Annotated in this window: 84 protein-coding genes (1 of these 84 only partly in view); 31 read left to right on the top strand and 53 right to left on the bottom strand. The window is 73.3% G+C overall.

Annotated elements, in window-relative coordinates; all coding sequences use genetic code 11:
* Positions 1-180 precede the first annotated feature (180 nt).
* The 3 genes from ACFYON_RS01735 to ACFYON_RS01725 are packed head-to-tail and all read right to left on the bottom strand — an operon-like array spanning position 181 to position 4,669.
* Positions 181-594 carry a roadblock/LC7 domain-containing protein gene (locus ACFYON_RS01735; RefSeq protein WP_334523680.1) on the bottom strand — a complete coding sequence of 138 codons (414 nt, stop codon included), beginning with the start codon at positions 592-594 and terminating at the stop codon, positions 181-183.
* Between the two features lie 5 nt (positions 595-599).
* The gene (locus ACFYON_RS01730) at positions 600-3,266 is read right to left on the bottom strand and encodes a nitrate- and nitrite sensing domain-containing protein (RefSeq protein WP_387188752.1); all 2,667 of its coding nucleotides are present in this window, start codon (positions 3,264-3,266) and stop codon (positions 600-602) included.
* Between the two features lie 32 nt (positions 3,267-3,298).
* Positions 3,299-4,669, bottom strand: a complete 1,371-nt coding sequence (locus tag ACFYON_RS01725; RefSeq protein ID WP_354873163.1) for an FGGY family carbohydrate kinase — start codon at positions 4,667-4,669, stop codon at positions 3,299-3,301.
* Between the two features lie 259 nt (positions 4,670-4,928).
* On the opposite strand from ACFYON_RS01725, the gene ACFYON_RS01720 reads away from it, so the two are divergent.
* The gene (locus tag ACFYON_RS01720) at positions 4,929-6,848 is read left to right on the top strand and encodes a chorismate-binding protein (RefSeq protein WP_355095521.1); all 1,920 of its coding nucleotides are present in this window, start codon (positions 4,929-4,931) and stop codon (positions 6,846-6,848) included.
* A 69-nt stretch (positions 6,849-6,917) separates the two neighbouring features.
* On the opposite strand, the gene wrbA is transcribed toward ACFYON_RS01720, so the two are convergent.
* On the bottom strand, positions 6,918-7,535 hold the full coding sequence (gene wrbA / locus ACFYON_RS01715; protein WP_354873167.1) for an NAD(P)H:quinone oxidoreductase: 618 nt from the start codon (positions 7,533-7,535) through the stop codon (positions 6,918-6,920).
* An 86-nt stretch (positions 7,536-7,621) separates the two neighbouring features.
* Between wrbA and ACFYON_RS01710 the strand changes: the two genes are divergently transcribed.
* Positions 7,622-7,750 carry a hypothetical protein gene (locus ACFYON_RS01710; protein ID WP_355095519.1) on the top strand — a complete coding sequence of 43 codons (129 nt, stop codon included), beginning with the start codon at positions 7,622-7,624 and terminating at the stop codon, positions 7,748-7,750.
* A 211-nt stretch (positions 7,751-7,961) separates the two neighbouring features.
* Positions 7,962-9,065, top strand: a complete 1,104-nt coding sequence (locus tag ACFYON_RS01705) for a winged helix DNA-binding domain-containing protein (RefSeq protein ID WP_354873170.1) — start codon at positions 7,962-7,964, stop codon at positions 9,063-9,065.
* A 230-nt stretch (positions 9,066-9,295) separates the two neighbouring features.
* Here ACFYON_RS01705 and ACFYON_RS01700 read toward each other — a convergent pair whose 3' ends face one another.
* Genes ACFYON_RS01700 through ACFYON_RS01685 form a run of 4 tightly spaced genes read right to left on the bottom strand, consistent with a single transcriptional unit; the run spans position 9,296 to position 13,633 of the window.
* The gene (locus ACFYON_RS01700) at positions 9,296-10,504 is read right to left on the bottom strand and encodes a sn-glycerol-3-phosphate ABC transporter ATP-binding protein UgpC (RefSeq protein ID WP_357707591.1); all 1,209 of its coding nucleotides are present in this window, start codon (positions 10,502-10,504) and stop codon (positions 9,296-9,298) included.
* Positions 10,505-10,513: 9 nt separating this feature from the next.
* Positions 10,514-11,350, bottom strand: a complete 837-nt coding sequence (locus ACFYON_RS01695) for a carbohydrate ABC transporter permease (RefSeq protein ID WP_354873174.1) — start codon at positions 11,348-11,350, stop codon at positions 10,514-10,516.
* A 1-nt stretch (position 11,351) separates the two neighbouring features.
* A complete protein-coding gene (locus ACFYON_RS01690; protein ID WP_354873175.1) occupies positions 11,352-12,353 on the bottom strand; it encodes a sugar ABC transporter permease in 1,002 nt (333 codons plus the stop codon).
* Positions 12,350-13,633 (bottom strand): ABC transporter substrate-binding protein, encoded by a 1,284-nt coding sequence (locus ACFYON_RS01685; protein WP_354873177.1) that lies wholly within the window; start codon positions 13,631-13,633, stop codon positions 12,350-12,352. Before ACFYON_RS01685 ends, ACFYON_RS01690 begins: the two co-directional genes overlap by 4 nt.
* Positions 13,634-14,112: 479 nt before the next feature.
* Between ACFYON_RS01685 and ACFYON_RS01680 the strand changes: the two genes are divergently transcribed.
* Both ACFYON_RS01680 and ACFYON_RS01675 read left to right on the top strand, forming a co-directional pair.
* The gene (locus ACFYON_RS01680) at positions 14,113-14,544 is read left to right on the top strand and encodes a hypothetical protein (protein ID WP_354873179.1); all 432 of its coding nucleotides are present in this window, start codon (positions 14,113-14,115) and stop codon (positions 14,542-14,544) included.
* Between the two features lie 47 nt (positions 14,545-14,591).
* A complete protein-coding gene (locus tag ACFYON_RS01675; RefSeq protein ID WP_354873181.1) occupies positions 14,592-14,867 on the top strand; it encodes a hypothetical protein in 276 nt (91 codons plus the stop codon).
* Positions 14,868-14,991: 124 nt separating this feature from the next.
* On the opposite strand, the gene ACFYON_RS01670 is transcribed toward ACFYON_RS01675, so the two are convergent.
* The 4 genes from ACFYON_RS01670 to ACFYON_RS01655 all read right to left on the bottom strand — a co-directional run bounded on the left by ACFYON_RS01670 (position 14,992) and on the right by ACFYON_RS01655 (position 18,411).
* On the bottom strand, positions 14,992-15,549 hold the full coding sequence (locus ACFYON_RS01670; protein ID WP_354873183.1) for a hypothetical protein: 558 nt from the start codon (positions 15,547-15,549) through the stop codon (positions 14,992-14,994).
* Between the two features lie 251 nt (positions 15,550-15,800).
* Positions 15,801-16,502, bottom strand: coding sequence for a hypothetical protein (locus ACFYON_RS01665; protein WP_387188735.1), 702 nt, complete (start codon positions 16,500-16,502; stop codon positions 15,801-15,803).
* 402 nt (positions 16,503-16,904) lie between these two features.
* Positions 16,905-17,690 (bottom strand): DUF4184 family protein, encoded by a 786-nt coding sequence (locus ACFYON_RS01660; RefSeq protein ID WP_387188736.1) that lies wholly within the window; start codon positions 17,688-17,690, stop codon positions 16,905-16,907.
* Positions 17,691-17,712: 22 nt separating this feature from the next.
* Positions 17,713-18,411: an HAD family hydrolase gene (locus tag ACFYON_RS01655; RefSeq protein ID WP_354873188.1), complete on the bottom strand. Its 699-nt coding sequence runs from the start codon at positions 18,409-18,411 to the stop codon at positions 17,713-17,715.
* A 135-nt stretch (positions 18,412-18,546) separates the two neighbouring features.
* Here ACFYON_RS01655 and ACFYON_RS01650 point away from each other — a divergent pair, with 135 nt between their 5' ends.
* Positions 18,547-19,866: a hypothetical protein gene (locus ACFYON_RS01650; protein ID WP_355095909.1), complete on the top strand. Its 1,320-nt coding sequence runs from the start codon at positions 18,547-18,549 to the stop codon at positions 19,864-19,866.
* Between the two features lie 181 nt (positions 19,867-20,047).
* Positions 20,048-20,536 carry a hypothetical protein gene (locus ACFYON_RS01645; RefSeq protein ID WP_354873192.1) on the top strand — a complete coding sequence of 163 codons (489 nt, stop codon included), beginning with the start codon at positions 20,048-20,050 and terminating at the stop codon, positions 20,534-20,536.
* A gap of 91 nt (positions 20,537-20,627) precedes the next feature.
* Here ACFYON_RS01645 and ACFYON_RS01640 read toward each other — a convergent pair whose 3' ends face one another.
* Positions 20,628-23,348 (bottom strand): glucosidase, encoded by a 2,721-nt coding sequence (locus tag ACFYON_RS01640; RefSeq protein WP_354873194.1) that lies wholly within the window; start codon positions 23,346-23,348, stop codon positions 20,628-20,630.
* A 42-nt stretch (positions 23,349-23,390) separates the two neighbouring features.
* On the opposite strand from ACFYON_RS01640, the gene ACFYON_RS01635 reads away from it, so the two are divergent.
* From ACFYON_RS01635 to ACFYON_RS01620, 4 genes are all read left to right on the top strand, one after another.
* A complete protein-coding gene (locus tag ACFYON_RS01635) occupies positions 23,391-25,334 on the top strand; it encodes an amylo-alpha-1,6-glucosidase (protein WP_354873196.1) in 1,944 nt (647 codons plus the stop codon).
* A 127-nt stretch (positions 25,335-25,461) separates the two neighbouring features.
* Positions 25,462-26,787: a glycosyltransferase family 4 protein gene (locus ACFYON_RS01630; RefSeq protein ID WP_354873198.1), complete on the top strand. Its 1,326-nt coding sequence runs from the start codon at positions 25,462-25,464 to the stop codon at positions 26,785-26,787.
* A gap of 89 nt (positions 26,788-26,876) precedes the next feature.
* On the top strand, positions 26,877-29,222 hold the full coding sequence (locus ACFYON_RS01625; protein WP_354873200.1) for a protein kinase: 2,346 nt from the start codon (positions 26,877-26,879) through the stop codon (positions 29,220-29,222).
* 109 nt (positions 29,223-29,331) lie between these two features.
* Positions 29,332-30,141, top strand: a complete 810-nt coding sequence (locus ACFYON_RS01620) for a metal-dependent hydrolase (RefSeq protein WP_354873202.1) — start codon at positions 29,332-29,334, stop codon at positions 30,139-30,141.
* Between the two features lie 35 nt (positions 30,142-30,176).
* Here ACFYON_RS01620 and ACFYON_RS01615 read toward each other — a convergent pair whose 3' ends face one another.
* The 9 genes from ACFYON_RS01615 to ACFYON_RS01575 form a co-directional block, all read right to left on the bottom strand.
* Positions 30,177-30,662: a hypothetical protein gene (locus ACFYON_RS01615; RefSeq protein ID WP_354873204.1), complete on the bottom strand. Its 486-nt coding sequence runs from the start codon at positions 30,660-30,662 to the stop codon at positions 30,177-30,179.
* Positions 30,663-30,783: 121 nt separating this feature from the next.
* Positions 30,784-31,500 carry a VOC family protein gene (locus tag ACFYON_RS01610; RefSeq protein ID WP_354873206.1) on the bottom strand — a complete coding sequence of 239 codons (717 nt, stop codon included), beginning with the start codon at positions 31,498-31,500 and terminating at the stop codon, positions 30,784-30,786.
* Positions 31,501-31,589: 89 nt separating this feature from the next.
* The gene (locus ACFYON_RS01605; protein WP_354873208.1) at positions 31,590-32,183 is read right to left on the bottom strand and encodes a nucleotidyltransferase family protein; all 594 of its coding nucleotides are present in this window, start codon (positions 32,181-32,183) and stop codon (positions 31,590-31,592) included.
* A 140-nt stretch (positions 32,184-32,323) separates the two neighbouring features.
* Positions 32,324-34,027 (bottom strand): bifunctional 3'-5' exonuclease/DNA polymerase, encoded by a 1,704-nt coding sequence (locus ACFYON_RS01600; RefSeq protein ID WP_354873319.1) that lies wholly within the window; start codon positions 34,025-34,027, stop codon positions 32,324-32,326.
* A 36-nt stretch (positions 34,028-34,063) separates the two neighbouring features.
* The gene (locus ACFYON_RS01595) at positions 34,064-35,014 is read right to left on the bottom strand and encodes a carbohydrate ABC transporter permease (protein WP_354873210.1); all 951 of its coding nucleotides are present in this window, start codon (positions 35,012-35,014) and stop codon (positions 34,064-34,066) included.
* Positions 35,015-35,027: 13 nt separating this feature from the next.
* Positions 35,028-35,969 carry a sugar ABC transporter permease gene (locus ACFYON_RS01590; protein WP_354873212.1) on the bottom strand — a complete coding sequence of 314 codons (942 nt, stop codon included), beginning with the start codon at positions 35,967-35,969 and terminating at the stop codon, positions 35,028-35,030.
* Positions 35,970-35,991: 22 nt separating this feature from the next.
* Complete coding sequence (ngcE, locus tag ACFYON_RS01585) at positions 35,992-37,404, bottom strand: N-acetylglucosamine/diacetylchitobiose ABC transporter substrate-binding protein (protein WP_355015195.1); 1,413 nt, start codon at positions 37,402-37,404, stop codon at positions 35,992-35,994.
* Positions 37,405-37,427: 23 nt separating this feature from the next.
* Positions 37,428-38,177, bottom strand: coding sequence for an SIS domain-containing protein (locus ACFYON_RS01580; RefSeq protein ID WP_355015194.1), 750 nt, complete (start codon positions 38,175-38,177; stop codon positions 37,428-37,430).
* Complete coding sequence (locus ACFYON_RS01575) at positions 38,174-39,121, bottom strand: MurR/RpiR family transcriptional regulator (RefSeq protein ID WP_354873218.1); 948 nt, start codon at positions 39,119-39,121, stop codon at positions 38,174-38,176. The genes ACFYON_RS01580 and ACFYON_RS01575 overlap by 4 nt, the downstream gene beginning before the upstream one ends.
* Before the next feature lie 157 nt (positions 39,122-39,278).
* On the opposite strand from ACFYON_RS01575, the gene ACFYON_RS01570 reads away from it, so the two are divergent.
* The gene (locus ACFYON_RS01570; RefSeq protein ID WP_354873220.1) at positions 39,279-40,268 is read left to right on the top strand and encodes a BadF/BadG/BcrA/BcrD ATPase family protein; all 990 of its coding nucleotides are present in this window, start codon (positions 39,279-39,281) and stop codon (positions 40,266-40,268) included.
* Positions 40,269-40,409: 141 nt separating this feature from the next.
* Here the strand turns inward: ACFYON_RS01570 and ACFYON_RS01565 are convergent, their stop codons facing one another.
* From ACFYON_RS01565 to ngcE (ACFYON_RS01550), 4 genes are all read right to left on the bottom strand, one after another.
* Positions 40,410-40,976 (bottom strand): hypothetical protein, encoded by a 567-nt coding sequence (locus ACFYON_RS01565; protein ID WP_354873222.1) that lies wholly within the window; start codon positions 40,974-40,976, stop codon positions 40,410-40,412.
* An 85-nt stretch (positions 40,977-41,061) separates the two neighbouring features.
* A complete protein-coding gene (locus ACFYON_RS01560; protein ID WP_354873224.1) occupies positions 41,062-41,967 on the bottom strand; it encodes a carbohydrate ABC transporter permease in 906 nt (301 codons plus the stop codon).
* Entirely contained in the window at positions 41,964-42,872 is a 909-nt protein-coding gene (locus ACFYON_RS01555; RefSeq protein ID WP_355015197.1) for a sugar ABC transporter permease, read from the bottom strand. Before ACFYON_RS01555 ends, ACFYON_RS01560 begins: the two co-directional genes overlap by 4 nt.
* Positions 42,872-44,287, bottom strand: a complete 1,416-nt coding sequence (gene ngcE, locus ACFYON_RS01550; protein ID WP_354873227.1) for an N-acetylglucosamine/diacetylchitobiose ABC transporter substrate-binding protein — start codon at positions 44,285-44,287, stop codon at positions 42,872-42,874. The genes ACFYON_RS01555 and ngcE (ACFYON_RS01550) overlap by 1 nt, the downstream gene beginning before the upstream one ends.
* Before the next feature lie 163 nt (positions 44,288-44,450).
* Between ngcE (ACFYON_RS01550) and ACFYON_RS01545 the strand changes: the two genes are divergently transcribed.
* Positions 44,451-45,890 (top strand): acyltransferase, encoded by a 1,440-nt coding sequence (locus tag ACFYON_RS01545; protein WP_354873229.1) that lies wholly within the window; start codon positions 44,451-44,453, stop codon positions 45,888-45,890.
* Positions 45,891-45,893: 3 nt separating this feature from the next.
* Here the strand turns inward: ACFYON_RS01545 and ACFYON_RS01540 are convergent, their stop codons facing one another.
* Together ACFYON_RS01540 and ACFYON_RS01535 are read right to left on the bottom strand one after the other, a co-directional pair.
* Complete coding sequence (locus ACFYON_RS01540; protein WP_354873231.1) at positions 45,894-47,189, bottom strand: aspartate aminotransferase family protein; 1,296 nt, start codon at positions 47,187-47,189, stop codon at positions 45,894-45,896.
* A gap of 118 nt (positions 47,190-47,307) precedes the next feature.
* Complete coding sequence (locus tag ACFYON_RS01535) at positions 47,308-47,994, bottom strand: Tat pathway signal sequence domain protein (protein WP_354873233.1); 687 nt, start codon at positions 47,992-47,994, stop codon at positions 47,308-47,310.
* A 343-nt stretch (positions 47,995-48,337) separates the two neighbouring features.
* Here ACFYON_RS01535 and ACFYON_RS01530 point away from each other — a divergent pair, with 343 nt between their 5' ends.
* The 3 genes from ACFYON_RS01530 (at position 48,338) to ACFYON_RS01520 (ending at position 50,469) form a co-directional block, all read left to right on the top strand.
* Positions 48,338-49,096: a TetR/AcrR family transcriptional regulator gene (locus ACFYON_RS01530; RefSeq protein WP_387320462.1), complete on the top strand. Its 759-nt coding sequence runs from the start codon at positions 48,338-48,340 to the stop codon at positions 49,094-49,096.
* 181 nt (positions 49,097-49,277) lie between these two features.
* Positions 49,278-49,907: a DUF6230 family protein gene (locus tag ACFYON_RS01525; RefSeq protein ID WP_387320459.1), complete on the top strand. Its 630-nt coding sequence runs from the start codon at positions 49,278-49,280 to the stop codon at positions 49,905-49,907.
* Position 49,908: 1 nt separating this feature from the next.
* On the top strand, positions 49,909-50,469 hold the full coding sequence (locus tag ACFYON_RS01520) for a DUF6114 domain-containing protein (RefSeq protein ID WP_387320457.1): 561 nt from the start codon (positions 49,909-49,911) through the stop codon (positions 50,467-50,469).
* A gap of 1 nt (position 50,470) precedes the next feature.
* Here ACFYON_RS01520 and murD read toward each other — a convergent pair whose 3' ends face one another.
* Entirely contained in the window at positions 50,471-51,817 is a 1,347-nt protein-coding gene (murD, locus tag ACFYON_RS01515; protein WP_387320455.1) for a UDP-N-acetylmuramoyl-L-alanine--D-glutamate ligase, read from the bottom strand.
* An 87-nt stretch (positions 51,818-51,904) separates the two neighbouring features.
* Here murD and ACFYON_RS01510 point away from each other — a divergent pair, with 87 nt between their 5' ends.
* Positions 51,905-53,254: a hypothetical protein gene (locus tag ACFYON_RS01510; protein WP_354873243.1), complete on the top strand. Its 1,350-nt coding sequence runs from the start codon at positions 51,905-51,907 to the stop codon at positions 53,252-53,254.
* A gap of 7 nt (positions 53,255-53,261) precedes the next feature.
* On the opposite strand, the gene ACFYON_RS01505 is transcribed toward ACFYON_RS01510, so the two are convergent.
* The 3 genes from ACFYON_RS01505 to ACFYON_RS01495 all read right to left on the bottom strand — a co-directional run bounded on the left by ACFYON_RS01505 (position 53,262) and on the right by ACFYON_RS01495 (position 57,480).
* A complete protein-coding gene (locus ACFYON_RS01505) occupies positions 53,262-55,064 on the bottom strand; it encodes a PucR family transcriptional regulator ligand-binding domain-containing protein (protein ID WP_354873245.1) in 1,803 nt (600 codons plus the stop codon).
* Positions 55,065-55,172: 108 nt separating this feature from the next.
* Positions 55,173-56,624, bottom strand: coding sequence for an argininosuccinate synthase (gene argG, locus ACFYON_RS01500; RefSeq protein ID WP_354873247.1), 1,452 nt, complete (start codon positions 56,622-56,624; stop codon positions 55,173-55,175).
* A gap of 46 nt (positions 56,625-56,670) precedes the next feature.
* A complete protein-coding gene (locus ACFYON_RS01495; protein WP_354873249.1) occupies positions 56,671-57,480 on the bottom strand; it encodes an RNA methyltransferase in 810 nt (269 codons plus the stop codon).
* Between the two features lie 104 nt (positions 57,481-57,584).
* On the opposite strand from ACFYON_RS01495, the gene ACFYON_RS01490 reads away from it, so the two are divergent.
* The gene (locus ACFYON_RS01490; RefSeq protein ID WP_387320453.1) at positions 57,585-59,417 is read left to right on the top strand and encodes a thiamine pyrophosphate-requiring protein; all 1,833 of its coding nucleotides are present in this window, start codon (positions 57,585-57,587) and stop codon (positions 59,415-59,417) included.
* Positions 59,418-59,430: 13 nt separating this feature from the next.
* On the opposite strand, the gene ACFYON_RS01485 is transcribed toward ACFYON_RS01490, so the two are convergent.
* From ACFYON_RS01485 to ACFYON_RS01470, 4 genes are all read right to left on the bottom strand, one after another.
* Positions 59,431-59,991: a dihydrofolate reductase family protein gene (locus ACFYON_RS01485; protein WP_387320450.1), complete on the bottom strand. Its 561-nt coding sequence runs from the start codon at positions 59,989-59,991 to the stop codon at positions 59,431-59,433.
* Between the two features lie 143 nt (positions 59,992-60,134).
* On the bottom strand, positions 60,135-63,206 hold the full coding sequence (locus ACFYON_RS01480) for a BTAD domain-containing putative transcriptional regulator (RefSeq protein WP_354873255.1): 3,072 nt from the start codon (positions 63,204-63,206) through the stop codon (positions 60,135-60,137).
* 101 nt (positions 63,207-63,307) lie between these two features.
* Positions 63,308-64,585, bottom strand: coding sequence for a hypothetical protein (locus ACFYON_RS01475; RefSeq protein ID WP_354873257.1), 1,278 nt, complete (start codon positions 64,583-64,585; stop codon positions 63,308-63,310).
* 10 nt (positions 64,586-64,595) lie between these two features.
* Entirely contained in the window at positions 64,596-65,693 is a 1,098-nt protein-coding gene (locus tag ACFYON_RS01470; RefSeq protein ID WP_387320448.1) for a TOMM precursor leader peptide-binding protein, read from the bottom strand.
* Positions 65,694-66,039: 346 nt separating this feature from the next.
* Between ACFYON_RS01470 and ACFYON_RS01465 the strand changes: the two genes are divergently transcribed.
* Entirely contained in the window at positions 66,040-66,636 is a 597-nt protein-coding gene (locus ACFYON_RS01465; protein ID WP_354873261.1) for a thymidylate kinase, read from the top strand.
* A gap of 73 nt (positions 66,637-66,709) precedes the next feature.
* Here ACFYON_RS01465 and ACFYON_RS01460 read toward each other — a convergent pair whose 3' ends face one another.
* The 4 genes from ACFYON_RS01460 to ACFYON_RS01445 form a co-directional block, all read right to left on the bottom strand.
* On the bottom strand, positions 66,710-68,914 hold the full coding sequence (locus ACFYON_RS01460) for a transglycosylase domain-containing protein (RefSeq protein ID WP_357707542.1): 2,205 nt from the start codon (positions 68,912-68,914) through the stop codon (positions 66,710-66,712).
* 91 nt (positions 68,915-69,005) lie between these two features.
* Positions 69,006-69,809 carry a hypothetical protein gene (locus ACFYON_RS01455; RefSeq protein WP_354873265.1) on the bottom strand — a complete coding sequence of 268 codons (804 nt, stop codon included), beginning with the start codon at positions 69,807-69,809 and terminating at the stop codon, positions 69,006-69,008.
* 129 nt (positions 69,810-69,938) lie between these two features.
* Positions 69,939-71,045 carry an SPFH domain-containing protein gene (locus tag ACFYON_RS01450; RefSeq protein WP_354873267.1) on the bottom strand — a complete coding sequence of 369 codons (1,107 nt, stop codon included), beginning with the start codon at positions 71,043-71,045 and terminating at the stop codon, positions 69,939-69,941.
* 5 nt (positions 71,046-71,050) lie between these two features.
* Positions 71,051-71,524, bottom strand: coding sequence for an NfeD family protein (locus ACFYON_RS01445; protein WP_354873269.1), 474 nt, complete (start codon positions 71,522-71,524; stop codon positions 71,051-71,053).
* A 100-nt stretch (positions 71,525-71,624) separates the two neighbouring features.
* Between ACFYON_RS01445 and ACFYON_RS01440 the strand changes: the two genes are divergently transcribed.
* Positions 71,625-72,935 (top strand): serine hydrolase domain-containing protein, encoded by a 1,311-nt coding sequence (locus ACFYON_RS01440; protein WP_354873271.1) that lies wholly within the window; start codon positions 71,625-71,627, stop codon positions 72,933-72,935.
* Positions 72,936-73,263: 328 nt separating this feature from the next.
* On the opposite strand, the gene ACFYON_RS01435 is transcribed toward ACFYON_RS01440, so the two are convergent.
* Positions 73,264-74,076 (bottom strand): DUF3097 domain-containing protein, encoded by an 813-nt coding sequence (locus ACFYON_RS01435; protein WP_354873273.1) that lies wholly within the window; start codon positions 74,074-74,076, stop codon positions 73,264-73,266.
* A gap of 161 nt (positions 74,077-74,237) precedes the next feature.
* Between ACFYON_RS01435 and ACFYON_RS01430 the strand changes: the two genes are divergently transcribed.
* Positions 74,238-75,032: a hypothetical protein gene (locus ACFYON_RS01430; RefSeq protein ID WP_354873275.1), complete on the top strand. Its 795-nt coding sequence runs from the start codon at positions 74,238-74,240 to the stop codon at positions 75,030-75,032.
* Positions 75,033-75,066: 34 nt separating this feature from the next.
* Here ACFYON_RS01430 and ACFYON_RS01425 read toward each other — a convergent pair whose 3' ends face one another.
* From ACFYON_RS01425 to fabG, 4 genes are all read right to left on the bottom strand, one after another.
* On the bottom strand, positions 75,067-75,846 hold the full coding sequence (locus ACFYON_RS01425; RefSeq protein WP_354873277.1) for an HAD-IIA family hydrolase: 780 nt from the start codon (positions 75,844-75,846) through the stop codon (positions 75,067-75,069).
* 33 nt (positions 75,847-75,879) lie between these two features.
* Positions 75,880-76,911, bottom strand: a complete 1,032-nt coding sequence (locus ACFYON_RS01420; protein WP_354873279.1) for a ferrochelatase — start codon at positions 76,909-76,911, stop codon at positions 75,880-75,882.
* Between the two features lie 135 nt (positions 76,912-77,046).
* A complete protein-coding gene (fabI, locus tag ACFYON_RS01415; protein ID WP_354873281.1) occupies positions 77,047-77,814 on the bottom strand; it encodes an enoyl-ACP reductase FabI in 768 nt (255 codons plus the stop codon).
* A 25-nt stretch (positions 77,815-77,839) separates the two neighbouring features.
* Complete coding sequence (gene fabG / locus ACFYON_RS01410; RefSeq protein WP_120568989.1) at positions 77,840-78,544, bottom strand: beta-ketoacyl-ACP reductase; 705 nt, start codon at positions 78,542-78,544, stop codon at positions 77,840-77,842.
* 358 nt (positions 78,545-78,902) lie between these two features.
* On the opposite strand from fabG, the gene ACFYON_RS01405 reads away from it, so the two are divergent.
* Entirely contained in the window at positions 78,903-79,088 is a 186-nt protein-coding gene (locus tag ACFYON_RS01405; RefSeq protein WP_354873283.1) for a hypothetical protein, read from the top strand.
* Positions 79,089-79,109: 21 nt separating this feature from the next.
* Here the strand turns inward: ACFYON_RS01405 and ACFYON_RS01400 are convergent, their stop codons facing one another.
* From ACFYON_RS01400 to ACFYON_RS01390, 3 genes are read right to left on the bottom strand one after another with little or no spacing between them, the layout of a single operon-like run.
* Positions 79,110-80,060 carry a VWA domain-containing protein gene (locus ACFYON_RS01400; protein ID WP_302907890.1) on the bottom strand — a complete coding sequence of 317 codons (951 nt, stop codon included), beginning with the start codon at positions 80,058-80,060 and terminating at the stop codon, positions 79,110-79,112.
* Positions 80,057-81,004, bottom strand: a complete 948-nt coding sequence (locus ACFYON_RS01395; RefSeq protein WP_354873285.1) for a DUF58 domain-containing protein — start codon at positions 81,002-81,004, stop codon at positions 80,057-80,059. The genes ACFYON_RS01400 and ACFYON_RS01395 overlap by 4 nt, the downstream gene beginning before the upstream one ends.
* The gene (locus tag ACFYON_RS01390; protein WP_354873287.1) at positions 80,983-82,089 is read right to left on the bottom strand and encodes a MoxR family ATPase; all 1,107 of its coding nucleotides are present in this window, start codon (positions 82,087-82,089) and stop codon (positions 80,983-80,985) included. Before ACFYON_RS01390 ends, ACFYON_RS01395 begins: the two co-directional genes overlap by 22 nt.
* A gap of 253 nt (positions 82,090-82,342) precedes the next feature.
* On the opposite strand from ACFYON_RS01390, the gene ACFYON_RS01385 reads away from it, so the two are divergent.
* The 3 genes from ACFYON_RS01385 (at position 82,343) to ACFYON_RS01375 (ending at position 84,715) form a co-directional block, all read left to right on the top strand.
* Complete coding sequence (locus ACFYON_RS01385; protein WP_354873289.1) at positions 82,343-82,549, top strand: hypothetical protein; 207 nt, start codon at positions 82,343-82,345, stop codon at positions 82,547-82,549.
* Between the two features lie 73 nt (positions 82,550-82,622).
* Entirely contained in the window at positions 82,623-83,150 is a 528-nt protein-coding gene (locus tag ACFYON_RS01380; RefSeq protein WP_357707526.1) for a PH domain-containing protein, read from the top strand.
* Positions 83,151-83,374: 224 nt separating this feature from the next.
* On the top strand, positions 83,375-84,715 hold the full coding sequence (locus ACFYON_RS01375; RefSeq protein WP_387320550.1) for a PH domain-containing protein: 1,341 nt from the start codon (positions 83,375-83,377) through the stop codon (positions 84,713-84,715).
* A 28-nt stretch (positions 84,716-84,743) separates the two neighbouring features.
* On the opposite strand, the gene ACFYON_RS01370 is transcribed toward ACFYON_RS01375, so the two are convergent.
* Positions 84,744-85,811: a phosphatase PAP2 family protein gene (locus ACFYON_RS01370; RefSeq protein ID WP_354873293.1), complete on the bottom strand. Its 1,068-nt coding sequence runs from the start codon at positions 85,809-85,811 to the stop codon at positions 84,744-84,746.
* Positions 85,812-85,925: 114 nt separating this feature from the next.
* Here ACFYON_RS01370 and ACFYON_RS01365 point away from each other — a divergent pair, with 114 nt between their 5' ends.
* Both ACFYON_RS01365 and ACFYON_RS01360 read left to right on the top strand, forming a co-directional pair.
* Positions 85,926-86,330, top strand: a complete 405-nt coding sequence (locus tag ACFYON_RS01365; RefSeq protein WP_354873295.1) for a hotdog domain-containing protein — start codon at positions 85,926-85,928, stop codon at positions 86,328-86,330.
* Complete coding sequence (locus ACFYON_RS01360; protein ID WP_354873297.1) at positions 86,327-87,154, top strand: MBL fold metallo-hydrolase; 828 nt, start codon at positions 86,327-86,329, stop codon at positions 87,152-87,154. Before ACFYON_RS01365 ends, ACFYON_RS01360 begins: the two co-directional genes overlap by 4 nt.
* A 19-nt stretch (positions 87,155-87,173) precedes the next feature.
* Here ACFYON_RS01360 and ACFYON_RS01355 read toward each other — a convergent pair whose 3' ends face one another.
* Together ACFYON_RS01355 and ACFYON_RS01350 are read right to left on the bottom strand one after the other, a co-directional pair.
* Positions 87,174-88,076, bottom strand: a complete 903-nt coding sequence (locus tag ACFYON_RS01355; protein WP_354873299.1) for an aminoglycoside phosphotransferase family protein — start codon at positions 88,074-88,076, stop codon at positions 87,174-87,176.
* Positions 88,077-88,083: 7 nt separating this feature from the next.
* Complete coding sequence (locus tag ACFYON_RS01350) at positions 88,084-88,593, bottom strand: MarR family transcriptional regulator (RefSeq protein ID WP_354873301.1); 510 nt, start codon at positions 88,591-88,593, stop codon at positions 88,084-88,086.
* Positions 88,594-88,675: 82 nt separating this feature from the next.
* On the opposite strand from ACFYON_RS01350, the gene ACFYON_RS01345 reads away from it, so the two are divergent.
* Positions 88,676-89,902 carry a multidrug effflux MFS transporter gene (locus ACFYON_RS01345; RefSeq protein ID WP_354873303.1) on the top strand — a complete coding sequence of 409 codons (1,227 nt, stop codon included), beginning with the start codon at positions 88,676-88,678 and terminating at the stop codon, positions 89,900-89,902.
* Positions 89,903-89,935: 33 nt separating this feature from the next.
* Here the strand turns inward: ACFYON_RS01345 and ACFYON_RS01340 are convergent, their stop codons facing one another.
* Positions 89,936-90,865, bottom strand: a complete 930-nt coding sequence (locus ACFYON_RS01340; RefSeq protein WP_354873305.1) for a carbohydrate kinase — start codon at positions 90,863-90,865, stop codon at positions 89,936-89,938.
* Positions 90,866-91,198: 333 nt separating this feature from the next.
* Here ACFYON_RS01340 and ACFYON_RS01335 point away from each other — a divergent pair, with 333 nt between their 5' ends.
* The gene (locus ACFYON_RS01335; RefSeq protein ID WP_387188742.1) at positions 91,199-92,314 is read left to right on the top strand and encodes a lytic polysaccharide monooxygenase; all 1,116 of its coding nucleotides are present in this window, start codon (positions 91,199-91,201) and stop codon (positions 92,312-92,314) included.
* A 60-nt stretch (positions 92,315-92,374) separates the two neighbouring features.
* Here the strand turns inward: ACFYON_RS01335 and asnB are convergent, their stop codons facing one another.
* Complete coding sequence (asnB, locus tag ACFYON_RS01330; protein WP_354873307.1) at positions 92,375-94,336, bottom strand: asparagine synthase (glutamine-hydrolyzing); 1,962 nt, start codon at positions 94,334-94,336, stop codon at positions 92,375-92,377.
* Between the two features lie 113 nt (positions 94,337-94,449).
* Here asnB and ACFYON_RS01325 point away from each other — a divergent pair, with 113 nt between their 5' ends.
* Both ACFYON_RS01325 and ACFYON_RS01320 read left to right on the top strand, forming a co-directional pair.
* Positions 94,450-95,925 carry an aminopeptidase P family protein gene (locus tag ACFYON_RS01325; protein ID WP_354873309.1) on the top strand — a complete coding sequence of 492 codons (1,476 nt, stop codon included), beginning with the start codon at positions 94,450-94,452 and terminating at the stop codon, positions 95,923-95,925.
* 265 nt (positions 95,926-96,190) lie between these two features.
* Positions 96,191-97,098, top strand: partial view of a hypothetical protein gene (locus ACFYON_RS01320; protein WP_387188755.1) — the 5' portion only. It continues 844 nt past the right edge of the window; only the first 908 of its 1,752 coding nucleotides appear in the window; the start codon lies at positions 96,191-96,193; its stop codon lies beyond the right edge, outside the window.

The following is a 97,098-nucleotide window of genomic DNA, read 5'->3' as shown; positions in this document are numbered from 1 at the left end:
CCACTCGGCCACCCCGCGGGGGTTGCAACCCCCCCCCCCCAACTGACCCCCCGAGTACCCCCCCCCCCCCCCCCCCCCCCCCCCCGCCCCCCGGGGGGGGGGGGGCCCGCCCGGCCCCGCACCCGGTGGATCAGCGCGTAAGCGCCGGCAGCGGATCAGCGCGTGAGCGCCGGCAGCGGATCAGCGCGGCAGCGCCTGCTGGAGTTCGGCGCGCAACGCCGGGGTGAGCATCTCGCCCGCCTGCTTGGCCAGCCGCGCCATCTCGTAGCCGACCACGCCGATGTCGGCGTCCGCCCCGGCCAGCGTGGCCAGGATCGAGCCGTCCCGGATCTGCATCACCAGGAAGTAGCCGCGCCCCATCTCGACCACCGTCTGCTTGACGACGTCACCGTCGAACATCTGTGCCGCCCCGGCGGTGATGCTCATCAGGCCGGAGGTCACCGCGGCGAGCTTGTCCGCGTGGTCGCGGGGCAGGTTCGCCGAGATCGCCACCAGGAGCCCGTCGGAGGACACCACCACCGCGTGGGCCACTCCCGGAACACGCTCGGCGAACGCGTTCACCAGCCAGCTCAGGTCGCGTGCCTCCTGGCTCAACGTCGTCACTGTCGTCGTCCTCCTTCGTCGTGCGGCAGGTACATCTCGGTGGTCTCCTCGGCCTCGGCCCGCCGTACCCCGCTGTAGAGGCGCGACAGCATGCCGCCGACCGCCTCCGGATCCGGCTCGTGCCGCACCGTCGGGCGGTCCGGACGCCCGTCCGGGGCGACCGAGGTGAGCTGGGCCATCGGCACGCGTACCGGCAGGCCCCGCTCGTTGGTCCCTCCGGTCACCGGCGTCGCCGCCGGGGCCGGCGTCACACCCGGCGCCGACGCGGCCGGCCCCTGCCGGCTGAACCATCCGCCGCCCGCCGCGCCGACGTCCGGCGTGAGCACGTCCTCGGCCCGTCCCGGGCGGGGCCGCGGTGCGGTGACCGGCGCGGCGGCCGGCGCCGGCGCGGCGGGTCCGGCGTCGCTCCCGTCGCCGAGCGGCCGGCCGGTCAGCGGGGACACCGGCAGCGCCGCGGGCTGGCCCGGCGCCGGACGCCATCCGGCCACCGGCAGCTCGGCGGTCGCCGCGACGAGCGCCCCGGACGCCGCTACCGGACCGGTGAGCGCCCGCTGCTCCGCGCCGCGCCCGAGCCGGTCCGGCCCCGGCCGTTCCGTCTCCGGCCCGGGCGCCTCGGCCAGCAGCTCGGCCGGGATCCGCACCCGGGCCACCAGGCCCGCCCGGGTGGCGCTCAACCGCACCCGTACGCCGTGCCGGGCGCCGAGGTGGCTCACCACGAACAGGCCCATCCGCTCCGAGGCCGACACGTCGGCGGCCGGCGGCTCGGCGAGCACCGCGTTCGCCTCGGCCAGCGCCGGCGGGCTCATGCCCAAGCCTTCGTCGACGACCTGCACCAGCGCGCCCCGGCCGTCCGGCTCGACGACCACCCGCACCGCGGTGTCCGGGCGGGAGAAGGCGGTGGCGTTCTCCAGCAGCTCCGCGAACAGGTGCACCAGGTCGCCCACCGCGTGCCCGACGATGTGCAGGTCGGTCCGGTTCTCGTGGCGCACGCGCTGGTACTGCTCGATCTCGGCACTGGCGGCCAGCAGCACCGCGCCCAGGCCCACCGGACGGTTCCACCGCCGGGTCGACTCGCTGCCGGCGAGCACCAGCAGGCTCTCGTCGTTGCGGCGCATGCGGGCGGCGAGGTGGTCGAGCTTGAACAGGTTCTCCAGCTGGTCCGGGTCGCTCTCCTCGCGTTCGAGGTCGTCGAGCAGCTCCAGTTGCCGCTCGACGAGCACCTGGCTGCGCCGGGCCAGGTTGACGAACATGGCATTGACGTTGCGCCGCATCATCGCCTGCTCGACCGCCACGTCGACGGCGCTGCGGTGCACCGCCACGAACGCCTCCGCCAGCTCGCCGATCTCGTCCTGCGAGTCGATCACCGCGGGCGGCACGTCGATCGCGCCCACCGGGCGATCCACCGTGCGCAGCCGTTCCAGCGTCAGCGGCAGATCCACCTGCGCGATCCGCAGCGCCTGGCCGCGGAGCTGCCGCATGGCGCGGGCCACCGACCGGCCGACCAGCAGCGAGATCAGCACCGCGGCCAGGAGCACGGTGGCGATCGCGCCGCCCACCAGCAGCGTGTCGCGCAGTTGGCGGGCGCTGGCGTCGTCGGCCTGGCGTACCGCGTCGCCGACGATCTCGCTCTCCAACTGGCGGAACAGCTCCTGCCGCTGCTCGCTGGCCGCCCACCACTGGGCCGCGTCCAGCAGGGCCGGCTTCGCCTCGCCGCCGGGCAGGGTGCGCTCCTCCATCCGGGTGGCGGCGACGAACGCCGGGTCGACCGAGGTGCGGTCGTAGCGGCGGATCTGGTCCGCGGTCGCCGCGACCCGGAACGCACCGAGCGCGGTGAGCTGCTGGGCCCGCAGGTCGCTCAGCGTCACCTGGGCGTCGGGCTCGTACCGGCCGGCCCGGGCGGCGGCGTAGAGCTCCGCGCGGACGCGCGAGGACAGCTCCTTGACCCGGGAGACCTGCACGTACCGCAGCACCGCCTCGGTCAGGTCCTGCCGGCCGTCGCCGGGCGACGGCTCGGCCAGCAGGTTCAGCAGCGACGCGACGGACCTGTGGTAATTGCTCAGCACGGTGTCGCTGGACAGCACCGCCGGCGCCACCGCCGCCCGGATGTTCGTTACCTGGTCGTACGCCTCGATGGCCTCGGAGTACGAGACCCGCCAGGCGGCGTCGGCGTCGGCCAGCGGCGCGGCGGCGGTGCGCAGCTCCGCCATCGCGCGGTCGGTGGCCTCCTGGAGCGGTTTGAGCGCGGCGACGGCGGCGTCCCGGTCGGCGCCGGTGCCGACACGGCGCAGCGCGGCCAGTTCGCCCGCGGTGCGGTCCCGTTCGTGCTGGAGCCGGTCCACGGCGGCGGAGATCTGCCGGCCGATGCCGACCTGCTCGGCGAAGGCGCTCAGCGTGGTGGTCTGCCCGACCAGGCCCCGGGTCTGGATGCCGGCCAGGATCAGGAACGCCAGTGAGGGGATCACCAGCACCGTGGCGAGCTTGGTGCCCATCCGCCAGTCCCGCAGCCGGAACCCGGAGCGCCGCCGGTGCGGCTGAGGGGGCGCACCGGGAACCGGGTCGGGACCTGCGCCCACGGTTGCCTCCTCGTCCCGCCCCACCACATCGGGGAGCGGAGTCCATCCAATCAGGCCGTCTGCCGGTGTCAACGGCCGCCCGGACGGCATGACCAGGACGGTCAGCGCCGCGGGGTGGACGGTCACGCGTGCGAGGCGGCCTCGTCCGTCCGGCCGACCCCGGCGATCTCGCCCGCCTCCGCGAGCCGGCCCAGCGCGATGAGCGCCGCACCGGTGGCGCCGATCTCCGGGTTGCGTTGCCAGCACACCCGGCGGGGCGCGAGCGCGTCGAGGAACGCACCGCGCCACCACGGTGAGGCGGTCAGCGCCCCGCCGCCGAGGATCACCTCCATCGGCTCCCCGATGTCGGCCTCCAGCAGGGTCAGGTCGTCGGCGACGAGCCGGCACAGCCCGCTCATCAGGCCGGCGAGGATGTCCACCGCGGTGGTGCCGAAGCTCAGCCCGCGCAGCTCCCCCGATCCCGCCGGGGCGGTGCCCGGTGGACGGTCGCCGCCGAACCGGGGGTTGGCCCGCACCGGACCGGCGGCCCGGTCCAGCGCCGCCTCCAACTCCCGGCCCGCCGGCAGCCGCAGCTCGCGGGCCGCCCAGGCGAACAGGTTGCCGCCGCTGGAGTACGCCGCGCCGGTCACCACGTGGTCGTGGTCGACCCGGTAACGCCAGAGCCGGGCCGGCAGCGGCGGCGGCTCCGCGCCGGCCGGCAGCGCCTGGATCACACGTACCGCCGCCGAGGTGCCGACGGTCACCGCCGCACGGGAAGGGTCGACGCAGCCCGAGCCGACGTTCGCCGCCGCGCCGTCGCCGACCGGCGGCGCCCACCGCGCCCCGGCCAACTGCGGCCACCGCCGGGCGTACGTCGCGTTCAGCCGGCCGTGCCAGCCCGGCGGGGCCGGCGGCGCCAACCGGTCCGGGCGTACGCCGGCCAGCTCGCACGCCTCCGGATCCCAGTCCAGGCGCCCCAGGTCGAACAGCCCGGTGCCGGAGGCCAGTGACACGGACATCGGCGCCTCGTCGAGCAGCGTGCCGAGCGCGTACTCGGTGAGCCCGGTGAAGCGGGCCGCCGGGCCGGTGCGCTCACGCAGCCAGGGCAGTCGCACCGACCAGTAGCAGCGGTGCCACCACGCGCCGGTACGCCTGTGGAAGTGCTCCGGGTCGGCCGGCCCGGGCGCTCCGGCGAGCGGCTCCGGCCGGGTGTCCAGCCAGGTCAGCACCGGTCCCGACGGTTTGCCGTCGGCGGCAAGCGGCAGCACCGAGTGCCACTGCGCGGAGATGGCCACCAGCTCCACGTCCCGCAGGTGCCCGCCGGCGGCCAACTCGTCCACGCACTCGATCAGGCAGGCCAGGTAGGCCGGGCCGTCGAGCGTCCCGCTGCCGTCCTCCCCGGTTACCAGGCGCACCCGGCGCCGGGCCAGCGCGCCCGGACGGGGCACGGCGTCCGCGTCGAGCACCAGGCCGCGCACCGAGGAGGTGCCCAGATCCAGAGCGAGAATGTCCATCGCCGGTCAACCTACCCGGGGCGGCCGGCGGCTACGCCAAGATCCGTACCGCTCTCGTGTGATCGGGTTCCGCGGCGACCGCCGACCGCGTACAGTGACCGTCATGCTCGCGCACCTGTCCTGCTGGTGGCCCGCCGACCCGGCGGCCCACCCCCCCGCGTAGCTTTCCCCACGCGGCCGCCCGACGAGGCGGCCGCCGGTCTCCCCCGGCATCCCGGGTCGCCTCCACCGGCGGCCACCGGCCCACCGAGGAGACCCGATGACCCGCCTGTCCGACCCGCTCGCCGCCGTCGCTGCCGGCCGCGACCCCGGCCCGTTCGCGCTCGTCCGCCGCGAGGGCGCCGGCCACGTCGACCTGTTCACCGGCCCGGTACGCACCGCCGACCGGCTCGCCGACCTGCCGCTGCCCGAGCACGGCTCCGGGCCGCACACGCTGGCGGTGGTGCCGTACCGGCAGATCACCGAACGCGGTTTCGAGTGCGTCGACGACGGGCTGCCACTGGAGTTCCTGACGGTCGAGGAGCACCGGCGGATACCACTCGCCGAACTGCTCGACGACCTGCCCGACGCCGAGGTACGCACCCGCGACGCCGGCTTCGACATCGCCGACGACGAGTACGCGGCGATCGTGGAACGGGTGCTGACCGACGAGATCGGCCGGGGCGAGGGCGCGAACTTCGTCATCCACCGCACCATGCGCGCCACGGTGCAGGGCGACCCGCTGGCCGCGGCCCTGGCCGCGCTGCGCCGGCTGCTGCTGCGCGAGCGGGGCGCGTACTGGACGTTCCTCGTGCACACCGGCACCCGGATCCTGGTCGGCGCCAGCCCCGAGCGGCACGTCAGCGTCACCGACGGACTGGTCGAGATGAACCCGATCAGCGGCACGTTCCGGCACCGGGGCGAGACCGTCGACCGGACCGAGCTGCTGCGCTTCCTGTACGAGGAGAAGGAGGTGGAGGAGCTTTACATGGTGCTGGACGAGGAGCTGAAGATGATGGCCGTGGTCGCCGAGCACGGCGGCCAGGTGGTCGGGCCGTACCTGAAGGAGATGGCGCACCTGGCGCACACCGAGTACCTCCTGGCCGGGCGCTGTTCCCGGGACGTACGCGAGGTGCTGCGGGAGACCATGTTCGCGCCGACGGTCACCGGCAGCCCGATGGAGAACGCCTGCCGGGTGATCGCCCGGCACGAGCGCACCGGCCGGCGCTACTACGCCGGGGTGCTCGCCCTGCTGGGCCGCGACGTGCAGGGCCGGCAGACGCTCGACGCGCCGATCCTGATCCGTACCGCCGAGATCTCCCCGACCGGCGCGCTGCGCGTGCCGGTCGGCGCGACGCTGGTCCGGCACTCGACCACCGCCGGGGAGGTCGCCGAGACGCACGCGAAAGCCGCCGGGGTGCTGGCCGCGCTCGGCCTGGGCCCGGACGCGCCGCGCTCGGCCACCGAGCCGGCCGTCCGGTACGCCGACGACCCCGAGGTACGCGCCGCGCTGGCCGCCCGCAACGCCCCGCTGGCCCGGTTCTGGCTGGAGCAGCGGACGCCGGGGGCACTCGCGCTGCGCGGGCTCGCCGGACGCCGGGCGCTGATCGTCGACGGCGAGGACACCTTCACCGGCATGCTCGCCCACCAGCTCGGCGCGCTGGGCCTGACCGTGACCCGGCGGGACTGGCCGGACCCGGGTCCGCTGGACGGCTACGACCTGGTGGTGGCCGGCCCTGGGCCGGGTGATCCGCGGGACGCGACGGCACCGAAGATGGTGGCGCTGCGGACGCTCCTGACCGAGCTGCTCGAATCCGGCCGGCCGACGCTGGCGGTGTGCCTGGGCCACCAGTTGCTCGCCGGGCTGCTGGGCCTGCCGCTGCACCGCCGCGACGCGCCGTACCAGGGGTTGCCGCGGGACGTGCCGGTGTTCGGGGTGACCCGCCGGGTCGGGTTCTACGCCAGCTTCACCGCCCGCGCCGACGCGGACCGGGTCGCTAGCCCGTACGGCCCGGTCGAGGTGTCCCGCGACCCGGCCGACGGCGCGGTGCACGCGCTGCGCGGCGCGGGCTTCGCCGGGGTGCAGTTCCACCCGGAGTCGGTGCTGAGCCAGGACGGCACGACGGTCCTGGCAGATCTGCTCGGGCATCTGCTCGACCGCCCCGCGCTGAGCGCGCATGGCGCGGCCGATCGCGGGTAGGGCACTGGCGACCGGTGGTCCGGGCGGGTTCGAGAGCCCTCGCCCGGCCACCGGTCGCCAGTCGGGCCGTCAGCCGGCCATGCCCCGCTTCAGCGCGGCGCCCATGAGCACGGCCCGCTTGGCGGTCAGCGCGGTGGCGGTCAGGGCAACGTGGTCCGGGGCCACCTCGCCGTTGTTGCTGGTGTGCGACGCGCCGTACGGGTTGCCGGCGACGAACTGGCTCGGGTCGGTGTAGCCGGGGGTCACCACGATGCCGCCCCAGTGGTAGAAGACCGTGTACAGCGACAGCAGCGTCGCCTCCTGGCCGCCGTGTGACGTGGCGGTCGAGGTAAACCCGGTGTAGACCTTGTCGGCCAGCGCGCCGTTGGCCCACAGCGGCCCGGTCGTGTCGATGAACTGCTTGAGCTGGGCGGCGATCATGCCGTACCGGGTCGGCGCGCCCATGATCACCACGTCCGCCCAGGCCAGGTCGTCCGGCTCGGCCTCCATCACGTCCTGGGTCTCCAGCCGGTGCGCCTGCCAGCCGGAGTTGGAGCGGATCGCCTCGTCGGGCGCCAGCTCACGTACCTTGCGCAGGCGCACCTCGGCGCCGGCCTCCCCGGCCGCCTCGACCGCCGCCTGCGCCATCTGGTAGGTGATGCCGGTCGCGCTGTAATAGATCACCGCGACCTTGACCTGGCCATCCATCAGACGTTCCCTCCTCGGTTTCGGGTCAGCTCCGGCGACTACCCGTTACTTGTTCCGTCAAACGCCGGGCGTGGCATGCTCGCCGGGTGCAGACCCGTACCGCCACGCCGGCCGACTGGCCGCTGGTCTGGCCGTTGCCGCGCGGGATCGTGGCGGCCGGCGAGACGTACACCTGGCCCCGCGACGTCACGGAGGAGCAGGCCCGCAGGCTCTGACTGCCCTGGACCGCGCGTCGCTCAAGATTTGCGCAAGTTCCGTCCGCAACCGCTCTCCCCGCCCAGCTCACACGGGATGCTGGTCGGACCGGCGTCGGCCGCACCGGCCGCCCCCGCGCCGGGAACCTGAACGGGGGATCGCGCTGGTGTCGGCAGCGCCGCCGGCGCAGCGCGATCAGGGGCTGTCGTATCCCGCGCCTACGCTGACCCCGTGATCGCACGTCTGAGCCGCGCCGAGGCGCTCGCGCTGCGGATGACCGGCCTGCTGCTGCGCCCGCACCCCACCGCCCGCCCGCAGGGCGTCGCCGACGTGGTCGAGTGGTTCGGCGCCATGCAGGCGCAGGACGCGGCGAGCGGGCTGTGGTCGCTGGGCGTACGCCTGCCCGGCGCCACCCAGGCCGACGTCCGCGCGGCGCTGGAGCGGCGCGAGGCGCTGCGCACCTGGCCGATGCGCGGCACCGTGCACCTGGTCCCGGCGCGCGACACGCGGTGGATGCTGGAGCTGACCGGGGCGCGGACGCTCGCCGGCATCGCCGGACGATGGCGGCAGCTCGGGCTGACCGTCGCCGACGGTGAGCGGGCCGGTGACGTGCTGGGCGCGGCGCTGGCCGGCGGTGGCCGGCTCACCCGCGCCGAGTGCCTGGCCGCGTTGCGGGCCGCCGGGCTGGACACGGACGGTCAGCGCGGCTATCACCTGCTCTGGTACGCCAGCCAGCGCGGCGTCACCTGCATCGCGCCGCACGTCGGCACCGAGCAGACGTTCGTCCTGCTCGACGAGTGGGCGCCCGACCCGCACCGCCCGGAGCGCGACGAGGCGCTGGCGTTACTGGCGCAGCGCTACGTGCGCGGCCACGGCCCGGTGACCCGGCACGAGCTGGCCCGGTGGACCGGCCTGACCGTCACCGACGCGACCCGGGCGATCGCGCTCGCCGGTGACCTGCTCGCCCCGGTCGAGGTCGACGGCGAGCCCGCGGTGGTCGACGCCGCGCTGCTCGACGCGCCCCGCTCACCGGTCGACGACGTGCACACCCTGCCCGGCTTCGACGAATACCTGCTCGGCTTCAAGGACCGCTCGCTGATGCTCGACCCGGCGCACGCCGCGGCAGTGGTCCCCGGCAACAACGGCATGTTCCGGTCGACCGTGGTGCGCGGCGGGCGCGTGGTCGGCACCTGGACGCGGACGCTCGGCGCGAAGACGGTGACGGTGGCCGTGCACCAGCTTGTGCCGTTCGACGCCGCGCTGCGCACCCGGGTCAACGCCGCGCTGACGGCTTACGCCCGCTTCCTCGGCCTGGAGCTGCGCCACTCCTGGTGACGCTCGCCGAGAACTCGACGGGTGGAACACCATGGGTGTCACAACCGTCCGCAGGCACCCGTGGTGTTCCGCTCACCGCATGCGGCCCGCCGCACGGGCGGCCCGGCGCCTGGTTCGCTCCGGCCGCAGACGCCAGTTCGGGGAAGTGGCGTCATCCCACGTGAGTGATGCCACTTCCCCGACGTGCAGGTGATCGCCGGGTGCGGGTCACCCGCCACCGACGGATGGGCTCAGTCGGCCAGCGCGCCGGCCGAGCGGCCCTCGTGCAGCGTCAGGTTGCGGCCGCTGCCCGGGTCGAACAGGTGGATCTTCTCCAGGTTGAACCAGACCCGGCGCGACTCGCCCTCGCGGACCGGCGACTCCGCCGACAGCCGGGTGACCAGGTTGGAGCCGGCGCCGGCGAAGTCCGCAGCGCCCGTGTCGGCGGCCAGTTCCTCAAGCTCGGCGGCGGTGGCCCGCTCCCCCTCGACGGTGAAGTAGACGTACTTGTCCGAGCCCATCGACTCGACGATGTCGACAGGTGCCTCGAACTCGATGCCCCGGCGGCGGGTCTCGTCGTCGATCAGCGCCGCGTCCTCGAAGTGCTCGGGGCGGATGCCGAGGATCAGCTCCCTGGGCGCGTCGCCCGCCTCCAGCTCGCGCCGGATCCGATCGCCGACCGGCACGTCGCCGAGCGCGGTCCGCAGCCGGCCGTCCTCCACGACGGCGTGCACGAAGTTCATCGAGGGCGAGCCGATGAACCCGGCGACGAAGAGGTTGCGCGGGTGGTCGTACAGCTCCTGCGGCGGCCCGACCTGCTGCACCGCGCCGCCCCGCATGATGACCACCCGGTCGCCGAGCGTCATCGCCTCGGTCTGGTCGTGGGTGACGTAGACGGTGGTCGTGGCGAGCTGCTTCTGCAGCCGGGACACCACGGTGCGCATCTGCACGCGCAGCTTGGCGTCCAGGTTCGACAGCGGCTCGTCCATCAGGAACGCCTTGGGCTGGCGAACGATCGCCCGGCCCATCGCCACCCGCTGCCGCTGGCCGCCGGAGAGGTTGGCCGGCCTGCGGTCCAGCAGCGCGGTCAGCTCCAGCACCTTCGCCGCCTCGTCGACCTTCTGGTTGATGGTCTCCTTGTCCAGCTTCGCCAGCCGCAGCGGGAACGCCATGTTCTCCCGCACGGTCATGTTCGGGTAGAGCGCGTACGACTGGAAGACCATCGCGATGTCGCGGTCCCGGGGCGCCTTGTCGTTCACCCGCTCACCGCCGATGCGCAGCTCACCGGAGCTGATGTCCTCCAGCCCGGCGATCATGTTGAGCGTGGTGGACTTCCCGCAGCCGGACGGGCCCACCAGGATCACGAACTCGCCGTCGGCGATCTCCAGGTCGACGTCCTGTACGGCGGTGGTCCCGTCCGGGAACCGCTTGCTCACCTTGTCCAGCACGATGTCGGCCATTGCTACCACCTATCCCTTGACTGCGCCGGAGGTCAGACCGGAGACGATGCGGCGCTGGAAGAAGAGCACGAACAGGATGATCGGCACGGTGATCACCACGGCGGCGGCGCAGATCGCCCCGGTGGGGTCCTCGAACTGCGACTCGCCGGTGAAGAACTGCAGGGCCACCGGGACCGTGCGGGACCGCTCGGTCGAGGTGAGCGTGATCGCGAACAGGAAGTCGTTCCAGCAGAAGATGAAGACCAGGATCGCCGTGGTGAACACGCCGGGCGCGGCCAGCGGCGCGATCACCCGCCGGAACGCCTGGGCCTGGGTGGCGCCGTCCATCTTCGCCGCCTTCTCCAGGTCCCACGGGATCTGCTTGAAGAACGCCGACAGCGTGTAGATCGCCAGCGGCAGCGCGAACGTGATGTACGGCAGGATCAGGCCCGGCCAGGTGTCGAACAGACCGAGCTGCCGTTCGATCTCGAACAGCGGCGACACCAGCGACACCTGCGGGAACATCGCGATCAGCAGCGAGACGCCGACAAGCACCTTCTTGCCCGGGAAGTCCAGCCGGGAGATCGCGTACGCGGCCATCGTCCCGAGCACCACCGCGATCGCGGTGGCGATCAGCGCGATGCCGATGGAGTTGACCAGGGCCCGGACGAACTGGTCGGTGTCGAAGATGGTCCGGTAGTTGTCGAGCGTCCACTCCCGGGGCCAGAACTTGCCGTCGGTGAGCGTGGCCGGGGTCTTGAACGACAGCGAGGCGATCCAGAGCACGGGAACGAGCGCGAAGACGACGACCACGACGTCCAGCAGGCCCCAGCGCAGCTTCGCCCGCGTGGTGGTTTCCACTGCCATGTCAGCGCCTCTCCCCATCGTCGCTGCCCGGGGCAGCGGTGCCGAACAGCTTCACGAAGACGAAGGCGATGATCGCCACGGTGATGAAGATCAGCACCGACATCGTGGAGCCGATGCCGAGGTTCAGGCCCCGGATCAGGTTGTTGTAGGCGAGCATCGACACCGACGACGTCTCGTTGCCGCCGTTGGTGAGCACGAAGATGTTGTCGAAGACCCGGAACGCGTCGAGCGTGCGGAACAGCAGCGCGACCAGGATGGCCGGCTTCATCACCGGCAACATGACCTTGGTGAACCGCTGCCACGCCGTCGCGCCGTCGGTGGAGGCCGCCTTGAGCAGGTCCTCCGGCACCAGCGCCAGCCCGGCCATCAGCAGCAGCGCCATGAACGGGGTGGTCTTCCAGATCTCCGCCAGCATGATGATCGCCAGCGAGCTGGCCCGCTCGGTCAGCGGGGCGCTGCCGTCGAACAGGTTCGCCAGGTAGCCGGTGCCCGGCGTCCAGGCGTACCGCCAGGAGAACGCCGCGACCACAGTGACGATGCCGTACGGGATCAGCGCGGCGGTGCGGACGATGCCGCGACCGACCAGCGTCCGGTGCATGATCAGCGCCAGGCCCATGCCGAGAACCAGCTCGACCGCGACGGTGACCACGGTGATCAGCGCGGTCACCCCGAACGCGGTCCACCAGAAGTCGTTCGTCAGCACGGTGACGTAGTTCTCCAGCCCGACGAACTCCCGCTCGTCGGGGAAGCGCAGGTCGAAGCGTTGCAGCGACAGCCAGACCGAGTACAGGATCGGGTACGCGGTGACCAGCACCATGACCAGCGCGGCCGGCGCGCACAGCAGCCAGCCGAGACGCCGCTCGGCCCGCTTGTTCTCGCTCAGCGGGGCGCGGGAGCCGCGCCGGGAGCGCTGTTCCGGTACGGCGGCGTGCCGGCCGCCCGGCTGCCCGGCCTCGGCCTCGGCGGCGACCTGCGCGCCGGCCGGGGTGGCGTTCACGCTCATGGCAGAACTCCCTTGGACTCCAGCGCGTCGGAGATCGCCTTGCGCAGCTCGTCAGCGGTCTGCTCGGGCCGGATCGCCGACGGCGGCGACAGGATCGCCGACATCACCGTGGAGATGCTCTGGTAAGCCGGGGTCAGCGGCCGGACCGCCGGCTCCTTCAGCTCCTCCAGGATGGTCTCCTTCATCGGGTACGCCTCTGTCATCTCCGGGTCGTCGTAGACGGCCTCGATGGTGGGCGGCACGCCGTCGTTGACGGCGGAGAACTTCTGGTTCTCGGCGTTACGCAGGCAGCGGGCCACCTCGAACGCCTCCTCGGGGTGCTTCGAGTAGCTGCTCACCGCCAGGTTGACCCCGCCGATGGTGACCTTGCTGGGGGTGTCCGCGTCGATGCCCGGCACCCGGGCCCACTTCACGTCCTTCGCCAGGTCGGGGTTGGCCTCCTGCAGCGCCGGATAGACGAACGGCCAGTTCACCTGGAACGCGCCCTTGCCGGACTGGAACTCCAGCCGCACCGGGTCCTCCAGCGCGTTGCTGAACGACGGCGAGGTCACGCCCGACGTGGCGAAGCGCTTGAGCTGGTCGAGCGCGCGGATCGCGCCTTCGTCCATCTCCGCCTTCTTGCCGTCGTCGCTGAGGATCTTGCCGCCGGCGCTCTCGGCGAGCGTGTTGTAGAGGACCACCAGGCCCTCGTACTGGGCGCCCATGGTGAGCACCTGGTACGGCTTGCCCTGCTCCTTGAGCTGCTGGGCGGCGGAGATCATCTCGTCCCAGGTCTTCGGCGGCTGCGACACCAGGTCGGACCGGTACCACAGCAACTGCACGTTCGTGTTCTTGGGCGCGCCGTAGAGCTTGTCCTCGTACCGGGCGGTCTCCAGCGGGCCGCCGAGCGTGCCCTGCTCGACCTCGGCCTTGTCCTGGCCGGTCCACTCTTTGATCCACTTCGCGCTGGCGAACTCCTGGGTCCACGTGACGTCCAGGCCGAGCACGTCCATCCCGCTGTCCTGCGCGGCGAGCCGCCGTACCATCTGCACCCGCTGCTCGTCGGCCTCGCGCGGCAGCACCCGGTAGTCGATCCGGTATCGCCCCTGCGCCGCCGTGTTGCAGGTGTCGACGACCTTCTGCAGGTTCTGCTCGGGCGGGTAGTACAGGTTGATCGTGGGGACGCCGCCGTCGCTGCCGGACCCGCAGGCGGCCAGCGGGGCCACCAGCGCGAGCGCGGCGGCCGCCGCCGCCGCGCGTCCGGCCGGCCGCCGTGCGGCCGTGTCGGGGACTGTCGTCATCACCCTCCCCCTCTCTTCGGCGAAGAACCGGGGAGTGACCCGTGCCCCGGCGCACGGCGAGACGACCGGGGAACGGGGCCCGATCGCCCGACGCCCCGGGCGTGTGTCGTGCGGCTGAACGTGCCCGACCTGCGACGGAACGAAACATCACGGACATGTGACAGCAGCCGCCCTGGTCTGCCCGTGGACCCGGCGGGCGCCGCTGGCCCATCGGCTGATCGGCAGGGCGATCGACGAATGCCTGGCCCGGCGCACCGGCGATCCGGCTTGACCGCCGTCCCGCTGCGTGAGCGCGGGGGGACTACCCAGCGTCAGCCGGCTCGGCTAGCGTTTTGCCTAGCTCCGTAGCCGGCGCGTCGCCGTCGATGCCGATGCGCCTCCGGCCGTTCCCCCATCACCCGCCCGATCGGCTGGTTCTGCAGGGAAGTGCCGTGCGTGCGTTCCCCGGTTGGGCAGGATTCCCCCGAGGAGGTGCCGTCGTGCAGGACACCCGCGCTCTCGCCCTGACCTTCGAGGTGAGCGGCCTGCCCCCGGTCAAGACCGAGGCCCTGTCCATCTTCGCCGCCGGGCACCGCCAGGCCACGAGGGTCCGCACCCTGCTCCAGGCCGCCTGCACGGCGGCGCAGCGCACCGGGTGGACCCCGCTGACCGGGCCGGTCGAGGTGGACCTGACCCTGCGTTGTCCGCCCGGGCACCGCACCGCCGACGCCAGCACGCTGCTGGGCGGCGTATGCGCGGTGCTCCAGGACAAGAAGCGGGTGTCCACCATCGGTCTCGCGCACCTCGGGGTGCTCGTCGACGTCGCGCTCTGGGCCGACGACCGGCAGATCCGCCGGCTGTCGTACGTCGAGGAGCCGGCGGAGGAGTTCTCGTATCTGGTCCGGGTGTCGGCCGTACCGACGATGGTTTGACCGACGTCAGCGGTGGGGTACCGCGGACGCCGACGAAGGGAGTGCCGATGTCGGAGCCACATGTCACGCTCGACCCGAGCGGGCTCGACCCTGTGCAGCAGAAGCTGCGCGGCCCGCTGGAGGATCAGCTGACCTCGGCCCTGCAGGCGGCCGCCGACCGGGTCCGCGCCGGCTACGCGGGTGAGCCGGTGGAGGACGTCTGCCGTCGGTTGCTCGACGAGACCCGCTCCGGCCTGCACCCCGACATCGCCGCCGGGTTCAACCCGGACATGGACGAGTTCTGCCGGGTGGCGGTGGCGATCGTGCGCGGCGAGGTCGGCTGACAACCCGGCGTCAGGCCGAGCGGGCGGCATGGTTGACCGACCCCGGGTCGTACCACGCGCTCACCGGGTCGGCCCGCCACGGGGGCAGCGGGTGCAGGTGCGACCACCCTGCCGTCCATCCCCGCTAGGCGACGGCGCTCCCGATCCAGTCGACAAGCCGGACGAACGCCGCCTCGATCTCTACGTAGTCGAGATCCTCCTCGTCCAACTCACCCCAGACCGCCCGATACAACACGTCCAAAGCGCCGGAGCGAGTCAACCGGAAGCCGAGGGAGTCCTCGCCGTACTGCCGGCCGAGATCAAGCGCAGCGCCGAGGCAGTCCGCCGCCATACCGGAATGTGGCGCATACAGCACCTCACGCTCCCGGATCGCACACAGGGTGGCGGCGAAATCGTACAAGCCGCTTTCGTCTCCTCCTGCCGCCTCCCGCGAACACGCCCGCCGCACCTCCCGGCGAAAGAACTCGAACTGCTCATCACCCTGAAAGGAATGCTCCCCGTACTCCGGCAGCGCCTCGACCAGTCTCTCCACGGTCGGAGTGAGCACGATCCTGCCGCCCACCGCCAGAAATCGATCAGGATCGCCTCCACCCCACAACGTGTAACCCGAGACGAGGTCGAGGTTGAGACCGACGATCCACAGGGTGGTGGCGCCACTGAGTTCCTGGAGCGGTTCACCCATTCGGAACCTTGAAACCATCGAACCTACCCGCCTCATCGCCCGGCCCGATCGACACCGTTTTTGATCTTGAAGTGACTGGATCCCGCCCCACGCGTGCCGGGCGGCGACAATTCCTTGCCGGCCTCCTTGTAGATCCGCTTCACTGTCATTCTCCGGTCCACACGTGACACGACGGGTGAAGGCCAGGGACGTGACATACACCGGCGGCTATATCTCAGCTACCGCCCGGCGGCGGCGATCCGGCGCTCCGGTCAGCTCCGGCGGACGTCGACGGCCACGACGTGGGTGCCGTCCGGGCGGTCGGACTCCCCCAGCCGCACCGGCAGCCGGCCGCCGTCGGGCGGTCGCAGGCCGAGCCCGAAGCTGAGGTGTCCCTCGAAGTCGCCGGCCGCCGCCCATCCGCGCAGCGTGGGGAAGCGGATCGCCGCGGGCGGCAGGTCCGCCGTCCCGCCGCCGCGGGCGTCGTGGGCCTGGGCCGGATCGAACCGCACCGACAGGTAGGCGGTGCCGGGCAGCGTGACCGGCGCGTTCCGCCCCTCGGTCACCACCTGCGGCACGTAGGAGACCTCGTAGGACGGGGTGGGCCCGCGGAAGACGAACGCGATCCGGCTGAACCCCTCCGCCGGATGGTCGCCGACGGCGATCGCCACCAGGACGGGCAGCGGCTCCCCGGGCGGCGGGGTGACCGGCACCCGTACCCGATGGGTCACCCGGGCCGGGCCGCCGGGCACCGCCCATCCCCAGGTGACGCGCCAGGACCCGGCGGCCGACGCGGCATCGGTCGGCACCGGCGGGGTCGGGGTGACCTCCGGCGCGTCGGTGAGGGCCGGCTCGGAGGCCGCCGCGACCGTCGGGGTGGGCGCCGGGGACGCGCCGTCGTGGCCGGTCGCCGTGCATGCCGCCGCGAACAGCACGACCAGACCGGCGAGCAGCGGTACGCGCTGAGGTGTCATGACTCAGTTTCGCTCCGTTACCGCCCCGCGCACCAGGGGTGTCCCACCCGCGATCCGGGTGGCGATTCAACGTGCTGGTGGCGGGTGCCGGACGGGTCAGGACCGGGTCCGCAACTCCCCGGTCCTGACCCCGGCCGTCCGGTTGGGTGGCGGTCTGCGCCGCGGGAGCGCGGCAGGCGTGGCACGACGCCTTCCGCCGGGCTCCGCACGGCGAGCCGGCATGCCCGCACTCAGCTCCACGGTGCTCTCACCACCGGACTCCGGTGCGCCACCGCCTCACCCCGACGAGGCGTGGGCGCCGGCTCAGGTTAGGCGCGTTCGCGCAGGCCGGACAAGCGATGACCGACGGCCGCGGTTGTGATTGACGTCTATGCCGAATTGCGGCATGTCGGCGTAACGGGGTCAGCCGGTTTCGCGCTGTTCGACTTCGAGACGCCGACTGCGCTCGGCCGGCGGCGGCGGGCCGGTGCGGGCCGCCACCGCCCCGGCGACGAGCGCCAGCGCGACCACGTGCAGCGCCCGTACGCCCGCCGGGGCGGCGACACCGGCCGCCGGCAGCGCGGGCAGCAGCAGCGCGCCGAGCCCGGTGACCGCCAGCGCCACCCGCCAGAACACGTTCGGGTTCGCCTCCGGCGCGGGTAGGTGCCCGCCGCCGGCCCGCAACCCGCGGCGGGCCTCGTAGACGGCCAGCACGATCACCAGCAGCCCGCCGCCGAGACCGGTCACCAGGTCCGCGAACTGGTACCAGTACACGCCGGTCACGGCGTGGAAGTCGGCGACGCCGAGCAGCCGGGGCAGCCGCTCGCTGTGGCTGGCCCGGTCCCACGCCACGTGGCTGAACGCGCCGATGAGCGCCGAGCAGACGGTCACCTGCCAGGGATGGCGCACCGTGGCCAGCGTCGCGTACCAGCGCCAGCCGAACAGCCGCCGCGCGGGTAGGTGCACCGCGATGCCGGCGACCACGCGGCGCACCACCCAGGCGTACCCGAGGGCGACCGGCAGGCACCACCACAGGAGCCCGCCGAGCGTGTGCGTCCCCATGTCGAGCGCCAGCCGCGTGCCGGTGAACAGGTACGCGACATCCGGCGCCACCGCGCCGGTGCACAGCGCCACGCCGTCGAACCAGCCCGGCCGCCACAGTTTGAGCGGCAGTACCGGCGCCAGGTGCGACGGGAAGGTCAGCGGCACCCTCCGGACGTTACCGGCCGGCTCAGAAGTGCTGGACCAGGTCGGGGAACCCGGCCAGCCGGATCACCCGGGAGTCGGACGGGTCCAGCTCGTCGTGCTCCAGGATCCAGGTGTTCTCGTTCGGGATGAAGACCGCGTTCATCCCGGCGGCCCGCGCGGGCAGGATGTCCGAGCGCGGGGAGTTGCCGATCATCCACGCGGCGGCCGGGTCGAAGGCGTGCTCGCGGGCCAGCCAGCGGTAGGTGTCCGCGTCCTTCTCCGGCACGATGTGCGCGGCCCGGAAGTGGTGCAGCAGTCCGCACGCGTCCAGCTTGCGCTGCTGCTCCTCGCGCTCGCCCTTGGTCAGCAGCAGCAGCTCGTGCCGCCCGGCCAGGTCGTCGAGCGTCTCGGCCACGCCCGGCATCAGCTCGACCTGGTGCCCGACCAGTGCCGCGGCGAGCTGCTCGATCTCGGCGCGCTCCCGTGCGGTGGCCGGACGCTCGCGCAGCCTCTCCAGGCACTCCCCGAGGCTGCGCAGGAAGACCTTGCTGCCGTAGCCGTGCGCGACGGCGTTCGCGCGCTCGATGTCGTCGAGCACCTCACGGATCCGCGCCCGGTCCAGCGTGGGGTGGTCGAGCCAGGTGAGGAAGTCGTCGATGACGCGCTCGAACAGGACGTTGTTCTCCCAGAGCGTGTCGTCGGCGTCGAAGACCAGCACGGCGGCCTCCCGGCGCGGCGGCATCGCATCCCCTCCCTCGTGGACCCCGGACACCGTACTGCCCGGCCGCCGGACGGGTCACGCGGATTATCCGGTCGGTTGCCGGTTACCGGCGGCTACCCGACTGCGGAATCCCTGGTCCGACGGCATGCTTCGGCCATGAAGACCTCACCTGATCATCCACCTGGACGCCGGCGGCGGGTGGCCGTCGCGGTGGCCGCGACGCTCGCGGTCACCGGCGCGGCGCTGCCGGGTTCCCCGGCGCTCGCCGTCAACGCCGCGCACACCACAGTGGTCGGCACGAACCCCGTCGACTGGACGCCGCACGCGCTGGACGGCACCGTCCACCGGATCCTGCAGATCGGCAACCGCGTGTACGTGGCCGGCACGTTCACCAAGGTGCGCAACGCCGGTCAGTCGGCCCAGCTGGCGATGCCCCGGCTGGTGGCCCTGGACGCGACCACCGGCCGGATCGACACCACGTTCCGGCCGCAGGTGAACGGCGCGGTCAAGGCGCTCGCGCCCGCGCCGGACGGCCGCTCGCTCTACATCGGCGGTGCGTTCACCACTGTCAACGGCACGGCGGCGTCCCGGCTGGCCCGGATCGACGCGGCCACCGGCGCCCGGGTCGCCGGGTTCACCACGCCGGCGCTGAACAACCAGGTGAACGACATGCGCCTGGTCGGTAACCGGCTGATCGTCGGCGGCGCGTTCCAGACCGTCGGCGGGGTGACCCGGCGGGCCCTGGCTGCGGTGAACGCCACCACCGGGGCGGCCGACGCGTCGGTCGACCTGAACCTGGCCGGTCCGCGCAAGACCACCTCCGGGGCCACCGCGCCGGTGAAGGTGGAGGCGCTCGACGCCTCCCCCGACGGCACCCGGCTGGTGTTCGCCGGCAACTTCAGCACCGTCGCCGGCGTGGTGCGGCACCAGCTCGCGGTGGCAAACCTGTCCGGCGCGGGCGCCACGCTCTCCGGCTGGGCCACCGACCGCTACCAGCCGCAGTGCGCGAAGTCGATGCCGTCGTACCTGCGCGGCGTGGACATCTCTCCGGACGGCGCCTGGTTCGCGGTGGTCACCACCGGCGGCCCGTTCGCGGGCACGCTCTGCGACACCGCGGCGCGCTTCGAGTTCGGTACGGCCACCGGCGGCAAGCAGCCGGCCTGGGCCAACTACACCGGCGGCGACACGCTGCTGTCGGTGGCGGTGACCGGCGCGGCGGTCTACGTCGGGGGCCACCAGCGCTGGCTGGACAACCCGCAGGGCCGCAACTCCGCTGGTCCGGGCGCGGTGTCCCGGCCGGGCATCGGGGCGATCCACCCGACCACCGGCAAGGCGCTGCCGTGGAACCCGACCAAGGACCGGGGCGTCGGCACCCAGGAGCTGTACGCCACCGACCGGGGCCTGTGGGTCGGCAGCGACACCGTGACGGTGGCCGGGGAGTACCACGCCCGGCTGGCGTTCCTGCCGCTGCCCTGAATGGGTGGGGCGCGACGTTCTCCGTCGCGCCCCACCGTCGGCGAAGCATCGATTCCGCCCGCGACTCTCGGCGTTCCCGCAGCGCAACACATCGGCACCCGCAATACAAGCATTGACCTTCGTCGCTGCCTCCGTGTATAAAGGGTTGCATAATTAACGGGGACCAACGGAGGAGCAATTAATGCGATTCCCCCTCTCCCGCCTCATTGTCGCCCTCGCGTCGACGATGGCCGCCGTCCTCGCCTTTCCGGCTTCGGCACAGGCCGCACCCGGCTGGCAGTCCTACACCTACTCGTCCAAGTGGCACTGCTCCCAGGCGAGCTCGGACACCTCGATCGCCGCGGTCAGTGTCTGCGTGGTCGTGAACGGCCAGGCGACCCAGGCCGTCGTCACGGTGACCAACAAGAGGTCGAGCACGATCCAGATCCAGGCGCCGACACTGACCCTGTACTCCGTCGGCCAGCCGCTCTCCACCGTCTCCTGCAACTTCAGCTACCTCAGCGCCAACCAGACGACGGCCTGTTTCGGACCCACTTTCCAACGCACGTGCAGCCAGAACGCGCAGACCTGGGCGAAGGTGAACTACAGCCTGCCCGACGCAGCCATATGGAAGGTCGCCACCGGCTGGTCGCCCACCTGGAATATGTGCACGGTGGCCAGATCGCGCTGAAAATCGCCGAGTCAACCGGCGGCCCGCTCAATTCGAGCGGGCCGCCGGCTATTTCTCGGATTCCGCGCCACGCCGATTCGGCGACCCACGGTCAACGGCGCAACGTGAGGATCAGGTCGGCGACCAGCGCGGTCCAGCCGGTCTGGTGCCAGGCGCCCAGGCCGGCGCCGTTGTCGCCGTGGAAGTACTCCGGGAAGCAGATCAGGTCGCGCCAGTCCGGGTGGGTCTGGAAGAGCTGCGCGGCGCCGTAGATCGGCCGCCGTCCCCAGTCGTCGCGGGTGAACAACGAGATCAGCCGGGCGGACAGGTCGTCGGCGATCTCGTCCAGCGTGCGCTTGACGCCGGACCGGGTCGGATACTCGACCTGGAGGTCGTCGCCGAAGAACGCGGCGTAGTCGCGCAGCGCGCTGATCAGCAGGAAGTTCGTCGGCATCCAGATCGGGCCGCGCCAGTTGGAGTTGCCGCCGAACAGGCCGCTGGTCGACTCGGCCGGCTCGTACCCGACGCTGAACTCCTGCCCGCCGAGCATGACGGTGAACGGCTTGTCCAGGTGGGCCCGGGACAGCGTGCGCAGCCCGTACTCGGAGAGGAACTCGTCGGTGTCGAGCATCCGGGCCAGCAGCCGCACCACCTGGTCCGGCGCGACCATCGACAGCAGCCGCTGCTGGCGGCCGTCCGGTCCCAGCCGGCGGGCGCCGATCACCTCCGCGTACTCCGGGCGGTTGGTGAGGAACCAGCGCAGCCGGGCGCCCAGCTCGGGCAGTCGGCGCATGGTCCGGGCGGACAGCCGGGTCACCGCGGCCAGCGGCAGCAGCCCGACCACCGAGCGGACCTTCAGCGGCACCTTCGTGCCGTCGGCCAGACGCAGCACGTCGTAGAAGAACGCGTCCTCGGCGTCCCAGAGCCCCTGGTGGTACGCCGCCGTGGCGATGTACGCGAAGTGCTCGAAGAACTTCGTGGCGGTGTCGGCGTACGTGCGGTCGTGCTCGGCCAGCACGATCGCCATGTCGAGCAGGTTGAGCGCGTACATGGCCATCCAGCCGGTGCCGTCGGACTGCTCCAGCACCCCGGCGACCGGCAGCGCGGCCGAGCGGTCGAACGGGCCGACGTTGTCCAGCCCGAGGAAGCCGCCCTCGAAGACGTTGTTGCCGCCGGTGTCCTTGCGGTTGACCCACCAGGTGAAGTTGAGCAGCAGCTTGTGCATCACCCGGGCGAGGAACTCGTGGTCGCGGGCGCCGTCGATCTCGAAGACCTTCAGCGCCGCCCAGGCGTGCACCGGCGGGTTCACGTCCCCGAACGCCCACTCGTACGCCGGGATCTGCCCGTTGGGGTGCAGGTACCACTCGCGCAGCAGCAGCAGGATCTGCTCCTTGGCGAAGCCCGGGTCGACCCGGGCGATGGTGACGCAGTGGAAGGCCAGGTCCCAGGCCGCGTACCAGGGGTACTCCCACGGGTCCGGCATGGAGATCACGTCGAAGCTGTTCATGTGCCACCAGCCGCTGTTGCGCCCGTGCCGTCGGCCGGCCGGCGGTGGCGCGGAGCCGGGGTCGCCGGACAGCCACCGCTCGACGTCGAAGTGGTAGAACTGCTTGCCCCACATCAGCCCGGCGATGGCCTGGCGGGCCACCAGTGCCTCGTCGGCGGTGGCGGCGGCCGGGATGACGCTGTCGAAGAACCGGTTCGCCTCGGCCCGGCGGGCCCACAGCACCGTGTCGAAACCGTGGCCCAGGTCGGCCGGTGCGGGCGGCGCGCTGGCCGGCGGCGGCGCGGTGCGGGCCAGCCGCAACCGGATCTGCCGCTTCTCGCCGGCCGGCACGTCCAGCACGTAGTGCAGCGCGCCCTTGGTGCCGATGCGCTCCGGGTTGACGGTGTCCGCGCCGGCCACCACGTGGTCGTTGATGCCGTCCTTCGGGTACGGCGACCGCCCGGGCAGCCCCCACAGCCGCTCGGCGTTCGTCTCGTTGTCGCACAGCAGCGGCACCGGGTCGCCGTCGCCCTCCAGCAGCAGTTGGCCGAGCACCCCGTGCTCACCGACGAGCCGGGCCCCCGACCGCTCCCCGGCCGGCTCGCCGACCAGCTTCGGCACCCGGTCGGTGCCGGGCAGCCCCCACGCCCACGTGTTGCGGAACCACAGCGTGGGCAGCACGTGCAGCGTCGCGTCCTCGTCGCCCCGGTTCGCCACGGTGATCAGCACGCACATGTCGGCCGGGGACGCCTTGGCGTAGTCGACAGTCACCGCCCAGTACCTGTCGTCGTCGAAGATGCCGGTGTCCACGAGCTCGTACTCGGTGTCGTCCCGGCCGCGCAGCGCGTTCACCGCGACCAACTCGTCGTACGGGAAGGCGGCCTGCGGATAGTGGTAGCGCCAGCGCATGAAGGAGTGCGTCGGAGTGCTGTCGAGGTACCACCAGTACTCCTTGACGTCCTCGCCGTGGTTGCCGCCGTCGCCGCCGAGGCCGAACATCCGCTCCTTGAGGATCGGGTCGCGCCCGTTCCACAGGGCGAGGGCGAAGCAGAACGTCTGCCGGTCGTCGCAGACGCCCGCCATGCCGTCCTCGTTCCACCGGTACGCTCGGGACCGCGCGTGGTCGTGGGGGAAGTAGTCCCACGCCGTGCCGTGCTCGCTGTAGTCCTCCCGTACCGTCCCCCACGCCCGCTCGGACAGATAGGGGCCCCATGCGCGCCAGTCCTGCTCCCCGGCGTCGGCCTGGGCGAGCCGGTGCCGCTCGGGGTCGGGGGACGCGGAGGTCGACCGGTCGGTGATCACTGGCTCATCTTCGACGCCGCCCGGGTACTTCTCCACAGCGGCCATTGTCGCCGTGGCATGTCACACCTCGCTGCCGGTGGAGGAAAGTTGATCGACATCCGTTTCGGGCCACGGGTCTGCGGCGAGCTGTCCACCGCCGCCGCGCGGGAATGGCTGGTCACGGACGGGCGCGGCGGTTACGCCATGGGCACCGTCGCCGGGCTGCGCACCCGCCGCTACCACGGACTCCTCGTGGTGGCCGGTGAGACGCCCGCGTCCCGCAAGGTGGGACTCGTGAGCCTCGACCCGGCGGTGACCCTGCCGTCGGGGCGGCAGGTCCGCCTCGGCGCGCACGAGTGGTCCTCCGGCGTGGTGGACCCGCGCGGCTTCGAACAGCTGGAGCACTTCGACCTCGCCGACGGGGTGCCGCGCTGGCGGTGGCGCATCGGCGACGTGGTGATCGAGCGGGAGATCGCCATGACGTACGGCCGCTCCTGCGTGGCGGTGGTGCACCGGCTGGTCTCCGGCGGCCCGGTCCGGCTGGACCTCGCGGCGGCCTGCACCTGGCGCGACGCGCACGGCGAGCGGCGGGCGGACGGTCCGGCGCCCCGGCTGGAGCCGGCGGCCGGCGGCGCCGTGGTCGACGGCGCGTACCGGCTCGCCGGGCCGGACTGGACCCCGGTGGGGCAGTGGTGGCACGGGGTGCGTCACCGCACCGAGGCCGAGCGCGGCCTGCACCCGGACGAGGACCTCTGGTACGCGGGCCGGTTCACCGGCGCGCTCGACGAGCCGGGCGCGACCGTCTCGGTGCTGGCCTGGGCGGACGACCTGGCCGAGGAGCCGCCACCGGCGACCGCGGTGGTGGAGGCCGCCCGCCGGCGCAGCCGGGCGGTGGTGGCCGCGGCGAAACCCGCCGACGCGGTCGAGGCGACGCTCGCGCTGGCCGCCGACGCGTTCGTGGTACGCACCGCCACCGGCCCGGACGTGGTCGCCGGCTACCCCTGGTTCGGCGCCTGGTCGCGGGACACGATGATCTCCTACGAGGGTCTGTTCCTGTGCACCGGCCGCGCCGACGAGGGCCGGGACCTGCTGCGGGCGTACGCGGCCACGCTGAACGAGGGCATGCTGGCGAACACGGCCGACACCGGCCGGGTCGAGTACAACACCGTCGACGCGACGCTGTGGTTCCTGCACGCGGTCCACCGGCACGTCACCGTCACCGGGGACACCGACCTCGGCGACGAGCTGCTGCCCGCGCTGCACGGCGTCGTCGAGGCGCACGTGGCGGGCACCCGGTACGGCATCGGCGTGGACCCGGCCGACGGGCTGCTGACCCAGGGCGGCCCGCCGGACGTGGCGCTGACCTGGATGGACGCCCGGGTGTACGGGAGGCCGGTGACCCCGCGTACCGGCAAGCCGGTCGAGGTCAACGCGCTGTGGATCAACGGGCTAGCCGGGCTCGCCGAGCTGACCGAGCTGGCCGGACGCGACGCCGCCCCGCTGCACGCCCTGCACGACCGGGCCACCGCCGCGTTCCGGGAACGGTTCCCCGCCCCGGCCGGCTGGCTGCACGACGTGGTGGACGCCCCGGCGCCCGCGTACCCGCTCGGCGGGGCCCCGCACCACGACGACGACCTGCTGCGCCCCAACCAACTGCTCGCCTGGTCGCTGCCGCACGCGCCGCTGGAGCCGGACGAGGTGACGCTGCGCCGGGTCACCGAGGCGCTGTTCACGCCGCTCGGCCCGCGCAGCCTCGCCCCGGACTCCCCCGGATTCACCGGCCGGCACCGGGGCGGGCCCGCCGAGCGGGACTCGGCGTACCACCAGGGCACCGTCTGGCCGTGGCTGACCGGGCCGCTGCTCGACGCGTACCGCCGGGCCGGGCTGCCCACCGACGACCTGCTGGTGGGACTGGTGGGCCACCTCACCGAGGACGGCCTGGGCTCGGTGAGCGAGACCGCCGACGGCACGGCCCCGCACACGGCCACCGGCTGCCCGTTCCAGGCGTGGTCGGTGGCCGAGATGCTGCGTGCGCGGCGGATGCGCCGGTAACGCGTTACAGACCGGCAACCGGCGCGTCGTCGCCGGTTATCGACGCCCCGGCAGGATGGGTGACGACTCCACCGGACACCACGACGACGCCGCCGGGGTGGGGACGCCACAACTCAAAGGGGGCCGCGTGTCAGCTGACGCCGAAGTGATCGACATCCAGCCCGCCCGGCGCCTGCGGGTGCTGCTGCTCTCCTGGGAGTACCCGCCGGTGCTCGTCGGTGGGCTCGGCCGCCACGTCCACGCGCTGTCGGTCGCCCTGGCCGCCGCCGGGCACGAGGTCACCGTCGTCACCCGCCACGCCGACGGCGCACCCCTCGAGGAGTACGCCGACGGCGTGCGCATCGTCCGCGCCGCCGAGGACCCGGTCCGGTTCCCGCTCGCCACCGGCTCCCTGCTGGCCTGGACCATGGCGTTCAACCACACCCTCACCCGGGCCGCCCTGCGCGCCGCCTCCTCCGGCGCCTACGACGTCATCCACGCCCACGACTGGCTCGTCGCGCACACCGCGGTCACGCTGGCCGAGCACCTGGACGTGCCGCTGGTGACCACCATCCACGCCACCGAGGCGGGCCGGCACCAGGGCTGGCTGCCGGAGGAGATGAACCGCACCATCCACGGCGTCGAGCACTGGCTGAGCAACGCCTCGGGCCGGGTGATCGCCTGCTCCGGGTACATGCGCGACCAGGTGGCCCGGCTGTTCGGCGTACCGGCCGGGCGCATCGACGTGGTCGCCAACGGCGTCGACGACCGGGCCTGGCGGGCCCGGCCGCACGCGGTCGCCTCCGCCCGGGCCCGCTTCGCGGCGGGCGGGCCGCTGGTCGGGTACGCCGGCCGGCTGGTCTACGAGAAGGGCGTCCAGCACCTGGTGCACGCCGTGCCACACCTGGCGAAGCGGCACCCCGGCCTGCGTGTGGTGATCGCCGGGGACGGGCCGTACAAGGACGAGCTGGTCGACCAGGCGCGGCGGCTGCACGTCGGGGACACGGTCCGGTTCGCCGGTTTCATGGACGCCACCCAGCTCCCCGCGGTGCTGGCCGCCACCGACGCCACGGTCATCCCCAGCCTCTACGAGCCGTTCGGCATGATCGCGCTGGAGGCGGCGGCGGCCGGCGCGCCGCTCGCGGTGGCCCGCACCGGCGGGCTGGCCGAGATCGTCGAGCCCGGGGTGACGGGGGTGACGTTCCCGCACGGCGATCCGGACGCGCTGGCCGGCGCCGTCGACCGGCTGCTCGGCGACGAGGTCTTCGCCCGGCGGGTGGCCCGAAAGGCCCGGACCATGGTCAGCCGGCGGTACGCCTGGTCGGCGATCGCCGCCCGGACCGCTGCCGCCTACGCCGCCGCCCGCCGTGACCACGACACGTTCCAGGCCCGCCGGGCCACCCGCCTGCTGGCCGGCGACCGGTCCCCGATCGCCGTCCCGGAGGGGAACCTGCTCGCCGGCGCGGCAAGTTAGGCCCCCGGGGGACATGACGCACTGACATGCGATAGGTACCGTCCGATCCGTTGGCTATTGTGGACCACTGACCAGCGGTGAGGAGTGCGGTGCGGGAGGTAGTGATCGCGGGGCGGTACCGCCTGCTCGAACTGGTCGGCCGCGGCGGGATGGGCCAGGTCTGGCGGGCGCGCGACGAGGAGCTGCAACGCGAGGTCGCGGTGAAGCAGGTCGTGCCGCCGAACTGGCTCGCCGAGAACGAGCAGGACGAGCTGCGCGCCCGTACGCTGCGCGAGGCGCGGACGTCCGCGCGGCTCAACCACCCCAACGTGGTGCGGGTCTACGACGTGGTCCGGGTCCAGGGCGAACCCTGGCTGATCATGGAGTACGTCCCGTCCCGCTCCCTCCAGGAGATCATCGAGGGCGACGGGCCGCTGCCGCCCGGGCGGGCCGCCGAGATCGGCCTGTCGGTGCTCGCCGCGCTGCGCGCCGCGCACGACGCCGGGGTGCTGCACCGGGACGTGAAGCCCGCGAACGTGCTGCTGGCCCGGGACGGGCGGGTGCTGCTCACCGACTTCGGGCTGGCCGTGTTCGAGGGCGGCGACGGCGCCATGACGCGGCCCGGCCTGGTCCTCGGCTCCCCCCAGTACGTCGCCCCGGAGCGGGCCGCCGAGGGCGTGTCGAGCGTCGAGGCGGACATGTGGTCGCTCGGCGCCACGCTGCACGCCGCGGTGGAGGGCCGCTCGCCGTACGCCCGCAGCACCGCGATGGCCACGCTCGCCGCGCTCGCCACCCGGCCGCCCGACCCGGCCCCGCACGCCGGCCCGCTGACGCCGGTGCTGGCCGGGCTGCTGCGCCGCGATCCGCGTACCCGCATGGGGCACCGCGAGACGGCCCGGCTGCTCGGCGTGGCCGCCGTGTCGGAGGTCGACGGGGAGGCCGCCGGGTCCGCCGGCCGCGCCACCGCCGCGTCGTCCGACCGGGCGGCCGGGCGCGAGGCCCCCGGTCCGGCACGCGGCGCCCCCGGTGACGGCGCCGCGCTCGCGGGCAACCCGGCCGCGCCTGCGGGCGGCATCTACCCGGACCTGATGCCGCCGGCCGCCGCCGCGCGGGCGTGGAGCCGGGCGGCGAAGCGCAGCGAGTGGGCCCCGCCCGCCGAGGGCGACCGCGCGCCGCCACCGGGCGACGCCACCGGACCGGCGGACGTGCCCGGTTCGGCCGGCCGCCGCTCGGATTCCGCCGGCCTCCCCTCCCCGTCGTCCGCGGCCGGCCGGCCGGATGCGAACCGCCGCCCGGATGCGACAGGCGGTCCGGCCGCCGACCGAGGTTCGGGCGCCGCCGGCTCGGGTGCGGCCGATCGCTCGGGTGCGGCCGGTCGCTCGGGTGCGGTCGGCCGGGCGGCGCCGCCGGAGCACGCCCGGGCCGGTGGCCCGGAGCGGGACCGGGCCGGTGACCCGGATGCGACCACGGAGCCGGAACCGCCCCGGGGCGGGCCGGCCCACCCGGGCCCGATCAGCCTCGGTCCCACGGTCCTCACCAGCTTCGTCGACCCGGGCAGCCCGGGCGGGCCCGAGTCGGCCCCCCGCGCCGACGCCCTCAGTCCGGTACACATCGGCGGCCCCGGCTCCGCGCCGGTGTCCAAGCCTCCTCCGGTCGCGCACAGCGGGCCGGTCGACAGCGGCGCGGTGCATCCCGCCCCGCCCCGGCCCGCCGGGGTCCCCCGCCCCGCCGACCCGCCGCTGCCCGCCGCTGGCCGGAACCCGCTGCACCACTGGGGAGTCGTGCTGGGCGCCGTGCTGCTGGCAGTGGCGACGGGCGTGGGCACCGCGCTGGCGATCACCGGCGGCCGCGACGATCCGCCGCAGGCGGTCCGTTCCCCAGAGGCCGTCGTCACCCGCCCCTGGGACCGCCAGCCCGGGCCGGGCCTGCCACCCCCGCCGTTCCCCTGCGTCCGGCCCGACGTGGCCGGCACACCGGTCCGCAAGGGGCCACCCCCCGACGACCCGCCGGTGACAGTTCCGGCCGGCTGGGTCTGGCCCGCCGACACCGGCGGCTTCCGCATCGCCCTACCCGCCGGCTGGCTGCAACTGCGCTCCGGCGACACCACCTGTTTCCAGGACCCGGCCAGCCGGCGCATCCTCGGCGTCGAGCCGTACCCGGGTGGCGATCCGGTGGGCCGGTTGAAGTCGTCCGAGCGGGATCTGAACTCCGCCGGCCGGCTGCCGCTGTACCGGAAGCTCCGGTTGGAGCCCGACGGCCCGGGAGCGGCGTGGGAGTGTCTCTGGACCGCGCCGTACGGGGAGCGGATGCACGCGTTGCGCGTGCTGCCCGGCGAGCGGGCCGGCTGGACGCTCGGCTGGACCACGTCCGACGCCGACTGGCAGGCGGCTTCGAAACAGTTCGCGGTCATCCGCGCGAGCCTCGGCACGGTCCGGCCCACCCGTACCGCGGGCTGAACCGGCGCTCTCTCCTCTGTGGACCGTCCGGGTGATGCCCCGCCGTCGTACCGGCTGACTACAGTGGCGTAGTTTCGTAGATCAAGATCTTCGGGAAGGGCGAGCCGAGATGATGGGACCGTCCCACGCGCTCTCGGGCGCGGCGGTGTGGCTGACCGGCTCCTGGGCGATGGCCCAGTTCGCGGACTACCACCAGACACCGCTGGCGCTGGCGGTGGGCACCGCGGTCTGCGCCGGCGGGGCGCTCTTCCCCGACCTGGACCTGTCCGGGAAGGTCACCCGGAACCAGGGCGGCGCCACCGTGGCGCGCACGTTCGGCGTGTTCAGCCTCTTCGTCGCCGAGGTGGTGGAGAAGATCTCGCTCGGCGTCTACTACGCCACGAAGCTCAGCAAGGATCCACGCCGCAACAACGGGCACCGCACGCTGACCCACACCATCCCGTTCACGGTGCTCGTCGGCTGGGGCACCACCGCGCTCTGCGCCCACTACGGCAAGTGGGCGGTGGTCGGCATCCTCTTCTTCATGATCGGCCTGGCGCTGCGCGGGCTCTTCGACGAGTGGGCCGAGCGCGCCGGCTGGGTGGTGGTCACGCTGGTGTCCGCCGCCGCGGCCTGGTTCACGTTCGCCACCCTGCCCGGTGACCGCGGCTATCCGATGATCGGCTTCGCGGTCGGGGTGGGCTGTTTCGTGCACATCCTCGGCGACATGATCACCCGAGCCGGGGTGCCGATCCTCTGGCCCATCCCGATCAAACGCCGGATGTGGACGATGATCGGGCTCCCGAACAAGATCGCCCTGCGCACCGGCAGCAAGGCCGAGACCGTGGTGCTGCGCACCGCGATGACGGTGCTCTCCGTGCTGGCCGCGCTGGGGCTGGTCGCCCCGTCGGTGCTGCAACGCTTCAACATCCAGGTGTAGCCGGAGCGGACGTCCGGAAGATCGGCCCGAGCGGGTCAGCCCGCTTCGGCGGGCAGCGGACCGGCAGTGGCCGCCCGGCGCCCGATCAGCCGGGCCGCCCATCCCACGCCGCCGGCGCTGAGCGCGTACGCCGCCGTCGGCGGGAGGGCCAGCAGCGCGCCGATCCCGGCCACGAGCGGCACCCGGGCACCCGGCACGTCCGTGGCGACCGCGACCGCCGTGGCGTACCCGGCGGCCAGCACGACCGCGACGAGCCCCGCATACGCCAGACCCCGGCCGAACCGCCGCCGGCCCGCGGCCTCGCCGAGCGCGACGGCCGGCGCGAACAGCAGTGGCAGCCCGGCCACGCCGAGCAGCGCCGCGATCAGCACCAGCAGTGGCCCGGCCAGCGGGCCGCCCGGGTCGGCGCCGGTGACCAGCGCGTACGCCAGCAGGCCGAGGTAGCCGACCACCGCCTCCGCGACGACGACGAGCCAGGCCGCCGCGGCTCCGGCGAGATGTCGAGCGACGGTGGCTCCCACGTTGTCCCCTCCCCGCGCGGACGGCACGACGACCGTCCGATCGGAACGGTAGCGCCTCGCCGCATCGAGGTGGGGGCGGGCAGGGCCCCGTGCGGGTGCGGTCCCTGGGGCCGCACCCGCATCACCGGGCTGTCAGGAGGCAGAACTCGGTGCCGTCCGGGTCGGCCAGCACCACGTCGCCTGCGGTGTGCCTTCCCGTGCCGACCCGGGTCGCGCCGAGCGCGCACAGCCGGTCGATCTCCGCGTCCCGGTCGCCGGCCGCGACCAGATCCAGGTGTACCCGGTCCCGGCCCTCGCTGAGCATCAGCGGCGGGCCGCTCCAGGTGACCTTCGCGCCCCCGCGCGGCGACTGGATCGCGGTCTCCTCGTCCTGGTCCCAGACCAGCGGCCAGCCCAGCGCCTCGCTCCAGAAGAGACCGGCCGCCCGCGTGCCGTCGCAGTTCACCGCACCGACAAAGCCGCAACCGGCGAGGAAGCCGTTGCCCGCCCCGATGACGCAGAACTCGTTGCCCTCCGGGTCGGCGAGCACCACATGGTCGTCGTCCGGGCCCTGGCCGATGTCGATGTGCCGGCCGCCCAGCGCCAGTGCCCGGGCCACCGTCTCCCCCTGCGCCCGCGGTGACGCGCTGGTCAGGTCGAAGTGGATCCGGTTCTGCGCTGTCTTCGGGGCGGATGTCGGCAGGAACCGGATGCGGAAGTCGCTGTGGGCGTCGCCGCCCAGCGCCACGCCCTCGCGCGGGTCGTCCACGATCTCGCGGCCCAGCACCCCGGACCAGAACCGCGCGAGCCGCGGCGGGTCGCCCGCATCGAGGCTCACCGCGTGAAGGTGAACAGCCATCCGCCCGTCTCCGATCCGCGTCGCCGTCGGCAGGTCAGTAGCGTAGGCGGGCGGGCCCGGCCGCGCAGCCGGGGTCCGACAACGGCGCGTCAGGCGCCGACGCGTTGTTCGGGGATGGACAGGCCGTAGAGCGCCATCAGCTCCGGACTGTCGATCCGGCTGCCGTCGGCCACCGAGTCGCAGGCGATGTCGACGATCTGGTCCTTGTGCGCCAGCAGGTACGGCCGCGCCCCCACGTCGGCGCTGGCCAGCGTGGCGATGCCGGACCAGTGCCGGCGGCCGAACAGCATCGGGTAGCCGCGCAGCCCGTCGTAGGTGGCGCAGACCAGCACGTCCGGGTACGGCAGCGCGGTCACCCGGCGGACCGCCGCGGCGGTGAGCCCGGGCATGTCCACCGGCACCACGACGACCGCCTCGATGTCGTCGTCGGTGAGCGCGGCGAGCCCGGCCCGGATCGAGGAACCGACCCCGGTGCCCCAGGCGCGGTTGACCACGACGGTGGCGCCGCTCAGGTCGGTGGTCTGCCGTACCTGCTCGGCCGCCGCGCCCAGGACGACCACGACCTGCGCGCAGCCCGCCTCGGTCATCGTGTCGACCATCTGGCTGACCAGTGGCCTTTCGCCCTGGTGCAGCAGCGCTTCGGGTCCGCCGATGCGGCGGCCGCCACCGGCGGCGATGATCATTGCAGCGATCCGGTTCAGCGGTGCCCCCTCGATCAGGGGTCGGACCGGGCACAACCGCCCGGCCCGTCCCGTCGTACGCACACCGGGCCCAACGATCGCGGCCGGGGGCGGGTAGCGGGGCAAAACGGAATTTTGTGCGACTATGCCGCGTCCGCGTAGCAGTCGACAGTAGACAGGTCGAGCGGGAACCGGACCGGCGTGTCGCCGAACAGCAGCCGGGTGGCCCGCGCGCCGGCGGCGGTGACCGCCTCGGCGACCGCCGCCGCCTGCCCGGCCGGGCAGTGCACCATCACCTCGTCGTGCTGGAAGAAGACCAGCTCCGCCCCCGTGCCGGCCAGCTCGGTGCGCAGCGTGGCGAGCAGCGTCGAGGCCCACTCCGCGGCGGTGGCCTGGATGACGAAGTTGCGGGTGAAGCGCCCCCGCGAGCGGGCCGCCCGGGCCGACGGGCTGTGCGGATCGGGCCCGCCGTCCGGCACCGCCTCCTCCCCCTCGGCGAACCCGGCCGACCCGGGCGGGCAGGTACGCCCCAGCCAGGACCGGACCAGCCCGCCCGCCTCACCGGTGCGCGCCGCCGCCTCGACGTAGCCGAACGCGGTCGGATAGCTCTTGCGCAGCACCGCCAGGGCCGGCAGGGCCGCACCGCCGGTCTGCCCGTACATCGCCCCGAGCAGAGCCACCTTCGCCTTCGCCCGGTCACCGCCGAACGCGTCCCGGGCCAGGGCCGCGTACAGGTCACCCGCGCCGCCCGCCGCCGCGAGCCGCTCGTCGCCGGAGACCGCTGCGAGCACACGCGGTTCGAGCTGGCCCGCGTCGGCCACCACGAACGTCCAGCCCGGGTCCGCCACCACTGCCTGCCGGATCACCTTCGGGATCTGCAACGCCCCGCCGCCCCGGGTCGCCCACCGGCCGGAGACCACGCCGCCGGGCACGTACTCCGGGTGGAACCGGCCGCCCGAGACCCAGGCGTCGCGCCAGGCCCAGCCGTGCGCCGTCCAGATCCGGTACAGCTCCTTGTACTCCAGGACCAGCGGCGCCGCCGGGTGCTCCACCCCGCGCAGCACCCACGCGCGCGTGTTCGGCAGGTCCACGCCGGCGCGGGCGAACGCCCGCAACAGCTCCGCGGGCGAGTCGGCGTGCACCTGGCGTACGCCGAACGCGTCGGCGATCCGGGCCTGCAACTCGGCCAGCCGACGCGGCGGCCCGCCGACCGGGGACGCCGCGCCGAGCAGCCCGGCCAGGATCGCGTCGTGCACGTCGGCACGCCACGGCAGGCCGGCCGCGCCCATCTCGGCGGCCACCAGCGCGCCCGCCGACTCGGCGGCCACCAGGAGCCGGAACCGGCCGGGGTGCGTGGTCGCGGCGATCCGGGCGAGCTGGCCGGCGTACACCCTCGTCAACGCCGTGATGCCCGGACCGGGCGGGCCGGACGGCGGCTCGAAGAGCGCGGCCTGGGCGTGGCCGGGTGGCTCGGGCGGGCGGGGCGACGGGTCCGGCGGGACCGGCATGCCGGTCAGCCGGGCCCACGCGGCGGGCAGCGCGCGGGGCTCACCCCAGCGGCCCGCGTGCCCGAGCAGCAGCGCCTCGGTCAGCTCGACGTCGTGGCAGCGGTCGAGCCGCACCCCGGCGCGCAGCAGCGCCGGGTAGACGGGCGCCCAGGCGGCCCAGAGCCAGCGGGGGTGATCGGCGGCCTCGCGGGCGGCCACGGCGGCGGCCAGGTCGGCGACCTCCCCGGGCGGGCCGGCCGGGGTGCCGTCGGCGTGCAGGGGTTGCAGCACGCCGCCGCCCCGCTCGTCCGCCACCACCGCCACCAGCACGGACGCGATTCTGCCCGGTGCCACCGACAGCCCGGGGCCCCGGCTCGTCGAGCCGGGGCCCGCGGGCTACTTGCCGACGCCGGCGGTAAGGCCGGACTGCACCTGGCGCTGGAAGACGATGTACACGATGAGCACCGGCAGCATCGCCATCGTGACGCCGGCGAACAGACCGGACCAGTCGGACTTGTACCCCTGGTTGACCGACAGCTCGATCAGCCCCTGGGCGATCACCTGGTTCTTCGGCTCGCCGGAGACCGACTGCATGAGCAGCGTCGGCAGGTACCACTGGTTCCACTGGCCGAGCACGTTGAAGATGCCGATGCTGATCAGGCCCGGCTTGGCCATCGGCAGCATCACGCTGAAGAACGTCCGGGTGTGCGAGGCCCCGTCGACCTGGGCCGCCTCGGCGATCGAGTCGGGCAGCGTCCGGAAGAACGAGTGCATGAAGAAGATCGTGAACGACAGCGACCAGGACACGTACACCAGGATCAGCATGAGGTGCTTGTTCGGGCCGAGCAGCGGGAGAGCGACCCCGGTGTTGTAGACGCCCTTGAACAGCGGCACCGCGGCCAGGTAGATCGGCAGCGTCAGACCGGACAGGAACATCCAGTAGATCAGCCGGTTGCCGCGGAACTCGTAGCGCGCCAGCGCGTACGCGGCCATCGAGCCGAGCAGCATCGTCAGCGTCACGCTGAACGCGAGCACGAGCAGCGTGTTGAGGAAGAAGCTGTCGATCCCGGCGGTCCAGGCGCGGGCGAAGTTGTCCCACTGCAACGCGTCGGGGAGCAGCGACAGCGGCTCGCGGATCACCTCGGAGTCGGTCTTGAGCGCCGACATCACCACCCACAGCAGCGGGTAGACCACCATGATCGCCCAGACCGCGAGGAACAGGTGCGAGAAGCCGTTGAAGATCCGGCCGCCGAAGCCGTTGCCGGTTTCCCGCCGGTCCGCCGGGGGCCGGTCCGGCGGCGCCGTGTCGGACCGGGCCGGACCGGAGGGGTGGGTCACAGTGCTCATCGTCCAGACCTCCTCAGTACTCGATCCGCTCACGGCGGGTGATCCTCAACTGGAGCGCGGCCAGCAGGATGGTGAAGATGGCCAGCGCGACGGCGATGGCACAGGCGTAACCGAACTGGCCCTTCTGGAACGCGTTGAACTGGATCACCGAGGCGAAGATCTCGCTGGCGTGGTTCGGCCCGCCCTGGCTCGGCGTCATGACGAAGACCAGCGCGTACATGTCCAGCGCGATGAAGCCCAGATACACCCAGGCGACCGAGATGCTGTCCCGCAGCAGCGGCAGCGTCACCTTGAAGAACGTGTGGAACCGGCCCGCGCCGTCGAGGATCGCCGCCTCGTAGATGTCCTTCGGGATCGACTGCATCGCGGCGGAGAACAGCACCATGTAGAAGCCGGCACCGCTCCAGACCGCGATGAACAGCAGCCACCACAGCACCGCCGGCACGCCGAGGAACGGCTCCGGGTCGGCGGTGAAGGCGATCGGGTTGTCGGCGTCGACCAGCCCGACCTTGATGAGCAGGCCGTTGATCAGGCCCTGCCCGTCGGTGCGGTAGATCTGCTGCCACATGACGGCGATGACCACCAGCGACAGCACCTGCGGGAAGAAGAAGATGACCTTGTAGATCCCGGAGCCGAACACCCCGCGGATGCCGGCCCTGTCCTCGCGTCCGCCCACGTTGAGCAGGAACGCGAGGAACAGGGCCAGCGCGATCGTGAACAGCGGCACGGTGACCAGGAAGAACACGTTGTGCCAGAACGCCTTCCGGATCAGCTCGTCGGAGAACAGCCGGACGTAGTTGTCCAGCCCGACGAAGCGCTGGGAATCGGAGTACCCGCCCCAGTCGGTCAGCGAGTATCCCGCCGCCTGGGCGAACGGCCACACCACGTAGAACAGGTACAGCGCGACGGGCAGGGCCAGGAAGCCCGTGACGAAACGCGCGACTCCGTGCCGCATTGGACTCACTTCCTCGCGGTGATCAGGCGGTGCGGGTCTGCTTCTTGACCGACGAGTCCTTGGCGACCTTGTCGGCGGCCGCCTGCATCTTGTCGACGAACTGCTGCGCGGTCAGGCGGCCGGCCATCAGCTCCTCGGAGAGGTTCTGGCTCTCCTTGTCCAGGTCGGCGTAGAAGTCCGGGAACTTCACCGAGATCAGGTCCGAGCTGCCGTTCTTCATCAGCGTGTTCGCCGACGCCAGCGCGGTGTCCTGGACGTTGTCGCCGGAGCCCTTGGTGGACGCCAGCGACTTGGTCAGCTCGGCGAACTTCGCCGAGCCGGCCTTGGAGAGGATGGCCCGCAGGAACTCCTTCGCGGCCTCCTTGTTCGGCGCCTTGCTCGGCACCACGAAGCCCTCGCCGGAGGAGGCGAAGACGTCCTTCGCCGCCTTGTCGCCGCTCTTGCTCCAGTAGTCGGACAGGGTCATCTCGAAGCCCGGCGGGATGGTCGCGGCCATCTCGTTCTTCAGCCAGGTGCCGACCTGGATGAAGGCCGCCTTGCCGTCCAGGAACGCCTGCTGCGACTGGGTGTGGTCGAGCTTGCCCGGCAGCAGCAGCTTGTCCTTGACCAGCTTCTCCCACGGCTCCAGCGCCGCGACGATGCCGTCGGCCTTCCAGGCGCCGTCCTTCAGGTTGTCGATGTCGACGACGGCCTGCTTGCCGACCGCCTTCCAGATGCTGGCGAACAGCGCCCAGCGCGGGTAGTAGCCGTGCACCGCGTCGTGCACGTACGGCGCCATGCCCTTGGCCTTGATCTTCGGCGCGAGCGCGAAGAACTCGTCCCAGGTGGTCGGCGCCGTCCAGCCCTCCTTCTTGAACAGGGCGGCGTTGTACCAGTTGCCCCAGACCGTGTACGCGACGTTGACGACGTAGAACTTGCCGTTCTGCGTTCCGTCGGCGACGGTGCCGGGCAGCAGGCTGTCGGCGACCGTCCCCTCGCTGTCCCAGGCCGGCGCGGTGAGCAGGTCGTCCAGCGGCTCGATCGCGCCCTCGTTGATCAGCGTGCTGCGGTCCATCATGTCGGCGCCCGAGTTCATCACCAGGTCGCTCGGCTGCGTCGCCATCTTGGGCTGCTCTTCGGTCTTGATCTTCTGGGTCGAAGACATGTTGACCGTGACGTTCGGGTGCTTGGCGTTGAAGACGACCTTGTCCTCCTTGGCCCACTGGTCGCCCAGGCCACCGTTGAAGACGACCACCTTAACCGCGCTGCCGTCCTTGACGCCGAACGGGTTGTCCTTGCTCTTGGCCGCGCCGCCGCCGTCGGACTTGCTCGGCTCGCTGCCGGCACAGGCGCTCAGCAGACCCGCCGCCGGTACGGCCAGCAGGCCGGCCGCGGCGGCCCGCCGCAGCAGGGTCCGACGGCTGACGTCGCCGAACTTCTCGGGGAAAACCGACATGTTGTCTCTCCTTGTGGGTCGGGTCAGGCGGTCCGCCGGAGGCGCCCGGCGTACCGCGACTCGAGGGCGAGGTTGTGCTCGTCCCCACCGGGGACGTTGGCGGAGAGGTAGACAGGGGGCACCTCTCCGGCCTGGTGGAACCGTCGTACGACCTCGGCGGTCAGCAGCTGCGCCAGCAGCGCGGCGGTGACCGAGGAGACCGCACAGACCGCGCCGCCGCCCTCGAGCGGCAGCAGTGCGTCGCCGTACGGCGCGCCGTTGTCCAGCACGACGTCGGCGAGGTCGGCGAGCCGGTGCCCGGAGGGGTGCCGAGGAGCTACCCGGGCGGTGTGCTCGACCGAGGTGACAGCGATCAACTGATGGCCGCCGCGCTTGACGAGCGTCGCCAGCTCGACCACCGAGCCGTTGATGCCGGACTGCGAGGCGATCACGAACACGTCCTCCGGCTGCGGCGCCGCCAGCGCGTAGAGCTGGTGCGCCACGGCCGGGTCGCGTTCCAGCTTCGGGTCGGCGAGCACGTCGCGGGGCGCGTCGCCGTGCAGCACGAGGTCGTGCAGGGAGATCCGGTTGGCGGGGACCAGGCCGCCGGCGCGGGCGACCAGTTCGGCGGCGAGCGCCTCCGAGTGACCGGCGCCGAACGCCTGGAGGACGCCACCCGCGCGCAGGCCGGAGGCGATCAGGTCGGCCGCCCGGTCCACCGCGACGGCCTGGCTGTCCACCAGCCGGTCGAGCACCGGGCGGACCGCGTCGGCGTACCGCCGGGCGCTGATCATGAGAGGGACCCCTTCGCGGCCTTGTGCCCGTCGACGGCCTGGGCGGTACGCCGGAAGGCCGCGTGGGCGCGGTCGTGGGTGCGCTGCGCCACCGCGATGTAGAGCAGGTCGAGCACGACGAGCTGCGGGTGGCGGGCGGAGAGCGCGTCCGGCCGGAACGTGGTGGCCTGGCTGGCGGTGACCAGCACGATGTCGGCCAGCTCGGCCAGCGGCGATCGGAGGAAGCCGGTCAGCGCGACAGTGGTGGCTCCGCGACTGCCGGCCTCGGCGAGCAGCTCGATCGTCTCCCGCGTCTGCCCGGTGTGCGAGATGCCGAGCGCGACGTCCCCGGCGCCCAGCAGCGCGGCGCTGGCCAGCCCTTCGTGCACGTCGCTCCAGGCCCACGCGGCGACCCCGATGCGGTGCAGGCTGAACTGCATCTCCTCGCCGACGAGCGCGCTGCCGCTCGCGCCGAAGATGTTCACCCGGCCGGCTCCGGCGATGGCTACCGCCGCCCGTTCCACCTCGGCCAGGTCGAGCAGGGCGGCGGTGTCGTGCATGGCCCGCGTGTCGGCGGCCATGATCTGGTCGAGCACCCGGGACAGCGGATCGCCGGGCTGGATCTCTCGTCCGATGTCGACGGTCCAGCCCGCGGAGCGCGCCCGGCCGGTCTCGGCGGCGATGCCGAGCCGCAGGTCCGCGTACCCGTCGAAGCCCATGGCCCGGCAGAACCGGGTGATGGTCGCCGGTGACGTGCCGCTGCGCTCGGCCAGCTCGACGATGGTGGCCCGGGCCGCTGCCTCCGGGTCGCTGAGCACGTGCTCGGCGACCCGGCGCAGCGCCCCGGTCAGCTCCCCCGTGCCGGCCCGGACCCTGGCCAGCACCCCGTCGGCGCCCAGCCGGTCGGCCGGGCCGGCATCGACCACCGCGGTCGCCGCGGGAGTCTCCACCTCGTGCTCGGCCATCGGCGAAAGCCTTTCGGAAAAGAGTGTTAACTGTTAGTGGTAAAAGTTCTTACTGAAGGCCCCTCCGTGTCAAGAGCGTGGGCGAAGTTTTCAAACTGTTACCCACCGCGAAGCCGCGATCTTGCGTCCGGCGACGCGGCCGACCAGCATGAGTTCCATGTCGGACACCGTCGTGGTCGGCCTCGATGTCGGGGGCACCTCCACCCGCGCGGCAGCGCTGAACCTCGACGGCACGCGACTGGGCACCGGTCGCGCCGGCGGCGGCAACCCCACCAGCCACGGCGCCGAGCGGGCCGCCGCCGAACTGCTCGCCGCCCTGCGCGCGGCGCTCGCCGACATCGACCCGCATCGGGTACGCGCCGGCGTCATCGGCCTCGCCGGAGCCGGCCGCCTCCTGGCCGACCCGCACGGCCGGGACGCGTTCGACCACGCGTGGGCCGAGGCGGGGCTGCGATGCCCGTACGCGGTGCACGGCGACGCGCTCGTCGCCTACGCCTCCGGCACCGCCGCGCCGGACGGCACAGTGCTCGTCGCCGGCACCGGCGCGATCGCCGCCCAGGTGCGCGACCTGCGGCTGGACCGCACCGCGGACGGCCACGGCTGGCTGCTCGGCGACGCCGGCTCCGGGTTCTGGCTCGGCCGTGAGGCGGTCCGCCGGCTGCTGACCGATCTGGACCGCGCCGAGCCGCCCGGCGACCTGGGACGCCGCGTGCTGGCGGAGCTGACCGGCACGACCGAGGTGGACGCCCAACCGCGCACGACGGTCGGAGCCGTGGTGCAGACGGTGACCCGGCGACCGCCGGTGGAGCTGGCCCGGCTCGCGCCACTCGTGGTCGCGGCGGCCCGCGACGGGGAGCCGACGGCCGCCGCGCTGATCGCCGGGGCCGCGGCGCTGCTGGCGGAGAGCGTCTCCCGGATCCGCCCTCCCGGCGCCACCGACCCGGTGGTGCTCGGCGGCGGGCTGCTCACCGGCGACACCCCGCTGGCCGGCGCGGTACGCGCGGAACTGGCCACCCGCTGGCCGGGCGCGCCCCTGCACGGCGCCGGGGACGGGGCCGCCGCCGCGGCCTGGCTCGCCGCCCGTGATTTGCCCGAGGTCACCGACCCGGCGGCCCTGCACACCCGCCTGGTCCCCCGGCCCGCCTGACGCGCCCTCGCCCGCCTCTCGCCCGCCCGCGGGATGCTCCCCCGCTGGGTGGAACGCCATGGGTGTCGTGACGCCGGTTTGACACCCATGGCGTTCCACTCGCCGTGCGGCACCTGCGGACGCGCGCCGGTGCCCGGCTGATCAGTATCGGTCCTGCGAACCCGGCTGATTCGGGTGCCAGCCCTGCGGCGCGGGCTGACCGGAGTGGCCCTGCGGCGGGGTGCCGTACGGGACGGGCTGACCCGGGTGGGCCTGGGGCGCGGCGCCGTGGGGTCCGGGCTGCCCCGGGGCGGGCGGGAACGCCGGGCCGGGCTGCCCGTGGCCAGCCGCCGGGTACATGCCCGGCTGCTGCGGCCCACCCGCGAACTGCTGGCCACCCGCGAACTGCTGCCCGCCCGGGTACTGCTGGCCGCCCGGGTACTGCTGCCCGCCCGCGAACTGCTGCGCGGCGGCCTGCTCGCGCGCCTCCTTGCGCGCCTTCACCGCGCGCACGATCAGCAGGATCGGTAGCACGAAGACGTAGAAGAAGATCCGGTAGCTGTCGCTGTCGGAGAGGAAGAGCAGGTAGAAGCCGTACCCGAAGAAGGCCAGGCCGATGACCACGTTGAGGATCCGGGAGCCGGTCCCCTGTTCCTTGACCGCCGCGCCGACGACGACCATCGCGATGCCGCCGAGCATCAGCAACAGCGTGTAGAGGAGGAAGAACATGATATTCCTGTCGATAGATGAGCGTGCCGGCTCACCCTAGGTCAGCCCGATCTTCTCCACTGCCCCGTCGCCTGTGGCAACCACCTCACTTCAGCTGCCCGGCGGTCAGTCCGGACTGGACCTGACGCTGGAAGGCCACGTACACCACGAGCACCGGCAGCACCGCGATGGTCAGGCCGGCGAACAACTGGGCGTAGTCACCGGCGTAGCCCTGACTCACCGCGAGCGAACTCAGCCCCTGGGCGAGCATCCTGTCCTGCCCGTCGCCGGGCAGGAGCACCTGCGGCAGCAGGAACTGGTTCCAGTGGCTGAGGAAGTTGAAGATCGCCACACTGATCAGTCCCGGTCTCGCCATCGGCAGCATCACCCGGAAGAACAGCCGGAAGTGCCCGCACCCGTCGATCAGCGCGGCCTCCGCCACCGACGTCGGCAGGGTACGGAAGAACGCGGTCAGGAAGAACACCGTGAACGGCAGCGAGTACGCGGTGTAGACCAGGATCAGGCCCGGCCAGGTGCCGAGCAGGCCGACGCTGCGGACCACGAAGAACAGCGGCACCAACGCCAGGAAGACCGGGAACATCATCCCGCCGACGAACAGGTAGTAGACCACCTGCCGGCCGCGGAACTCGTAGCGCGCGAAGACGTACGCCGCGGTGGCGCCGAGCAGCATGGTCAGGCTCAGCGACCCGGCCACCACCACCAGGCTGTTGAAGAAGAACCGGCCGATGTGAGCGCTGGTCCAGGCGCGCGACCAGTTGTCGAACCGCAGCGCCTCGGGCAGCCCCCACGGCTCGGCGATGATCTCGCCGTTGCTCTTGAGCGAGCTGAGCACCATCCAGGCCAGCGGCAGGACCGTCATGGCCCCCCAGAGCAGCAGGAAACCGTGCGAGAAGACGTTCGCCACGCCCAGCTCGCGCCGCGGCGGCCGGTCGCCCGGCGTGGCCGCGCGGGTCGCCTCGGGGGCCGGGGCGCCGGTGTCCACTGTGGTCACGAGTACTCGATCCGATCACGCCGGGCGGTGCGCAGCGCCAGCACCGCCACCGAGAGGGTCAGGAAGAACATCGCCACGCCGATCGCCGACGCGTACCCGAACTTGTTCTCGCTGCCGAACGAGGTGTCGTACATCCGCAGCCCGATCACGTCGGAGGAGAAGTTCGGTCCGCCGTTGGTCATGAGCTGGACCAGGATGAAGCCGTCCAGCGCCGCGATGGCGAGGTAGATCCAGGCGACCTGGATGGTGTCCCAGAGCAGCGGAATGGTGATCTTCCGCAGCATCGTGGTGCGGGACGCGCCGTCGAGCAGCACCGCCTCGTAGATGTCGCGCGGGATGGCCTGCATGGCGGCGCCGAAGAGCACGACGTAGAAGCCGACGTTGCTCCACACCATCACGGCCAGCACGCACCAGAACGCGAAGCGCGGGTCGCCGAGCCAGGCCGGGGTGGCCAGCCCGACGGCGCGCAGGACGCCGTTGAGCAGGCCACTGGTCGGGCTGTAGATCTCCTTCCAGAGCAGCGCGATGATCACCACCGAGAGCACCTGCGGGAAGAAGTAGACGAGCCGGTAGACCGAGGTGCCCCGCACCCCGGTCACCCCGGCCCGGCCCTTGCGTCCGCCCATGGTGAGCATGCTGGCGAAGAACAGGCCCAGCCCGATCGTCACCACCGGCACCACCGCGAGCAGGATCGCGTTGTTCTTCAACGCGTTCCACACGTACCCGTCGTTCAGCAGCGTGCGGAAGTTCGCCAGGCCGACCGGGTCGGCCTGCGCGGAGTAGCCCATCCAGTCGGTGGTGGAGATCTGGAAGGCCTGGAGGTACGGCGACAGCACGAAGATGCCGTACAACGCCAGCGGGGGAAGCAGGAACGTAAGGATCAGGGGGTAGCGGCCCTGCCGCATCACGCCGACCGCTTGTACTTCTTGACCGAGCTGTCCTGCGCGATCGAGTCGGCGCCCTTCTGGCACTGGTCGAGGAACTCGGCCGGGGAGATCCGGCCGCTGAAGAACTCGCCGCAGGCCGCGTCGACCAGGTTGCGCTCCAGCTTCCGGTAGTAGTTGTTGTAGACCCAGTTGAAGCCGTTGGACCCGGACGCGTCGAGCGCCTTGACCACGGTGCTGAGCCCGTACGGCAGGTCGATGCCCTCGGTGGCGCCGGCGACCACGGGCAGGCTGGCGACCTTCTTGGTGAAGTCCTGCGCGCCCTTGCGGGAGAGCATGGTCCGGAAGTACTCCAGGCCACCGGCGACGTTGCGCGCCTTGGCCGGCACCATGAACGGCTCGCCCGCGGTGCCCCGGATCGCCTCGTACGGAAGCTTGTCGCCGCTGCCCAGGCTCGGCGTCGGCGCGACGGTCATGTTGAAGCCGGGCGGGGTGACGTCCTTCTGCTCGCTCTCCAGCCAGGAGCCGCAGGAGATGAACGCGGCCTTGCCCTGGCACCAGGCGGTCTGCGACTGCTTGTGGTCCAGGCCCGGGGAGCCGTCGAGGATGAACTTGTCCTTGACGATCTGGTGCCAGGCGTCGGCGGCGGTCTTCATGGCGTCCGACTTCCAGGCGTTCGGCTCCAGGTTGTCGATGGCGAGCGCGACCGACGGGCCGCCGAGCTTGATCGCGGTGGAGATCAGCGGCCAGCTCATGTAGCGGGGGTGCACACCGGCGTACGTCCAGGGGGCGATGCCGGCGGCCTTGATCCGGCGGCAGAGCGCGATGTGGTCGTCCCAGGTCTTGGCGTTCTCCCAGCCACGGTCGGCGAAGAGCTTGGTGGAGTGCCAGATGCCGTACACCGTGTAGGTGTAGTTCAGCACCAGGAACCGGCCGTCGTAGGAGCCGACCTCGACGGTGCCGGGCAGCAGCGTGTCCTTGACCGTCTTGCCGGGCGTGTCGAGGCTGGGCGCGGCGAGCAGCTCGCCCAGGTCGGCGAGCGCGTTCTGCGAGACCAGGCCGTTGAAGTCGATCTGACCGGCGCCGGAGTTGTTCACCACGTCGGGCGGGCTGCCGTCGACGAAGCGGGGCTGGAGCGTCTTGCTGATCTCGGCGGTGGCCGAGTGCTTGATCTGCGCCTTCGGGTACCGCTCCTTGTACATGGCCTCGTGGGCCTTGGCGTAGTCCTCGCCGAAGCCACCGTTGAAGATCACCACCTCCAGCGGGGCGTCCTCGGCCACGCCGAGCGGGTTCTGCTCGCTCCTGGTGCCCTTGTACGCGTCGCGGTCGCCCGCGTCGTCGCCGCCGGAGGTGGCACAGCCGGCGAGCAGGCCGGCGGCGGGGGTGGCCAGCAGACCGGCGGCGGCGCTGCGCCGTAGGATCTCACGCCTGTTCATAGGATCTCCTCGGTCCGGGTACGCGCGGTGAGCACCCTGTCGCTTGTCTTCATAAGACGCATTTGCACTGAAGAATTTCTACGACAGCGCGGCGGGGACCACAAGCCCTCTCGACCGATCCGTTATCCGTACCGGTCGGAGCCGGCTGGCCTAATCTGAGCCCATGCGCCGCCTGCGGCAGCTCGCGCAACGCACGCCGCCGGGGCGGGAGCGCTACATCGACCTGCTCCGGGCGCTCGCCATCACCATGGTCGTGCTCGGCCACTGGGGCGTGACAGTGGTCGGGTACGACCACGGCCGCCCCGCCGGTCACTCCGCGCTGGGCGACCTGCGCTGGGCCTGGCCGCTGACCTGGGTGGCCCAGGTGATGCCGGTGTTCTTCCTGGTCGGCGGCTACGCCAACGCCGCCTCGCTGGCCGCCCGCCGGCGCCGGGGCGGGTCGGCGGCGGGGTGGCTGGTGGACCGCAGCGCCCGGCTGGTCCGGCCGACCACCGTGTTGCTGCTCGTCCTGGCCACCGGGGCGGGAATCGCCACGCTGCGCGGCGCCGGCCCGGGGCAGGTGCGCACAGTGGTCTGGTTCGCCACCATCCCGCTGTGGTTCCTGGTCGCCTACGTCGCGGTGGTGGCGCTGACCCCGCCGATGTACGCGCTGCACCGCCGGTTCGGGCTCGCCGTGCCGGTGGCGCTGGTGGCGCTGGTGGCGCTCGGCGACCTCGGCCGGCTCCTCGGCCCGGCCGCGCTCGCCGACGGCAACTACCTGTTCGGCTGGCTGGCCGTACACCAGCTCGGTTTCGCCTGGTACGACGCCACCCGGGCGGACACCCGCCGGACCGGCGACGCGGCCGGCGCCGGGCCGACCGCCGGTCACCCGGCCGACGGCGGTGGCTCCGGACCGCGGGCCCTGTTCCGCCGCCGGCTGCCGCTGTCCCGCCGGGCGGGCGCGGTCCTGCTCGGCGGCGGCCTGGCCGCGCTGCTACTGCTCACGGCCGTCGGGCCGTACCCGGTGGCGATGCTGCACGTGCCCGGCGAACGGCTGGACAACGCGGCGCCGCCGAGCCTGGCGCTGATGGCCACCGCCGCCGCTCAGCTCGGCCTGATCCTGCTGCTGCGGGGCCCGGCCGGGCGCCGGCTGCGCCGGTCCGGCCCGTGGCAGGCGGTGATCGCGGTGAACGCGGTGGCGCTCACCCTCTTCCTCTGGCACCTGACCGCCGCGGTGCTTCTCGTCGGTCTGCTGGACGCGCTCGGCGTGCTGCCCACTCCCCCGGTCGGCTCGGCGGCCTGGTGGGCGTGGCGCGTGCCGTGGCTGCTCGCGCTGGCCGCGGTGCTGGCCGTGCTGGTCGCCGTCTTCGGCCCGGTCGAGGCCCGCACCCGGCGCCCGGCCGCCACCGGGCTGGCCGGAGCGGGTGGCCGGCGGCTGCGTGCCGGCCTGGCCGTGGCCGGGTACGCGGGCGTGCTGGCCGGTCTGCTGATGAACAGCCTCGCGCCCAAGACCGCGCCGGAGCCGCTGGGCCTGCCCGCCCCGGCGCTCGTGGCGTACCTGGCCGGGGCGGGTCTGCTGCGGCTGCTCAGGTCGGGGCGGGCAGGCCGGCGCCGGCCGGGTTGACGCTCACGTCCCGATCGCGGCGCGGACGGCCTCGACCAGGATCGCCAGGCCCTCCCGCGCCTCGTCCTCGGTGAGCGTCAGCGGCGGGCCCATCCGGATCACGTTGCCGTACAGGCCGCCCTTGCCCACCAGCAGGCCGCCCGCGCGGCACGCCTCGAAGACGCGGGTGGTCAGCGCCGCGTCCGGCTCCACGGTTCCGGGGTGGACGAACTCGACGGCGAGCATCAGGCCCTTGCCGCGTACCTCGGCGACCTGGTCCAGCCCGGCGGTGGCCGCACGCAGGCCGTCGCCCAGGATCGCGCCGACCCGGGCGGCGTTGCCTTGGAGATCGTGGTCGAGCAGGTAGTCGAGCACCGCGTTGCCGGCGGCGGTGGAGACCGGGTTGCCGCCGAAGGTGGAGAAGCTGATCGCCGGCACCGACTCCAGCACCTCGGCGCGGCCGACCACACCGGCGAGCGCGAAGCCGTTGCCGATGCCCTTGGCGAAGGTGAGCAGGTCCGGCGTCACGCCGTGCGCCTGGTAGCCCCAGAAGTGCTCGCCGGTACGACCCCACCCGGTCTGCACCTCGTCGCTGATCAGCAGGATGCCGTGCTCGTCGAGCACCTTCTTCCAGGCGGCGAGGAGACCGTCCGGGCCGTGCACGAAGCCGCCCACGCCCTGGACCGGCTCGGCGATCAGGCAGGCCACGTCGCCGGCGGTCTGGGTGGCGAGCACCTCGCGCAGGTCCTCGACCGCCGCGTCGACCCGGTCGCCCTCGTCGAGCCGGGCCAGCAGCCCGCGCAGCCGTTCACCGGAGTGCAGCCAGGCCACCGCCAACGGGTTGAGCGCGCTGGCCGACCACCCGCGGTTGCCGGTGACGCCCATGGTCGCGTACGACCGGCCGTGGTAGCTGTTGCGGACCGCGAGGATCTGGTGCGAGCGCCGGTGGTTGGTGGCGACGAGCAGCGCCGCCTCGTTCGCCTCGGTGCCGGAGTTGGTGAAGAAGACGCGGGCGTCCGGGATGCCGGAGAGCTGGGCGATCTTCTCGGCCAGCTCGACCTGCTGCCGGATCAGGTAGAGCGTGGAGGTGTGCACGAGGCCGGTGCGCAGCTGCCGTTCGACCGCCTCCCGGATCTCCGGGATGTCGTGGCCGACCATGGTGGTCAACACCCCGCCGAAGAAGTCCAGATAGGTCCGGCCGGCCGCGTCGGTGACCCGGCGGCCGGAGCCGGACACCAGTTCCAGCGGTTCGGCGTAGTAGAGGGGCATCCAGGACGGGAGCACGGCCCGGTGCCGGGCCAGCAGGTCGTCGGAGGTCATCGGCGCACCCTTCAGCGGCGGTAGGTCTCCGCACGCTGCCACCACCGGGAGACGGGGACAAGTGCGCGGCAGTGGGCCGGTGCCCGGCGAAGCGCCGCGCACCGGCCCGAGCCGGGTGTCAGTTGACGAAGACAGCCGGGCTGCCGGTCTTGCTGGTGTCCTTCACCGGCGAGTACGACGCGGTGAAGTACGCGGTGCCGAAGCACAGCGACGGGCCGGAGAACTTGGTCAGGGTCTGGTTGGTGAAGCTGATCGAGTTGGTGGCGTTCGACGCCGTACCGGTGAGCGTGTTCGTGCTGGTGCGGTAGACGCAGGTGATCGCGCCGAGCAGCGAGTTGAGCACGACGGTGCTCTGGATCGGCGCCGCCGCCGTGCCGGCGATGGTGACCGTGCCGGCGCTGGTGACCGACGTGGTGTACGGCAGGTTGTTGACGGTCACGCTCTGCACGCCGGTGGTGCCGAAGACGTTCGTGGTGCAGCTGGCGAACGACTGCGCGGTCAGGCTCTCCGTCGCGGTGCCGGGCGCGGTCGGGTTGGTCAGCACCTTGGCGCTGAAGCTGGACGCGGCGCACTTGATGCCGGTGGTGCCGCTGGTCGACGAGTAGAACGTGGCGTTCGTGCCGCTGCGCAGGCTGGCCTTGATGACGTCGCCCACCGACACGGCGGTGCCGCCGGCGGTCGGGTAGGTCAGCACGGCACTGGCGAGCGAGGAGGCGGGGGCGGCGGTGGCGGGAGCGGCGCCGACCAGACCGGTCAGCAGCGCCAGGGCTGCGAGGCCCGCGCCGATGCGTCCGTACCTGGGCATGGTTGTTCCTTCCGGCGGTGGGACAGGTGCCGGCGGCGTCCCGGATGGACGGAGCCGGTGGGGTACGGCGGCCGGGATCGGGCCGCCGATGGTGGTGGTGCGCCGTCGCGGCCTCAGCGGGCCGGGCGGCGTGGCGCAGTGCGGCGTCGCCGCGTCACCTGGATCTCTCCGGCCTTGGGGGGACGGTTCCGCGCGGCGATAATGGCAGCCATCCGGCCCTCCTTCGACGCGTTCGGTGACCGATGAGGAGTGATCACCAGCCGTGACGAGACGTGAACTGAGCGTGTCGAAAGTTATAAACCTCGGAGGGTCGTAAAGTCAACGCATCAAGAGAGGTCGATAGGTGACAGTGCCGAGCCGGCCGTCGCCGGCGCCCGTACCCCTGCCGGGCGCCCGCCACGGCCGCGACCCGGACCGCGCCATCAAGCGCGGCCCGCGCCGCGTGCCGGCCGAGGAGGTCGCGGCGACCCAGCGCGACCGCCTCTTCGACGGGCTGGTCCGGGAGGTCGCCACCCGGGGGTACGACAACGCCCGGGTCAGCGACATCTGCCACGCCGCCGGCGTCACCCGGCCCGCGTTCTACGCGCTGTTCAGCGGCAAGCAGGACGCTTTCCTGGCCGCGTACCGGCACGGCATCGCGGTCGTCTCGCACCTGATGGAGGACGCCTACCGCGACGCGGGACCGGCCTGGCCCCAGGCCGCCCGGGCGGCGCTGCGCACGCTGCTCGACGTGCTGGCGAGCGTGCCCGCCTTCGCCCGGATGGCGCTCGTCGAGGTGGACGCGGCCGGCCCGGACGCCCGCCGGGAGCGCGACGCGCTGCTGCACAGCTTCCGCCGGTTCTTCGCCGACGCCGGACCGGCGCCGGCCGAGGTGGACCGGGAGGCACTTCTGTCCACAGTGGTCGGAGGCGTCCACACCACCATCCGCGAGCGCGTGGCGCAGGGGCGGGCCGAGGAGCTGCCGCTGCTGCTGCCGGCGCTCACGTACGCGGCCACCGCGCCGTTCCTCGGCACCCGGGAGGCGGGCCGCGTCGCCCGGGCGGCCCGGGCGGACGACGGTCCGGCCGCCACCGCGCCCTGTGCGCCCGCCGGCCAGCCCTGAGCGATGGAAACCGCAGCGGTTTTTCACTTTGGCCGCTTTTGGCAAATGCCGCCCAACGATCTGCTACAGACAGTTGACCGCATCTTTACTCAGCGGTAACTTCGGCCTGCGCCCTCGGCGCGCACATCCTGCGAATCCCATTCACATCGTCCCGGATGAATTGATCTCGAAAGGGGCCGGCATGTCGGAGCAGATCGAGGAGATCGAGACCGATCAACCGCGAAGCGGCGTGCGCTGGCGCCGGTTCGCCGTCACGCTCGGCGCCGTGGCGGCCGGCGCGGCCGGCATGGTGGTGCTGACCGCGCAGGGTGTGCTCGGCGCGCAGTTCGCCATCTCGGGCATGCCGTTCACCGTCACCGCCGACAAACTGGAGGGCACCGGCTTCGAGCAGTTCGCCACGCTCGACCAGATGATCCCGGACAGCCCCAACCAGGGCGACACCGGCGGGCAGGTGCTCGTGATCGTCTCGGCCATCGACAAGGCCGAACTGACCAATCTCTGCCAGAGCATCAACCTGGGCGGTACGAATCTGCGGATCACCGCCGGCAATTCCGGAAAGCCGGTGACCGCCCGCACGCTCGTGGTCGACGGTGACGAGGTCGCCGGTAACGCCTCCTTCAAGAACATCGACGTCGGGCAGGACGCCAGCACCGTCGACAAGGTCCCCGGCGTCAAGGGCAACCCGGGCGTGTTCGCCCAGCAGGCCGACACCGTGACCATCACCAACCTGCGGCAGAACAACTACGCCACCACCGCCGCGATCTTCACGCTGCCCAACCTGCGCATGGGCTTCAGCTCCGAAGGGTGCTGACGTGACCGCGGGACAGCACTCGGCGCCCGCCGCCGGCGTCCGCACACGCTGGCGGCGCTGGCGCCGGGCCCGGCCGTTCACCGCCGGGCTGCTCATCGCGCTCGGCGGCGCGGAGATGCTCGTGACACTGCGCGCGCCGCTCGGGGTGCTGCTGCACGTCGGGCCGCAAGGGCTGGCCGCGTACCTGGTCCCCCTCATCCTGGTCATCTGCGGCGTACTGCTGATCACCACACCGCAGCAACGCGTCTTCTACGCGGTGGTCTCCCTCGTACTCGGGCTGGTCTCCTGGCTCACCTCGAACCTGGGCGGCTTCCTGGTCGGCATGCTGCTGGCGCTCGTCGGCGGGGCGCTCGCGTTCGCCTGGACGCCGGTCAAGCGACGGACCACCCACGCCGGTCCGGCGGCCGGGCCCGCCGAGGCGACGCCCGCCGAGACGGCGGACGGCGGCACGGCGCCCGCGCCGCGCGAGCCGGTGGACAGCTCGGCGCCCACCGAGTCGCTCGAAGCGCTCCTGTCGGCCGAGCCGGGGCCGCCGGGGAACGCCCGGGCCGACCGCGGCTGACTCAGCGGGCGGTGTCGGCCACCGCCTGCGCGAACACCTCGGAGCGGTGCTCGAAGTTGCGGAACCTGCCGTAGCTCGGCGCGGCCGGGGACAGCAGCACCACCCCGCCGGCCGGGGTGAGCTTGCGGGACAGCCCGACGGCGGCGACCAGGTCGTCGGCCAGCTCGGTACGCACCGACGGCAGCCCGGACAGCGCCTCCACGATGCGGGGGCCGCTGTCCGGCACGCCGATCACGGTGATCTCCCGGTCGGCCAGGTGGGCGCGCAGCGGGCTGTAGTCCAGCCCTCGGTCGGCGCCGCCGACGATCACGGTCAACGGCCGCCCCTCGTACGCGTCGATCGCGTGCATGGCCGCGTACGGGCTGGTGGCGAGCGTGTCGTCGACGAACGTGAGCCCGGACGGGTCGGCGATCTCGGTGAGCCGGTGCGCCAGGCCCTGGAACTCGGCCACCGCCACCGCGAGGCTGTCCTTACGCGCCACCACGTCGATGCCGAGCGCCTCCAGCGCGGCGAGCGCGACGCAGAGGTTGCCCTCGTTGTGCCGCCCGACCAGCGGCAGCACCGCGCGCGGGAACAGCGGCGTGTCCCGCAGGTGGAACCACTGCGTGCCGTCCGGCCCGGTGGCGACGTGCGTGGTCTCCGGCCCGCCGGTCCGGATCGCGGCCCGGTCACCCAGCTCCGTCGCCAGGCGCGGGTCGGCGCCGTTGACCACCACGGCGTGCGGGCCGTGCGCGATCAGGTTCAGCTTGTCCCGGTAGTACTCCCGCTCGCCGCCGTGCGCGTCCAGGTGCTCGGGGAACAGCGCGGTCACCACCGCCACCCGCGGCGAGTCGGTCAGGTCGGAGCACTGGTAGCTGGACAGCTCCAGCACGTACAGCTCCGCCTCGGGCAGGTCCAGCAGCGGCACCCCGATGTTGCCGCCGAACACGTTCGGCCGGTCCATCGCGGTGAGCAGGTGACTGATCAGGCTGGACGTGGTGCTCTTGCCCTTGCTGCCGGTCACCCCCACGGTCCGGTCCGCGTGGTCGGCCATCCACAGCGCGCTGCCCTGCGTGACGAGCACGGACCGGCGGCGCAGCTCCACCATCCACGGGTGGGTGTTCGGCACGCCCGGCGAGCGGACCACCACGTCGGCCGCGGCCAGGCGCGCGAAGCCCTCCTCGCCGGTGACGAGCGGCGCCGCGGCGGCGAGCGGACCGTCCCAGGGCAGCGTGAGGAAGTTCGCGCTGTCGTCGACGACGACCAGGCCGGCCGGCCCGTGCGCGGCGATCGCTGTCACCGCGGCCCGGCCCTCGCGGCCGGCACCCCAGACGGCGACATGACGTCCGCGCAGATCAGACAGGCGCACGGGCTCTCCTCGGACTCGGTCGACGCACGGCGGGCAGGGTCCGGCCCAGCCGGACACGGACGGACGAACCAGGGCCTAGTATGGCGTGTGCCCAACGAGCAGCTGCGGCGGATGGACGCCTTCACCTTCCCGTCCTACTCGATCGACTTCGCCACCGGCGAGGTCCTGTTCGACTACGCCCTGACCGGTCCCGACGGCGAGCAGCGGTTCACCGAGGTGATCACGCTTCCGCTGCCGGCCGAGCCGGTCACCGACGCCACCGCGGCCACCCTGGCCCGGGTGCTGGAGCTGCTGCACGTGGTCGCCGGCGTCAGCTACTACAAGGCCGCCGCGCCGCCCCGGCTGGTGCTGCCCGCGCCGCTGGGCACCGCCGCCGTCGAGCTGGTCACCGCCGTCTACACCAAGGGCCTCGCCGAGTACGCGTACCGCAACGAGCTGCCGCACGTGCTGGAGCTGCGTCCCGAGGTGCCGTCCGGCACCGTGGATCCGGCGGCGCCGGTGGACAACTCCGACCGCCGTCCGCTCTCGGCGGTGGGCGGCGGCAAGGACTCCATCGTCACGCTGGAGGCGCTGCGCCACGCCGGCCTCGACCCGGTGCCGTTCTCGGTCAACCCGAACCACGTGATCGTGTCGGTGAACGAGGCGTCGGACCTGGTGCCGCTGGCCGCCCGGCGGCGGCTGGACCCGGTGCTGTTCGAGCTGAACGCCGCCGGCGCGCGCAACGGGCACATCCCGGTCACGGCGATCAACTCGCTGATCGCGGTGGCCACCGCCGTCCTGCACGGGCTCGGGCCGGTGGTGATGTCCAACGAGCGTTCCGCCTCCGACCCGAACCTGATCTGGAACGGCCACGAGATCAACCACCAGTGGTCGAAGGGCGTCGAGGCCGAAGGGCTGCTGCGCGCGGCGCTGGCCGAGCACGCCGGGCTCACCGAGCCGTACTTCTCGTTGCTGCGCTCCCTGTCCGAACTGCACATCGCCCGGCTGTTCGCCGAGATCGACCGGTACGACGCGGTGGTGACCAGTTGCAACGCCGCGTTCAAGCTGCGCGACGCGAGCGAGCGCTGGTGCCGCGACTGCCCGAAGTGCCGGTTCGTGTTCCTGGCCATGGCGCCGTTCATGCCCCGGGAGCGGCTGACCGGCATCTTCGGCGGTGACCTGCTGGCCGACGAGTCCCAGGTCCCCGGCTACCGGGAGTTGCTCGGCATCGACGGGCACAAGCCGTTCGAGTGCGTGGGCGAGGTGGAGGAGTCGGTGGTCGCGCTGAGCCTGCTCGCCCAGCAGGACCAGTGGCGCGACGCTCCGGTGGTACGCGCCCTGGTGGCGGCGCTGCCCGACACCGCCTGGCAGTCGGCCGCGAACTCCGACGTGTTCACCCCCGGCGGCGAGAGCTTCGTCCCCGTCCGGTACGCCAAAACCCTCACCGCCCTGGCCTGACCCGCGGTCAGGGGGTGCGGATGGCGTCCAGGGCCAGCAGGGCCACGTGCAGGGAGAGGCATCTGTCGACCGAGTCGAGGTCGGCGTCGAGGATGCGGCCGATGCGGGCCAGCCGCTCGTAGAACGCCGGCCGGGACAGGTGCGCGGCGGACGCGGCGGCCGACTTGTTCCGCCCCTGCTCCAGATACGCCCGCAGGGTGCCGAGCAACTGCTCCCGGGGATGCCGGGCGTCGTGGGCGAGCAGTGGCCCGAGTTCGCGTTCGACGAACGTCTGCAACCGGGGCTCGTCACGCAGCAGGTGCAGCAGGCCGGCCAGCCCGACATGCGGCAGCCGGTAGCAGGACAGATCCCGGGGATCCCGCCGGGCCGCCTCGGCGACCTGCCGCGCCTCGATCAGCGAACGGCGTGCCTCGCGCAGGCTGCTCACGCCGGATCCGGCCGCCACCACGATCGCCGCCCGAGCCGGCGCGTCGACGGGCCGCCCGTTCCCGGACGCCAGGGCTCGGCCTGCGACGGGCCGGTCCGGGACGTCGGCGGGGCGGACGGCGGAGCGGGCGGCGGGGGCGGCGTCGAGGCGTACCCGACGCAACGCCGTGGCGAACGCGGCGAGTGCCTTCTCCTCGGCGGCCGGGTCGGGCAGCGCCAGCAGCGCGCCCACCGCCTGGTCGTCGAGCGGGCTGGTCAGCGCGGTGAGCTTGGCGTCGCGGACGGCCTGGCTGACCGCCTCGGCGAGGTCGCGCAGGCGGGCCGGACCGGCTTGCGGACCTTCCGCGTCGGTGTCGCGGCGCGTGCCGCGCCGGGCGGGGGTGGCCTCGTCGTCGAGGGCGCCCGGATCACCGGCGGGCTCGTCGGCGCGGTGCCGGACCACCACCCCGACCAGGTGCCGGCGGTCCAGGACGACGCCGAGCGCCTTGGCCCGCAGCGCCACCTCGTCCACCGGGCGGGTGTGGTCGATCAGGGCCGTCAGCAGCGTCCGGTGGATCTGCCGTTCCAGGCCCTCGGCGTCGCGCCGGATGAGCCGGCCCAGGGCGAGCGTGGAGGCGGCCCGTTCGATCAGGATGGTCAGCCGGGTCGGCGGGGTGGACTCGGTGGCCGGCCAGCGCAGCAGCAGCCGTCCCCAGTCCTGTCCCCGCGCGCCGACGGTGGTGACCAGCCAGCCGCTGTCCGGGTCGTACGCGGTGCGCCCGGCCGGGCGGATCTGCCGCGAGTGCCGTTCCCAGCCGTCCAGCAGCAGTTCGGCGTTCTCCCCCGCCGGGTCGTACGCCAGCACCTGCCGGGACAGGTTCTCCAGCACCATCGGGCAGCCGGCCAGCTCGGCGGCCTGCCGCAGCACCTCGGCCGGTTCGGCGCCCTCCACCGACAGGTCGGTGAACCGCTGGTGGATCTCCTCGGTGGCGCGCAGCTCGGTGAGCTGGGCGTCCACGATCAGCGCGTGCACCGCCTCGGTGATGCGGACGAACGGGGTGCCCCGCCGCAGCTCGATCAGGGGCAGGCCGCGGCGTTCGGCGGCGGCGGCCATCACCCGGGGCACTCCGGTGAGGTACCGGCGGCCCAGCTCGACCGCGAGCCCGGAGGCGCCGACGTCGGCCAGGGTGCCGATGAACTCGCGGAGCCCGGCGTCGTCGGCCGGCAGGCCGATCCCGGTGGTGAGGACGAGTTCCCCGCCGCCGAGCAGGGTGGCGATGTCCGGCACCTCGGCGATGTGCACCCACCGCACCGGCCGGTCCAGTCCGGCGTTCCCGGCGACCAGGCGGGGCGCGCCGTTGCGCACGGGCACCAGGTCCAGCACCTCACGCACGGTAGGGAACACGGGCGATACGCTACCCTGCGTCACCACCGTTGCCGAAAGCCACACCGCCCGCCGGCCCGCCGAGAAGGCGGGGACCGGCGGGCGGGCAGACGGAACGAGCCGCGGCGATCAGTCGACGCCGAACTCCATCGCGGCGCGGTCGAGCGCCTCGTCCTCGGCGGTGGGCACGCCCCGGGACGCGATGGCCTCCGCGCCGCCCTGCGGCATGGCGCCGATCAGCCCGGTCGAGGCCGCCTGGGCGGCGCCGACGACCCGCTGCGGGGTGCCGCCGCCGACCATGCCGACGAAGGCGTACTGCTCCAGCTTGGCCCGGGAGTCGGCGATGTCGAGGTTGCGCATGGTGAGCTGACCGATCCGGTCGGCCGGGCCGAACGCCGAGTCCTGGGTACGCTCCATCGACAGCTTGTCCGGGTGATAGCTGAACGCGGGCCCGGTGGTGTCCAGGATCGAGTAGTCCTCGCCCCGGCGCAGCCGCAGCGTGACCTCACCGGTGACCGCCGTGCCGACCCAGCGCTGCAGCGACTCGCGGAGCATCAGCGCCTGCGGGTCGAGCCAGCGGCCCTCGTACATGAGGCGGCCGAGGCGGCGGCCCTCGTTGTGGTAGTTCGCCAGCGTGTCCTCGTTGTGGATGGCGTTGACGAGCCGCTCGTACGCGGCGTGCAGCAGCGCCATCCCGGGGGCCTCGTAGATGCCCCGGCTCTTGGCCTCGATGATCCGGTTCTCGATCTGGTCGGACATGCCCAGGCCGTGCCGGCCGCCGATGGCGTTGGCCTCCAGCACCAGGTCGACGGCGCTGCCGAACTCCTTGCCGTTGATCGTCACCGGGCGGCCCTGGTCGAAGCCGACGGTGACGTCCTCGGTGGGGATCTCCACCGACGGGTCCCAGAACTTGACGCCCATGATCGGCTCGACCGTCTCGATGCCGGTGTCCAGGTGTTCGAGGGTCTTGGCCTCGTGGGTGGCGCCCCAGATGTTGGCGTCGGTGGAGTACGCCTTCTCGGTGCTGTCCCGGTAGGGCAGGCCGCGCTCCAGCAGCCACTCCGACATCTCGGTGCGGCCACCAAGCTCGGTGACGAAGTCGGTGTCCAGCCACGGCTTGTAGATCCGCAGCTGGGGGTTGGCGAGCAGGCCGTACCGGTAGAACCGCTCGATGTCGTTGCCCTTGAACGTGGAGCCGTCGCCCCAGATCTGCACGTCGTCGGCGATCATCGCGCGGACCAGCAGCGTGCCGGTGACGGCCCGGCCCAGCGGCGTGGTGTTGAAGTAGGCCCGTCCGCCGGAGCGGATGTGGAAGGCGCCGCAGGTCAGCGCCGCCAGCCCTTCCTCGACCAGCGCGGCGCGGCAGTCGACGAGGCGGGCGACCTCGGCGCCGTAGCTGAGCGCGCGGCCGGGCACCGACGCGATGTCGGGCTCGTCGTACTGGCCGATGTCGGCGGTGTAGGCGCAGGGGACGGCGCCCTTGTCGCGCATCCACGCGACGGCTACCGAGGTGTCGAGGCCGCCGGAGAAGGCGATGCCGACACGTTCGCCGATGGGCAGGGAGGTGAGAACCTTGGACACAAGGAAGATTATGCACGGACTCGCATGGTCATGCAAGCCGGGTGGGTCAGAGCGCGTCCTCGCGCCCCAGCTCCCAGAACGCCACCGCCGCGGCGGCGGCCACGTTCAGCGAGTCGACGCCGCGCCGCATCGGGATCACCACCCGTACGTCGCTGGCGGCCTGCGCCGCCGCGGTCAGCCCCGGCCCCTCGGCACCGAGCAGCAGCGCCGCCCGCTCGCGCTGCGCCGGGGTCAGCCGCTGCATCGGTACGGCGTCCGGCGCCGGCGTCATCGCGAGCACCGTGAACCCGGCCGCCCGGACCTGGTCCAGCCCTGCCGGCCAGCGGTCGAGCTTGGCGTACGGCACCGCGAACACCTCGCCCATGCTGACCCGTACGCTGCGCCGGTAGAGCGGGTCGGCGCAGGTCGGGGAGAGCAGCACCGCGTCGACGCCGAGCGCGGCGGCGCCCCGGAAGATCGCGCCGAGGTTGGTGTGGTTGTTGACGTCCTCCAGGATCACCACCCGCCGGGCGGCGGCCAGCACCTCGTCGGCCGAGCGCAGCGGCCCGCGGTGGAACGACGCGAGCACGCCCCGGTGCACGTGGAAGCCGGTGGCGCGCTGGAGCACGTCCGGCGTGGCCGCGTACACCGGCGCGTCACCGGTGTCCAGGTCGGCGAGCTGGTCGACCCGCTTGGCGTCGACCAGGTACGACCGGGCCGGGTAGCCGGCCCGCAGCGCCCGCCGCAGCACCAGTTCCCCCTCGGCGATGAACAGCCCGTGCGGCGGTTCCCAGCGGGTACGCAGCTCCACGTCGGTGAGCGCGCGGTAGTCGGCGATCCGGTCGTCGTCGGGGTCGGTGATCTCGTGAACGGGCACCAGGCGATTCTGCACCGGCCCGCCCGGTCGCCCCGGCACGGGCCGGGTTTCCGCCGTCCCGGGCTGGGAACGGAGCCGAAGGCCGACGCGACGGAGGGACCACGATGGGCGCGGATCACGACGGCGACCTCCCCCGCGACGCCACCGTCGCCGACTACCTGGTGGCCCGGCTCGCCGAATGGGGCGTGCACCGCTACTACGGCTACCCGGGCGACGGGATCAACGGCATGACCTCCGCGCTGCAACGCGCCGAGGGACGGGCCCGGTTCATCCAGGTACGGCACGAGGAGACCGCCGGATTCGCGGCCGGCGCGCACGTCAAGTACGGCGGCGGCCCGCTCGGCTGCGTGGTGGTGACCAGCGGTCCGGGGGCGATCCACGCCCTGAACGGCCTGTACGACGCCAAACTCGACCACCAGCCGGTGGTGGCGCTGCTCGGGCACACCGCGCTGCCCGCCGAGGGCGGCGGCTACTACCAGGAGGTGGACCTGCTCTCGCTCTACAAGGACGTGGCGTCGGCCTTCCTGGCCCAGCTCGACGACCCGTCCCAGGCCCGGCACCTGGTGGACCGGGCGTGCCGCACGGCGCTGGCCCGGCGTACCGTGACCGCCCTGGTCCTCCCCTCCGACGTGCAGGACCTGCCGGCGGTGCCGCACCCGCCGCACGCCCACGGCTACTACCACACCAGCGCGGTGCCGAGCAGCGAGCCGACGGTGCCCCCGGAGGCCGACGTGCGCCGCGCGGCCGAGGCGCTGCGCGGTGGCGAGCGGGTGGCGATGCTGGTCGGGCAGGGCGCGCTGGGCGCCGAGGACGAGGTACGCCGGATCGCCGACCGCCTCGGCGCCGGGGTCGCCACCGCGCTGCTCGGCTTCACCGCCGTCGACCACCGCCAGCCGTGGGTGACCGGCGCGATCGGCCTGCTCGGCAGCCGCCCGAGCTGGCAGCTCATGCGCGAGTGCGACCGGCTGCTGATCGTCGGCAGCCAGATGCCGTACTCGGAGTTCTACCCGCCGGAGGGCCAGGCCAGGGCGGTGCAGATCGACATCGACGGCACCCGGATGGGGTTGCGCTACCCGACCGAGGTGAACCTGACCGGCGACGCCGGGCCGACGCTGCGCGCCCTGCTCAAGGAGCTGGGCCCGGGGCCGGGCCCGACCGCGTGGCGGGCCACCATCGCCGACGCCACCGGCAAGTGGCGGGCCTCGCAGCGGGAGGTCGCCGCCCAGCCGGCCGACCCGGTCAACCCGCAGTCGCTGTTCGCCACGCTCGACGACGCGCTGCCCGAGGACGCCATGCTCGCCGTGGACTGCGGCACCGCCACCGCCTGGTACGCCCGGCACGTACGGGTCCGCCCCGGCATGCTGGCCAGCCTCTCCGGCACGCTGCTGTCCATGGGCGGCGGGATGCCGTACGCGCTGGCGGCGAAGTTCGCCCACCCGGACCGGCCGGTGATCGCGCTGCTCGGCGACGGGGCGATGCAGATGAACGGCGTCAACGAACTGATCACGGTGGCGAGGTACTGGCGGGAGTGGTCCGATCCCCGGTTCGTGGTGCTGGTGCTCAACAACCGGGATCTCGCGTTCGTCAGCTGGGAGCAGCGCTCCGGCGAGGGCACGCCGATGTTCCCGGACAGCCAGGACCTGCCGGACGTGGCGTACCACAGGTGGGCGGAGGTGCTGGGCCTCGGCGGTGAGCTGGTCGACTCGCCCGGCCGGGTGGACGGGCTGTGGCAGCGGGTGCTCGACGCGGACCGCCCGGTCGTGGTCAACGCGGTGGTGGACCCGGCCGAGCTGATGCTGCCGCCGCACTTCACCGCCGAGCAGGCCCGCAAGACCGCCGCCGCGGTGCTGCGCGGCGACAGCGATCGGGCCGGCATCGTGCGGCGCGGCGTGCCGGCCGCGCTCGCCACGTACCGGCCCCGCCGCCGGGGCCGCTGACCGCCGCTGACCGTCAGGCCCGCTCGTAGCTCAGCAGCACGGACCGCTCGTCGAAGGTCCGCGTGCCGGTCAGCCGCAGGCTCCGCCGGTCCAGGTCCGGCAGCAGCCGCTTGCCGCCGCCGAGCAGCACCGGGTGCACGATCACGTGGAACTCGTCGACCAGCCCGAGCGCGGTCAGCGACGCCGCCGCGCCGGTCCCGCCGGTGAGCAGCAGGTAGCCGTCGAGCCCGTCGCGCACCGCGGCCACCTCGGCGGCCAGGTCACCGCCGCCGACCACCCGGGCGCCGTGGTCCGCCTCGGCGAGCGTCCGGGAGACCACGATCTTCGGGGTACGCCGCCAGATCGGCGCGAACGCCAGGTCGTGCGGGTGGTCGGAGATCGACTCGACCTGCGGCCAGTAGCCGGACATCATCTCCCACACCCGCCGGCCGTAGGCGAAGGCGCCGGCCCGCTCGGACAGGTCGATGGAGTACGCGGACAGCTCGTCCCCCATCTCCGTCCAGTCGAACTCGCCGTTCGGCCCCTCGATGAAGCCGTCGACCGACGTGTGCACCCAGTAGATGACAGTGCCCATGATGTGTTCCTCCGCGTTGCGGCGCGTCCCGGTCGGGCGCGCTCGCCGGTGGGTCGGAGCCGTCCGGCCGGATCCGACAACCCGGCCGCGACGGCTGTCGGCCGGACAGACGACTCCCGGCCCGCTGACCACTCCCGGCCAGGCTACGGTCCGGTCAGCCGCCGCTCGATCTCGTTCGCCGTGGCGGTGGCCCCGATCCGGGCAGCCACCGCGTGGGCGCGCCGCCAGACGTCCCGGGCTGCCGCGGCCCCGGTCAGCCGCTCCACCGCCCGGGCCAGGTCCATCAGGGCCTCCACCTGCAGCGGCGGGCTGGCCGTCAGGTCGCCGGCCGCCTGTTCGAGCAGGACCCGCGCCCGCGCCGGCTCGCCCGACATCAGGCTGATCCGTCCCTGGGCGTACCGGGCGTAGGCCAGGTACGCCGCGACCCGCGTCTTACGGGCCTGCGCCAGGGCGGTGTCGGCGTACCCGGCCGCCTCGCCCAGCCGGCCGTGCCCCGCGAGCATCGCGGCGACCTCGCTGAGCAGCGCCACCTCACCGAGCCGGTCACCGTGCCGCCGGACCAGATCCAGGGCTTCCAGGTACGCCGCCCGGGCCTCATCCACCGCGCCGCGGTGATCGTGCCAGCGGCCCGACGCGCGCAGGCCGAACGCGAGCGGCCGGGGCGTGCCGGCGGCCCGCAGCAGCGCGACGGCCCGGGCGAGCGTCTCCCCGGCGGCCGGATCGCCCTCCTGCAACTGGAGCACGCCCAGCCGGACGAGTTTCGGTCCGGCGGCGACCGGGTCGCCGGCCTCCTGGTACAGCTCGATGGAACGGACGAGGCTGGCGCGGGCGGCCGCCCGGTCGCCCATGCCCTCGTACACCTGGTTCTCGACCCCGGCGATGTCGGCGCGCAGCCAGGGCTGCGCCAGCGTCTCGGCCACCTCGGCGGCGGCCCGCACGTGCCCGAGCGCGGCGGTCAGGTCACCGCGCAGCAGGGCTGCGAACGCCACGCAGAGGCGTAGCCGGGCGATCCCCTCCGGATGCCGCCGACGCTCGGCGGCCGTCAGACCGGTCTCGGTGACCCGGGTCAGCTCGTCCAGCCGGGCGTCGACGAACAGGTAGTAGTCGCAGTGCCAGGCCAGCGCCCAGGAGTAGTCCTCCAGGCCGGGCGTCGCGGCGGCCTGCTCGACGGTGGCGAGCAGGGCGGCCCGCTCGGCGCCGAACCAGCGCTTCGGATCGCCCAGGTGCTCGCCGGTGGCCGCCGGTGACCTCGGCAGGTCGGCGACGATACCGGCGCCGCCCTCCTGGCTGAGTGCCAGCCGGGCCTGCTCGGCGAGCGTCAGCCAGGCGCCGAAGACGCGCCGCAGCAGCCGTACCCGCTCCTGCGGCCCCTCCTCCCGGGCCGCGCGTTCCCGGGCGAAGGCCCGGACCAGGTCGTGGAGGTGGTAGCGGCGCTGGCCCAGGTCGTCCGGTCCGGTCACCTCGGCCAGGTTCGCCTCGACCAGGGCGGTGACCGCGCCCGCCGCGTCCTCGACGTCCGGCAGCAGCACGGCCGGCAGCCACGGCGGGACGTCGTCGAGGTCCAGCAGGGCGAGCCGGCGCAGCATCGCGCGGGCCGGCTCGTCCAGTGCGACGTACGCCGAGTGGAACGCCGCCCGGACGCTGCGGTCGGCGCGGGTGAGATGGTCCAGCCGGTGCGCGAGTTCGGCGAGCTGATCCGCCGCCTGCCGCAGGGACAGCAGGTCGGGTATCGCCAGCCGGGCGCCGGCGATGCGCACGGCCAGCGGCAGCAGCCCGCAGTGGCGGACGACGTCCGCAGCCGGCCCGGGCTCGGCGGCGACGCGGTCCGCGCCGACGATGCCGGCGAGCAGCCGCAGCGCCTCCGCCTCGGGCAGCGGGCCCAGCCGCAGCCGGTGGGCGCCGTCGACGTCCACGAGCGCGCGCCGGCTCGTGACCAGGACGACGGCGTCCGTGCCGGGCAGCAGCGGCCGTACCTGCGCCGCGTCCGCCGCGTTGTCCAGCAGCACCAGGCCGGGCCGTCCGGCCATCGCCGCGCGGAACAACGCCGCGCGTTCGTCCAGGTCCGCCGGCATCTCCACACCGGGTACGCCGAGCGCCCGCAGGAACCGTCCGAGCACTTCGGCCGGGGATAGCGGCTGGTCGTGCCCGTTCAGGTCGACGTAGAGGTGCGGACCGGGGTACGCCGGGCCGAGGCGGTGGGCGATCCGGACCGCCAGGGCGGTCTTGCCCACGCCGGGCAGGCCGCTGATCGCCGCCACCGCGACCGCCGGCCGCTCCGGGAGCCCTTCGAGGATCGCCGCCACCTGCTCCTGGCGGCCGACGAAGTCGGTGAGGACGGCCGGGAGCATCCGGACCGGCGGGCCGCCGGGGCGGGCCCCGACGGTGCCCGGGGCGTCGCCGGATCGGCGCGGCTGCTCCGGACCGGATCTTCCGCCCGCCGGCACGACGACCGGCCCGGCACCGCCGGACGTCGACCGGAGGCTGGGGTCGTTGCGCAGGATCAAATCGCGCAGCGCCGTCAACTGCGCCGTCGGGTCGACGCCGAGTTCCTCGGCCAGGCGGCGGCGTAGCTGTTCGAAGCGGTCCAGCGCCTCGCCCTGCCGGTCCGCCCGGTAGAGGGCCCGCATGAGCTGGCCGACGAGCGGCTCCCGCCAGGGGTACGCCTCGACCAGCTCGGTCAGGTGGCCGATCACCTCGTCGTACCGGCCGAGGCCCAGTTCCAGGTCGAGGCAGCGTTCGACCACAGTCATCCGCCGTTCGTCGAGGCGCTGCGCCGCCGCGCTCAGCACGGGTGTACGCAGGCCGTCGAGCGCCGGGCCCCGCCACATCGCCAGCGCCTCCCGCAGGCCGGACACGGCCTCCTCCGGCGCGCCCTGGTCGAGTCGCGACTCGGCCCGGCGGACCCGTTCCTCGAAGACGTCCAGGTCGAGCTGCCCCTCGGCGACGGTGAGCAGGTATCCGGAGCCGTGGGTGCCGATGGCGTCCAGACCGGCCGCGCGCAGGGCCCGCCGCACGGCGGCCACCCGGTTGCGGACCTGGACGTCCGCGCTGGCCGGAGGATGGTCGCCCCAGGCGGCGTCCATCAGGCGGGACACCGGGACGACCCGGTTGGCCTCCAGCAGCAACGCGGCGAGCATGGCCCGGCTGCGGGGGCCGCCGACGCGTACGGTCCGCTCGTCGAGGCAGACCTCGACCGGGCCGAGCAGCCGAAACATGACCGCCGGCACCATTCGCTCCCCCCGAAGCGCGCGGACCCGGGCGGCCACGATGGACCGTGATCGCCCTCCGGCCACACCCTAGACGAGTTCGCGCACTGTCAGGGGGCGGCGGCGGCCCCGGCCCGGCGACGCCGGGAGTGCCGGCGGTAGAACGTGACCAGGAATATCGCCTGGAGCGTGCCCTCGACGACGAGGACCACCGCGCCGTCCACTGCCGCGAGCAGGCTTCCGCCGGTGGCACCGGCCAGCACCGCCGAGCCGGCCTGGATCGCGCCGTGCACGACGATCGGGACGCCGAACACGAGGAAGCTGGACAGCGCGACGGCGCTGCCCAGCACCACCGCCACCGCGTAGATCCGCACCGCGCGGCGCTCGTGCGGCGGCAGGACGGCGGACGGGTCGCCGGTGGACGCCGCCACCCGGCCGGGCAGCGCCGCGTGGAGGCAGCGGCGCAGCACGTGCCGGGCGTACGCGAAGCCGTCCTGGAACAGGTTGCGGCACCGCAGCAGGTCGAGCAGGACGAAGTAGCAGTCGGTACGCATGTAGACGTGCAGTTGCAGCACCATCGACATGACGATCACCAGCACGACCGCGGACAGCAGCCCCTCGGCGAGCGGGTGCGGCCGGGCGTACGCGACGACCAGCAGCGCGACGCAGACGACGGCGAGGTCCCAGAGCACGCCGCTGAGGTAGACGCGGTACCGGTAGCGGCGCGGCACCGACCAGATCGCTGTCACGTCGGTCTCCAGGACCAGATGGTGCAGCCGGGTGGCGAACCGGATCCGGGCCGGCGCGCCGAGCGACCGGGCCGCGACCAGGTGGCTGAACTCGTGCAGCACGGCCGTCACGGAGAACAGAGCGGTGTTGACGAGCACGGCCAGGCCGACGTAGTCGGTCCAGAAGAAGTCCCGGTACGACGGCAGCAACTCGGGGCGGCGTACCACTGTGGCCAGCGTCGCCGCGACCAGCGCGAGGTAGGCCACCTTCGCGGCGGGGCCGAAGAGCCACCGCACGTGCCGGGCCCGCAGGCGGGGCAGATGTGGCCGGTCCTCGCGGTGGCCGGCGCCGGAGGGACGGCCGTCGACCTCGGCGACCAGGCCCGCGTCCCGCAGCGCGAGCACCAGGTCCACGAGATCGAGGTCGACGTCGTGGTCGGCGGCGATGCGTTCCTCGGCCGCGCCGACCGGCACGCCGGCGTCGAGCAGTTCGACGGCCCGGGCACCGATCGCGGGCAGCTCCACGAACTCGCCGACGTCCGGCCGGCCCACCACCACCGAGTCCGGGTCGTCGTCGGAGGGCCGGATCCGCAGCGGGTGGAACCGCACCCGCGTCGCGGCGCCCACCGCCGGTACGGCCTCGATCTCGACGGCGGTCATCGCCCGGGCCTCACGCGCTGTCCGGGCCGCACGAGGGGCAGCCGGGGTCCCGCGGCACGTCGATGAAGTAGTGGTGGTCCCAGCGCGCGACGTTCTGGTGGAAGACCCGCCCGGCGACCTGCTGGGGCAGCCCGGCGAGGTGGTAGAGCACCTCCAGCGCGCAGAGGTGACCGGTCACGTTGGCGGTGGCGGCGATCACCGCGTTCGGCCGTTCCCCGCCGCGCAGCGGCGAGCCGTCGGTCTGGATCTCGTGCTTGTCCGGCCGCCGCCTCAGGCAGGTGTGGCAGCCGGTACGGCCCGGAAGGAACGAGCCGACGACTGTCATCGGCCCGGTGTAGAGCGCCATGAACCACGGCGTGCCGGTACGCAGGGCCGCCTCGTTCGTCCAGTCCTGGATGTGGTCGACGGGCCGGTCCGCGCAGAGGACGAAGGCGTCCCGCCCGTTCATCAGCGGCACCAGGTCGTCGGCGGAGCGCACCTGGCACTCCTCCCCTGTCACCTCGACGTGCGAGTTCATCGCCCGCAGCCGGTCCACGGCGACCTTCACCTTCGGCTGGCCCAGGTCGTTCTCGGTGTAGAGAAGCTGGCGGGTCAGGTTCGGCTCGTCGACGACGTCGAAGTCGGCGCAATGCAGGCCGCCCACGCCGCTGGCGACGAGCCCGGCCGCGACGGCGGTACCGGTGCCGCCGAGACCGAGCACGGTGACCCGGGCACGCCCGATGCGCGCCTGCACCTCGAAGGGCGAGCGGCGCGGCTGGGTGTCGATCCAGGCGTAGAAGTGCCGGGCCCGGTCGTAGCGCTGCGCGGCCTCCGCGGTGAACCCGTCGGGCAGCGGGGCCGCGGCGTCCTCGACGTAGCCCTGCGCGATGAGCTGCTCCACCACCTCGCGGACGCTTTCCCCGTCGATGCCCGGGTGCGTCTCGGCGAGGTCCGCGCAGACCTGGGCCACGTCCCGGGTGCCGTCCAGCAACGTCAGGATGCGGGCGATCGTGCCGTCCTCGTCGTCCTGGATCTCCGACGCGACGCCGTACTGCATCAGACCGATGATCAGCCGGTTCCCCGGCAGGGTGTAGGGCTCGTGGACACTCTTGACACGCGGCTTGAGCATGGGCACCGCAACCTCACAATGCTCGGCGGAAGGCGGGACGGCCGTCACGACGGGAAGCGGCACCCCGGTCGCCGGGGGTGCGTCATGGCGACCGGGGTGCCGCGGCGGATCAGGCGCCGTTGCTCTCGCGGATGACGGTGGTCTCCAGCCGCTCCAGCTTGCGGACCTTCAGCGAGAGCTTCTTCTTGCCGGCCTGCTCGATCGTGGCCTTCTCCATGGACGCCTCCTCGATTCGGGTGCGCCTTCCGCGGTTCCGGAAGGCGAGCCCAGCCTGTCGATCGGCGTCACCGGTCGATCACAAGTCGATCATCAGTGGCCGTGCCGGCCGGCGCTAACATCCGGGTGTGTGGCCCACCCTGTGATGATCGCCCTGATCGGCGTCGATGGCTCCGGCAAGACCACCCAGGCCAAGGCACTCGCGGCGCGGCTGTGCGAGCGGGGTGTCCGGGCGCGGTACTTCGAGAACGCCGGTGGACGGCCGCTGTGGAACCGGCTGGCCCGGGCGCTCGGCCGTCCGGACGGGGTGGCGCTGTTCGGCCGTACCCTCTATCCGGCCCTGGAGGCGACGGTGCGCGCGCTGGCGATGGCCCGGACCGTGGCGGCGGCCCGCCTGACCGGACGGGTGGCGGTGCTGGACCGGTGGACCTGGTGCCAGGACGTGATCATGACGGCCCGGGGTGACCGGGGACGGCGCGTGGTGCGCGCCGCGTACGCGGTCTTCCCCCGCCCGGACGTGGTGTGCTTCCTGGCCACCTCGCCGGAGGTGGCCCAGCGGCGGGTGGCCGCGCGGGGCATCGACACCGAGGAACTGGCGCACCTGCGCGCGCTGGACGCCGCCTACCGGGCGTTGCCGGACTTCGGCACGTTCGTGGCGCTCGACGGCGACGCCGGCCCGGACGAGGTGGCCGCCGCACTGGACGGGGTGGTGCGCGCGGCGCGGTGAGCGCGCGCGGTGGTGCGCGCGGTGTTAATAAGGGGCCCCTCCTCTACCGGAGGCGTTAAGAAGGGGCCCTTCCTTACCCGCGGTCGCGCAGCCAGCGGAGGACGTCGGAGGGCAGCTCGCTGTCCTCGCGCTGCTCGCGCGGCTCGCGGCGTTCGGGTTGCGGGCGAGGGCGGGGGCGCTGCGGGTCGCCGACCATCGTGCGGCTCGGGGCGGTGAAGTCGGCCACCGGCTTGCCGGTGAGCGCCGTCCTGATGGTCCGGGCCACCGCGTCGATCACCTTCGCCTGCACGGCGGAGCCGACCAGGTCGGTGACGTCGTCCGGGTTGGCCGCGATCCCGGCCACGGCGACCTGCGGGGTGAACCCGACGAACGTCTCGGTGGCGTTCCGCTCCGAGCTGCCGGTCTTGCCGGCCACCGGGCGGCCGACGATCCGGTCGACGGCGGTGGCGGTGCCGCCGTTGCACTGCCCGAACGAGGACTGCTGGCCGACCGGGCAGCGGGCCGCGTCGGTGGCGGCGCGGGCCACGTCCGGGTCGAGCACCCGCTTGCAGGACGGCTGCGCCACGTCGACGGGGCGGCCGTCGGGCGTGGTCACCGAGACCACCGGCAGCGGCGTGCAGTACGTGCCCTCGGCGGCCACCGTGGCGTACGCGTTCGCCAGGTCCAGCGGAGTGGTGGCGGCCACGCCGAGGGTGAACGCGCCCCAGTTGGCGGCGTTGTCGCGGGCGAACGCGGCGTCGGAGTCGGCCCGGAAGGTGATGCCGAGGCGCTGGGCCATCTCCACCACCTTGTCCTCGCCGACCTGTTCGGCCAGCCAGACGAAGTACGTGTTGACGGAGCGGCCGAAGCCGTCCCACATCATCCGGTAACCGTCCATCCACTGCGGGTTGGCGTTCGCCGGGCACCACGTGCCGTTGCAGTTGCCCTCGTCGTCCGAGGCGTACCGGGTGGGCAGCCGGCTCGGGGCGTCGAAGCCGGTGGACAGCGGCTTGCCGGCCTCGAGCGCGGCCAGCATGGTGAACATCTTGAACGTCGAGCCGGCCTGGTAGCCGTCGACGCTGGCGCCGCCGGAGATCAGCGGGTTGACCGTGTTCGGGCGGTTGGCCTGCCCGGCGGGGTTGGCGTCGAGGCTGTAGTGCCGGTTCACCGCCATGGCGAGCACCCGGCCGGTGCCGGGCTCGACCGCCGCGATCGGCAGCGCGCGCTTGTTGCCGTACCCGTAGACCTTGGTGGCCTGCTCCTGCGCGGTCTGCTGGATCTTCGCGTCGAGCGTGGTGACGACCCGGTAGCCGCCGCGGCGCAGCGCCTGCTCCCGCTCCTCGGGGGTGCTGCCGAAGGCCGGCTGGGTGAGCCACCAGCGGCGCAGGTAGTCGCAGAAGAAGCCCCAGTCGTCGTGCCCCTGGGCGGTGGCGGTGCAGCCGTTGGGCTGGGCGGTCGGGCGCAGCGTCAGCGCCTCGGCCTTCGCCGCGGTGGCCTGCGCCGGGGTGATCGCGCCGGTCTCGGCCATCGCGTCGAGCACGTACCCGCGCCGGACCAGCGCCTGGCCCTTGTCGCCGTCGATCGGGCTGTACGCCTCGGGCGACTGGACCAGGCCGGCGAGCAGCGCCGCCTCGCCCAGCGTCAGGTCGGCCGGGGCCTTGCCGAAGTAGCGCTGGCTCGCGGCGGCGACGCCGTACGCGCCGGAGCCGAAGTACGCGATGTTGAGGTAGCGGTTGAGGATCTCGTCCTTGGACAGCGACTGCTCCAGCGCGTTCGCGTACCGGATCTCCTGGAGCTTGCGCCCGACGGTCTGCTCGGTGGCGGCCTGCCGCTCCTCGGCGGTGCGGTTCGGGTCGGTCTTGAGCACGTTGCGGACGTACTGCATGGTCAGCGTGGAGCCGCCCTGCTCGGTGCCGCCACCCTTGACGTTCGCCACCAGCGCGCGGGCGATGCCGCGCAGGTCCGTGCCGCCGTGCGAGTAGAACCGCCGGTCCTCGGCCGCGATGATCGCCTGCCGCATCGCCGGGGCGATCTCGGCCAGCGGCACGTCGGTGCGGTTCACGTCGTAGAACGTGGTGATCAGCGTCTTGCCGTCGTTGGCGTAGAGGTAGGAGCGCTGCGGCTGCACGGGGGTGCGCAGCGCGTCCGGCAGGTCCGCGTACGCGCCGAGCGCCGCCCGGGCGGCGAACCCGCCGAGCAGGCCGCCGGGCAGCGCGGCGACCGCGAGAACGAGCCCGGCGAGCAGGCCGGCCAGCAGCACGGTGAACAGCCGCGACAGCGGCGACCTGGGAGACGGCATGGACTCCAGGATTGCCACGAAAGCCGCCTACCGGCCACCCCGCCAGGCAACTGTCAGTTACCTCACGGCGACCGTTCAGCTGGAGAACCGGTCATCCCGCCCCGAGTGGCCCCTTCGGTGACGCGGGCGGCACGGGTGCGGCGGCGACGCTCGCCGCGGCCGCGTCCCGGGCGATGGTCTCGGGCACCAGGCGGCCGCCGCGGTAGCCGATGCCGATGCCCGCGACCAGTACGAAGATCGCGCCGAACGTCTGGAGCGAGCCGATCAGCGCGCCGCCCAGGCCGAGCAGCGGGGCGGCGATCATCAGCATGGTCCCGTCGCCGTAGGAGAACATCCCGGACCGGGCGACCGACCAGCCGGTGAGGAACCAGCCGGCGCTGTAGAGCGTGGCGCCGAACAGCACGATGCCGCGCGCGGTCACCCCGAACACCGGCGTCTGCTCGGCCAGCCCGGCGAACGGCAGCATCAGCACCATCCCGCCGATGCTGGCCAGCAGCCCGGCCAGCGCGACGCGGCGGCAGCGGGTGGCGGCGAGCAGGCCGGTGAGCGCGAGCAGGGCGAGCAGCCCGAGCCACACCGAGGCCACCCAGCCGACCAGGTAGAGCGGCCGGCCGTCGGCCGGATACGGGTCGTTGCCCACGCCGCCGTCGCTGGCCATCGCCACCACGCCGTAGAGGACCGCGTACGCCGGCAGCAGCCAGACCGCCGCGCGGGCGAACCGGCGGATCGACCAGGCCCAGGTCGCGTCGGTAGCCGGCGCCCCCGGGCCCGGCTCGGAGACGAACGGCAGGACCCCGAAACCCCCTCCGGTACGCCGGGAGCCGATCGGTCCGGCGGGGTCGTGCGCGCCGGGGACGGGGGTACGGGAGAACAGCCGGTTCGCCGGGTCCTTCATGCCTCACCTCGTTCGCGCCGCGGGCGGCCCGGGACGCGCGACGGCGCTCCGGCCCTGCTCACCACCCGTCCTCAGGACTGATGGTGGCAGCCGCCGGAGCGCCGCATGAGGGATTCTCGGATTTGCCGGTCAGCCCCGCTCGCGCTGGTCCGCCGGGTCGTTCACCAGGCTGGCCGGTGACACCGGCTCCGGCGCGGGCAGACCCTGCGGGGTGTTGCCGCCGGTGGCCTGCGCCTCGGCGACACGTACCTCGTCGTGGATCTGCTGGGCGGCGTCTGCCGCGGCCTGCGCCGCCTCCGCGGCCTCCTGCTCCACCTGACTCGCGTGTTCGGCCGCCTCCGGTGCGGGCAGGTCCCCCACCATCTGGCTCAGCCCACCGAGCGCGCCGCCCATGCCCTCCAGGGCCTTGGTCAGCTCTGCCGGCACGATCCAGACCTTGTTGGCGCTGCCCTGGGCGATCTGCGGGAGTGCCTGCAGGTACTGGTAGGCGAGCACCTTCTGGCTCGGGTTCGCCTGGTGGATGGCGTCGAAGACGGTACGGATCGCCTTCGCCTGACCCTCGGCCTGCAGGATCCGGGCCTGCCGGTCACCGTCGGCGCGCAGCACCGCCGACTGCTTGTCACCCTCGGCGGTGAGGATCACCGACTGCTTGTGACCCTCGGCGGTGAGGATCGCCGCCCGGCGGTCCCGCTCGGCGCGCATCTGCTTCTCCATCGAGTCGCGGATGCTTGCCGGCGGCTCGATCGCCTTGATCTCGACCCGGGTCACCTTGATGCCCCAGCGGCCGGTGGTCTCGTCCAGCACCCCGGAGAGGTGCCTGTTGATCTCGTCGCGGCTGGTCAGCGCCCGCTCCAGGTCCAGCGAGCCGATGACGTTACGCAACGTGGTGACGGTCAGCTGCTCGATGGCCTGGAGGAAGCTGGAGATCTCGTAGGTCGCCCGGACCGAGTCGACGACCTTGAAGTAGAGCACGGTGTCGATCGAAACCACGAGGTTGTCCGAGGTGATCACCGGCTGCGGCGGGAAGCTGACCACCTGCTCCCGCATGTCGACCTTGGTGCGAACCGCGTCGACGAACGGCACCAGCAGGTTGAGGCCGGGGTTGAGCGTGCGCTTGTACTTACCGAGCCGCTCCACCACGTCCTGCCGCTGCTGCGGCACGATCCGTACCGCCTTGAACAGCGTCACCACACCGATCAACGCCACCGCGATCATCAGGATCGCCAGAAACTCCATACCGTTCACCTTTTCGCTTCGGGCAGCTCGCCCGGGGTGGAAATGTCGTCCTGCCATACCAGGGCGGTAGCGCCCCGGACCTTTATCACCTGCACCCGCTCACCCTCGGCATACGTGCGCGTCGCGTCGTACGAGCGGGCCGTCCACAGCTCACCATCGATCTTGACCATGCCCCGCTCGGCGTCTACCACCTCCAGGACCACGGCGGTGGCCCCTTCCAGCGCCTCGATCCCGAACGGCTGCTCGCCGGTCTCCAGGGCCGGCCGGGCGTGCCGCCGGACCACCGGACGGGCCACCACCACCGACAGCGCCGACACCACCGCGAAGATCGCCACCTGAAGCGCCACCGGCGCACCGAGCGCCGCGGCGCCGGCGGCGGCGAACGCCCCGACCCCGAACATGATCAGGAAGAGCGTCGTCGTGAATATCTCGGCGACCGCCAATACCACACCTAAAACGATCCAGAAGACGGCGTCCACGAGAACAATCCTGACACGTCAACGCACGTGTCATCGAACTGTCATGATCGCTAGGCTCGGCACGGCGTTACCGCGCCCCCCGGCCGACGAGGAGGACGACATGTCCCTGCTGCCCGAGACCGCGCGTCAGGTGGACCTGCTGGTCGCCCGGACCCAGGCCGAAGGGCGAGGTCCCTCGCTCGCCCTCGGCGTGGTCCGCGACGGTCACCTGGCCCACCTGGCCGTCGCCGGCGAGACGCCCCGCCCGGACGGCGACCTGCAGTACCGGGTCGGCTCGATCACCAAGACCATGACCGCGGTGCTGGTGATGCAGCAGCGCGACGCCGGCCGGCTGGCGCTCGACGACCCGCTGGACGCGCACCTGCCGGGCACCCCGGTCGGCAGGGCGACCGTACGCCAACTGCTCGGCCACGTCAGCGGGCTGCAACGCGAGCCGGACGGCGGCTGGTGGGAGCGGGCCGGGGGCATGGACCTGGACACCCTGCTCGCCGGGCTGACGCCCGACAAGATCGCCCACCCGCCACACTTCGTCTACCACTACTCGAACCTCGCGTACGGGCTGCTCGGCGCCGTGCTGGAGCGGATCACCGGCACGCCGTGGGCGGACCTGCTGACCGAACGGCTGCTGACGCCGCTGGGCATGCGCCGCACCACGTACCACCCCACCGAGCCGTACGCCCGGGGCTACGTCGTGCACCCCTGGCACGAGACGCTACGGGAGGAGCCGCTGACCGACAGCGGGGCGATGGCAGCGGCCGGCCAACTCTGGTCGACGGTCGAGGACCTGGGCCGCTGGGCCGCGTTCCTGGCCGACCCGGACCCGGCGGTGCTCTCCCCCGCCACGCTCGCCGAGATGTGTGCCCCCGTGGTGATCAACGACCTCGACTCGTGGACCGGCGGGCACGGCCTCGGCATCGAGCTCTACCGCGTCGGCGACCGGGTGCACGTCGGGCACGGCGGCTCCATGCCCGGTTACGTCGCCGGCCTGGCCGTGCACCGGCCCACCCGTACCGCCGTGGTCAACTTCGCCAACTCGTACGGGCTGCGCGGCCACCACATCGGCGCGCTCGGCCGGGAAGCGCTCACGCTGGTGCTGGACGCCGAACCGGCCGTGCCCGCCCCCTGGCGCCCGGCCGACCCGCCCGCCGCCGACGTGGCCGCGCTGACCGGCCGCTGGTGGTGGATGGGCGGCGAGTACGAGTTCCGCGTCGACGCCGCCGGGGACCTGGTCGGCGGCCTGGTGGGCAAGCCACTGCTCCGGTTCACTCCCGAGGGACCGGACCGGTGGCGGGGCCGCTCCGGCTCCCAGGACGGCGAGATCCTCACCGTCCTCCGCGACGGTTCCGGCACCCCGGTAGCCCTGGACATGGCGACATTCGTCCTGACCCGCTCCCCCGACCAGGCCCCCTGACCCCCCGCTCTCGCCCCGCTCTCGCCTCCCGCCGCCCTCGCCCTCGCCACCCCCGCCCCGCCCCTGTCCCCGCCCCGCCCCGCCCCGCCCCGCCCCGTCGATCTTGCAGTTGTGGCCCTCATTTCGCCCTGCTATGCCCGATCCGTGGGGGACCACGACTCCATGATCGACGCACACCCGCACCGTCCACCGCAGTGATCAAGGAGTTCGTGTCGGCGTTGATCCTCGGGCCGGGACGGGGGTTCCGGGGTCCCGGGCACGGTCGCCCCCGGCCCCAACCGCAACCACCCCGGGCGCAAGCCGAGCTGCTACCCCGAGCCGCAACCACTCACCCGGGCTCGGTGACGAAGTCGATCAGGCGCTCCATCGCGTTGATCAGCGGCGTCTCCACGTCGGCGAAACTATCCACCCGGGACAGGATGTGTCGCCACATGTCGGCCGGCTCGGCCACCCCGAGCGCCGCGCAGACGCCCTCCTTCCAGGGCTGTCCGGGCGGCACCACGGGCCACCCGGGAATGCCGAGCGCCGCCGGGCGTACCGCCTGCCACACGTCGACGTACGGGTGCCCGGTGACCAGCACGTGCGGCGAGTTCACCCGCGCCACGATCCGGCTCTCCTTGGAGCCGGGCACGAGGTGGTCGACGAGGACGCCGAGCCGGCGACCAGGGCCGGGCGCGAACGCGCGTACCTCGTCGGCGAGCGCGTCGATGCCGTCCAGCGGCTCCACCACCACGCCCTCGACGCGCAGGTCGTCGCCCCAGATCCGCTCGACCAGCGCGGCGTCGTGCACGCCCTCGACCCAGATCCGGCTGGCCTTGGCGACCTGCGCCCGTACGCCGTCCACCGCGATCGAGCCGGACGCGGTACGGCGGCGCGCGGCGGGCACCGGGGTGCGGGCGGGCCGCCGCAGCGTGACCGGCCTGCCGTCGAGCAGGAACGCGGCGGGCAGCAGCGGGAAGTTGCGGCGCCGCCCGTGGCGGTCCTCCAGCACCACCGCGCCGGAGTCGAAGCCGACCACCGCGCCGCAGAACCCGGAGTCGGCGTCCTCGACCACCAGGTCGGGTTCGGCGTCGACCTCGGGGGTCACCTTCCGCCGCCGCCAGTCGCCGGCCAGCACGTCGCCGTCGTATCGCCCCGCCATGCCGGAGACGCTAACCAGCGTCCCGGCGTGTCGCTCGCCGACGCGCCGACCGGGCGATCATCCGTCGGCACGAAACGGTGCGAAGGGGGTAGTTGGGACCAGGTAGCGCCGCCGGAGCGGCAGCCGAGACAGCAGCGGCGCGGAGCACGTACCCTTTCCGCATGTCCTCCCCCGCAGCGGGCGCGGCCACACTGGCTCCGCGCCGGTCGAGCCGGTTCGTCGCCTGGGTGCGTGCCTGGCGAGCCGGCCTGGTGCCGTTCGACGAGGTGGCCGACGCCGTGGCCGGCGACGAGGAGCACCTCGTCGCCGACGCCCCCGGCACCTGGACCGACGTGTCGTTGCGGGAGGCGCTGCCCAGCCTCGCCAAGCACTCGCCCGACGACATCCGGCTGGTGCTGCCCGCGCCCGGCGACCCGCGGGGCCTGCCCGGCCCGGGCGCGTTCGCCGGGGCGGCGCTGGTGGCGGGCGAAGCGGTGGTGGCGAGCGGGATGGGGCTGGTGCCCGAGGTCCGCACGCACACCTCCGGCTCGGGGATGACCTGGGAGACGGTGCTGTGGCGGGTCCACCCGCTGCCGGTGGACGCGCCGAAGGCGTCGCTGACCACGCCCGGCGCCGCGGAGGCCGAGGCCGAACTCGCCGCCGTGCTGGCCGAGACCACCGCCACGCTGACCCGGCTGGACGTCGCGCAGTGGCGGCCCGAACTGGCCGGTGCGCTCGCCGCGCTGCGCCGCCCGGACGGCGCCACCGACCTGCCGCCCGGCTTCGACCCGCGGGCCCGCCGCCTGTTCGCCCGCGCCGCCGTACTGGATCGGGTGCTCGCGCTGGCCGGGGAGAGCGCGCCCGGCGGCGCGGTGAACACCTACGAGGCGCAGCAGCGGGACGCGGCGCTGCGGCCGCTGACCACCGCGTGCCGGCAGGCCCTGGTGGCCGCCTGCAACGCGCCGCTGCGCCTCTAGCACCGCGGCGGCGGAGCCGCACGCGACCCGCGGCTCAGACCTCGTCGATCAGGTCGGCCACGGAGTCGACGATCCGCGACGGACGGTACGGGTACCGCTCCGCCTCGATCCGGCTGCTGATGCCGGTGAGCACCAGGATCGTCTCCAGCCCGGCCTCCAGCCCGCACAGGATGTCGGTGTCCATCCGGTCGCCGATCATCGCGGTCGACTCGGAGTGCGCGTCGATGGTGTTCAGCGCGGAGCGCATCATCATCGGGTTGGGCTTGCCGACGAAGTACGGGTCGACGCCGGTGGCCTTCGAGATCATCGCCGCCACCGAGCCGGCCGCCGGCAGCGCGCCCTCCATCGACGGGCCGGTGGCGTCCGGGTTGGTGCAGATGAACCGGGCGCCGTCGTCGATCAGCCGGATCGCCTTGGTTATCGCCTCGAAGCTGTAGGTGCGCGTCTCCCCCAGCACCACGTAGTCCGGGGCGAAGTCGCTGAGCACGTACCCCACCGCGTGCAGCGCCGTGGTCAGGCCGGCCTCACCGATCACGTACGCGGTGCCGCCCGGCCGCTGGTCGGCCAGGAACTGGGCGGTGGCCAGCGCCGAGGACCAGATCGCCTCCTCCGGCACGTCCAGCCCCATCCGGGCCAGCCGGGCCTGGAGGTCACGCGGGGTGTAGATGGAATTGTTCGTCAGCACCAGGAACGGCTTGCCGGAGGCGCGCAGCTTCTTGACGAACTCCGGGGCGCCGGGCACCGGCTGCCCCTCGTGCACCAGCACGCCGTCCATGTCGGTGAGCCAGCTCTGCACCGGCTTGCGGTCAAGCATCGTGTCGTCCCCAGGGGTGTCGTCGGGTCGGGCTCACGGCCGGCGGGCCGGGGGCACGCAGCACAACGCCGGGCAGGTGTCCCAGGCCGGCAGCTCGCCGAGGTGGCGGCGCAGGTTCTCCCCGTTCGGGGCGGTGCGCTCCAGCACCAGCTCGCGGACCATCGCCACGAACCGCGGGTCGACTCCCGGCGTGCCGGCGCGGACGAAGTCCAGGCCGAGCTGCTTGGCCGTCTCCAGCGCCTCGGTGTCCAGGTCCCACACCACCTCCAGGTGGTCGGAGACGAAGCCGATCGGGCTGACCACCACGCTCGTCACGCCCCGCTCGGGCAGGGTGGCCAGGTGGTCGTTGACGTCCGGCTCCAGCCACGGCACCTGCGGCGGCCCGGACCGGCTCTGCCAGACCAGGTCGTACGGCAGGTCGGGCGCGGCCGCGGCGTGCACCAGCCGGGCGACCTCCTCCAGCTGGGCGGTGTACCGGCCGCCGTGCGGGCCGGCGGTGGCGGCCGCGGACATCGGGACGGAGTGGGCGGTGAAGACCAGCCGGGTGCTGTCCCGCTTCGCCGGGTCGAGCTGGGCCAGCGCGGCGCGTACCGCGTCGGCGTGCGGCTCGATGAAGCCGGGGTGGTCCCAGAACTGGCGCAGCTTCTCGATCAGCGGGGCGTCCGGGCCGACCGCGGCGCGGGCCGAGGCGATGTCCTCCTGGTACTGACGGCAGGAGGAGTAGCCGCCGTACGCGCTGGTGACGAACGCCAGCGCCCGGGTGATCCCGTCGTCGCGCATCCGCGCCACCGTGTCGGCGAGCATCGGATCCCAGTTGCGGTTGCCCCAGTAGACCGGCAGGTCGACGCCGTTGGCGGCGAAGTCCTCCCGGATCGCCGCGAGCAGGTCACGGCACTGCTGGTTGATCGGAGACACCCCGCCGAAGTGCAGGTAGTGCTCGGCGACCTCGGCCAGCCGCTCCGGCGGCACCCCCCGCCCCCGGGTCACGTTCTGCAGGAACGGGAGAACGTCCTCGGGCCGCTCCGGGCCGCCGAACGAGACCAGCACCAACGCGTCGTACGCCATGGGGCCATTGTTCCTCGCCCGCCGTGACGGCGTGGCGACGCCCCCTGGTCGGCGCGGTGACCACCCGGGCCGCGACGTGTTAACAGGGGCCCCTTCCGCTGCACGAGGCGTTAAGAAGGGGCCCTTCCTTACATCTCAGGCGCCGATGGCGTGGTAGCCGCCGTCGACGTGGACGATCTCGCCGGTGGTGGCCGGGAACCAGTCGGACAGCAGCGCCAGGCAGGCCCGCGCGGCCGGCTCCTGGTCGGTGAGGCTCCAGCCCAGCGGGGCCCGCTGGGTCCAGGCGTCCTCGAACTGGTCGAAGCCGGGGATGGACTTGGCCGCGATGGTCCGCAACGGGCCGGCCGCGACGAGGTTGCTGCGGATGCCCTGCTTGCCCAGGTGCAGCGCCAGGTAGCGGGAGGCGGACTCCAGCCCGGCCTTGGCCACGCCCATCCAGTCGTAGACGGGCCACGCCTTGGTGGCGTCGAACGTGAGGCCCACCACGGCGCCACCGGCGGACATCAGCGGCAGCGCGGCCATGGCGAGGGACTTGTACGAGTAGGTGGAGACCTGGAGCGCGGTGGCCACGTCCGCCCAGGGGGCGTCGAGGAACCCGCCGCCGAGGCAGCTCTGCGGGGCGAACCCGATCGAGTGCACCACGCCGTCGAGGCCGTCGACGTGCTCGCGTACCTTGTCGGCCAGCCCGGCCAGGTGTTCCTCGTTGCTGACGTCCAGCTCGATCACCGGCGCCGGTTCGGGCAGCCGCCTGGCGATCCGCTCCACCAGGGAGAGCCGGCCGTAGCCGGTGAGCACGACCTGTGCGCCGTTCTCCTGGGCGAGTTTCGCCACCGAGAAGGCGATCGAGGCGTCGGTGATGACGCCGGTGACCAGCAGCCGCTTACCGGCGAGAAGTCCGGACATTGCGTGTCTCCTCCGTGTGCTCTGCTCAGTGGCCCATGCCGAGGCCGCCGTCGACCGGGATGACGGCGCCGGTGACGTATCCGGCCGCGTCCGAGGCGAGCCAGGTGACGACGCCCGCGACCTCGTCCGGGGTGGCCATCCGGCCGGCCGGGATCGACTTGCGGATCTCCGCCTTGCGCTCCTCGGGCAGGCCCGCTGTCATGTCGGTGTCGATGAAGCCGGGCGCCACCACGTTCGCGGTGATGTTGCGGGTGCCCAGCTCGCGGGTGATCGAGCGGGCCACGCCGACCAGGCCGGCCTTGCTGGCCGCGTAGTTGACCTGGCCCGCGCCACCGGAGAGACCGACCACCGAGGAGATGAAGATCATCCGCCCCCAGCGGCCGCGGAGCATCTTCGTCGAGGCCCGCTTGGCGACCCGGAACGAGCCGGTCAGGTTGGTGTCGAGGACTCGGGCGAACTGCTCCTCGGACATCCGCATGATCAGCGTGTCGTCGGTGATGCCGGCATTGGCTACCAGCACCTCCACCGGTCCGAGCTCGGCCTCGATCGCGGTGAACGCGGCGTCGACCGACTCGGCGTCGGTCACGTCGCACCGCACCCCGAACAGGCCCTCGGGAGCTTCACCGCTGCGGTACGTCACCGCCACCCGGTCGCCCTGCTTGGCGAACGCCTGCGCGATGGCCAGGCCGATCCCCCGGTTTCCGCCAGTCACCAGCACGGTTCGGGCCACGGATCCCCCTCTGCTCAGTGATCTCTCGGACGGTCGGAGCCTAGGGGTTACCGACAGGTAAGCGCTAACCCGCGCAGGTCACGGCGTCGGCCCCGGCCGTGGTCGCCCGAGGTCCGCGAGGGCGGGCGGCCGCACGCGCGACACCCGCACCCCCGGTGTACGATGATCGCGTCTGCGGGTCGCTCTGTGCCCGCGCCGGGCCCCACCGACCGCAGGAGGTGATCGCTGTGCGAGATAGCGATCCTCCCAGTCGTGGCCGGGCCCACCGTCAGCCCCGCTGAGCCACGGCTCCGTCGACGCGGCTGACCCGCTTCCCGCCCTCCGCACCGCATCCGCTCTCCGGCGCACACGCCGGGGTGTGGCCTGCCGCGCGGCGGAGCACCCGGTCACGACTTCGTGCGCGTACGCCCCCGCCCCCACGGCCCGCACCGGGCCGCTGTCGCCACGGAGCACACCCATGAGCCGTTACGTCGCCCCGCTGGGCTTCACCCTCGCCGCCGTCTGGGTGGCCGTCCTGTTCGTGCTGGTCGGCGGCGGTCACTGACCGCCGCCGGCCAATTCCGGCTCAGACGAGCCGGGACGTCCAGAGCAGACTCAGCCCGCCCGCGCACAGCGCCAGCAGCAGCGCGATCCCCGCGTACCACTGGGTGATCTCACGCGGCTCGGTCCGGTAGCCGATCGAGCTGCCCATGTCCTGGTAGACCTGCTTCAGCTCGCTGGCCGACGCCGCCTCGTAGAAGAAGCCCTGCGTGGTCTCCGCGAGCTGGGACAGCGCGGTGCGGTCCACCGGCACCCGCTGGAGCTGCCCGCCGATGTCGACCTGCCCGGAGTCGGTGCCGAACGCGATGGTGGACACCGGCACGTTCGCCGCCTGCGCCGCCGCCGCGGCCTCCTCCACCGACCGGCCCGACGTCCGGTAACCGTCGGACAGCAGCACGATGCGGGCCGGCGGGATGCCGGCGGCGCCGTCGGCCGGCACCGAGCGGATCGCCTCCAGGCAGGTGAAGACCGCCTCACCGGTGGCGGTCGCCTCAGCCAGCACCAGCCCGTCGATGGCGGTGGTGACCGCGGCCCGGTCCTTCGTCGGCGGCACCAGCACGTTCGCCGACTTGGCGAACGAGACGAGCCCCAGGTTGTAGCTCTGCGGCAGCTCGCCGACGAACTGCTTGGCCGCCTCCTGCGCCGCCTCCAGGCGGTTCGGCGACACGTCGTCGGCCTGCATCGACAGCGACACGTCGATGGCGAGCATCACCGTGGCCCGCTCCAGCGGCTCCCGGGTGTCGATCGCCGGGCGGGCCAGCCCGGTCGCCAGCACCAGCAGGCAGAGCAGGAACGCGGTGGCCGCCACGTGCCGCCGCCAGCCCAGTCCCTTCGGCGCGACCGTACGCAGCAGGTCGACGTTTGTGAACCGCAGCGCGTACTGCCGGCGGTGCAGTTGCCGCCAGACGTACGCGGCGGCGAGGGCGAGCACCGGCAGCACGGCCAGCAGCCACCACGGTTGCAGAAAACGGATCATCGAGTCGTCCCTCGGGTGCGGGCGTGCCGCTGCGCGGCGACGAAACGCACCATGTCCAGCAGCCAGTCTCGGTCGGTGCGCAGGCGCAGGTGGGCCGCGCCCGCGGCGCGCAGTTCGGCGGCGATCGCCCCGCGCTGGGCGGCCGCCGCCTCGGCGTACCGGCGGCGCAGGCCCGGGTCGGCGGTCTGCACCTCGTGCAGTTCCCCGCTCTCCGGGTCGACCACCGGCAGCACCCCCACGTCGGGCAGTTCCAGTTCCCGCGGATCGACCACCTCGACGGCCAGCACGTCGTGGCGGACCCGCAGCTTACGCAGCGGCCGGCCCCACTGCTGCGGCGGCGCGAGGAAGTCGGAGATCACCACCGCCACGCCGCGCCGCCGGGGCGGCCGGTTGAGCATGTCGACGAGCACGCCGAGATCGCTGCGGCCGGGCCGGATCTCGGCCCCGGCGACCGCCCGCAGCAGCCCCTGAGCCTCCTTGCGGCCGGAGCGGGCGGGCAGCCGCAGCATCGTGCCCGGCCCGCCGGTGCCGACCACCGCCCCGATCCGGTTACCGCCCCGCACGGTGAGATGGGCCAGCGCGGCGACGGCGGCGACCGCCACGTCCCGCTTGAGCCACCGCCCGGTGCCGAAGTCCAGGCTGGCCGACATGTCCACGGCCAGCCAGGTCTCCAGTTCGCGGTCGGCCACCGTACGCCGCACGTGCGGCGTGGTGGTACGGGCGGTGACCGGCCAGTCCATCCGGCGCACGTCGTCGCCGGGCCGGTACTCCCGGGACTCCCCCGCCTCGCTGCCCGGTCCGGGCAGCAGCCCGGCGTAGTCGCCCTGGAGCAGGCCGTCCAGCTTGCGGGTGACCATGAGCTGGAGCCGGGCCAGCGCGGCCCCCGAGCGGTCGCCGGTGGCGCTCAGCGGGGTGGGCGGGCTCACGGCCGCTGCCCGGGCCACCCGTTGTGCGGCACGGCCGGCGGCGGTGGTGTGGCCTGCTGGCGGGGCGCGACGGCGGGCAGCGGAATGGTCGACATCACCCGGTGCACGATGTGGTCGGCCGGTACGTCGTCGGCGAGCGCGTCGTAGCTGAGCACCAGCCGGTGGCGCAGGATGTCCGGCGCGATGTCCTGCACGTCCTGCGGCAGCGCGTAGTCCCGGCCGCGCAGCAGCGCCAGCGCCCGGGTGGCCCGGACCAGGCCGAGCGAGGCGCGCGGGCTGGCGCCGTACTGGATGAGCTGGGCGACGTCGGGCATGCCGTGCTCGGCCGGCGCCCGGGTGGCGAGCACCAGCCGGACCGCGTAGTCGACCAGCGCGTTGTGCACGAACACCTGGTCGGCCTTGTGCTGGAGGGCGACCAGGTCCGGGGTGTCGAACACTCGGGCCGGCTCGGGCGGCTTCACGCCCATCCGGTAGACGATCTCGCGCTCCTCGGCGTCGGTCGGGTACCCCACGACGATCTTCATGAGGAACCGGTCCCGCTGCGCCTCCGGCAGTGGGTAGACGCCCTCCTGCTCGATCGGGTTCTGGGTGGCCATGACCAGGAACGGGTCGGGCACCCGGTGGCTCTCGCCGCCGATGGAGACCTGCCGCTCGCTCATCACCTCCAGCAGCGCCGACTGCACCTTTGCCGGCGCGCGGTTGATCTCGTCGGCGAGCAGGAAGTTCACGAAGACCGGGCCCAGCTCGACGTCGAACTTCTCACTGGACTGCCGGTAGATCCGGGTGCCCATGATGTCGGCGGGCACCAGGTCGGGGGTGAACTGGACCCGGGCGAACGAGCCACCGACGACCCGGGCCAGGGTCTCCACGGCCAGCGTCTTGGCCACGCCGGGCACGCCCTCCAGCAGGCAGTGGCCCCGCGCCAGCAGCGCGACGAACATCCGCTCGACCATCCGGTCCTGGCCGACGATCACCCGCTTGGTCTCGAACAGCGCCCGCTCCAGCAGCGTGGCGTCCTGGGCCGGGGTGGTGCCCGCCGGGGGCGGCGCGTCCGGCGCCGCCTCGGTCGGGTTCGGCACGTCGGGTGTGGTCGGCTGGGCCACCGGTCCTCCACAGCAGGGTCGTCGTCGCGGCGTGGTGCGTATCAAGACTGTCATGCCTCCCTGAGAGCCGAGGGTGGGAGAGGCACGATTTTCGCCGCGCCGTCCGGCCACGCCGCCCGGGTGTTCATGAAACGCTGAACACGGGTGGACAACAAGGGGTCCGCCGTGTGTACGATTCACCCGTCGCCGGGCGGCTCCCCCCGTGGCCGCCCGGCGCTAAAACTCCCGGCGTGCCGCCTCTAGACTCGCCCCGGTGACGACTCCCACCCCGGACGAGACGCTGATCTGCTCGGCGCGAGGGTGTCGCGCTCCCGCCGCCTACCAGCTCCGCTGGCACAATCCCCGCCTGCACGCGCCGGACCGGCGCAAGACCTGGCTGGCCTGTCCGGAGCACCGGGGCTCCCTCGGCGACTTCCTCGACGCCCGTGGCTTCCTCCGCGAGGTGGTCCCGCTGCCCTGATCGCCTACGCTCGAAGCGTGAGCGAGCAGATGATCCGAGCCCGTACCGGCGGCGAACACGGCAGGTCGCCCCGATGAGCGGTGACAGCCCCGCCGGCCTGCCGCCTGCCTCGCGCAGCGCGCTGGAGCCCTGGCCGGACACGGTCCGCTGGCAGCCGATCTCCCGCGACCTGATCTGGGTGGAGCTGATCCGGCTCGGCATCGGGCTGGCGGTGACGCTCGTGGTGCTCGGCGCGGCCTGGGCGATGACCGGGCACTGGCTGCTCGGCGCCGCCGTCGGCGGGGCGCTGCTGCTGGGCGTCTGGCGGGCGATCACCATCGTGCGCGCGGTCCGCGCCTGGGGATACGCCGAGCGCGACGACGATCTGCTCGTGCGGCACGGCCTGCTGGTGCGCCGGCTGTCCATCGTGCCGTACTCCCGAATGCAGTTCGTCGATGTGAGCGCCGGTCCGCTGGAGCGCGCCTTCGACCTCGCCACAGTGCAATTGCATACGGCCGCCGCCGCGAGCGACGCCCGCGTGCCCGGTCTGCGCCCGGCCGAGGCGTCCCGGCTGCGCGACCGGCTGACCGCGCTCGGCGAGGACCGGGCGGAGGGCCTGTGAGCGACCGGAACGACCCCGGCGCCCCGCCGCCCCCCGACGACCGGCCCACCCCGGCCACCGGATCGGAGCAGCCGGCCGGTGCGGCGTCGCCGGGCGGGCCGTGGCAGCGACCCGCTCCTGGGTACGGGCCGCCTCCCGAATACGGGCCGCCCGGCCCGGCGACGCCGCCCGGCCCGGATGCGGCGCCCGGGCCGTGGCCGGCGCCGCTGCCGCCGTACCCGGGAATGTGGGGTCCGGTGGCCGGGCCGCCCGCCGGCGGCGAGGAGCCCCGGCAGCGGCTGCATCCGCTCAGTCCGGCGCTGCACGGCGCGAAGTCGCTGGTCGTGGTGATCGCCGGGCTCTCCTGGTCGACGCTGTCGCGGGTCGGGTTCGGCTGGTTCGCGGTGCTGGTCACGGTCTTCGTGCTCGGTGCCACGGTGCTGTCCGTGGTGAGCTGGTGGAACACCGGCTACCACCTGGTCGGCCGCGAGCTGCGGGTCTACGAGGGGCTGCTGTGGCGGCGTACCCGGGCGATCCCACTGGAGCGGTTGCAGGCGGTGGAGGTGGTCCGGCCCCTGCTGGCTCAGCTCACCGGCCTGGCCGAGCTGCGGCTGGAGGTGGTCGGCGGGGGCAAGACCGAGGCGCCGCTGGCCTACCTCAGCGTGGCCGAGGCCACCGCGCTGCGGCAGCGGCTGCTGGCGGTGGCCGGTCGTTCCGCCCCGGTGCCGGCGCCTGCGGCCGAGCCCGGCGCACCGGTCGCGCCCACGCCGGAGGGCCGCCGGCTGCATGCCGTCCGCAACCAGGATCTGCTGGTCAGCCAGTTGCTCACGCCGCAGGCGTTCCTGCTGCCGCTGGGCCTGGTGTTCATCGGCGCCCAGTTCCTCTCCGAGGACTCGTGGTCGTTCATCGCGGTGGCGAGCACGCTCACCGCGATGGCCGGCGTGGTGCTGCAACCGATCCGCCGGGTGCTCGACGACTGGAACTTCCGGCTCGACCGGGACGACGGCACGCTGCGCGTGCACAACGGGCTGCTGGAGACGCGGGTGCAGACCGTGCCGCTGCACCGGGTGCAGACCGTACGGGCGACCTGGCCGCTGCTCTGGCGGATGAAGGGATGGCTGCGGCTGCGGCTGGAGGTGGCCGGTTACTCGGCCGGTGAGGCGGACGACCGCAACCGCCCGGACCGGCTGTTGCCGGTCGGTGACGCGGGCACCGGCGCGCTGGTCGTGGCGGAGGTGCTGCCCGGCGTGCGGCTGGACGCGCTGCCCGCCACGCCGCCCCCGGCACGGGCCCGGTGGCTGCGCCCGCTGAGCCGCAAGGTGGTCGGCGCCGGCTTGGACGAGCGGGTGTTCGTGGCCCGCTCCGGGCTGCTGACCCGCCGGTTGACGCTGGTGCCGTACGCCCGGATCCAGAGCGTGCGCGTCACCCGGGGTCCGGTGCAGCGGATGCTGCGGCTGGCCACGGTGCACGCGGACACCGCCGGTGGGGCCGGGGCGGCAGCGGTCGACCGCGACCTGGCCGACGCGTGGGCGCTGGCCGCGGAGCTGACCGAGCGGTCGCGGGCCGCCCGCCGTGCCGACCGCTGACCCGCCGTACCGACCGCTGGCCGGGCGCCTACCGGGGCTCGGCGGGCACCGCGTCCCGGTCGTCGGCCGCCCGGTCCGGGGTGTCGGCGGCGGCGCCGTCTGCGGGCGGACCGGCGGCGGCGACGGCGGGCTCACCGGCGCGCCGCGCCCGGCGCGCCGCCCACCAGCGCTCGGCCAGGCCGACCACCAGGAACGTCAGGCCCACGTACGCCCAGCCGACCAGCACGTCGATCAGGTAGTGCTCACCGCTGTACATCAGCGTGAACGTCATGGCCAGCGGATACGCGAGCATCAGCGGCCACCAGCGCTTGCGCACCGAGCGCATGAAGAACAGCACCACGAACAGCGCGAACGCGGTGTGCAGCGAGGGCATGGCGGCGACCGGGTTGGAGGCGATCTGCCCGGCGTTGAGCAGGTTGCCCGCGCCGTGCATGCCGACCTCCTTCCAGCCTCGGGTGGAGATCCGGGCGACCTCGGTGAGCAGCCCGTTCTGCGCCGCCCACCACGGCGGCGCGGCCGGGTAGGCGAAGTAGGTGACCAGCCCGGCCGCACACAGGAAGCCCCAGCGGGACATGTACGCGATCCAGCGCCGCCGGTTGCGCATCCACAACACCGCCGCGGCGGCGAACGTCGCCACGAAGTGGGAGAAGTAGATCCAGCTCACCAGCACGTCCCACCAGCGCACCTCGGCCGGGTCGTACAGCCGCTCCTGGAGCCAGATCGTCGGCACCTCGCCGCCGGTGAGCCATCCGGTGAGGAACCGGTCGGCGACGATCAGCTCCATCGCGTGCGGGGTGGCGCCGTTGTCGGCGAACCCCCGGGACAGGTTGTACGCGGCGAGCAGCAGCACCACCGGGATCCAGTCCCGGGCGAACCGCAGGTGGCTGCGCCACGGGCGGTCCGAGTTCCAGGCGACGGTGCCGGCCCAGATCCAGAGGAACGCGTACGCCGGGTCGGTTGGCAGGCCGATGGCGAGCCAGGCGGCGACGAACGCGACGCCCCAGATGGTCATCGCGATCACACGGCGGCGCCCGCCGTCGGGCGACTCGGTGGTCGCGTCGGGGGCGGGGGTCGGAGATTGTGTCTGCTCGGCCATCGCGGACAAGGTTAACGGCGGGCGACGGACGGGCCTGCGGGCGGTCGGGAACGACACGGGCGCGGCGGCTCGGACGCCGGACGGTCCCGGGTCGGCTGCACTAGGCTCGGCCGCATGCAGGAGCAGCCGGAGCCGCCCTTCACGCCGGGCCTGACCGCCCGGGTCGAGCTGACAGTGACCGACGCCGACACCGCGCAGGCGGTCGGCTCCGGGGACGTGCCGGTGCTCGGCACCCCACGGGTGCTGGCGCTGGCCGAGGCGGCCACGGTGGCCGCCACCGCGACCCGGATGCCGTCCGGGTCCACCACCGTCGGCGTGCGGGTCGAGCTGGAACACCGCGCGGCCACCCCGGTCGGGCGTACCGTGGCCGCCCACGCCGAGCTGGTGAAGGTCGACGGCAAGCGGCTGGTCTTCGAGGTGACCGTGACCGACGGGCCCACCGTCGCGGCGCAGGGGCGCGTCGAGCGGGCGCTCGTCGACCGGCAGCGCTTCGTCGAGCGGGCCCTCGGCCCGTCATGACCGCCGGGTTCGCCGAGGTCGCCGCCGGGGTACACGTGCTGCGCGAGCCGGTGCTCGCGGTGAACGTGGTGCTGGTGGTCGGTGACGGCGCGGCGCTGCTGGTCGACACGCTCTCCACCGCCGCGCAGGCCGGGGAGCTGGCGGCGGCGGCGCGGGCGGTGACGCCGTACCCGTGGACGATCGTGAACACGCACCACCACTTCGACCACTGCTTCGGCAACGCCACGCTGGCCGGGCCGGACACCGCGATCTACGCGCACGCCCAGGCCGTGGCGGCGCTGCGGGACCGGCCCGAGGCGCTGCGCCGCGCCGCGTACGAGGAGATGCGCGCCGGGCATCCGGCGCTGGCCGAGGAGCTGGCGCGTACCGAGCTGCGGGCGCCGACACACGAGGTGGCCGAGGAGACGGTGCTCGACGTGGGCGGCCGGCGGGTGGTGCTGCGCCATCCCGGGCACGGGCACACCGACGCCGATCTGGTGGTGCACGTGCCGGACGCGGACGTGCTCGTCGCCGGCGATCTGGTGGAGCAGAGCGGGCCACCGGCGTTCGAGGAGTCGTACCCCCTGCGGTGGCCGGACGCACTGGCCGACCTGCTGCGGCTGACCACGCCCGCGACGGTGGTGGTGCCGGGCCACGGCGAGCCGGTCGGCACGGACTTCGTCCGCGACCAGCACGCGCAGCTCGCGCGGCAGGCGTGGCTGATCCGCGCCGGGCACACCGGTGGCGCCCCGCCGGAGCGGGTGGCGGCCGAGTCGCCGTTCGGCGCCCGACCGGGCCTGATCGCGGCCCGGCGCGGCTACGCCGAGCTGGACGGAACGGCCTGACCGGCGGGGCAGGCCGGGTTCAGCGGGCGTCGGCGAGGATCTCGCGGAGCCGGTTGCGGCACTCGGCGACGAACGCCGGGAACGTGTGCCAGTAGTAGGAGACGCCGCTGGCGGCCACGCCGAGCGCCCAGGCGCGGGCCCGCGCCCAGGTCACGTCGTCCACGCCGAGCGCCTCCCGGTAGGCGTGCCGGGCCGGGGGCGGGAGGTCCCAGATCGGTGCGTGTTCGGCGTCGGGGTGCCCGACGGCGAGGCCGCCGAAGTCGATGACCGCCCGCAACCGGCCGTCGCGTACCAGCAGGTTGGTGGGTTTGAGGTCGCCGTGCAGCCAGACGTACGGCCCGGCGGGTTCGGGCAGGGTGAGGGCCTCGCGCCACAGCCGCTGGAGCGTGCCGACGTCCGTCTCGTCCCCGATCAGGGTCCGGCAGTCGTCGAGCGCCGGGGAGATCCAGGTGTCGCAGGGCCGCAGGCTGCCGCCGCGGTATCCGCTCAGCGGGCCCGCGCGGGTCGCGCCGAGCAGGTCGGCCGCGTGCAGGCGCCTGACGAACGCCGCCAGGTCGGCGCCGAGGACGGCCCAGTCCTCGACGGTGCCGGGCCGGACCTCGTCGCCCGGTATCCACCGCAGCACCGACCAGGGCAGCGGGAAGGCGGCACCCGGGGTGCCCGCGTACAGCGGTTCGGGCACCCGCACCGGCAGCAGCGGCGCGAGCCGGGGCAGCCACTGCTGTTCCTTGCGCAGGGCGCCGGCCTTCTCCGCGGTCCGGGGCAGCCGGACGAGCAGGTCGGCGCCGAGCCGGTACATCGTGTTGTCGGTCCCGGCGCCGGCCGGCGTCAGCGGCAGCGCGGCCCACTCGGGGCGCTGGTCGGTCAGCAGCGCCCGGACGACCTGTTCGTCCACGGGTGTCTCGTCCTGGTGCAGCGCCATCCGGTGATCATGCGGGGCGGGTGGGTGCGACGGCCACCGGGTTTCCGGGTGCCCGCCCGGGCGGTTCCGGCCGAGCGTGTCCCCGCAGAGCGGCGAGCAGCGCGTCGAGGTGCGGGGCGGCGGCCAGGATCGCCGCCTGCGCCGCCGGATCCAGCTCGGCCATGGCCTCGTCGAGCAGCGCGGCCCGGTTGGTCTCGTAGTCGGCCATCCGCGCCCGGGCCGCCTCGGTCACGCGCAGCCGCAGCACGCGGCGGTCGCCGGGGTCGCGGTCACGGGCCAGCAGCCCGGCGTCGGCGAGGCCGCGGACCAGCGTGCTCACCGTGTTGGGCGCGGTGCAGAGGCGCCGCGCCACCTCCTTGCCGCTGATCCCCGGCGTCTCCCGGACCAGCAGCAGCAACTCCACCTGCGCCTCGGGCAGCGGGTCTCGTCCCACGCGCGCCCCGGTCCGGCGGCGCAGGAGGCGGTGCAACTCCCCCACGACCGCTCCGACGCGCGCGACCTGCTCGTTCGCCGCCACGGGGTCACCCGCCTCACATCGCAATAGTTCTGACTACAGATGTAAAGTACCCGGACGCACCGGATCCAGGGGGGACCCACTCGTGAGCAACGCCGCGCCGGCCGCCGCGCGCCCGACCGCCGACCGCACCACGGCCACCACCGGCGGCGTGACGCTGCTGGTGCTGCTCGGCACGCTCACCGCGATCGGCCCGCTGTCGCTGGACATGTACCTGCCGGCGTTCCCGGCCATGACCCGCGACCTCGGCGCCGACCAGGCCGGCATCCAACTCTCGCTGACCACCTGCCTGATCGGTCTCGCCCTGGGTCAGCTCGTCACCGGTCCGCTCAGCGACCGCTGGGGGCGCCGCCGTCCGGTGCTGGTCGGCGTGGTCGCGTACACGGTGCTGGCCCTGGTGTGCGCCGCGGCGCCGAACGCCCCGCTGCTGTCCGCCGCGCGGTTCGCCCAGGGCGTCGCCGGCGGCATGGGCGTGGTGGTCGCCCGCGCGGTGGTCCGCGACCTCTACTCCGGCCGGGACGCCGCGAAGTACTTCTCCCGGCTCACCCTGGTCTTCGGGGTGGCGCCGGTGGCGGCGCCGGGCGTGGGCAGTCTGGTGCTGCGGTTCGGCTCGTGGCGGGCCGTCTTCGTGACGCTCGCCGTCATCGGGGCGGTGCTCGCCGTCGCGGTCGCGCTGCGCCTGCCGGAGACGCTGCCGGCCGAGCGCCGCAGCACCGGCGGCCTGGGTGCCACCGTCCGGACCATGCGGTCGCTGCTCGCCGACCGGGTCTACCTCGGGTACGCGCTGACGCAGGGCTTCGCGTTCGCCGGGCTGTTCGCGTACATCTCCGGGTCGTCGTTCGTGTTCCAGGACGTCTTCGGCGTCTCCGCGGCGGTGTTCAGCGTCATCTTCGGCGCCAACGCGCTCGCCCTGGTAGCGGTCGGGCAGGCGAACGCCCGGCTGCTCGACCGGTTCACGCCGCGTCGGCTGCTGGTCACCACGCTCGTGGTCGGCGTGGTCACGGCGGTCGGCGTGCTGAGCGGGGCGCTGGCCGGCAGCCTGGCCGTGACGGCGGTGGCGCTGTTCGCCTTCGTCGGCTCGCTCGGCATGGTGATGCCGAACAGCACCGCGCTGGCGCTGGACGCGCACGCCCGGCACGCGGGCACCGCCGCCGCGCTGATGGGTGGCATCCAGTCGGTGGTGGGCGCGCTGGCCGCGCCGCTGGTCGGGCTCGGCGGCGAGGGCAGCGCGCTGCCGATGGCGGTGGTCCTGGCCGGCGCCGCGTTCCTGTCCCTGACCGCCGTCCTGACGATGGCCCGCCGGCGCGCCTGACCCGGCCTCCGCGGGCCGAGGGGCGCGCGGCCGTCAGGGAAAGCGGGTGGACACCTGCGCGCGGGTGGGCATGGCGGTGGCGCCGCCCGGTGACTCGCACACCACAGCCGCCACCCGCAGCGCGAACGCGACCCGCTCCCGCCAGCCGGCCGGGTCCGCCGGCTCGCCGGCGGCCAGCAGGTCCGCCACCAGCGCGCCCATCACCGAGTCGCCCGCGCCCGTCGCGTCCACCGCCTCCACCTTCGGCGCGGGTACGCGTACCACGTCCTCGGCGGCGGCGACCAGGGCGCCGTCCGCGCCGAGCGTGACCACGACCGTGCCCGCGCCCAGTTCCCGCAGGTACGCGGCGACGCCCTCGACCGGCTCGTCCGGGTAGAGCAGCCGCGCGTCGGCGCTGCTGAGCTTGACCAGGTGCGCGGCGGCGGCGAACTCGGCGACCACCGTCCGCAGCCCGTCCAGCGCGCCCGGTGCGGTGAGCAGGCGGGGCCGCACGTTGGGGTCGAACACCCGCAGCCCGCCCGCGATCGACCAGGCGCGGCGGGCGGCGGCCAGCACCGGCGGGTCGAGCAGCACGATCGAGCCGCAGTAGAGCACGTCCGCGCCCTCGACCAGCGCCACGTCCAGGTCGTCCGGGCCGAGCAGCGCGTACGAGCGGGGCTCGCCGTAGAAGCGGAAGTCCGGCTCGGGACCGGCGAACGTGGCCACCGCCAGCGCGGTCGGCGCCGGCGCCGTGACCGTCCCGCGCACGTCCACACCCGCGTCGGTGAGGAAGGCGCGGATCCGCCCGGCGAGCGCGTCGTCGCCGAGTGACCCGACGAACCGCGCGTCCCCGCCGAGCCGGGCGACCGCCACCGCCACGTTGAGCGGACCGCCGCCGATCGCCTGCCGGTAGACGGGTTCTCCGTCGTGCTCGGCGTCGAGCAGGTCCACCAGCGCCTCGCCGAGCACCACCGCGTACCCCATCCTGGCTCCTCTCGTCGTCTCCCCCGATCCTGGCCCATGCCGGCGCCGCGCCGCGCCGGGACCTGGGCATCGAGCGGCGCCTATTGCGGGCGGCGTGCGGACGTGGTGGGATGGCGGTGCCGGGTAACGACGCGGGGGGCTGCCGCGTCGCCGGCCGCCGGGTCGAGCCGACGCGAGGGCATCCACGGTCCGTGGCAACGGACCGCAGGCGGTGCGCGCCCGCCGACGGCTCCGGCCGCACGCCGACCGGGCGCGGGCACCGCGATCGTCGCATCCGCTCGTCCCAGCGGAGCGGGCCGAACCGGGCCACGCTCCGCGAGTCAGGAGATCCCCGTGCACCGATCCCGTACGGCCGCGTTGCTCACCGCGGCCGCCACCCTGGCCCTGGGCGCGTTCGCCCTGGCCACCAACACCGGACCGGCGGCCGCGCACGGCGCGGCCATGACGCCGGGCGCCCGCACGTACCTGTGCTGGAAGGACGGCCTCACCGGAACCGGTGAGATCCGGCCCAACAACCCCGCCTGCTCGTCGGCGGTGGCCGAGAACGGGGCGAACTCGCTGTACAACTGGTTCAGCGTGCTGCGCTCCGACGGCGGCGGGCGGACCGTCGGGTTCATTCCGGACGGCAAGCTGTGCAGCGGCGGCAACCCCAACTTCAGCGGGTACGACGCGGCGCGCAACGACTGGCCGGTCACCCACCTGACGGCGGGCCGGTCGACCGAGTTCCGGTACAGCAACTGGGCCCACCACCCGGGCACGTTCTACTTCTACGTGACCAAGGACAGCTGGAGCCCGAACCGGCCGCTGGCCTGGAGCGACCTGGAGGAGCAGCCGTTCCTTCAGGTGACCAACCCGCCGCAGCGCGGCGCGGTCGGCACCAACGACGGTCACTACTACTTCACCGGCAACCTGCCGTCGAACAAGAGCGGCCGGCACATCATCTACTCGCGCTGGGTCCGCTCGGACAGCCAGGAGAACTTCTTCGGCTGCTCGGACGTGACGTTCGACGGTGGTAACGGCGAGGTGACCGGGATCGGCTCGGGCGGCAGCAACCCCCCGACGACCGCGCCGCCGACGACCGCGCCCCCGACGACCGCGCCGCCGACCACGCCTCCGCCGGTGACGAGCAGCCCGACCATGCCGTCGGGCACCTGCATGGCGGTGTACAAGGTGGTCAGCGCCTGGAACGGCGGTTTCCAGGGCGAAGTGACGATCATGAACCACAGCACCCGGACGTACTCCGGGTGGACCGCGAACTGGACCTGGCCCAGCGGCCAGACCATCAACCAGGTGTGGAACGGCACGCTGAGCGGCAGCGGGGCGTCGGTGAGCGTCACCAACGCCGCCTACAACGGCAGCGTCCCGCCGGAGGGCACCACCACGTTCGGCTTCACAGCGAACTTCTCCGGCACCAACTCCCTGCCCACTGTCACCTGCACCGGTCGCTGATCACGCACTGAGAAGGGCCCCCGGGGAACATCCCGGGGGCCCTTCCTCGTCACGCTCGGTTCAGCGCACCATGCTGCCGACGACCGGCTTGGTGAGCAGCGCGGACTGGTTGCGCTGGATGCCCGGGTCGAGCGTCTTGGCCACGAAGATGGCGTGCCAGATGCAGAAGATCAGCACCGTCCACACCTTGCGGGAGTGGTCGGCCTCCTCCCGCTTGTGCTCGTCGAGGAGGCGCATCGCGTACGACAGGTCGATCAGGTCACCGGCGCCCGAGGTGGCCAGCACGTGCCGCGCCCACTCGTACATCTCGCCGCGCAGCCACACCCGGGTCGGGGTCGGGAAGCCCAGCTTCTTGCGGTTGACGATGGCCGGCGGCACCACGCCCTGCAGCGCCTGGCGCATCGCGTACTTGGTGGCCTCGGAGCGGGGCGGCAGCTTCAGGTCGACCGGGATGCCGGCGGCGACGTTGAACACCTCCCGGTCCAGGAACGGCACCCGCACCTCCAGCGAGTGCGCCATCGAGATCCGGTCGGCCTTGACCAGGATGTCGCCGCGCAGCCAGGTGTAGAGGTCGACGTACTGCATCTTGGTGACGTCGTCCAGCTCGGTGCACTCGGCGTAGATCGGCGCGGTCACGTCGGTGTAGCGCACCGAGGGGTCGTAGCGGCGCAGCAGGTGCTGCTTCTCCTCCTCGGTGAACATCCGGGCGTTGCCGTAGTAGCGCTCCTCGATCGGGGTGGTGCCGCGCTCCAGGAAGCTCTTGCCCTTGACCCCCTGCGGGATGGCCTTGGAGACCGCGCGCAGGCCCTTCTGCACGCCGTCGGGCAGGCTGTTCACCGCGTTGAGCGACAGCGGCTCCCGGTAGATCGTGTAGCCGCCGAAGAACTCGTCCGCGCCCTCGCCGGAGAGCACCACCGTGACGTGCTCGGCGGCCTTCTTCGCCACGAAGTAGAGCGGCACGAGCGCCGGGTCGGCGACCGGGTCGTCCAGGTGCCAGACGATCTTCGGCAGCGCGTCGATCATGTCCTGCGGCCCGATCTTGGTCGGGATGGTGGTCACGTCGAGGTGCCGGGCCGAGTCCTGGGCCACGTCGATCTCGGAGTAGCCGGGCACGTCGTAGCCGACGGTGAAGGTGAGGATGTTCGGGTTGAACTCGCGGGCCAGCGCCACCACCGCGGTGGAGTCGATGCCGCTGGACAGGAACGAGCCGACCGGCACGTCCGAGCGCATGTGCATCCGTACGCTCTCGCGCAGCGTCTCCCGGATGTCGTGGTAGAGCCGCTGCTCGTCGGAGACCGGGGCCGGCCGGAACACCGGGCGGTACCAGCGGCGCACCTCGATCCGGCCACCCGGCGTCCAGGTCAGGTACTCCCCCGAGCCGATCCGGCTGATCCCCTTGTGCAGCGTGCCGGGCTCCGGCACGTACTGCAGGGTCAGGTAGTGGCTCAGGTTGGCGGTGTCGATTCCCGCGTCGCCCTGGTACGCCGAGTGCGCGAACGGCAGCAGCGCCTTCTTCTCCGAGGCGAGGTAGAGGCCGTCCTGGGTCTGGAGGTAGTGCAGCGGCTTGATGCCGAAGTAGTCCCGCGCGCCGAAGGCCCGCCGCTCCTGCCGGTCCCAGATCACGAACGCGAACATGCCGCGCAGCTTGGTGAGGACCTGCTCACCCCAGTAGTGGTAGCCGGCGACGATCACCTCGCCGTCGCCGTTGGTGGCGAACTGGGCGCCGTAGTCGCGGATCAGCTCCTCGCGCAGCTCGATGTAGTTGTAGATCTCGCCGTTGAAGGTGAGCAGGTAACGCCCGCCCGCGTAGGGCAAGGGCTCGTGGCTCAGCGCCACGTCGATGATCGCCAGGCGCTTGTGCGCGAACACGCCGTCCGCGTACCGGCCGGAGGCGTCGCCGACCACCTCGACCCCTGTCTCGTCCGGGCCACGGTGGTGCAGGCACTCCAGTGCGCCGGCGATGTGGTCGCGGTGGGCGGCGGCGTCGCCGCGCGCGCTGAAGAAGGCCAGGAGTCCGCACATGGCCGCCATCTTTCCACGCGCCGGAAGCCGTCGTCGCGGCACCGCAGGCACCTACCGCCGTCGAGCGCGCGGTACCGTCGGGACCAGCGACGAGGCTCAGGGAGGGGCGGATCATGGCCGAGGAGCGGACCGGGCAGGGCAAACCGGCGGACGGCACCGAGTCGCACGACCCGGATTTCCCGGAGGCCTTCCTGTCGTTCATGCGGCAGGGCTGGCGGGACACCGAGCTGCCGGTCCCCCCGCGTCCGGAGGTGCCCAACCACGCCAAGCGGCGGGCCGCGCTGGCCGAGGCCTTCCCGGGCGAGACGCTGGTCATCCCCACCGGCAACGAAAAGGTACGCGCCAACGACACCGACCACCGGTTCCGGCCGGGCAGCGACTTCGCGTACCTGACGGGCGACCTGGAGCCGGACAGCGTCCTCGTGCTGCGGCCGGGCGGCGAGGCCACGCTGTTCATGCGGCCCCGGTCGTCCCGGGCGACCGACGAGTTCTTCCGCAGCCGCCACGGTGAGCTGTGGGTGGGCCGCCGGCCGACGCTGCGGGAGAAGTCCACCGAGCTGGGCCTGCCGACGGCCGACCTGAGTGAGCTGGACGCGGCGCTGGCTGAGCTGGCGCCGGGGCGTACCCGGGTGCTTCGCGGTTTCGACGCCCGGGTGGACGCGGCGGTGCGTCGGTACGACGGCGCGCGCGCCGAGGGGCAGCCCGGCCGCGACCGGGAGCTGGCGATCGCGATCGCCGAGCTGAAGCTGGTCAAGGACGAGTGGGAGATCGCGCAGCTCCAGGAGGCGTGCGACGCCACGGTGCGCGGCTTCGAGGACGTGGCGCGGGCACTGCCGGCTGACCGCGCGGTCTCCGAGCGTCTGCTGGAGGGCGTCTTCGCGCTGCGTGCCCGGCACGACGGCAACGACGTCGGCTACGGCTCGATCGTCGGGGCCGGCGAGCACGCCACGATCCTGCACTGGGTGCACAACCACGGCGCCACCCGTCCCGGTGACCTGCTGCTGATGGACATGGGCGTGGAGAACCGCAACCTCTACACCGCCGACGTCACCCGCGTGTTCCCGGTCGACGGCCGGTTCACGCCGTTGCAGCGCCAGGTCTACGACGCCGTGTACGCCGCGCAGCAGGCGGGCATCGAGATGTGCCGGCCCGGCGTGGCGTTCCGGGACGTGCACCTGGCCTCGATGCGGGTGCTCGCGGAGGCGCTGAAGGATCTGGGGCTGCTGCCGGTGAGCGTGGACGAGGCGATGGACCCGGCCTCCACCGTCTACCGGCGGTGGACGCTGCACGGCACCAGCCACATGCTCGGCATCGACGTGCACGACTGCGCCAACGCCCGCAAGGAGACCTACCGCGAGGGGCCACTCGGCGAGGGGTACGTGCTCACCGTCGAGCCGGGCCTCTACTTCCAGCCGGAGGACGAGCTGGTCCCCGAGGAGCTGCGGGGCATCGGGGTGCGGATCGAGGACGACATCCTGGTCACCGCCGACGGCCCGGTGAACCTGTCGGCCGGCCTGCCGCGCGCCTCCGCCGAGGTGGAGACCTGGCTGGCCGAGCAGCGTGAGGCGGGCCCCCGCCTGCCCGGCTGATCCTGCGGCCCCCGACCTCCGGCGGGCCCCACCACCGCGCCGCCATGGCCGGTGATGGGGCCCGCCGCCGTCTGTGCGGTTCCGGTCCCGCTCACGTGGTTGCTCACCGACCGCCGTTCGTGGGAGGAACGCGGGCTTTTTTCGGATACATCCTCTTCGCGAGGACCCTTCTCATACGGTGTCGATCAGAGGCTACAACCGGTTTGTAGCTGGTCGCCCGGCCTGGGGCGGTGCGACCCGTTTGGGAAGAACCGAAAGGGCTCTCATGTCGAACGACGTAACGACACCCGACGGCGGCGCTCCGATGGCGCCTCCGCCGCGGACCAGCAGGCGGCGGGCGCTCTGGGTCGCCACCGGCGTGGCCGGGCTGACCGGCGTGGTCGGGCTGGCGGCGCTCGGCGGCCTCGCCGCCCGCGACGACAGGTCCGGCACCGAGCCGGTGGCGGACAACCACGCCGCGGCTCCCCAGAACGCCGGCAACGACTCCGACAGCGGCAAGCGCGACGAGGGGCACGGCAAGGACGAGCACGGCAAGGACGGCAAGGACCGTGGCCAGGAAGGCCACGACCGCGGCGAGTGGGGCCCGGACAAGGGCGACTGGGGCAAGGACGGCAAGGACGGCCACGGCGAGGTCCGTGAGGTCGCCTGCGACGACGACGCCCTGATCGACGCCCTCGAACTGGCCAACCGCGACCACGGCGGCAGCCTGAAGCTCGCCGAGAACTGCACCTACGAACTCGGCGTCAAGGACCGCAAGGCCGGCTCCGCCCTGCCCGAGATCAAGCAGGACGTCACCATCAAGGGCAACGGCTCCACCATCAAGCGCGACGCCGAAGACACCTTCCGCATCTTCCGCGTCGCCGACGGCGGCGACCTCACCCTCAAGGACCTCACCATCAAGGGCGGAAACGCCAACGAGTTCAAGTACCCCGGGCCGTCCGCGCCGAAGGCGGCCGAGCTGGACGCCAAGCGGGTCGAGGGTGACGGTGGCGCGCTCCTGGTCGAGCGCGGCGGCAGCGCTCACCTGCACGGCGTCAAGCTCGCCGACAACAGCGCCGAAGGCGACGGCGGCGCCCTGGCCAACTACGGCCGCACCTGGCTGATGGACAGCAAGGTCGTCGACAACCACGCCCAGGGCGACGGCGGCGGCATCTACAACGAGGGCATCCTCAA

Origin of the sequence: Micromonospora sp. NPDC005686, assembly GCF_042871665.1 — a bacterium.
GTDB lineage: Bacteria > Actinomycetota > Actinomycetes > Mycobacteriales > Micromonosporaceae > Micromonospora.
The sequence above is the reverse complement of the archived record's forward strand: the minus strand, read 5'-3'. Positions and strand labels throughout refer to the sequence as shown.

Bases quoted from the DNA above. Each gene is read 5' to 3' on its own strand.
- ACFYON_RS01540 (WP_354873231.1), bottom strand. From the start codon at position 47,189: ATGACCTCCGACGACCTGCTGGCCCGGCACCGGGCCGTGCTCCCGTCC.
- ACFYON_RS01355 (WP_354873299.1), bottom strand. From the start codon at position 88,076: ATGGCGCTGCACCAGGACGAGACACCCGTGGACGAACAGGTCGTCCGG.
- ACFYON_RS01595 (WP_354873210.1), bottom strand. From the start codon at position 35,014: ATGAGCACTGTGACCCACCCCTCCGGTCCGGCCCGGTCCGACACGGCG.
- ACFYON_RS01380 (WP_357707526.1), top strand. From the start codon at position 82,623: ATGAGCGGTGACAGCCCCGCCGGCCTGCCGCCTGCCTCGCGCAGCGCG.
- fabI (WP_354873281.1), bottom strand. From the start codon at position 77,814: ATGTCCGGACTTCTCGCCGGTAAGCGGCTGCTGGTCACCGGCGTCATC.
- ACFYON_RS01565 (WP_354873222.1), bottom strand. From the start codon at position 40,976: ATGTTCTTCCTCCTCTACACGCTGTTGCTGATGCTCGGCGGCATCGCG.
- ACFYON_RS01490 (WP_387320453.1), top strand. From the start codon at position 57,585: ATGGGCGCGGATCACGACGGCGACCTCCCCCGCGACGCCACCGTCGCC.
- ACFYON_RS01730 (WP_387188752.1), bottom strand. From the start codon at position 3,266: ATGCCGTCCGGGCGGCCGTTGACACCGGCAGACGGCCTGATTGGATGG.
- ACFYON_RS01340 (WP_354873305.1), bottom strand. From the start codon at position 90,865: ATGGGGTACGCGGTGGTGCTCGGCGAGGCGCTGGTGGACCTGCTCGAC.
- ACFYON_RS01650 (WP_355095909.1), top strand. From the start codon at position 18,547: ATGAAGACCTCACCTGATCATCCACCTGGACGCCGGCGGCGGGTGGCC.
- ACFYON_RS01440 (WP_354873271.1), top strand. From the start codon at position 71,625: ATGTCCCTGCTGCCCGAGACCGCGCGTCAGGTGGACCTGCTGGTCGCC.
- ACFYON_RS01675 (WP_354873181.1), top strand. From the start codon at position 14,592: ATGTCGGAGCCACATGTCACGCTCGACCCGAGCGGGCTCGACCCTGTG.
- ACFYON_RS01700 (WP_357707591.1), bottom strand. From the start codon at position 10,504: ATGGCCGACATCGTGCTGGACAAGGTGAGCAAGCGGTTCCCGGACGGG.
- ACFYON_RS01570 (WP_354873220.1), top strand. From the start codon at position 39,279: ATGTCGGACACCGTCGTGGTCGGCCTCGATGTCGGGGGCACCTCCACC.
- ACFYON_RS01370 (WP_354873293.1), bottom strand. From the start codon at position 85,811: ATGGCCGAGCAGACACAATCTCCGACCCCCGCCCCCGACGCGACCACC.
- wrbA (WP_354873167.1), bottom strand. From the start codon at position 7,535: ATGGATGGCCAGGTCAAGGTCGCGGTGATCTATTACAGCGCGACCGGC.
- ACFYON_RS01580 (WP_355015194.1), bottom strand. From the start codon at position 38,177: ATGATCAGCGCCCGGCGGTACGCCGACGCGGTCCGCCCGGTGCTCGAC.
- ACFYON_RS01435 (WP_354873273.1), bottom strand. From the start codon at position 74,076: ATGGCGGGGCGATACGACGGCGACGTGCTGGCCGGCGACTGGCGGCGG.
- ACFYON_RS01525 (WP_387320459.1), top strand. From the start codon at position 49,278: ATGTCGGAGCAGATCGAGGAGATCGAGACCGATCAACCGCGAAGCGGC.
- ACFYON_RS01545 (WP_354873229.1), top strand. From the start codon at position 44,451: ATGCGCCGCCTGCGGCAGCTCGCGCAACGCACGCCGCCGGGGCGGGAG.
- ACFYON_RS01555 (WP_355015197.1), bottom strand. From the start codon at position 42,872: ATGCGGCAGGGCCGCTACCCCCTGATCCTTACGTTCCTGCTTCCCCCG.
- ACFYON_RS01720 (WP_355095521.1), top strand. From the start codon at position 4,929: ATGACCCGCCTGTCCGACCCGCTCGCCGCCGTCGCTGCCGGCCGCGAC.
- ACFYON_RS01480 (WP_354873255.1), bottom strand. From the start codon at position 63,206: ATGTTTCGGCTGCTCGGCCCGGTCGAGGTCTGCCTCGACGAGCGGACC.
- ACFYON_RS01455 (WP_354873265.1), bottom strand. From the start codon at position 69,809: ATGAAGGACCCGGCGAACCGGCTGTTCTCCCGTACCCCCGTCCCCGGC.
- ACFYON_RS01325 (WP_354873309.1), top strand. From the start codon at position 94,450: ATGGCCGAGGAGCGGACCGGGCAGGGCAAACCGGCGGACGGCACCGAG.
- ACFYON_RS01400 (WP_302907890.1), bottom strand. From the start codon at position 80,060: ATGATCCGTTTTCTGCAACCGTGGTGGCTGCTGGCCGTGCTGCCGGTG.
- ACFYON_RS01360 (WP_354873297.1), top strand. From the start codon at position 86,327: ATGACCGCCGGGTTCGCCGAGGTCGCCGCCGGGGTACACGTGCTGCGC.
- ACFYON_RS01670 (WP_354873183.1), bottom strand. From the start codon at position 15,549: ATGGGTGAACCGCTCCAGGAACTCAGTGGCGCCACCACCCTGTGGATC.
- ngcE (WP_355015195.1), bottom strand. From the start codon at position 37,404: ATGTCGGTTTTCCCCGAGAAGTTCGGCGACGTCAGCCGTCGGACCCTG.
- ACFYON_RS01690 (WP_354873175.1), bottom strand. From the start codon at position 12,353: ATGAGCGTGAACGCCACCCCGGCCGGCGCGCAGGTCGCCGCCGAGGCC.
- asnB (WP_354873307.1), bottom strand. From the start codon at position 94,336: ATGTGCGGACTCCTGGCCTTCTTCAGCGCGCGCGGCGACGCCGCCGCC.
- ACFYON_RS01475 (WP_354873257.1), bottom strand. From the start codon at position 64,585: ATGACCGCCGTCGAGATCGAGGCCGTACCGGCGGTGGGCGCCGCGACG.
- ACFYON_RS01535 (WP_354873233.1), bottom strand. From the start codon at position 47,994: ATGCCCAGGTACGGACGCATCGGCGCGGGCCTCGCAGCCCTGGCGCTG.
- ACFYON_RS01655 (WP_354873188.1), bottom strand. From the start codon at position 18,411: ATGCCGCCGCGCCGGGAGGCCGCCGTGCTGGTCTTCGACGCCGACGAC.
- ACFYON_RS01420 (WP_354873279.1), bottom strand. From the start codon at position 76,911: ATGGCGTACGACGCGTTGGTGCTGGTCTCGTTCGGCGGCCCGGAGCGG.
- ACFYON_RS01375 (WP_387320550.1), top strand. From the start codon at position 83,375: ATGTGGGGTCCGGTGGCCGGGCCGCCCGCCGGCGGCGAGGAGCCCCGG.
- ACFYON_RS01665 (WP_387188735.1), bottom strand. From the start codon at position 16,502: ATGACACCTCAGCGCGTACCGCTGCTCGCCGGTCTGGTCGTGCTGTTC.
- ACFYON_RS01620 (WP_354873202.1), top strand. From the start codon at position 29,332: ATGATGGGACCGTCCCACGCGCTCTCGGGCGCGGCGGTGTGGCTGACC.
- ACFYON_RS01610 (WP_354873206.1), bottom strand. From the start codon at position 31,500: ATGGCTGTTCACCTTCACGCGGTGAGCCTCGATGCGGGCGACCCGCCG.
- ACFYON_RS01365 (WP_354873295.1), top strand. From the start codon at position 85,926: ATGCAGGAGCAGCCGGAGCCGCCCTTCACGCCGGGCCTGACCGCCCGG.
- ngcE (WP_354873227.1), bottom strand. From the start codon at position 44,287: ATGAACAGGCGTGAGATCCTACGGCGCAGCGCCGCCGCCGGTCTGCTG.
- ACFYON_RS01470 (WP_387320448.1), bottom strand. From the start codon at position 65,693: ATGCTCAAGCCGCGTGTCAAGAGTGTCCACGAGCCCTACACCCTGCCG.
- ACFYON_RS01590 (WP_354873212.1), bottom strand. From the start codon at position 35,969: ATGCGGCACGGAGTCGCGCGTTTCGTCACGGGCTTCCTGGCCCTGCCC.
- ACFYON_RS01645 (WP_354873192.1), top strand. From the start codon at position 20,048: ATGCGATTCCCCCTCTCCCGCCTCATTGTCGCCCTCGCGTCGACGATG.
- ACFYON_RS01725 (WP_354873163.1), bottom strand. From the start codon at position 4,669: ATGGACATTCTCGCTCTGGATCTGGGCACCTCCTCGGTGCGCGGCCTG.
- ACFYON_RS01460 (WP_357707542.1), bottom strand. From the start codon at position 68,914: ATGCCGTCTCCCAGGTCGCCGCTGTCGCGGCTGTTCACCGTGCTGCTG.
- ACFYON_RS01695 (WP_354873174.1), bottom strand. From the start codon at position 11,350: ATGGCAGTGGAAACCACCACGCGGGCGAAGCTGCGCTGGGGCCTGCTG.
- ACFYON_RS01430 (WP_354873275.1), top strand. From the start codon at position 74,238: ATGTCCTCCCCCGCAGCGGGCGCGGCCACACTGGCTCCGCGCCGGTCG.
- ACFYON_RS01605 (WP_354873208.1), bottom strand. From the start codon at position 32,183: ATGATCATCGCCGCCGGTGGCGGCCGCCGCATCGGCGGACCCGAAGCG.
- ACFYON_RS01450 (WP_354873267.1), bottom strand. From the start codon at position 71,045: ATGGAGTTTCTGGCGATCCTGATGATCGCGGTGGCGTTGATCGGTGTG.
- ACFYON_RS01685 (WP_354873177.1), bottom strand. From the start codon at position 13,633: ATGACGACAGTCCCCGACACGGCCGCACGGCGGCCGGCCGGACGCGCG.
- ACFYON_RS01640 (WP_354873194.1), bottom strand. From the start codon at position 23,348: ATGGCCGCTGTGGAGAAGTACCCGGGCGGCGTCGAAGATGAGCCAGTG.
- ACFYON_RS01425 (WP_354873277.1), bottom strand. From the start codon at position 75,846: ATGCTTGACCGCAAGCCGGTGCAGAGCTGGCTCACCGACATGGACGGC.
- ACFYON_RS01485 (WP_387320450.1), bottom strand. From the start codon at position 59,991: ATGGGCACTGTCATCTACTGGGTGCACACGTCGGTCGACGGCTTCATC.
- ACFYON_RS01575 (WP_354873218.1), bottom strand. From the start codon at position 39,121: ATGGCCGAGCACGAGGTGGAGACTCCCGCGGCGACCGCGGTGGTCGAT.